This is a genomic window from Paraburkholderia sp. GAS82, from assembly GCF_050436285.1.
GTDB classification, from domain to species: domain Bacteria; phylum Pseudomonadota; class Gammaproteobacteria; order Burkholderiales; family Burkholderiaceae; genus Paraburkholderia; species Paraburkholderia phenazinium_B.
On the sequence record NZ_JBNDLX010000011.1, the window covers coordinates 56471 to 168779 of the forward strand.

A 112309-nucleotide genomic window follows, 5' to 3' on the forward strand; every position below is an offset into this window, starting at 1 on the left:
AGCCCGGCCGCCGCTGGAATGCGTTCAGGCGGCAGTCCCGAGAGGATGATCGACACGAGCGGAACGAACCACAGGACGGTCGGAATGCCCTGCAGCAAAGTAGGAATCACCAGATGCCACGCGTCCACCGTACTCAGATACTGCGTGCGCATGAAAAACACGCCCGCCAGACCCACGAAAGCGATGGACACCAGCGTCCGGGCGTCCACCAGCTGCAGCATGCGCCCGATAAAAGGCGAAAGCATAACGGTGAAAATTCCGACGGGCGCAGTGACGAGACCCGCATCGAAAGCCCGATAGCCGAGGTACTCCTGCATCCACTGCGGCAACAGAACGAGGTTGCCGAAGTACAGCGCGTAGGAGACGGAAATCGCAATCGTGCCGCTGCTGAAATTGCGCAACGCGAAGAGCCTGAGGTCGACGACCGGATGCTTCTCGGTCAGCTCCCACACGAGGAAGAACGCAAAGCTGACGAGCGCAATCAGCGCCAGCGCAACGATGAACGAAGACGAGAACCAGTCGAGGTCCCGTCCCTTGTCGAGCATCACCTGAAGCGACCCGACCCATGTGACGAGCAGCGCGAGACCGACGGCGTCGATCGGCAGCTTTCTGGTCGGCGTTTCGCGCTTGCGGTAGATGAACCAGGTGGCGCTGGCGGCGATGAAACCAACCGGAATGTTGACGTAAAAGATCCAGGACCAGCTGTAGTTGTCCGTGATCCAGCCGCCCAGCACCGGCCCCGCGATCGGGCCCACGGTGGCCGTCATCGCCCAGAGGGCCAACGCCATGTTGGCCCGGGCCTTCGGGTAGGAACTCAACAGGACAGCCTGAGACAACGGAATGAGCGGGCCTGCCACGAGTCCCTGCAGAATCCGCGCGCCCAGCAGGAACGGCAGGTCCGGGGCGATGCCGCAGAGCCACGAGGCAAACACGAACATCAGGATCGCGCCGACGAAAAGCCGGATCTGACCAATCTGCTGCGTGAGCCACCCCGTCAGCGGAATGGACACCGCATTGGCGGCCGCGAAGATCGTGATGACCCACGTCCCTTCGTCGACGGACACCCCGAGGTTGCCCGACAGATTGGGGACCGCCACGTTCGCGATCGACGTGTCCAGAACCGTCATGAAAGTCGCCAGCGCCACGACGATCGTGGCGATCACAAGCTGGCCGCCTCGTAGTGGCGGATGTTGGACGGGTGCTGCGGGTGAGGCGGGAGGGGTCGATTCCTGCGTCATAAATCGTGGCTTGTGGTGTGGGCAAAGACGGCGAACCTGCGTATGGTACGCGCTTCCGTCACATTTATTAAATACTTACACCATCATGCGGCTTTGAAAAAGATTTGCAATCGGGCCTTTCACCAAGACGGCATGTTCGCGGCGTCCGCGGGTAGCGCAGGCGTGCCATTTGCGTGGGCTGAAAACGGGCTTTACCGGATGGGTCGTCCGGCATCTACTCTTGATGCCGATACCCGCCAATCTTGGGAGGAATTCGCCATGGAGCAGCACACCCCTGTTTTGATCGCCGGCGCGGGGCCGACGGGATTGACACTGGCGCTGACGCTGCGTCGTTACGGCATTGCAACGCGGGTGATCGACAGGCTCGAGAAGCCTGCGGACCTGTCGAAAGCACTCGCCGTATGGCCGGCGAGCCTCGAAGTGTTGAGCAGCCTCGGCGTCGGCGCGGCGTTCGACGAGGCGGCCGTAGCGATGAGCGCAGTGACGTTCGGCGACGGCGCGCGGCGGCTTGCGCGCGTGTCGATGCAAGACGGCATCGACAGCGCTCATCCCAATCCCCTTCTGCTCCCGCAGTCGCAAACCGAAGCGATCCTCACGGCGAAGTTCGTCGATATGGGCGGCGTGATCGAGCGTGGGGTGGAACTGACCGGGCTTAGCGAAGCATCCGACGCAGTGACCGCGACGCTGCGGCATGCCGATGGACGAATCGAGAACACGACTGCCTCGTGGCTGGTCGGCGCCGACGGCGCGCGCAGCGCGGTGCGGCATGCGCTCGATATCGCGTTCGAGGGGGACACGGAACCCGACACCTATCTGCTGGGCGACGTGCGCATCGACGGGGTCGATCTCGACCGGCACAGCATCCATATCTGGTGGCACGGCGGGGGGACGGTCGCGCTGTTTCCGTTCGCTCATGACGTATGGCGGGTGATCAGCCGCCGCGTCGACGATGAAGCGGCGGCGCGCGGCGAAGAGCCGCCGACCCTCGATGAACTGCAGCAGAAGATCACACGCCACGGGCCACCGGGCGCGACGTTATCGGAACCCGGCTGGCTGTCCACGTTTCGGATCAACGAGCGACTCGCGGCACGCTATCGCACGGGTCGCGTATTTCTCGCGGGCGACGCTGCGCACATTCACAGTCCCGCAGGCGGCCAGGGTATGAACACCGGCATTCAGGACGGGGCGAACCTCGGCTGGAAGCTCGCCTACGTGCTTCAGGGACGCGGCGACGCCGCGACGCTGCTCGATAGCTACGAGGCCGAACGGCGACCGGTTGCGCGCAACGTGATCGCCAACGCGGCAAGACTGCTGCACGTCGGCATGGCGCCGCATCCGCTTGCGCGTCTCGCACGCGACGCAGCAGTGTCCGTGCTCGATCACATGCCGGCATTGCAGGAGAGGTTGCGTACCGAGATGGCCGAAACGGAAGTGACCTATCACGACGGCCCGCTGGTTGCGCTCGCCGAAAGTGCGCGTCATCCGTCGCGCGGCTTTCCCGGCACACGTGCGCTGGATCTGCGCTGGGTCCACGCAGCCGATGGATCGCCGCGCACGCTATGGCCTCTGCTGGATGTACGGCACACGTTGATCGCGTTTCGCGAACGCAGCGAAGTGTCGCGTGCCGAGACGCTGGCTGCTGCGCATGACGATGCGGTCCAGGTTGTGGCGCTCGATGCTGCTGACGACCCTTCCGGCGACGCGCGTCGACGCTACGGGTTCAAAGGCGCAGGATGGGTGCTGATCAGGCCTGACCAGGTGGTTGCGGTACGTGGTGAGTCGGAGGACGTGGCTTCGCTCGAGCGTTATCTGAAGAACGTTGTCGGCTTGCGGGTGGGTGACGGGACACATTAGTTGGTGGCGTTGGCGGCGTCGGCAAGAGTCCGGCTTCGGGCCTCGGTCTTCAGCTCGCCTCCTCAGGCGCGGAATCTGCTACTCAACAGACCGGCTGGTAACTCGCGCCGGCCCCATCTTTCGACGACCGCACCGGGATGAAGCGCACATGGCAGGCAGCCCGTCGCAGCCGTCGACCACAAAAGGAGAACACGATGACCCTGGTCATTTATCTAGTGGGCTGGATCGTTCTGATAGGCGGCGTCTGCTGGGCGCTCATCGCCATGCACGTCTCGCAGCACACGATCGAAATCGTCGCGGTCATCATGCTCGGCGTCGCGATCATCACGGGCGCCACCCGGACTCGCAACCGGGACCGTTCGTAGCGAGCGGAATCGCGCAGGGAGTCAACGATCGCGGCAAGATCGCAGCGTAATCGGCAGCGGTTCAGAGGCAGAGGAGGAAGAGAAGATTGCGGGACGCCGCCATACGTCGCACGCTGCAGACGTCCTGCGTGCAGACGTTCTACGGCGCTGCGTAGGACATCTCGCTATCGACACTGAAGACCGACACCGCATCGCGCAGCGCTTGCGCCTGCTGCGCCAACGCCTGCGCCGCAGCCGATGCCTGCTCGACGAGTGCCGCGTTTTGCTGGGTGACTTCGTCCATCTGGGTAACCGCGGTATTCACCTGCCCAATGCCGATGCTTTGCTCCTCGGACGCGGCAGCAAGCTCGTTCATGATGTCGGTCGTGCGCCCCGCGGAGGATACGATTTCATCCATCGTGCGGCCCGCGTTTTCGACCAGCTTCGATCCCGTATCGATCCTCGTGACCGATTCCGTAATCAGATCCTTGATTTCCTTCGCGGCGCTCGCGCTTCGTTGCGCGAGTGCACGAACCTCGCCGGCCACCACGGCGAACCCACGGCCCTGTTCGCCAGCGCGCGCCGCCTCGACCGCCGCGTTGAGCGCCAGGATGTTGGTCTGGAATGCGATCCCTTCGATGACGCTAATAATCTCCGCGACCCGCGCCGAGCTTTCGGCAATCTCTTGCATGGTCGCAACGACGCGCCCAATCTCCGCACCGCCGCGTTGCGCGACGCCCGAGCCCGCGCCGGCCAGCTGGCTTGCCTGCTTGGCGTTGTCTGCGTTGTGGCGTACGGCGCTGGTCAACTGTTCCATGCTGGACGCCGTTTGCTCCAGGGAAGCGGCCTGCTCTTCCGTTCGTTGGGACAGATCGGTGTTGCCTTGCGCAATCTCGCCGGCCGCCACGGAAATGGATTCGCTCGAGCTTTTGATGCCTCGGACGATGCCCGTCAACTGCTCTTTCATGGTGGCAAGCGAATGCATGAGGCTCGTGTTGTCCCCCGCCTTCAACCGCACGGCGACGCGCAGATTGCCGGCTGCAATCGCGCTCGCGATGGCCGCGGCCTCGCCAGGTTCTCCGCCGAGTTGCCGCGCGAAGCCGCGGGCGATAAAGAGCGCCACGCCCAGCGCGACAGCAGCCGCCGCGACGATCAAACCGACTACCAGCGCGATCGCAGTGTGGTACGCCTCGTCGGCCACCTTCCCTTCTTGCGACGTGCCTTGCTCATTGATAGCGACGATCTTGTCGATGTCTTTCGCGATGGCATCGCGAACCGTCCCGGACTGTCCGGTCAGGACGCTCATGGCCTGCTGCGGATTGCCCGCTTTCGCCGCGGTCCGAACCTGCTGATCGAGGTCCATGTACTGCGACATCAGGAGCTGGATGTCCGCAAACGCCGTCTTCTCCTCCGGTTCGGAGATGAGCTTTTCGTATTCCGCACTCGCGCTGCGGAACGCCTCGATGCGCGGCGCCATCCTCGCATCCACCGCCTGCGCCTCGGCAACCTTGTCGGTGGAGGCCATGCGGAACTCGGACAGACGGATCTGGTTCAGAGCGTTCTGCATCCGCAGACTGCTGCTGACACTGGCTGACCATTTATCGCGAAGCGCTGCGACGTGGTCGTTTTCGGCGCTCACCTCGTAGAGCGAAAACGCCCCTAGCCCGATCAGCAGCAGGATAACCACCGCAAAGCCTGAAACAAGCTGCGTCACGACTCTCATGTTCTTAAGAAACGGCAAGATAACGTCCTTATTTGCTGTGACTGACAGAACCGGGCGCCGACTCGTTGCGCGGCGTCGCGACACATCCCGCAAGCAACACGTGATCAGGAGACCCGTTACGCTACGTGGAAAACGAAGGCGACACTATTCCGGTTCCACTCAGTGCGGTGGCTCGAATTGTCAAGGTCTCCATGTTTTATCGGCAAATCGCCTCAATTCTTTAAGCGGCGACCAGTCGGCCGCCCTCAGAAAGACTTACGTGTTCTTTCCCCGCCGCGCTTACCTTGCCGACAGCACCTTCGCGTGCATTTCGATGGTCAGCGCCTCGATCCTCTGGCTCAGTTGCCGCGTGATTTCCGTGAGTTCGGTGTTCTGCTTCAACAGCGTGGCCATCTGTGAGGTGTGCTCAGCCATCTGCAGTTGCCGCTCCTCGGCGGACTTCGCGATCGCTTCCCGATGCTGGGCGTCCGCATCTGCGAGTGCCTTGTCGCGATCGGCCTGACGCGTCTGCGCCAGCAGGATCAATGGCGCCGCGTAGGCAGATTGCAAACTGAAAGCAAGATTGAGAAGGATGAAAGGATAGACGTCGAATTTGGTGACGCCCGTCATGTTCAGGATGACCCAGATTGCGACGATCAGGGTCTGCCCGAGGAGAAACGTAGGCGTGCCGAAGAAGCGCGCGAACGCTTCGGCCTTGAGCGCAAACCAGTCGTCTCCGAAGGTCGACGTTACGTGGTTGTAAGGAAGGTGAAACCGCAGATGCGGCCAACGTTCGTGTTTCGGGGACGACTTGTCGGCTTTGGCTTGATCGAATGGCGTCATGATGTTGAACTCGCTCTGGGTGGAAAACGCGTCAATCTACATGAGCGAGATGAAATTCGCCTCCTACAGTCGCTTCGTTAAAACCGCCGCTAACTTCCGATACACGCGTTCCGCCAGCGCCCATAACAACGGCAACTCGATCAACCGCCCGCGCAGATTCAGCACGAGCAGTAGCGATTCATGCCGCGTCACCCGATCGGCCCAACGCGCTTTATAGTCGCCGTGCAGCGGCCGGAAATCGAAGTCGCGGCCATTCGCGTGCGCCCATTGCGCGAGAAACTCGACGAGCAGATTCCCCACCGAAAACGTCCCGAAGGCCTCGTCATAGGTCGTGATGAAATACTCGACGGTCCGCGTGCCGACGAGGTTGACCGAAGCCGCTACCGGCCGCCCATCCACCGTCACGAATGCGACGAGCGGAACGTTAGACAGGTCTGTGCGCCGCGCCAGCGCGATGAAAAAATCGCGCACCTGATTGTCCATCAGGTAGCGCGACCCGATCCCGCGCGCAACAGCCCAATTGCGTTTGTTTTCAAACAACCACGTCAGCGTGCTTTGCGCTTCGTCGGCCGTGCGGCACCAGCCGAAACTTACGTCGCCCTGGCGGCGCAGCCGCTTCACACTCGAACGCAAGGCGGAGCGCAGCGTGGCGTTGCGCGTCGCGAGGAAGTCGTCCCATGACGGATAGGCGCGCAGTCCGATCGCGTATCCTGGCAACTCGCGCCAGCGCGGTGGCAGCCGTCGCCGCACCCACGAGCCAGGTGCAGCACTCAATGCGTGCTGCAATGCACCGCCGTTTTCGACCATCGGAATTTCGAGCACATCCGCATGAATCCGCATCATCGCAGCGACCGCGGCCGGGTAGAGCTCGGTGCGCCGCGTGTCCTTGATCAACGGTCCGCCGTATTCTTCGCCGCTTCCGCAACCAAGCGAATGCGCGAGCCGCAGCGCTCCTTTGCGAGTAATCGCGACCGGCCACAGCGCGAGCAATTCGTGCGCGCCGTACACCATCGCGACTTCGATCACCGCACCGCGCGCCAACGCACGTTCAACCGCAAGCTCGCAGTATTCGAAACTACTGAACGGGGAATGCGCCTCTGCTGTCGCGGACAACGCGCACCATTGTGGCTGCAACGCGCGAAATGCAGCGAGCGTCTCGCACGATCGTACGTCGTATCGAAACGAAGCTGTCGGCGATGAGGGTTCGAGCATCGCGGCCGTGGCTGTAGACACTGGACTCCTGAATTATTTTGCAGCGCATGCCGCGTGGCGGATTTGCCGTCCTGCCATAACGGGCAATCTACGCGCAGGGGTAAAGGTGGTCTGGCGGCAGCGCATAGTGTCGAACGAAAAGCACACGCGCGCGACCTATGGTTTCGGCCGTTTCTGGATTTTGGCGGACAAGACCTGGCGGAGCGCCGGGCAATGTGCAGGCATGGTCGCGCGCCGCGCCGAATGACCGTTCGACGCTATTCAACTGCTGCGCTCAGTTTGTCTTTAGTCGTAATGCGACGATTGCGGTCGGTAAAAGCATCGGGCCGCGCACCGCGCACGCTTTGCCAGATGACGACGCCTTCCCGCTCCTCCGGTCCGAAACCCAGTTCGTGCTGATCGTAGTCGAACATCGTCGCAAACCAGCGCTTTAAGTGTTCCGAACCGTCGAACACATCGCCGCAGACCGGGTTGTCGTAGACGAGGAAAAGATGCTGGATTGCGCCGTTCGCGAGCGCCTCTTCGAGCTTGTGCAACAGCGTGGTCATCAGTTCAGGGCCGAACGGATTGAACATGAACACGACTACGTTGCCGGACGGCACAGCCATGTCGGCGACATTCGCAACGACCGCGCGGATCGGTGCACGTGCCGGAAAGCGTCGCGCGATGGCGGCTGCGTTTTCGTTCGCGGTCTTCACGAGGTCGACGCTGATGTCGTAGCCCAGTACCCGCGCGAACGGATACTCGGACGCGACGATCAGCGGCCGGCCCTTGCCACAGCCGATGTCGACGAACGTATAGCCAGCGATATCGCCGAGCGTATCGAGCGCGCGGCGAATGATGGTCGGCTGTGAGCCCATGTAAGGACTCAGTTGATCGGCAAGGAGCGGATCGCGCTGCAACGCGAATGCGTCCACCAGGCCGCTGGTATCGATACCAAATTGCAGGTCGAAGGGATGACGGCGCAGACAGCCCGAGTACACCGCGCGCAGCAGCGGCACGCGAATGCAGATGCGGCGCAACTGTGGCGTTAGCATTGCGCGCTGCATGAAGTCGGGCAGTTTCGCTACGCCATTCAGGAATGGCTGTTTAAGTGTGCTTCTTAGAGTCATTCGGAGGCGCCGTCTGAAGTGTTCCGGGAAATCCCGGATCCTCCAGACATGATCGCGCCGTCAGGCGACAAACTGCCGCCATAGGTTGGTTGTAATGCGACAAGACAACGTTGGCGGTCGCGGCCCGCGGAACCCGTTAGTCACGAGTCCGCGGGCCGCACCGTTTCAAGGCCCGCGCGCCCGATGGAACAAATGCATCGCGAAATCTTGCAGCCATCCGGCAAGGATCACCGGCCGCTTGAAGGATCGACGTTCGATTGCGCGACCGGGACGTGAGTCAGCCGGCGAGTCTTCCACGTCAGCCTGAATGCCCGGGCTTCCATGCGCCCAATATTCGAACGGATAGAACATCCGTGATCGCGCTATCGTCATCGCTCGCTCGGCTTGATGCCGGGCGTGGAAGTCGTTGTCGACGCTTGACCCGGTGGGACGCCGGGTCGGGTAGATCGTTTGGATGGACTCGCCGTCACGGGCGGGGGTCGATGTTTTCGTGTTCATAGATATCTCCGTTAGTAAGGTCGGAAACGGAGACGGTACAAACAAAACAGGCCTCATCCGTTTCCGGAGAGGCCTGTTGATCGACGCTTGTACCTGTAAATCTAAAGCGAACGAGCCTCCCCCAGGGTGTCCTTGCGGAAACCCTCGCCGCCTTGCAGCGCGAATGCTGGGATGAGGTTCGAGATCATGAGGCCGAGTTTCTCTTTGAATGCGTGGTCTGTCAATTGATGCATGTTGTGCTTGTGCGACATTTCAACGGATCGTGTCGGATGTCGCGAGGCGATCTGATGCGTAGGACATGAAATGCCGTTCGTCATCACCTTTGTTTCCCCGGTCAAGACTCGATATGAGCAAGCGGTAAAGCCAGAGACTATTGCGACCGGCTCGCCCACTCACGCACCGCCTGAACAAACAACCTGAGTGCGATCGGCGGATGACGATTGGCGGGATAGTAAAGACACGTCCCAGGAAACGACGGACTCCACTCGGGCAGCAGATGAACCAGATGACCCGACGCCAGGAACTCGGCGACCTGATACTCGGGCACCCACGCGATCCCGATGCCGGCCAGCGCTGCTTCGACCATCAGGTTAAGGCTGCCGAGTGTCATCGGCCCGTCGACATCGATGCTCGCTGTTTTGCCACGATGCTCGAGATCCCAGCGGTACAGCGCTCCGCTCTCAAAGCGAAAGCGAATGCAACGGTGCTGCTTCAGATCGTGCGGTTCTTTTGGCGACTCATGACGCGACAGATACTCAGGCGATGCCACAGCCGCGAACCGCATATCCGGTCCGAAGCGAATCGCGATCATGTCGCGCGGTACGTCCTGAAGCACCCGGATGCCGGCGTCGAAACCGTCCGCGACAATATCCACCAATCGCGTGTCCACCACGAACTCGACATGGATGTCTGGATAAGCCGCGAGAAACTCCGGAAGCACATGGCGCACGAGCGGCCTTGCCGCCGACTCCGATGCGCTAATCCGGATTGAGCCCGACGGACGATCGCGCGTGGAAGCAACCTCGTTCACCGCGTCTTCAAGGTCGGCGACGGCAGGACCAACGCGCCGCAGAAGTTGTTCGCCGGCTTCGGTGAGCGCGACGGACCGGGTCGTGCGATTGAACAGTCGCACGTTTATCCGCTCCTCCAGACCTCGCATTGAATGGCTCAGCGCCGACGGTGAGACTCCGAGCGTGCGCGCCGCTGCGCGGAAGCTTCGATGCTCGGCAATGGCAATGAAAGCAGTCAGCTCGGACAGGCCGGCACGCGGCATAGTTGAATTCTCCTCAATATGCTGTGCAAGTCTAGCCTGATTGTTGAGCAACATACAACAGCCTAAGATACCTTCATACATCGCACCGCCCCTCGGGGCAGGCGGCCGCCCGCAATTTTCGAAAGGAGAATGGACATGCAAAAACGCAAACTGGGAAACAGCGGTCTCGAGGTATCGACGCTCGGTCTCGGCTGCATGGGTTTGAGTTTTGGCTTTGGGCCAGCCACCGAAAAGTCCGCAGCCATCAAGGTGATCCAGACCGCCTTTGAACGAGGCGTCACGTTCTTCGATACCGCCGAATGCTACGGCCCGTTCACCAACGAGGAGCTGGTGGGCGAAGCCCTTGCTCCGATGCGCGACGAAGTGGTGATCGCCACGAAGTTCGGCTTTCAGGACGGCGATTCAAAGCTGCCGACCGACAGCCGGCCCGAGCGCATCCGTGCCGTGGCCGAGGCTTCGCTGAAGCGTCTGAAGACCGATCGCATCGACCTGTTCTACCAGCATCGCGTCGACCGGAACGTGCCGATCGAAGATGTGGCCGGGGCCGTCAAGGATCTGATCCAGCAGGGCAAGGTCAAGCACTTCGGCATGTCCGAAGCGGGCGCCCAATCGATCCGCCGCGCGCATGCCGTGCAACCGGTGGCCGCGTTGCAGAGCGAGTATTCGCTGTGGTGGCGCGAGCCGGAGGAAAGTGTGCTTCCGACGCTCGAGGAACTCGGGATTGGCTTCGTGCCGTTCAGCCCGCTAGGCAAGGGCTTTCTAACCGGTGCGATCAACGAGACCACCGCCTTCGACCAGGGCGACTTCCGCAACATCGTGCCGCGTTTCTCGGAAGAGAACCGCAAGGCCAATGCTCATCTGGTCGAGGTGCTCGGACAGATCGCCGACGGCAAGGGTGCGACCCGTGCGCAGATCGCGCTTGCGTGGCTGCTCGCGCAAAAACCGTGGATCGTGCCGATTCCGGGGACGACGAAACTGCATCGGCTGGAAGAGAACATCGGCGCCGCCGCGGTCGAACTGTCGGGTAACGATCTGTCGGCGATTGAAGCGGCGCTTAAGCAGATCAAAGTAGTCGGGGATCGTTACCCGGCGCAAATGCAGCAGCGCGTGGATCGCTAGAGCGTCGAAGGGTTCAGCGCGCGCTGCAACGCGCTGACATAGTCAGAACCCTACGAACCAAGGTTAGCCGTCGCATTCTCCATCACAACCCGCTTCAATTGCGCCAAAGCCGGCGGCGCATCTGCGCGCCCGGTATGCAAAACAAGGGACTGCTGCTGATCGACTCTCAGGGACACTATTCGCTGCAGATTTTCAAGGCGGACCGCCCGCAATTCGCTTCGGGCGACAAGGGCGCGGGAACACCGGCCGAGTACAAAGAGGCCGTCATGGGTTCCAGCACTCACTTCGGTACGATCAGCGTCGACCCGGTTAATGGAACCTTGACGTTCCATGTAGAGAACGCGTCCTTTCCCAATTGGGAAGGACAGTCGCAAAAGCGAAGCTACGAACTTAAGGACGGTGAATTGAGCTACCGCGTGACACATCGCCCGAATGGCGATGTGCCGATTTCGGTGTGGCGACGGGTGGACTGAAGGGGCTCAGGCAAACAACCACAGCAGATCTGCCGCTCGAGACAACGAACGGCAGACCTCGCAACCGATAGAACGCAAACCTGTTGCCGGCATCGGCAACCATCGTTCTCAGCCCGGTCGCTTAATGCGCGTTGAGCAGGACGCTGGCAATAACGCCGGTTGCGACGGCGGCGAGCACGTAGTCGCCGTTCACACCGACCCACTGATATCCGCGCGGCGGCGCCTGAAGGCCGTGGTCATGCCAGTCGTCGACCACGTAGTTACGATCGCGGTACTCCGCCGGCAACCGTTCGCCCTTGTGCCAATCGTTGTGCGGAACCGGACCGCCCGGGCCGCCCATCGACGCCTCATGCGGTGCAGGTCCGCGGCCATGTCCACGCTGAACCGGGCGCTGGCCGTGATCATCATTGTGCGGCTGGGCAATAGCGGCAACGGACGTACCCAGTAACGATACGATCAAAAACGGTACGGCAAATGTCGACTTCATGGTTTCGCCTCAGAGTGAATGACGGAATAGCGGTTTGGCGCTCCAGCTCCAGACGGGGCAAAGCGCCAGTTGCGTCTTGACCGTGTCGCTATGCGAAATGGATCGCCTGGCGGGGGTCAACGTCGGACGCCGGCAAATGATGTCATAAGAATGCGTGCCGGCTCAAATCGATCGGCACATTTCGGCTGCTTCGAAGCGCGTTCTAAGAATGTTTGACATTCGACGCTACCACCGCGACCACATCAATTGTGTGAATTGCAGCAATTGCTTCGGGTACCTGACCTGGGCCAACATGTGTTGCACCAGAAACAGCACCCTTGCATGGCTCCCGACGCATACGATGAAACCGGTCAACGAATCCTGGATCCGCGACGCGGCGGCCGGTCTGCCGTCCACGCCGTCTATCGCAGCACACCCTGCCTACCCCGCAAGTACCTCCGCAACTGCAAGCACACCGGCACCCGCCGGCGGCCTGCAGGCGACCGCCATCCTGCTGTTCGGCTACGCGATTCTGATTACCGGCAATGGCCTGCTGGGCACGCTGATCTCGCTGCGGCTGATCCAGCAGCAGACGCCGTCGCTGGTGGTCGGCGTAGTGCAATCGGCTTATTACATCGGCTTCATGGTCGGCGCGCTATGGGGCGGCGGCCTGATCGGGCGGGTCGGACATCATCGCGCCTTTGTCACGTTCGCCGCGGTCTCGGCGTGCTGCGCGCTCGGTTATGCCGCGTGGAGTTCGGCCGCGACGTGGGCTGCGTTGCGCTTTGTGATGGGCTTTTGCCTCGTCGGCATTTTCACGGTGGTGGAAAGCTGGCTGCATCAGTCAGCCAGTAACGCGCAGCGCGGACGGGTATTTTCCGCGTACATGATCACGAACTATCTGGGCGTCGGCACGGGGCAGTTTCTGATCAGCCTCGCCGATCCGGCCGGCTTCGCCCTCTTCAGCCTCGTCAGCGCGCTGTTTTCCGCTTCACTGATACCGGTTGCACTGGCCGGTAACGCACCCGTGCCGACTGCTCCGATGGAGGCTCCTGAGAGCAGCGGCGGTTCGCGTCTCGCACGCGGACTCTCGGGCTTGAGCACGATCTACAGATGGGCGCCGCTCGGAGTGTATGGCTGTCTCGCCGCCGGTCTGCTGAACAGCGGTTTCTACACAATGCAGCCGGTGTTCATGCGCCGGCTCGGCTATTCGGTCACCGACGTCTCGCACTTCATGGGCTTCGCACTGCTCGCGGCGCTCCTGCCGCAATGGCCGGTTGCGAGGCTCGCCGATCTGTTCGACCGGCGCATCGTCATCCTGTCAATTACTGCGCTTGCTGCGGTGTGCAGCCTGCTGCTGTTCGTGCTGCCTGGCGGCACGCTGGTCGAGGTGCTTGGGTACGTGTATGTCAGCGTGGTGTTCTCGCTGTACGGCGTGGTGACGTCGTACGTCAACGACTGCATTCCGGCCGGCCAGCGTATCGCCGTCAGTGCCGGGCTGCTGCTGATCTTCTCGCTGGGCGCGAGCGCGGGGCCGACTTTGGCGTCGGCGCTCATGGGACTCGCAGGTCCAGGCGGCCTCTATCTGTTCACGTTGCTTGTGACCGGCACGCTCGCAGGCCTCGCGCTCAGCAGTTTGCTCGCGACCCCTAGCGTCAATGCGGCTCGCTGAGCCACACCACCGTCAACGACCGCACGCCTTGTGCGCCGCGAATCAGCACACCTTCAATATCGGCTGTGGCCGACGGCCCCGTCACCAGCGCCGCATATCGTGCACGCTGAAAATCCGGCCGCCGGTAGACGTCCTGCAATCCATCGATCATCTGTGCAGGGTCGAGCAGCACGACCAGATGCTGCACGATATAGCCGATCGCGTTGACCACGTATTCCTGCTCGCTGAACCACACCGAGCCGGTCTCCGCGACGCCAAAGCGAGCCCGCACGACGCCCACGTCGATGTCCTGCAGCGACACCGGTGGTGTGTCGGCGCTCAACGGGCGCGTGCCCGGTACTTCGGACGTAGCCGAACACACCGAGGCCTCCGCGCCGAAACGCTCGCGGATCAACGCAAGCACGTCGGCGCCCGAAGCGGCCTCGACACACGTTCCGCCCATGCCCGCCAACGCCGCAGTGAAACGCGCCCGCAGGTCGCCGCCGGTCGATGCGAACAGCGGCACCTCGGGACGCTCGCGCGCCTCCGGCTGCGCCGCGCGCACCTTCGCGAGAAAAGCCTCACGCGTTGCCATCGCCACCTCCACGATTCTTCCGGTACCACGCGTGAAACGTCAGCTTCGGCGCTTCCGGCAATTCGCGCTGCCGGCCCCAGATATTGAGCGGGTTATACAGCACGAAATTCGGCAGCCTCCGCAACGCGCCGCCCATCGACGACACCGTCGCCCGGTACAGCGTTGGACTCGCCAGCAGACGCCCGGCCATCTTCAGCACTTCCTGCTTCACGAACGGCACTTCATGGCGCTCGGTAATCACCTGCCGCCACTTGTAGATCTGTTCATGGATATTGATCTTCACCGGGCACACGTTCGTGCAACTCCCATTGAGCGTGGAAGCAAACGGCAACGCGCTATAGCGTTTCAGATCGTAGGTCGGATTGATGATCGCGCCGATCGGCCCTGAATACGTACCACCGTATGAGAGACCGCCGCTGCGCCGGTACACCGGACAGGTGTTCATGCACGCGCCGCAGCGGATGCATTTGAGCGAATACCAGAACTCCTGCATCGCGAGCCGCTCCGAGCGGCCATGATCGACGAGGATAAAGTGCATCTCGGTGCCCGGACGCGGCGCGCGGAAGTGCGACGTGTATTGCGTAATCGGCGAGCCGAGCGCGCTGCGCGAGAGCATGCGCACAAACACGCCAAGGTCCGAGACCTTCGGAATCAGTTTTTCAATGCCAATCGAGGCAATATGCAGCGGCGGCACGTTGGCCGACAGGTCCGCGTTGCCTTCGTTGGTACAGACCACCACTGTGCCCGTTTCCGCCACTGCGAAATTGCAGCCCGTCATGCCGGCCGTCTTTTCGCGCACGAAATAGGGCCGCGTATTCATCCGCTGACTTTCGGCGAGGTAGTGAATATCGCTGTTCTCGGGATCGGTGCCGATCGTGCGGCCGAACAGTTGCGCGACATCGGCGCGCAGCTTGTGCACGGCGGGCACCACCATATGGCTCGGGTCCTGATGATCGAGTTGCTGGATGCGCTCGCCGAGGTCCGTCTCCATCACGGTGATGCCGCGCGGCTCGAGATATTCGCGCATCGCACACTCGTCCGTGAGCATCGACTTGCTCTTGACGAGCGTCGTCATGCCGCGTCCGGACATGATCTGGTACACCAGCTCGTTATGCTCCTCCGCGGTTGCCGCCCAGTGCACGGTCACGCCGTTCGCTTCCGCTGCGGAGGCAAACTGTTCGAGGTACCCGGACAGATGCGACAGCGTATGTTCCTTGATGCCCGAGGCCAGCTCGCGCAGCGTTTCCCATTCGGCGATGTTGTGCGCCTGCGCATCGCGCTTTTCGCGCAGATCCCAGAGACGCTTGTCATGAAACGCCACATGCTCCGTCTTGGCGATGAAAGCGCCAGCGGCTTTTGCGTGATCGATCCGGCTCATTCGCGTGCTCCGTTCAAAACCTGCGCGATATGGATAAAACGTGCGTCCGCTTTCATCCGTTCCGCGCAACCTTGCTGGTGCATCAGGCAAGACATATCGCCAGAGACGATGTACTCCGCGCCGGCGTTCAGGTGATCGCGAACCTTGTCCTGCCCCATCCGGACCGATACCGGCTCTTCCGTCACGGAGAAGGTGCCGCCGAAGCCGCAGCATTCATCGGGACGGGTGAGCTTGACGAATTCGATGCCTTTGACGCCCTTCAGCAAGGCTAGCGGTTTCGAAAACGGCGTGCCGGCGATTTCCGAGACCGACGCCTCTTTCAGATGCCGCAACGCGCTGCAGCTGTTGTGAAGCCCTACCCGATGCGGAAACTCAGCCCAGGGAAAGTCACGGGCGCCGACCACGTCGTGCAAAAACTCGACCAGTTCATAGGCGACGGCGCGTACCTTCTTCACCTCGGAGGTTTGCTCGATTGCAGTCAGATGCTCGCGCACGTGATGAATGCAGCTCGACGAAGGTCCGACGATGTAGTCGTATCCCGCGAAATTGCGCGCAAAGACCTTCTCCGCGCCGGCCGCTTCGGCCTGGGCGCCGCTGTTCGCCATTGGCTGGCCGCAGCAGGTCTGCTCCTGGGGATAGTCCACCTCGATGCCGAAGCGCTCAAGCAATTCAAGGGTGGCGATGCCTACTTCCGGATAGAACGCGTCGATAAAGCAGGGTATGAAAAGAGCGACTTTCATGGAATCGAGGGGCCGGCATATTTGAGGGGACGAAGCGCTGCGCTCCGGATGCGGGCGCATGTGCCTACTCTACTGCGGATTCCAGTCCGGCGACGTGCTGCTGGCCGCCCAAGTACGCTTTTTGTATGACTGGTCTTGTTGGTCTGACCAAGAATATAAGGAAGTTGGAGAAACGTGTCAATTTGGGCGCCAGCCTTTGGATACCAGCCTTGACGCGACCGCAATGGACTGGACGTACCGCGCCCTCAGCGTGAGTACCGTCCCGCGGCATCAGGATGGCTTGGCCTCCTCTTCTTCATACAGTTCGCGTACGAAAGTCAGATGGCGCTCGGCGGCCTTGCGCGCCTTCTGGGCGTCGCGTGCCATCACGGCGTCGAAGATCGCCTGGTGCTGCGTCAACAGTTGACGCTCCTTGGCATCGTCGTAATCGATCAGCCGATGGTATTGCCGCATCCCTTCCCGAATCAGCGTATGGATACCGTGGATCACATGCGCGAGCGCGACGTTATGCGTCGCATCGGCGATAGCCAGGTGAAAGGCGGCGTCCAGCTCCGGCAGGTTCGTGCGGTCGTCGGAGAGCGAGCAGGTTTTCAGTTCTTCGAAAGCGTTGCGGATCTTCTTGAGATCGGCAGCGGTGGCGCGCTCGGCTGCGTACACCGTCGCGATCGATTCAAGCCCCTGGCGCAGTTCGAGAATGTCGGCGCTGGTGCGCGGATTCTGCAGCAGCAGCTCCGCCAATGGCTTCGAGATGATCGGCGCCGTCACGTCCACCACCGTAAAACCGCCCCGCCCCGAGGTCTCGATATAGCCGTCCGCCTCCAGGCGGATCAGCGCTTCCCGCAGCGATGGACGCGATACGCCCAACTGGGTCGCCAGATCGCGCTCGGCGGGCAGGCGGTCGCCCGGCATCAACGCGCCGTCCGAGATCAGCCGTTTGATCTGGTCGGACACGACGTCGGACAGCCGTTTGCGCGTGAAGGACTGGATCGGATGAAATTGCATGGGCAAGGTCGTAGCGGTAGAGGGTATGACGCGCTGCGTTGGTGGACAAGGCCGGCCGGCGCGTCAGGGGTGGCTTCTGGAGACGGCGGCCGCAACTGCTTGGGGCAATTATAGCGTCCGCTCTTTATGGCACCTGAGAGGCCACGAGAGCGGTGGTTGCCGTTAGCACACACCGCGCTTGAATGGCGCCGGTTAAAGAACCCCGCTAAAGCACCCTTCAATCGAACCGGCTCTGCAACAGACTGATCAACCAGCTCACAAACGCTTCGACCCGATCCGCGCGGTGCCGCCAATGCGGATAGATTGCCGAGACCTGCATCGGCGCCGCGCGCCATGCCGGCAACACTTCGACCAGTTCACCCGCTTCGAGGTGCTCCTGCACGTCGTAGCGCGGAATCTGAATCAACCCCAGGCCCGACAGGCAGCAGGCGATATAGGTTTCCGCGTTGTTCACGGCAACCCGGCTGCGCATCGGCATATTGATGGTCTGCTCGCCGCTTCGATACTCCCAGGCGGCGATGCGCGCGCCGCCTGCCGACGCGTAATCGATCGCCCAGTGCTTCGGCAGATCCTCGGGTGTGTTCGGCACGCCATGCCTGGCCAGATAGGCGGGACTGGCGCAGTTGATCAGCGTCAGCGCACCAAGCGGCCGGGCGACGAGGCTCGTGCTGTCGAGCGGTCCCACGCGGATCGCGCAATCCACGCCCTCCTGAACCAGATCGATCGGCCGGTCGGTCGAGCCCAGCATCACCTGTACGTTCGGATAGCGCTCGAAGAAGGCCGGTAACGCGGGCGCCACGAGCCGCCGGGCGATCCGGCTCGGCACGTCGACGCTCAAACGCCCCGCGATCTCGGTGGGCGCCTTGCGGAACAGTCCGTCGATCGCATCCGCGTCCGCGAGCCAGCTACGGCTGCGTTCGAGCAGCGTCTGTCCGTCCGGGGTCAGTTGCACGAGCCGGGTGGTCCGGTGCAACAGACGCGCACCCATGCGCTGTTCCAGTTGCTGGACGGCGAGCGAGACCGTCGCGCGCGGCAGGTTCAGCGCCTTGGCTGTCTTGATGAAACTGCGCATATCGGCGACATGCACGAAGACCCGCAGCAGGTCGACCTGATCCATTGAAGTCCGGCTCCATTTGCTTTGTCACGAACCAGACTGAAGCATGAATGCTGCATAGGCACAAGCAACGTCAAAGACTCGGGAAGCCAAGGCATAGGTCGAATGCGCCTGGCCTGACAGTTAGCGCGTCGTATACCCGCCGTTAGCAAAGATCGTCTGCCCTGTGATCCACCAACCGTCGGTGACGAGGAATTTGACAATCGGTGCGATATCGCCGATTTCGGTCAGGCCGCTTTTCGTCGATTTGCTGAGAGCGGCGGCGGTCGCGTGATAGGCAGCGGACTCTTTTGATTCAGCCGGATAGAAAAACGGCGTATCCATCGGACCCGGGCCGATCGCGTTCACCGAGATGCCGCGCTCGCCGAACTCCTTCGAAGCAGCGCGCGTGTAGTGTTCGATCGGCGCCTTGCTGCCGGGATAGATCGAATAGAACGGCGTGTAAGCCGACAGCAGCGAGGTCACGATAGTAACGACCTTGCCGTTATCCGCCAGCTTCTTGCCCGCTTCCTGCAGAAAGAAGAACGCCGCCTTCGAGTTGACTGCGAAGATCGTGTCGTAGTCGTGCTCGGTCACTTCGACGATCGGCTTCCTGATGACCATGCCCGTGGTATTCACCGCGATATCGATCTTGCCAAACTGCTTCAGCGCTTCGTCGAACAGCCGTGTGACGTTGGCGGGCTGGGTCAGGTCGCCCTGCACCGCAATCGCCTTCGCGCCGGCGGCCTGCACGGCGGCAACGGTTTCTTCCGCGGCGCCGCGGGTCGCATCGCTGTTGTAGTGCACCGCGACCGCAGCCGCGCCACCCTTGGCGAGCTCACGGGAAATCAGCCCGCCCAGGTTCTTCGCACCGCCTCCGATCACGACCACCTTACCGTTGAGAGAGTGATCTGCCATGACATCCTCCGGGACATTGAGTGGGGAGTCACAGTATAGGAGCGGCAAGCGCCGCTATTGGCCGGTCGCGGCTGGATGGAAAGTCCAGCAAACGCGAACAATCTGCGCGAAGCAACAAGCAGCGCTTCAGCGCGGCTCGACCAGCGCGACCTTCACGAATCCATCGGGCTGCGCCTGCAATCGCGCGGAGAACTGCTGCATATGCAACGCCACGCGCCGCGCGTAGCCTTTGCCGCCGCCGCTGTAGCGCGACAAGGCCTCGTTGAGATCACCACCCGAGGCGTCCAGATAGCCGCGCAAGATCGACGAGCCGATGGTCACGTTGACGACGGGGTCGGACAGATCCTTGCCGCCCGACACCAGTCGCGGATGCGCCGAGGGCAACACCTGCATCAGACCTTTCGCGCCGGCGGTGCTGACCGCGCGTCGGTTGAAGCCCGATTCGGTGGCGATCACGCCGAGCAGCAGCACCGGCGACATCGCAAAGCGATTCGCCGCATCGAGCACGGCTTGCGCGATGGTGGTGGATTCACCGCGCGCCACGCGAAATTGCCCCGACAGGATAGTTGCAATTTCAACCAGTGCCGATGCGTTGGAGCCGTCAGGCGGTTGGCTCGCCATGACCGGGGCAGCAACGTGCGGTGCATCGAGCATCGGCGCATCCGTGATACGCGGCGCTTCGGCCGCCTGCATCGCGCTCGCAAATGACAGTGTCAACGCGCCGAGCGTCAGGCCCACTATTCGTGTGGCCCGCGTGGTGCGGTTTTCCCTTCCCCTGTTCGTCTGGCTGTTCTGCATATCGCCCGCTGGCTATTCGCGTGCGATGAACAATACGTGGAACGACGTATCGGGCGAACAAAAACCTGTCCGCCCGACGTAAACAGGGCATCAAAACCCAAGGCATCAAAACAAGGCATCAAGATCGCAGCGCGAGAATCGCTGCGACAAGACCGCCTCAGCCGGCGTTCAGCGCCGGTGCCCGGACCTGCAGACCCGCGACGAAGGCCGCGATCCGGTCGCAGGCTTCGGCCAGACGAGCTTCGTCGACCACAAAGCCAAGCCGCACGAAGCCGTTGGCCGTCTCGCCGAACGCGCTGGCATCGAGCAGCGAGACACCCTGAGCGCGAAACAGTTGCCAGGTGAATTCGACCGTATCGAGACCGCAGCCGCTTACGTCGACCATCATGAACATGCCTGCTTCGGGCAACAGACAGCGCAGTCCCTGCACCCGGCTCAAGCGCTCATACACGACGTCACGGCGGCGCCGGTAGACTTCGCGCATATCCGCGACGATCTGCGCCTTTTGCTCGAACGCCACAAGCGCGGCCTCCTGGATAAACCCAGGCAGGCCATACAGCATGCATAACGCGAGCCGCCCGAGATGCCCGATCAGCTCCGCCGGCCCGATCGCCCAGCCCACGCGCCAACCCGCCATCGCATGCGATTTCGAGAGGCTCGCGATCGTCACGGTCCGTTCGGCCATCCCTTCGAGCGAGGCGATACTGACGTGCTCGCGCTCGAAGGTGAGATCGGCATACACCTCGTCGGACACGACCCACAGATCATGCTGGCGAGCGAGTTGCGCGATGCGTTCCAGATCGGCACGCGGCATCACGACGCCGGTCGGGTTACACGGCGTGGCAAAGAAGATCGCTTTGGTTCGCGGCGTGATAGCCGCTTCGAGCGCATCGCAATCCAGATGAAAACCACGTGCCGGGTCGACGGGCACAGGCACCAGCGTAGCGCCCGAGGCCCGCACACAGGCTTCGTAGGTCAGATAGAGCGGCTCCGGCACGACCACTTCGTCGCCGGGTTCGCAAAGACACAGCGCCGCGGCGAAAATGCCGTTCTGCGCGCCGGCGCACAACATGACGTTTTCAACGCCGACGGAACGGCCAGTGGTGCGGGTGTGTTCGCGGGCAATCGCCGCCCGTAGCGGCTCACGCCCAACCACCGTGGTGTAGTGCGTGTCGCCGCCGCGCAGCGCTTCGACTGCCCTTTCGACGATCGCCTCAGGTGTCGCGAAGTCCGGATCGCCGACGCTCAGCACGATCACATCTTCGCCTCTCGCCCGCGCCTGTTGCGCGGCATGGTGAATCTCCCACGCGGACGTGCGCTTGCCCTGCAGGCGCTCGACCAGACTTGAATACTTCATCCCCACTCCTCACGGCAAAACCTGTCCGGCCATCAATGTAATGGGGAGTGGGTAAAACGTCCATCGTTGCGAACAATGTGCAAGGGAGAAGCCTGCGAGATTTGCTCAGAGCTGACGACGCAACTCAGCCGGCGGCACCTTCATCAGATGGCGGTATTTTGCCACTGTCCGCCGTGCGACCAGCACGCCCTGCTCGGCGAGCATGCGAGCCAAGGTCACATCCGACAGCGGATCGTTGGTGTTTTCCGCGGCGATCATTTCCTTGAGCAGCGCACGGACAGCCGCAGCCGAACAGGTGCCGCCACTTTCGGTGCCCAGTTCGCGTGGGAAGAAATGCTTGAATTCGAAGATGCCTCGCGGCGTCGCCATATACTTGTTGCCCGTCGCGCGCGAGATGGTAGATTCATGCAAGCCGAGTTCTTCGGCGACGTCACGCAGCACCATCGGTTTAAGCGCGATCTCGCCATACTGGAAAAACGCCTTCTGATGCGCGACGATGCATTCGGCCACGCGTTGAATCGTATCGAAGCGCTGTTGCGCATTGCGAATCAGCCAGCGTGCCTCCTGCAGCTGCTGTGCAAGCGGCGAACGGCTTGCACCGGCTGACTGCGCGAACAGCTCGGCATACATGCGGTGAATCCGCGCGCGCGGCTGCACAGCCGGATTGATGTTGACAATCCATTTGTTACGCACCTGGCGAACGATCACGTCCGGCACGACATAGTTGTCTTCCGTGCGGCCATAGAAATTACCTGGCTTCGGATCGAGTTTGCGCACGAGGGCACAAGCCACGCGCAGTTCTTCCGCCGAGCAGCCAATCTGCTTTTGCAATTCGGCCTGCTCGCGGCGCGCAAGACGTTCGAGATGATGCTGGACGATCTGCAGGGCGACATCGCGACCCGGCACGTCGACGGGCATCGCATGCAGTTGCAGCTCGAGACACTCGGAGAGCGAACGTGCGCCGAGTCCCGGACGATCGAGCGACTGCACGAGGCGCAGCGCCACCAGCAATTCCTCTTCCGTCAAAGCCGGTTCGAGTTCGACGATTGCGGCCAGATCCGCGAGATCCTGGCGCAGATAGCCGTCGTCGTCGAGCGCTTCGATTACGAACCGGGCAACTTCACGGTCACGCTGGTCGAGGCGGTACAGCCGCAGCGCGTCGTGCAACTGTTCGCGCAGCGACGGTTGGGAGCGGGCCCATTCGGCCGGGTCGCTACCCTCGGAATCGCCGTTCTGGCGCGACGAACTGCGGCTAAACGAGTCACCGGAGAATTCGCCTGAGAAGTCACCGGACGACATGTCGCCCGACGACTCATCCGACGCCATGCTCTCACGCGAATCGGCTACTGCACTGTCGAGCATCGTATCGGGCTCGCTCGCGCTGACGGTGTCGCCAGCCGCAACCGGGATGCTATCGTCGCCGGTCGAAGAGGTTGCGAGCGCAACGTCTTCCGTGTCAGTCGCGTCGTACTCGAGAAACGGATTGGTGTCGAGCGCAGTACGCAACTCCTGCTGGAACTCGAGGGACGATAACTGCAATAGCCGCACTGACTGCTGCAACCGCGGAGTCAGTGCCAGTGATTGCCTTGTGCGTAGTTCAATTGAAGGCGGCATTGTAGTCAGTCCTTGGGATAGTTCTAAAAAAGAGGCTTGGCACTACCAGAGCAACTGTCGTACCAGCTCGCGCAAACCGCTGTTTTTTCTCATCTTTGCTTTTTCACCAGGCTCAGGCAGGCCGCTTGCGGCGCCATTTTTTACAATTGGCCGGAAAAATGCGCAGCGGACGGCGACGCCTTTTACAGGCCCGCTCCGCGGGCCGCCACGCCAGTCCCGGCAGGCTTACACGCCCTCCAGGCGACCCATGTCCGCCCTTTGCGAAGCAAACTCACACCGTTGGGCACACTCCTTGCGGCTATGGTCGTGTGGACGGATAAACCTCAGTCAAATGACAAGCGCGCCGCGCCAACGCAGCGCAACCAGCGTCAAGTGAATGAGTCGCGTATCCGGTGTCGATTAACGGCCCTGACGGAACCGTAGCGGCAACGATCCCACGCGTGTCATCGGCGGCTGGCATCCAGTTGCGATCGACCGCATAGGTAACAAGACCGCATCTCTTATCAACAACACGAAGGAGCAGTTATATGAAGACCATCCATTTTCTGAAGACCGCTGGCGTCGCTGCCTGTGTCGCTTTTGCCCTGAACGCCTCGGCCCAGACCAATGCACCGTCCGCCAGCTCGGAAACGATTGGCCAGCACGTCGACGACGGCACCATCACCACCAAGGTGAAGGCCGATCTGCTCGGCGCCAAGAACGTCAAGTCGACGCATATTCACGTGAAGACCCGCCAGGGCGTGGTGTGGCTCACGGGTACGGTGCCGACCTCGGATGACAAGTCCGCTGCAGCGGAAGTCGCGAAAGACGTCGATGGCGTGGCGAGCGTGAAGAATCATCTGAAGGTGGTGGCCGAGTAAAGCCGCCAGCAACTATTCGTTCGGACATCGCTTCGGCGGTGTCCTGATGAAAAAGGGGCCATCCGCGTTGCGGACGGCCCCTTGCTTTTGGGCTTTTAATGCGCGGCGTTTGGGCTTAGTGCTTGGCAGCCGCGTACTGGTCACGCAGATCGCGAATGCGATCGTGATTCAGCAGAACGCCCTGATACTGCTTTTCCACCACGATTCGCACGTCGGCCGGCAACTCCTTGTCGAGTGCATCGTGATAATGCTTCTTCGCTACGTCCTCGCCCTTTTCACAGTCCGCGAGGATCGAGTGGTCGTCACGACCGGCCACGGCGCTCTTGACGTCTGTCCAGCCGCGATGGAGCGCACCGCTCACGGTGCCGCCAGTTTCCGGCTTGCCGCCCAGTCTCTGGACCAGGTCCTGCAACTCGCGTGCACCGCGTGTGCAGTCGTCGGCACGCGAGACAAAGAGCGACTTGAGTTGCGCATCGTGCGCGTCTTCGGCAGCCTTGCGAAAGCCACGCTCGCCGTCCTTCGATGTTTCAACCAGATCGTTCAATACAGCGGTCACGTTGGTAGACATTGCATTCCTCCGTTTCATAGTTCATCGGCCCACTGCCGGTGGCAGCGGCTCCCTTTCAATGCCGCATGACGTGTGCCCGGGCTGGGCTCGCGGGCGTCCTCACGGTGGGTGTGGAGCCGATAACGCATACAAGCCTCCGCGGCCCGCGCTTGCCCCCAAACCGCCTTTGGCAAAGTTACCCAGCCGCGTAAATGTTGCCCGGCGGCGATCGCGCGCAGACATCCGGCGGCGTGCCAAACGTCCTTCGAACTGGCTTCGGACGGCCTTCTACCGGGCCTGCGAGCGAATGCAATGCAATGGCATAGATGTTGCTGTATCGATGGTGCTGCCCGCACCGGTGTGCGCCTCCTGCGAGACAGGACGAGCCCTCCGCAATCGAAAATCAATGGGCACGCAACGACAAAGGGAGCCTCATCATGAAGATCAGGAGAGCCGAGTTTCTGCTGGCTGTGGCAATCGTCACGTCGGCTGCTGCCATGCAGGTCCGTGAATACGTACTGAGGACTGCGCCGCAAAGTGCCGCACAAACAATGAGCTGTGGCACAACGCACCAGGGGTTGGCGCCAGCGGCTTGCGCGACTGTGCGTGGAGAACGTTCGGTGGACGGAGCAACCCACCCACAGCAAACGCCCCTACGTATCTGGGTATAAGAAATCCAGGCTATAAAGAAAGCGCGGCGGCCGCATCGATTGCGGCCGCCGCTTCTTTTATGCGCGGACCATGAGTAGCCCTGCGTTATTTGTGGCCCCGCCGTCGTTAAGCTCGCTTAGGCATGCTTCTCATTGAGTTCAGGCATCGTTTCCGGCGGACGCGTGGGATCGAAATCGGCCCAACGGCCGCGTTGCCAACGTCCGTTCGCGCGTTCGATTGCAGCGCCGCCCGTATCGCGCAAGATACGCGCAGCGTCGTACTGGCTATCCGGCGAAACATGAACCGCGAGCAGCACACCTGAATCGCGCGTTTCGTGCTGCTGTGTCCCGTGGCGCCCTAACCTGCCCCCGCTGCGCGTATGCGACATGGCGCCGACCAGCGAGCCGACATAGGCGCCCACTCCCGCTGCGATAACCGATACGAGCAGCGGCGCCGAAAACACGGTAAAGATGCCGACGCCCACTGCCGCGCCCAGCACAGCGCCGATCGTCACGCCCTTGCCCGCGCCTTTGGGCGCCTCCGCGGAACCGGCGTCCGTGGCGGTATCGCCGCCAATCGGATAACGCGCATGCTGTCCGGTCGGGTTGACGAAAAACAGCGTCACGTCCTCCTCGACGAAACCGCTGTTGAAAAGACGTTGGGCTGCATCTTCAGCGGCCGGAAACGTCGTGAAACGTGCTGCGACGATGAGTGACATAGATCCTCCTTTCATCGCGGAAAAATGATTACAGACATACCCTTTCGCGGTCCTGACAAGTGTCTACCGGTCGTGGCCGGATTCCATTCCCTCGACGCGGAACAGTCCGCTATGCAGTATTACGCTTGCTCCTTCGCTTTGGTCAAGCGCCTCTGCGCACACCGAATGAATCCGCCGGCGGCCCTGCCTGAATGCGCCAAGCAAGGCGTCCTCGAGCGCTGACTCCGCGCCGAAATGATCCTCCAGCGCCTCCGCTGTGATTGCACAAATAACCGGTTCGCCGTCGACGCGTGCTGTGAACTGCACGGTCAGACTCGAGCCGTCGAAGCCCGGTGCTTCGTCAGGAAAAGTAATGCGCATGGTGGCGTCCTCGTAGGCGGGCCGCGGCAGAATAATGGCGTTCATGGCGCGCTCGGTTCGAATGTCTTCACGTGGGGCCTACTCGGGTTTCCGGTGGCGAACTGTTGACTATCCGCAGTGCGCTGTGGGCCGCTCTGCGGAGTAGTCTGAACCGCAGAAACCCGCGCGCCGGGCTTCGCCTGGCTGGCGGCACCAGCTTGCGTCTGCATGGCGGCCAGCAAGGCGGCGCCCAGTCCCATCGCCGCGATCATGGCTTGTATGGAATACCGGAATCTCATGCACTTTCTCCCAGTTCATCGAGCCGATTGCGGGCCAGCCATTGCCACCGGCTGACCCGTTTCAGGGGCTCAACGCAATAGCCATTCTTAAGCGGCCTTGCGCTTGGTCAGTTGTGCGATCAACGTTCTGTTGAAGGCTGGCAGATCATCGGGTTTGCGGCTGGTGATGAAGTTGTCGTCCTCGACCACTTCCTGATCGACCCATGTACCACCCGCGTTGCGAATGTCGTCCTGCAGGCTGGGCCAGCTCGTCACCGTGCGGCCTTTGATGATGCCCGCCGATACCGGCAGCCATGTGCCATGACAGATCACTGCGATCGGCTTGTGCGCGCTGTTGGCGGCCTTCACGAAGGCTTGCGCCTGCGGCAGCGAGCGAATCGCGTCACCGTTCACCACGCCGCCAGGCAAGACGACAGCGTCGTATTCGGCTGCGGTGGCCTTGTCAAACGTGGTGTCGACGGCGACCGAGTCGCCTTTATCCACATGTTTGAAGCCCTGGATCTTGCCCGGCTTTGCCGAGATCACATGGACCGTTGCGCCGGCCTCGGCGAGCGCGCGTTGCGGCTCCAGCAGTTCTGCCTGCTCAAAGCCGTCTAATGCGAGGACTGCTACCTTGCACCCTTGAAGTGACTTAGCCATCAATGTTTCTCCTTTGCGAGCATAAAGATGAATCGACCGGCGCTGCGCCGGGTCTCGCCTTGAACTCGTTCAGTCCGTTTCCAGAGGTATCGAGCAAGAGCTGTGCCCGTGCAACGTCAGGCGGGACGCGATGCATCCGGATCGTCGGGATCGTCTGATACGTCGGGCGCAAACGGGTCGTCGACGCGGTCCGGTACGATGTCCGCGTCGGGAGAGAGCGTGGCGTCGCCGTCCGCGGCGGCGCGTTCGCCGGTGCCATGGCGGTCCGTGTCGCTGCGAAGTTCGGCGTCGCCGGTTTCAAGCGCGTGGTTGTCGAGTTCCGAGTCCACATCGAACACGTGACGCTTCGCGCCGGCCACGTCGCTGCCACTGTCGGAGGAGTCGCTCGGGCCTAACGCGCCGGTCGAACTGGCCGTCTCACGAACCTCGTGTTGCGGTTCCTCATCAGGATTCAGGGTGCTGCTCATTTCAACCTCCTTGGGTTTTCGACACCTGCACTAGAGCGCCGCAAGGAGTGTTCCGCACGCGGTGCCGAGGACGGGCACTGCCCTTGCTTGAGGCGAATGCATGGATCGCCTGGTTGATCGACGTGTTGAGGTTGAGTCGGACAGGCTGAGTTGATAAGTGAGTTGATAAATGAGTCCACCTGGCTGCGCCACTTACTACATGGATTAAAGGCAACCATGACCGCCCCGCCCCGATCTGCCCGACATCAGTCCGCGACCGTCGCTGCCAGCACAAGTGCGACGGCAGCAACGCAAAGCGCAATGCCCAGCGGCTTGCGGCACGCCGACGACACACGTCCCGGCTACTCGCGCAAGCTGCTTAAAGAGGGCTTTGCCTATTTCGATGTCGCGGGCAAACGGATCGAGGATGCCGATGAAATTGCCCGTATCAACGCACTGGCGATTCCCCCTGCTTATGCCGACGTCTGGATCTGCCCTGACCCGCGCGGCCATATCCAGGCAACTGGCCGCGATGCGCGTGGACGCAAGCAATACCGCTACCACCCGCGCTGGCGCGAAACGCGCGACGCCGACAAATACGAACGCATGACGGCATTCGGCCGGGCCTTGCCAAAAATTCGCGCGCGCGTGTCACGCGATCTGAAGCTTCGCGGCATGCCGGGCGACAAGGTAATTGCTGCCATCGTGCAGTTGCTCGATTCCACGCTGATCCGGATCGGTAACGCCGAATATGCACGCGACAACCAGTCATATGGACTGACGACGTTGCGCAAAAAACATCTGAAAGTGGAAGCCGGCCGGGTTCGCTTCCGTTTTCGCGGCAAGAGCGGTATCGAACACGACGTGACCATCGACAATCCACGCGTGAAGCGCATCGTGCTTCGCTGCGCGGAGTTGCCCGGACACGATCTGTTTCAGTACGTCGATGAGGACGGTACGCGTCACACGGTCGGCTCAGCCGAGATCAACGACTATCTGAAACGCGCGAGCGATGCCGATTTCACTGCCAAGGATTATCGGACGTGGGCTGGCAGCGTGTATGCGTTCGCTGCGCTGCGCCGTCTGCTGTGCGATAGCGCGGCGGAGGCAAGACGGCATGTGGTGGCGACGGTGAAAGAAGTGGCCGCGCTGTTGCGCAATACGCCAGCTGTGTGCAGACGCTGCTATATCCATCCGGCTGTGATTGCCGCGTTCGAAGCCGATGAACTGCAAGGCATTGCGAATTGCCGGCCGCGGCGAGGTCTGCGCGTCGACGAAGCGGCTTTCGCGATCCTGCTCTCGCGCAGCGCAAAGCAGGCGGCGCGACAGGCAGCTAACGGTTCGCGCAAGCGCCGCTCGTCGAGTGCTCCGGCCACCACGACGCTCGTGCGCGAGGCGGTTGATACGGCGAATTCCGTGAGCGACGCACAACTCACCGCACTCCTTACCAAATCTCGAGCCATGAGGAAATCGTCGGGCACGCCGAACGCGCCACGGGTCACGCGCGTGCGCAATTCGGCCCGCACGGCGCCGCGGCAGGCCCGGCCGACTACGACGTGACGGCTCACCTCGCCGGCCGCACCTGGCCGGCCGCACCAATTTCCACCCCCGCTTTCGCTCGCAAAGGTGCACCATAGTGCCTCGTGGATTTCGTCACTTTCCCGGCACTATCGCTCAACCGTTTTCGGAGGAACACCATGCGCATCCAGACCGCCTTTCTGTTCGATCTCGACGGCACGCTCGTCGACAGCGTTTATCAACACGTCCTTGCGTGGAAGCAGGCGCTCGATCAGGAAGGAATCGAACTGTCGGTATGGCGCATCCATCGCAAGATCGGCATGAGTGGCGGCCTCTTCACGAACCAGCTACTGCGCGAGACGCGCAGCGAAATGAGCGCGGAGCGCATCGAGCACTTGCGGCACGCGCATGCCGACGCCTACAAAAAACTAGGCAACCAGGTGCGGCCGTTACCCGGCGCTCGCGAACTGCTCGCCGCTCTGACCGAGAGCGGCACACGCTGGGCCATCGCGACGAGCGGCCGCATGGAAACCGCCGCGGTGAATCTGGCTGCGCTCGGGGTCGATCCTGAGAAAACGGTGGTCGTTACGCGCGACGCCGTCAAATACGCCAAGCCCGATCCGGATCTGTTCATTGCCGCGGCGCACCGCCTGGGCGTGCAGATCGAACAGAGCGTGGTGGTGGGCGACAGCATCTGGGACATGCTGGCCGCGCAGCGCTGCCGCGCGTTGGGAGTTGGGGTGCTGTCGGGTGGCTACGGTCAGGATGAACTCGAACGTGCCGGCGCGTTGCGCGTCTACGAAGACCCCGCCGATCTGCTGCTGCATCTCGACGAGGTGGCCGCACGGCCGTGACGGGCTAGTTCTCGTGTCGTCTTCGCGCCGCTGCGGCTACCACGGGCTGCACGGTGCGATGACCAGCATCGCGACATCGGTGGCAAGCAGGCCGAGGATAAACATGGTGCTGGACATCGCGCAGATTCTCGACAAAAACCAGTCGCGCTCGGCGCGTGTGCCTTTGAGGGCTGCGGGGAAGCGCCACGGAATGTGCGCGGTACGCCACAGGTTGCGCCATGCCACGAATGTGCCAAACGCGGCGAATATCAGGCAGACAACGCTCGCCACGGCGACTGTAAGCGGTGTCCAGGCCATGGCGTGCACGACGAATAGCGGCGCGCCGGCCACACAGCGCTGCCCGAGCACCATCTCGGCGATGCTCACCTGAGCAAGCCAGGCAAGCGGCGTCACAAGCAACGCGATCAGAATCTGCAACGCGCTGATTTGCTGCGGAGCAGACTGGGTCGCGGAACGCGTTGCATCCGTGTGTTGGGACTGCGGGGAATGTTGGGATTGCTGCGCCTGCTGGATCTGCGCCTGCGGGGTCCTGACCGGTTGTGTGGACGCCGGCTCACGCACAACGGTTCGGCCGGTCGGGGATTGGCTGTCGGTGTCACGGCGAGGGCCGTGACACGAGGGGGCGCGCGCATTGAATCTGTCCGCGGTCATGCTGATTCCGAAAAAGATACGGTGTTTACTGCCCTGGTTGCTGTGCAACGCAGCAAGAAACGGGCCGATTTAGCAAACTACCGAATACGTGCCCTGCCGCAGCCATATTTCGTCCGCGACGCCTCAGCCACCGTCGCCCATCGCGCAAGAATTGCAATCTGCGCGACGCTTTTTACGCGCTGTGTCATGGGTTGCGGAGCAGACCGCAGAAGCCGCCGGGCGCTCGCACAATGAAAGCGTATGGAAAGCAAGCTCGCGAGAGATATCCAGCGACGCGTCATCGAAGGAACAAGCGTTGCTGTGATGAAGGGACATCAATCTGTCCAGGGAGACACATCATGAGCATACTCAATGAAACCCGCACGAGCACCGGTGCTGGCGCCGGCGCGAAGATCGTCGGCAAAGGCAGCCGTAGCGCTGACGGGCCCGGACCGGACGTGATGGCAGCGGCCACACTCGACGGCAACAAGGTTCTCAGCAGCGAAGGCGACGACATCGGCAAGGTCAAAGACATCATGCTGGACGTACGCTCGGGGCGCATTGCGTACGCGGTGCTGTCGAGCGGCGGCTTCCTCGGCATGGGCGACAAGCTGCTCGCCATTCCCTGGGATGCGCTGACCCTCGACACGGAACGCAAGTGCTTCCAGCTGGGCATGTCGTCGGAAAGCATCAAAAACGCGCCAGGCTTCGACAAGGATCATTGGCCGTCGATGGCCGATCAGACATGGGCAACCTCGGTCCACCAGTTTTACGGCAGCGAACCGTACTGGGGCCGCGACGATCTCGGCGTCGGGGCGACTCTGCCGGGCGGCGTGGAAGCGCCTGAGGCCGGTGGCGTCAAACTGTGACCGGAGGGTCAACCTGATGGCGGCGCTGCACCGGGTGGCGCTGCACCGGGTGGCGCTCCACCGCTTAGCGGTCCACCTGGTGGCGCGCCCACTCTTCATACGAGGCACAACATCATGGTCAGCAAAAAATCGAAGCGCCCCGTGGCCCGCGCAAAGTCCGGGCGACCGCCCCGCCAGCGTCATGCGCGGGCCACCGCAAGCCGCCATGCAAAAACAGGCGGTGCCCAGCAAGCGAGCCGTTCGAACCGCTGGTCGCATCACGTCATGGAAACCAGCGACGCCATGGACATCGAAGCGAACGTCTTCAAGACCGGTAGCGCGGAGTCGATTGCCGAGTCATTGAAACGCTCTTCGACGCATAGCCGGCGACGCAAGGGCACGCCCTTCCAGTCGGCCATGTCGATGCTCAATTTCTACATCAATCGCGCCGGCAAAAACCTGCCCAAAGGACGCCGCGCCACCCTCGAGCAGGCCAAGCGCAAGCTGCGTATCGCCTTCGGCCGCTCCCCGTAACGCGCGTTACGCCCCGCGGATCGGCGCTGGTTCGGCGCAAAGCCTCCGTTGGCCCCCGCCAGCGCCCCGCCTCACCGGATGCCTATGGACGAAACACTCTGGTTTCTCATCGTCGGCGGCGTGCTCGTCTTTATGGGCGTCGCCGCGACCACTTTCAGGCGGCTGCCGGTCAGCGCCGCCATGTTCTATCTGGGCATCGGCTACGCACTCGGGCCGGCCGGAGTGAACCTGTTGCACCTCGATATCGTCGGCGACGCGCATTTGCTGCGGATCATCACCGAGATCGCCTTGCTGGTCTCGCTATTCGCCATCGGCCTGCGATTGCGCGTACCGGTCTTCGACGCCCTGTGGTGGTTGCCGCTGCGCCTGGGCGCTCCAGCCATGCTCCTGACGATTCCCTTGCTGATGCTGTTCGGAGTCTACGTGCTGCGCCTCGACTGGGGGCCCGCCCTGCTGCTCGCAGCGATTCTTGCGCCGACCGATCCCGTGCTCGCCCACGACGTGCAGGTTCACAACCCGGGTGACCGCGACCTGTTGCGCTTCGCGCTCTCCGGCGAAGGCGGCCTGAACGACGGGATCGCGCTGCCGTTCGTAATGCTCGGCCTCGCACTTTGCGCGGCTCCGCCGGGCTCCATGACCACAGCGTTAAGCTGGCGTTTTGCCGCCACAGCGGTCTGGGGAATCGCGGGTGCGGTTGCGATTGGCGCCGCGCTCGGTTGGGCCACGACGCACGCCGTCACCTGGCTGCGGACCCATCACGCGCAGGCGCTCGGCCTGGAAGGTTTTTTTGCACTGGGACTGATCGAACTGTCGTTTGGCGCCGCCCAACTCGCCTATGCCTACGGATTCCTTGCGGTGTTCGCAGCGGGCGTTGCGATGAGGCGCGTCGAACACCAGGCGAGCGGCGAGCGCTCGCCGCGCAGCACGATCGGCACGGTCGATTCCGAAGACGTGTCCGCGACCGCTGCGGATCCGGACAAGGCCCACGCCTACATGACCGAATCGGTGCTGGGCTTCACGATCGAGCTGGAGCGGATCGCCGAAGTAGCCATCATGGCCATGATCGGCAACGTGCTCGCCACTCTGCGCGCGCCGCTTTTCACGTGGCAGAGCGCGGCGCTGATCGTTGTGCTGTTTCTGCTGGCGAGACCCCTCGCGGTCGAGCTATCGTTGCTGGGCTCGCGAGCGTCGCAGGCGCAACGCCGTCTGATGAGCTGGTTTGGCATTCGCGGCACGGGTTCCTTTTACTACCTCGCCTATGCACTCGAACACGGTCAGGCAGCGCAGATTCTGCCGCTGGCGCCGCTGGCACTTGCAGTCGTGACGGGCTCGGTCGTCATACATGGGGTCTCGGCGACGCCGCTCATGAACTGGTACCACCGCGCACGCGGCCCGGATCCATGAAAGTGCGCCTGAATACGGTTGGGCCCCGCAATGAGTCGATAGAATATCGAGCTGTTCACCCAGTCTCTATGCGACAAGGCCTCATGACGGAATCTCCCCAGACCCGGCGCGCAGCGCAGGCAAGCGCCGCCGATTCACTATTCGCATTCCTGAAATCGCTGCCGCTGCCCGATCGTCTCATTGAGGGTTGCGTGATGGCGCTGCAGGCGGTAGCGGGCGCCAGCATTGCATTTACAATCGCACGCGCCTTGCACACCCATCAGCCGTTCTGGGCCGCCATCACCGCGATTGCGGTGAGCCAGCACAACTACGTCGACACCCGCAAACTCTCGCGCGACCAGTTTCTTGGCGCGATGGTCGGCGGCGTATGCGGCCTCGCCGGCACGCTGCTCGGCGGCGGCTATTTCATCGCGTATATGGCGACAGTGGCGGCCGCGATCATCATCTGCTGGGTGGCCAATATCGGCAGCGCGGCGCGTCTGGGCGGCATCACCGCCACCATCATGTTGCTGGTGCCGCGCATCGGACCACCATGGGAAGTCGCCCTGATCCGCCTCGGCGAAGTCACGATCGGAACGGTCAGCGCGTTACTCGTGTGCCGCCTGATTCATAGCATCGAGCAGCGCTGGTTCGTCAAGTCATAAGCGGCGCGACGCAGTCGGGCATGCAATTGCCCCGAATTGCAACCGCTGTGCCCACTGCACTCGCACCGCAAACGTCCCCCCACGCTGAACCGCTTACTTCAGCGAACGCCGGCTGCTTTCCTTCACCTGCGCGCGACGCGGCTCGCCCTGACGCTCCAGCATCCAACCCGGATACTCGGCCGGCAGCTCACTGACGGCATCGAGTTTCGCCAGTTCGTCGGCGTTCAGTTCGACCTTGGTGGCGGCGATATTGTCGTCGAGCTGCTCGACCTTCTTCGCACCGACGATCACCGTGGTCACCGCACGCTGATGCAACAGCCAGGCGAGTGCGATCTGCGCGACCGACACCCCCTTTGCCTCGGCGATGCCGCGCATCGTATCGATACAGTCGTAGGCGCGCTCGCGATTCACCGGCGGAAAATCGAACGTGTTCCGGCGGCTGCCAGCCTCGCCTTGCTGCTCACGCCCGTATTTGCCGCTCAGCAGGCCACCCGCGAGCGGGCTCCAGACCATCAGTCCGAGCCCTTCGCTATGCAGCATCGGCACCAGTTCGCGTTCGAGATCGCGGCCCGCGAGCGTGTAGTACGCCTGCAGCGTTTCGAAGCGCGCGAGGCCGAGGCGGTCGGCGATACCCAACGCCTTGACGATCTGCCATGCAGCCCAGTTCGACACGCCGACGTAGCGCACATGGCCGTGCTGAACCAGCGTATCGAGCGCACGCACCGTTTCTTCGATCGGCGTGGCCGGATCGAAGCCGTGGATCTGGTAAAGATCGATGTGATCGAGTTGCAGACGTTTGAGGCTCGCCTTGATGCCGTCCATGATGTGATAGCGCGACGCGCCGCGCGTATTGGCGGATTCCGCCGTCGCGCCGAACACCTTGGTGGCCACCACGACCTGGTCGCGCGGCACCTTGAGGTTCTTCAGCGCGAGGCCGGTGATCTGCTCGGACAGACCTTGCGCATAGACGTCGGCGGTATCGATAAAGTTGATGCCGGCGTCGATCGCGCGACCAACGAGACGTTCGGCGTCGGCCTGTTGCAGATCGCCGATCTGACGCCAGATGCCTTCGCCGCCGCCGAAGGTCATCGTGCCAAGACAAAGTTCGGACACAAAGAGGCCCGTGCGGCCTAGCTGGTTATAGCGCATCGTTATTGCTCCGACTGGTTGGGGGGAAACCAATGAGAATACTGCACGGGGCGAAATCCAGCAGCGGCGGCGACAAGCAGATGACCGGCGCGTCATACTCGTTGTCAACGGTGCAATCTCTACTCGCCGCCGCCTGAAAAGCAGCAAAACCTGCCGCTTTACGACGCTTCAGTCCACGTGGCGCGCCGCCCGAAAACCTGCGAGACTGGGCCCTGGTTCCTCACATCGCGCGGCATGCGCCGCTCCTCTGGATATGGCCGGTCGCGCCCCCATCTACGGCAGCATGACTCCCGCCGTTTCTCCCTCTCCCGCCTCTTCATCGACCGGCGTGCTGGACAGCTTTCATCCGGCGGTGGCCGGCTGGTTCCTGAAAACGTTTCCGGCGCCTACCGATGCCCAGGTGGCCGCCTGGCCGTCTATCCGCAGCGGCCGCTCGACCCTGGTCGCCGCCCCGACCGGTTCCGGCAAGACGCTCACCGCGTTTCTGTCGGCGCTCGACGATCTGGTCCAGCAAGGGCTCGCCAATGGCGGCGCGCTGCCGGACGAAACACTCGTGGTCTACGTGTCGCCGCTTAAGGCGCTTTCAAACGACATACGTCTGAACCTGCAGCTGCCGCTCGAAGGGATCTCCGCCGAACTCGCGCAGCGCGGCCTGCCGCCGCTCGAGATCCGCACCGCCGTGCGCACCGGCGACACCACCCAGCAGGAGCGCACCGCGCTACGCAAGCGCGCTCCACACATCCTCGTGACGACGCCGGAATCGCTATACGTGTTGCTCGGTAGTGACTCCGGGCGCCGCATGCTGTCGACCACCCGCACGGTGATCGTCGATGAAATCCATGCGCTCGCCGGCAGCAAGCGCGGCAGCCATCTGGCGCTCAGCCTGGAACGGCTCGACGCGCTATGCGGCCGGCGTCTGCCGCGCATCGGCCTCTCCGCGACGCAAAAGCCGATCAGCGCGGTCGCGCGGTTTCTGGTGGGCGGTGCGAGTGTGGACAGCGCCGAACCGGCCGATTGCGCGATCGTCGATGTAGGCCACGTGCGTGCCCGCGATCTCGCGCTGGAAATTCCACCGGTACCGCTCGAAGCCGTCATGGCCAACGAAGTCTGGGAGCTCGTGTATAACCGGCTCGCCGAACTGATTGCGCAGCACCGCACCACGCTGGTTTTCGTCAACACGCGCCGCATGGCGGAGCGTGCCGCGCGTCATCTGACCGAGCGGCTCGGCAAGGAAGCCGTGGCCGCACACCATGGCAGTCTCGCCAAGGAATATCGCTTCGACGCCGAGCAGCGTCTCAAACGCGGCGATCTGCGTGTGCTGATCGCCACGGCGTCGCTGGAACTGGGCATCGATATCGGCGATGTCGATCTGGTCTGCCAGATGGGCTCGCCACGCGCGATCGCGCCGTTTCTGCAGCGCGTCGGCCGCTCGGGACACCATGTGGGCGGCATGCCAAAAGGGCGGCTGTTCCCCACCTCGCGCGACGACCTGATCGAATGCGCGGCCTTGCTCGATTGCGTGCGGCGCGGCGAACTCGACGCCTTGCAGATACCGCGTGCGCCGCTCGACGTGCTGGCCCAGCAGATCGTCGCGGAAGTCTCGAGCGCCGAGTGGAGCGAGGATGCGCTGTTCGGTCTGATGCGGCGCGCCGCGCCCTATGCCGATCTCGCACGCGAGCAGTACGACGCGGTGCTGCGGATGCTCGCGGAAGGTTATACGAGCCGCCATGGTCCGCGCGGCGCTTATCTGCATCGCGACGCAGTGAGTGGGACATTGCGCGGACGACGCGGCGGCAAGCTGGTCGCGGTGACGTCGGGTGGCACCATCCCCGAGAACGCGGACTATGCGGTGATTCTCGAGCCGCAGGCCGTCAATATCGGCACGGTCAACGAAGACTTCGCGGTCGAGAGTCTGGCAGGTGACGTTTTTCAACTCGGCAACGCGTCGTATCGTATCCAACGCGTGGAAGCCGGCCGCGTGCGGGTGGAAGATGCACAAGGGCAGCCGCCGAATATTCCGTTCTGGCTCGGCGAAGCGCCGGGGCGTAGCGATGAGCTGTCGTTCGGCGTGGCGCGTTTGCGGGCACAGATCGATCAGTTGCTCAGTGACGACGATGATGATGTCGTTGCAGGCGGCACTAAGGGCGCCAAGGACGCAACAGGCGCTACGGAAGCCGCGACGGAGAAGAAATCAGCCCGCGCGAAGACAGCGGCCGTAGCAAGTCTCGCCGCAACCCGACGTGCCCCACGCCGCGAACGCGCGCTTGCCATTGTCGATTCGCCCGCGGCTTCCGGTTCTGACTCACTTCCGCAATTGCGTGACGCGGACGTGGACGTGACCGTGGCGGACGCGCCCGCACGCGCACCGTTATCCAATGCACCCCGCCTCGAACGCGCCATTGCCTGGATGACTGCCACGCTCAATCTCGACGAGCCGGCCGCGCGCCAGATCGTCGACTATCTGGCGCGCGCCCGCGCCGCCTTGAGCACGCTCCCCACGCAAAACACGCTGGTCATGGAGCGCTTCTTCGACGAATCGGGCGGCACCCAGCTCGTGATTCACGCGCCATTTGGCAGCCGTCTCAATCGCGCCTGGGGCCTCGCGTTGCGCAAACGCTTTTGCCGTACCTTCAACTTCGAATTGCAGGCGGCCGCCACCGAGGACGCCATCATTCTTTCGCTGACCGGCAGCCACAGCTTCGCGCTCGATGAAGTCTGGCGCTATCTGCATTCGAACACGGCCGAGCATCTCCTGATCCAGGCATTGCTCGATGCGCCGCTGTTCGGCGTGCGCTGGCGCTGGAACGCAACCACCTCGCTCGCCTTGCCGCGCTACAGCGGCGGCCGCAAGACGGCGCCGCAACTGCAGCGCATGCGCAGCGAGGACCTGCTGGCAGCCGTGTTTCCCGATCAGGTGGCGTGTCTCGAGAATATCGTCGGCGAACGTGAATTGCCGCACCATCCGCTCGTCGATCAGACCATCGACGATTGCCTGCACGAAGCAATGGACACCGAAGGCTGGATCAGCCTGTTGCGCCGGATGGAACAAGGCGAGGTAAAACTGATTACGCGCGAATTGCCGGCGCCCTCGCCGCTCGCGGCCGAAATTCTCACCGCCAAGCCCTACGCGTATCTGGACGACGCGCCGATCGAAGAGCGTCGCACCCAGGCCGTGCTCAACCGGCGCTGGTCCGATCCCGCCTCGGCTGACGATCTCGGCGCGCTCGATGCCGACGCAATTGCCGGCGTGCGCGAGGAAGCCTGGCCGCAGCCGCGCAACCTCGATGAAATGCATGAGGCGCTGACCGGACTCGCGTGCGTCAGCGATACCGAGGCCCAACAGAATCCGGAGTGGTCAGGATGGCTTACGACCCTGGCGGAATCGGGCCGGGCCACCCGGCTGCAAAACCGGGCCGGTGCCGACCTCTGGCTTCCGGCGGAGCGGCTGACCTGCCTCGCTGCTATCTATCCGGACGCCGCCTTCACGCCGCCGATCAGCGCGCCCAAAGGTTTTACCGACACCTGGAGCGAACAGGAAGCGCTCGTCGACGTGATCCGCGCGCGACTCACCGGCTTCGGCCCGTTACCGGTGGCCTCGATTGCCGGCTCTCTGGCACTGCCTTCTGTCGCCGTCGAGCAAGCCTTGACCGCGCTCGAGGCGCAAGGCTATGTGATGCGCGGCCGCTTCACACTGGGCGCGTCCGCAGAAGAATGGTGCGAACGGCACCTGCTCGCGCGGATTCATCGCTACACCGTGCGGCGTTTGCGCCGCGAGATCGAGCCGGTGGAACGGCACGAATTCATGCGTTTCCTGTTCGAATGGCAACATCTGACGCCCGCCACACGCGGTGAAGGGCGCGACGCGCTCGCGGCGGTGCTCGATCAGCTGGCCGGTTTCGAGGCGGCGGCCGGTGCCTGGGAAGAAGACATCCTGCCCGCCCGTCTCAAGGACTATTCGATCACGATGCTCGACGAACTGTGCCGCTCCGGCAAGCTGGTCTGGACGCGTCTGACCGAACGTTCGCGCGCAACCAGCGGACCGGTGCGCAGCACACCGATCGTATTGTTGCCGCGGCGCGACATCGGTCTATGGAGCGCGTTGATCGATCAAAGCAAGCAGCCCGAACTTTCATCGCACGCGCAAAGTGTTTATGACGTGCTTATTAAACACGGCGCGATGTTCTTCGACGAGTTGGCGAGCGACACGCGTCTGCTTGGCATTCAGCTGGAATACGCATTAAGCGAACTTGTTGCGGCGGGACTCGTGAATTCGGATAGTTTCGCCGGATTGCGTGCCTTGCTGAAACCGGCCGCGAAGCGCAACGCGCATCACAGCAACCGGCGCCCGCGTGCTGGTGCGCTGATCGGAGGCATGGACGACGCGGGCCGCTGGGCGTTGCTCCAGCGCCGCAGTGCGCTTGCCGTCGAGGAAGGCGCGGCTGCGACGCCACCGTCGCTATCCGCCAGTCGCGCTCCCTCGCTTGCGCCCGAAGTCCTCGAGCACCTGGTCATGACTTTGTTACGTCGTTATGGCGTCGTGTTCTGGCGGCTGCTCGCGCGCGAAGCCGAATGGCTGCCGCCGTGGCGCGACCTGCTGCGCGTCCTGCAGCGGCTCGAAGCGCGCGGGCAGGTGCGCGGCGGACGCTTCGTCAACGGTCTTTCGGGCGAGCAGTTTGCGCTGCCCGAAGCGATCCCGTTGCTGCGCGAAGTGCGCCGCCATGCCGACGACGGCACTTTTGTCTGCGTGGCCGGCACCGATCCGTTAAATCTGGCTGGCACGTTGTTGCCAGGCGACAAGGTGCCCGCGGTGACCGGCAATCGCGTCTTATACCGGGATGGCGTGGTGGTGGCGACGCTGGTGGCGGGCGAATTTACATATCTGACGCATGCTGAGGGCGACGCGCGGGAACAAATGCGCATCAGAATGGCGCGCCGTCATTAATGTCGCCATTAATTAATGCATTGCCATTAATATCTAACCTATGTCTAAAGGATCATAGTACCTTGCCGTTATTGTTAACGACTCTCAGTCACGGCCATCTGGATACAATGAAGTCAGTCTTTCAGCTGAAGTAGACTGCTTGCCCCCCGCCGGCCTGACTATCCGAGCTGGCGGCCCGCAGGCATGCTTGCCCGGGGATAACACTTATGAACGACGACCAACACGACCAGGTGCTCTATGCCCAGTTCGGCACAAGCAGCCCTTGCTGGCGTCTGTCCAAAGACAGCAACGCGCTCGAACTGACGCCGGTCACGGGTGACATGCCGGCCAACGCCGCCATCTCCCTCACCCCGCAACAGGCCGGGCAGATCCGCCGCCTCGCAGGCATCACTTCCCATCTGGTTCTGGACGTGCGCCTGTTCGGCCAGCCGCTCAAGCTGCATCTGGTCGGCAAGAAACTCAGCGGCAATCTGTGGGCGGGCACCGCGTCAGCCTATGAGGACACCGAATCGGTCGCGCGCGATCTCGTGCATGGCCTGTCGTTCGCCGAGCAGGTGGTGTCGGAGGTGAACTCGGTCGTGGTGATCGTCGATCGCAATGGGCGCATCCAGCGCTTCAATCGCCTCGCCGAAGAACTGACCGGCATGAAAGAGGAAGACATTGTCGGCCGCAGCGTCTGGGCTCTGTTCATGTCGTCCGAGGCAGGTGCGGCGTCGAGCCAGAATATCGCTGGCTTTTTTAACCGCGGCGTCTCCTACGAAGTCGAACGGCTCGTGAAAACGGTTCACGGCGAGCGGCTGTTTCTGTTTCGCAACAAGTTCGTGCAGAGCGGCAGCGGCGTCAACGAGCAATTCCTGATCTGCTCGGGCACCGACATCACCGAAGAGCGTCGCGCGCAGGACCGTCTGACCGAACTGGCCAATACCGACTCGCTCACCGGCCTCGCCAATCGCAACGCGATTCAGGACAAGGTCCGTGCGGCGATCTCGAGCGCGGCTGTCGACGAGTCGGTCGGCATCCTGTTCCTTGACCTCGACAACTTCAAGAAGGTCAACGACCATTACGGCCATGTATTCGGCGACCGGCTGATCAAGGATGTGTCGGCGGCCATCAGCACCTGCCTGAACGAGGGCGACACGCTCGCACGACTGGGTGGCGACGAGTTTATCGTGCTGGCCGCGAACGGCAGCCTCGAGTCCCTCGAAGCCACCGCGCAGCGCATTCTGGAGCGCCTGCGCACGCCCTTCAGCCTGGGCCTCGTCGAGGTCTACACCGGTTGTTCGATCGGCATCGCGCGGTGCCCGGAGCACGGCGACAGCCTCGAGTCGCTGATCCGTTCGGCGGACACCGCCATGTACGTCGCCAAGGATGAAGGCAAGCGGACCTACCGGGTGTTTTCGCAGGAGATGGACCGCAAGGTGGCCGAGTATATGTGGCTCGATACCAATCTGCGGCGCGGTCTCGAAGAGGGCCAGTTCACGCTGTACTACCAGCCCAAGCTGTCGCTTGCCACGGGTGCGGTAACCGGCGCCGAGGCGCTGATCCGCTGGAATTCGCCCGAGCGCGGCCAGGTCATGCCGACCGAGTTCATTCGTTATGCCGAAGAATCGGGGCTGATCGGCCATCTCGGCCGCTGGGTCATGCAGACCGCAGCCCAGCAGGCCGCGCGCTGGAAAGCCGCTGGGCTCAACCTGCGCGTGGCGATCAACGTGTCGGCTCGCCAGCTGGTCGATACCGCGGTGGTCCGGCATTTCGCCGAAGCGCTCCAGCAAGCGGGGCTCGATCCGTGCCTCGTCGATCTCGAACTCACCGAGAGCTGCCTGATCGAAGACGAAGCCGCGGCGATCCAGTTGATCACGCAGTTCCGCCAGCTTGGCGCGCAGGTGCATCTCGACGACTTCGGCACTGGCTATTCGTCGCTGTCGCAACTCGGGCGCATTCCGCTCGACGTCATCAAGCTCGACCGCAGCTTCGTGCGCTCGATCAACGCCGACAAGAAAGCCCAGGCGCTGGTGCGCTCGATGGTGGCAGTGGCCCAGGAGCTGAATTTCAAGGTGGTCGCAGAAGGCATCGAAACCGAGGCGGAAGAAGCATTCATGAAAGGGCTTGGGGTGGAATACGTACAGGGCTTTTTGTACGGCCAGCCCATGCCGGCCGCGGAATTCGAGCAGTGGTTGCACGACCGGCAGAAGCTCAGGCTGATCGCCTGAGCCTCCGTCCGAGTCAGGCGATGCTGGCGCTCGTCTGGCGCATGCTCGCGGTGCGGCGGTTCTGCAACATGACCAGCCGTTCCATGAAAGCCAGATCTTTTTCTTCAATCGTGAACGCGGCCTCGACCCAGTCTTCGGTAATTTCCATCAGCTCGGCGCGCGAAAGCTGCAGTACGCGTTGACGTGCCCGCAGCATAGCCCGGATGCCATTCATCTTGGGGCGCAACGTGTCGATAAACGTACGCGTCGCCACATAGGCCTCGCCCGGTTCAAACAACTGGTCGACGAGCCCCTTGCCCGCGTACCACTCAGCCGTGTGCGACTCGCCAATTCCGATCAGTTCTTCCGCGAGCCGCATGCCGGCCTTGCGCGCTACCAGCGAATACCCACCCATGCCCGGGAACAGATTGAATGCAATCTCCGGGAAGCCCATTCGCGCATCGTTCTGCGCGAGCAGGAAGTGATGTGCGAGGGCGGCTTCGAACCCGCCCCCCAGCGCGGTCCCCTCCACCATCGCAATCGAGATCGCACCGGTATCGAAGCCGCGTGCTGCGGCATGCACGCAATCGACACACGCTCTGGCATACGACATCAAGGCTTGGCGCCGGCCAGCGCGGATCGTCTCGGCAAAGAAGTCGAGATCGCCGCCGACGTTGTAGATCGACGGAATCAGCGACCCTGTCACCCAGAAGTCGATCGGTAAGCCGGACTCGCGCGCGGCCTGTGCCAGGCTGAGAATATCGTGCACCAGTTCAAGGTTAAAACAGGGACGCGGTTGAGCACGCAACATCATCCACATGATGTTGCGTCCCTCTTCGTAATAGGCAGAAATCTGCGACAGGTTTCCGGCTTCGAGGAACGGACGGCAGGCGTGATGATTGTGAAGATTCATTTTGAACGGTCCTTTAAGGTTAAACGGCGGCAATGCAAGTCGAGCCTAAAGCAGACCTCAATGAGCTGGGAGCGGGTTTGCTAACGGACGAACGCAAGTTCTCCTCACATTCCCTCCGGGAAAGGGTTTCCGGGTGAGTTCCAAACGGGAGGCCGCACATCTGGCCGCAAACGATTGCCCGTGAAAAAACACACGGAAATGCTTGTGCCAAACCGCCGGAAAAGCCGGTGGAGACTGGATGTGGAATTTATTGCCGGCGGCGAGAACGACGGTAAATATTTACTCCCAGGCAATGCAATCGAAAATGCTGCTTGAGGTAATCTTTAAGTCGTGGTGTGTGGGAGAGAGAACATTCCCACCGCATAACGAGAGCGGTTATGCGTGTTTAAGGACGCGGCTGAACAAAAAAGTCGAGGCGCTAACGCCTTACAGCGATAGCGGCAACGGCGGTGATGGCGACGCTATTCGCGACAACCAGGCGGTTATTGCAGATGCGTGGCCCAGCGTTCGATCTGCCCGGCCGGCATGCCAACCGCGAGCGCGGCGGCACAAATCTGTTGCCAGCTGATGGGGTCGACCGGCACGCCGTGCGTCTCACGGTCGGCTCGCGTGAGCCGTTCGGCTTCGCCGGGTTCGAGAATGCGCTCGGTACCCGTTGCAAGCGGCGAAGCCTTCACCCATTCGATAAACGCGTCGGCTTCGGCCTCGGCGTTCGGGGCGTCGAACGCGGCGGGATCGATGATCACCGACAGCATGCAATTGATGATGGCGTGGTTCGTGCCGAGCGTATCGGCATGGCTCGTGAAGCCTCCCGACAGCGCCCCGCCGAAGATCTCGCACATCGACGCCAGCCCGAAACCCTTGTGACCGCCAAACGGCAGCAGCGAGCCGACCGGTGGCTCTATCATCACTTTCGGCTCGAGCGAGGGGCGTCCTGCGTTGTCGATCAGCGCGCCAGGGGGCACCTGTTTGCCCTGGTTATAGGCGACCCGGACCTTGCCGAAAGCCACCGCGCTGGTGGCGAAATCGAGCACCAGCGGCGGCCTGCCGCTGCGCGGATAGGCGGCGCAAAACGGATTGGTGCCGATGCGGCGGTCCGTTCCGCCGAACGGCGCGACGAGCGGATCGCCCGCCACATTGACGAAGTGAAACGAGACGAGTCCGGCGCGCGCGCACTGCTCCGCCCAGTGACCGATGCGGCCAATATGATGCGCGCCGTGCAGACCCACGGCGCAGATGCCGAGACGTTTCGCGCGCTCGATGCCGAGCTCCATCGCCTCGTACGCGATGACCTGGCCGAAACCCTTGACGCCGTCGATAGTCAGCACCGCGCCGGCATCGCGCACGACCTTGGCGTGCAGATTGAGCTTGAGTTCGTTGTCGCCCACCGATGCCACATAGCGCGGAATCATGCTGACGCCATGCGAATCGTGACCGGTCAGGCTCGCTGCGAGCAGGTGGTCGGCGACCAGCTCGGCCTCGCGCGGCGAGCTGCCGGCCTGCTCCCAGATCGCCCTCACATAGGCATGCAGCGTTTCGGAGGAAATTCTTGGGAAAGACGATTGGGCCACGCGGGGATCGTTCATTCGCAGTATCTGGGAGCTGGGTTGGGGTTCAGGTTAAGGTTCAGGTTATTAAGGCGCCGCTGCAATGACATCGGCAACCGCGGCCGTCAACTTCTTGCCATAGGGCACATGCAGAAACTCGTTCGGCCCGTGCGCGTTCGACTTCGGTCCGAGCACGCCGCACACCATGAACTGCGAGTGCGGGAAGCCTTCCTTCAGCACGTTCATCAACGGGATAGTACCGCCCTGCCCCATATACGCGCAGTCTGCGCCGTAATGCTGGCGCGACGCGTCGTTGAGTGCCGAGGCGAGCCACGGAGCCAACTCGGGGGCGCTCCAGCCGGTTGCGGCGCCCGCGTCGGGCTTGAACGTCACCTTGGCGTTGTAGGGCGGATCGAATTCCAGCAGCGCTTTCAGCTCCGCGACCGCCTTCGCCGCATCGAGAAGCGGCGGCAGACGCAGCGAGAGCTTGAACGCCGTGCGCGGGCGCAGCACGTTGCCGGCGTCGGCGATGGCCGGCAAGCCCGCCGCTCCCGTCACCGACAACGACGGACGCCATGTCGAGTTGAGCAGCGCCTCTTTCGGATCGGCGGTGGTAGGCAGCACCTGGCGGCCGTCCTGGCCGCAGGCCCATGGGATTTTCTTCCACACGTCGTCACCCAGAATATGGGCAGTCGCCTCGGCTTCGCGCAGACGGTCGGCAGGAATCGGGCAATGGAAGCCCTTCGGCAGCAGATTGCCGTTCGAGGCATCTTCGAGACGGTCGAACAGTTGCCGCATGATGCGGAAGCTCGACGGCGTGATGCCGCCGTAGCCGCCCGAGTGAATCCCTTCGTCGAGCACATGGACTTCCAGATCGCCCGCCACCAGGCCACGCAGCGAGGTGGTCAGCCACAACTGATCGTAGTTGCCGGCACCGGAGTCAAGGCACACCACCAGGCCCACTTTGCCGAGCCGCTCGCGCAGTGCGTCGACATACGGCAGCAGATCGTAGCTGCCCGATTCCTCGCAGGTCTCGATCAGGCCGACGCAGCGCGGCCGCTCGACGCCTTGCGCGTCCAGCGCAGCCAGTGCGGTCAGGCTTGCGTAGATGGCGTAGCCGTCGTCCGCGCCGCCGCGGCCATACAGCTTGCCGTCTTCAAGTTTCGGGGTCCACGGCCCGAGGTCGTTGCGCCAGCCGTCGAATTCGGGCTGCTTGTCCAGGTGGCCATACAGCACGATGGTCTCGGTGCTGCCCGAGCGCGTGGCCGGCGATTCGAAGAAGATGACCGGCGTGCGGCCCGGCAAGCGGATGACTTCCAGCTTCAGGCCTTTGACAGGCTGTTGCTCTGCCCACTGCGCCGCGTCCGTCACCACGCGCTCGATAAAACCGTGCTTGACCCAGTCCGCGTCAAAGCCCGGGCTCTTGGCCGGGACGGCAATATAGTCGGTCAGCGCCGGCACAATTTCATCGTTCCATTTGCGATCCACGAATTCGCGCAGCGTATCGTGGTTGATGGTCTTGGCCTGCTGGGCGGTGTCGTCGGAAATCATGATGGCTGTCCGGTCGGTCGGTCAAAACGCACATGATAGACCTCTCCGTTGCCGTCCTGAAGTCCCCCGTTCGGCCAGGGTGTCGAGAATGGCTGCGCGCATGGCACAATCGAGAGACAATCGAAAGATTCGGACTAAACCGGGAGTACCGCGATGGGAGGCAACACGCTCGTTCAAGCGGTCGCCGCTGTCGTCGCGCTGGGTTTGTACTTCCTGCCGGCGATCCTCGCCGATCGCCGCAAGCGCCACGATCTGCTGACGCTGGCCTTGTTCAATGCATGTCTCGGCTGGACCGGATTCGGCTGGCTGGCCGCGCTTTATTGGGCGCTGCAGCCGAATCCTCCGAAGGACGTTGCCGTAGAAGTCGTGCAAACGCGGCGCGTAGTGCGGATGCGCAACTTCTCCGCGGCGCTGGTCCAGCGTGTGCAAAGCCGGGCGACCCGCAACAAGACCGGACGGTGACACGAGCGGCACAAGCCGCCGGACCCGCCGCTGCGCAGGACGTTGCAGGCGCCACTTACACCTGCTGCTTTGACCGCCTTTGTACCGCCGTAATTAGTCACACACGCCGTTACGCACACTTCACTTTCATGGAGCCATTCAGTGCCTGAACTCGCAAAACTGCTGACCTTTGCCCTCGTCTCGCTCGGCATGGCGCTCACGCCTGGCCCGAACATGCTCTACCTCGTCTCGCGCTCGATCTGCCAGGGCCGTACCGCCGGTCTGATTTCGCTCGGCGGTGTGGCGCTTGGCTTCGTGTTCTATATGTTCAGCGCCGCGCTCGGCATCACCGCCCTGCTGCTAGCCGTGCCATTTGCGTACGATGCGCTGCGCTTCGGGGGCGCGCTTTATATGCTATGGCTCGCGTGGCAAGCCGTCAAACCGGGTGGCCGTTCGCCGTTCATGGTGCGCGACCTGCCGGCGGACAGCCCGCGCAAACTGTTTGCCATGGGTTTCGTCACCAATCTGCTGAACCCGAAAATCGCGGTGCTGTATTTATCGCTGCTGCCGCAGTTCATCGATCCGCAACACGGCAACGTGCTCGAGCAATCGCTGGTGCTGGGGTCGGTGCAGATTGCGTTTAGCCTGACGATCAACGCGATGGTGGCGATGATGGCCGGTTCGATCGCCGTGTTTCTCGCCCGACGGCCCGCCTGGATCCTCGCCCAGCGCTGGCTGATGGGAACGGTGCTCGCGGGACTGGCAATTCGGATGGCAACCGAGGCGCGGCGCTAACAGGCCAGAGGCAGGCCGCCTTGCGCGCGACCCGATGGGTCGCGCGGAGAGGACGTTAAGGTGATTTACTCGGAACGCGAGCCGGAATACGCACTGCGCCCGAAGGAACGCAGCGTCACGGAGCCGGCAGGAATCGAGCGTGGCTCGAGCCGCACATGTTCCTGCTCGAACATCTGCTGGCGCAGTTCACCGTGCTCGTCGAACCACTGGCAAATTACCCAGTCGCCCGAAGTTAGCGCGACGGGACCGGCATAGGTCACCGTCATTCGCGGCCCACCCGTTTTGAGCGTGACCACGTCACCGACGCTCAGTGGCGCGATTGGTGTATCAAATGCATCGAGGGTAGCGGTCAGCATATCAATCCCCGGAATGAAAACGTTGATCTGTTTTAGCCCATTGTCTCAGCCAGCCTACTGGCGGAAGATTTTAAAAAGTTTGCCAAGATTAACAATTGAATATCCCGTCTGCAAGTGATTTTTATTGATACCGTTTTCACGCCGACGAGAATCGAATTTCGATCATCGGCTCACTCACTGAAACAATGATCGTTTCGCTAAAACCTCATCAGCTAACGCCTATCCCCCGCCCGGCGGACCTCAGCGCGGGAACAATTTACGCAGGCTCAAAATATTCAAAGTAAAACATGCCGGGGTTGATTTGTCAGACATTGCGATTTGATTCCAGCTGCCATGCAATCTATCACCTGGTTATTTTTATCAGATCATTATTGCGAAAATCATCTGTGAACTGAACAGCCATCCATGAATATCACCAATGCAGGGCGAAGTGCATTAAGTCGGTGCAGTGTCATATTCCTGTGGTAAACGACAATGGCATCAATGCCGGACCACGCGTCGCTGATGCTGCACCAGCAGCACACTCAATCCAATACACACCAGCATCAATAATGCGTTGATTCCGAGGCTGTACTGGAAGGCATGCGCGTAGGCACCCGGCGTCGCGCGGCCGCCCAGCACGCCGAAGAACGCCCCGCTGATCGCCGCCGTGCCGAACGCCGAGCCGATCTGCAACGTCGACGACGCCACGCCCGAGGCCAGACCGGCCTTCTCAGGCGCGACTTCCGCGAGAACGATCCGCATGATCGACGGCAGCAGCAGGCCCTGCCCCACGCCGGCGCACACCAGCCCACAATAGAACAGCAGGTCCGGCGTAGCAGCTTGAGTGGCCGACCAGCCGGTGACCGTAAAGCCGATCGCCATCATCGAAAACCCCAGTGTCAGCACATGACCGCCGATGCGCCGCACCACCGCCGGCGAGGTCAACGGCCCGATCACGAAACCGATCGCAAACGGCATGATGGCGATGCCGGAAACGAGCGGCGTCCAGTGCAGACCCGTCTGCAGGAAGATGCCGTAGGTCAGAAAGAACGCGCTGTTGCAATAGAACAGGAACGCCAGCACGAGACCGAGCGCAAATGCCGGATTGCGGAACAGTTGCAGATCGACGAGCGGGTGGCCGCCGCGGCGCTCGAGGCTCCGCTCGGTGGCGATAAAGAGGGCAAACACGGGCACGCTCAACGCGAACATCACGAAGGTCCATGCGGGCCAGCCGGCTTCGCGGCCGTGCGTCATCGGGTAGATGACGAGCAGCAGCAACAGCGAGAGCAGACCCACGCCCTTCAGATCCACGCCCGCGCGTACCGCCGGCTGACTCTCCGGCACGAACTTCCAGCTACCGATAAACGCCAGGATGCCGACCGGGATGTTGATCAGAAAAATGACCCGCCAGTCGAGGCCGAATGGACGGTAGGTAATCAGCGCGCCGCCGCCCAGTTGGCCCACGATCGACGAAAGTCCGAACACGAAGCCATAGAAGCTCATGACACGCGTCTGCTGGGAAAGCGGCACCACCGCGCGGACGGTCGCCAGCACCTGCGGCGCCATCACCGCAGCAGCCATGCCCTGGACGATCCGCGCGATCACCAGCACGTGGCCGTTCGGCGCCAGGCCACACAGCGCTGACGCCACCACGAACCCAGCCATGCCGGTCATGAACATGCGGCGACGCCCGAACAGGTCGCCAAGCCTGCCGCCCGTGATCAACAATACGGCGTATGAGGACGCGTAGGCGGAGACGATCAGCTGCAACTGCGCGTCGGTGGCGCCGAGCCCCGTGTGGATCGCCGGCAGCGCCAGATTGACAATGAAGTAGTCGAGCGGCGCGAGAAACGCGCCGACGAACAGCACGGCCAGCGCGAGGCCCTGACGCTCGAAGCGCGGCGGCGCTTCGGCGGCACTGATCGCACGGGCGGCATTGGATGCGGCGCTAGCGCCACCGGGAACCGCCAGGGTCACCGGTGCGGACTTCATGCATTCGCTATTCATGACCGTTTGTTCAAAAATTAGATAAAAAAAATTTACACGAGCGCGCGCATCGCCACGTCGACGATGTCCGTCAACTGGTCCTCGTCATTCGCGACCCTGCCCAGCACGCGCAGTCCCTGCATGATGCACAGCAGAAATTTGCTGACCGCTTTTTCGTCGAGCGTCGAACTGAAGGCGCCACTCGCCTGGCCGCGAATCACGGCACCCGCGAGCAGCGTCGCCATGCGGCGCTGGATCGAGCCGATCCGTTCGCGCAGCGCGGTATCGTCTGCCTGCATTTCCAGCGCGGTGTTCGTAATCAGACAACTGCGTTGCTGCGTGAGTGAACACGACGTCTTCGCGTAATGCAGCAAGGCGTTGCGCAGCGACTCCTCGGGCGGCAGCGGCGCGTTCAGACGCTCCGCCAGGCGGGCAACCGAGCCATCCGCGTAGTGGTCGAGCGCCGCCAGCATGATGCCGTGCTTGTCGCCGAACACGCCGTACAGGCTACCGCGCAGCAGGCCGGTAGCCTTGCACAGATCGTCGATCGAGGTGGCGTGGTAACCGTGGCGCCAGAACACATCGCTCGCATGGGCCAGCACCGTAGACGTGTCGAACTCACGCGGGCGCCCTCGGGCGCTCGTGGTGCGGGGTTTCTTCGAGGTGGCAGGCTGGCTCATGGGTTTGGATATTATGACTATCCATTCAATAAATCAAGCGTGCTGGCAGTGAGGTCTTTGGGACGCCTGTGACGTCACGCCCCTCTTAAGAAAAATTCTTCGGCCTCGGTGGAATAGCCCCGGCCAAACGGTGTTAGCCCTCTCGACGCCGGCAAATGCGTCCACGCCCTCCCCCACGTGAATGGCCAACAACCACGAGATCGCTTTGAGTCACACCACGATTCAACCCATCTGGGTCCGCATCACACACTGGATCAATGCGCTGGCAGTCGTCCTGATGGTGATGAGCGGCTGGCAGGTCTATGACGCCTCGCCGATCTTTCCCGCCTTGCAGTTTCCGCCTGCCATCACACTAGGCGGCTGGCTCGGCGGCGCCCTGCTTTGGCACTTCGCGGTGATGTGGCTGCTGGTGGCGAATTTCCTCGTCTACGTGGGTCTCAATCTGGCGTCCGGACGCCTGCGCCGCAAACTGCTGCCGCTCACCTTCCGCTCGCTCGCCGCCGATATCGTCGCAGCCGTGCGCGGCCGTCTCACTCATGGCGATCTCTCGGTCTACAACTCGATCCAGAAGCTCGCCTACCTGGTAGTGATCGTCGATATCGCGCTGCTGGTGCTGTCAGGGCTGGCCGTGTGGAAGTCGGTGCAGTTCCCGCTCCTGCGAACGCTGATGGGCGGCTACGACAACGCGCGCGTCGTGCATTTCGTCTGTATGAGCGTGCTGGTGGCCCTTTTCGCCGTGCACGTCGTGATGGTCGCGCTGGTGCCGCGCTCGCTGCTCCTGATGATCCGGGGACGGTAGACATGGCGATTCGCAAGCGCAACGCACAACCCGGCACGACGCTCGCCTCGCATGGCGACGCGATCCTGAAGGATGCCCACCGCGAACTGAAGGACCCGGCGCGCCGCCTGCTCGGCAAGCGGATCCTCTCGCTCGGCGGCCTCGCCTTGCTGTCGGGCTGCGATCTGAGCACCGACAAATCGGTGAACACGATGCTGCGCAAGATCTCTTTCTTCAACGACGACGTGCAGGCGCTGCTGTTCGATCCGAACCACATGGCGCCGACTTATCCGGAATCGATGATCACGCGGCCGTTCCCGTTCAACGCGTTCTACGACGTAGACGACGTACCGGAAGTCGACGCCGCCACCTACCGCCTTCAGGTGGGCGGCCTCGCGAACGGCAAGCGGGTCTGGACGCTCGATGAACTGCATGCGCTGCCGCAGACGGACCAGATCACGCGGCATATCTGTATTGAAGGGTGGAGCGCGATCGGCCACTGGGGCGGCGTGCGCTTTGCCGACTTCCTGAAGCGCTCCGGCGCGGATACGACGGCGCGCTTCGTGTCGCTGCATTGTGCCGACAACTACTGGACCAGCATCGACATGCCGACAGCCCTGCATGCGCAGACGCTGCTTACGCTGACCTACGACGGCCAGGTGTTGCCGCCGAAATACGGCTTTCCGATGAAGCTGCGCATGCCGACCAAGCTGGGCTACAAGAATCCGAAGCACATCGTTGCGATCACCGTGACGAATGAATATCCCGGCGGTTACTGGGAGAACCAGGGCTACAACTGGTTCGGCGGTTCCTGAGCAGCATCCCTGTTTTTCAAGTCAACCCACACTCAATCTACGGAGATTCCATGTCTATCCGCCTGAAACTTGGCGTTACGCTTGTCTCGCTCGCTTTCGCCGGTGTCGCGCTCGCGCAGACGCCCGCGGTCAAACCGTCGCGGATTCGCGGCGAAGTCGTCTCGCTGAATGGCGATGTCCTGCAGGTGCATCGCCGTAGCGGCGATACGGTCTCCATCAATCTGGCGCCGACCGTCACCGTTTCCGCCGTCAAGGCAATGCAACTGGCCGATATCAAGCCGGGTTCGTTTATCGGCACGGCTGCCACCACGGGCACCGACGGCAAGCTGACCGCCACCGAAGTGGTGGTGTTTCCGGAATCGGCTCGCGGCACCGGTGAAGGCCACTATGCGTGGGACCTCGGTCCTAACAGCTCGATGACGAACGCGAATGTCGACCAGGTGGCCGAAGGCACCAGCGGCCGCGATCTGAAGCTGTCGTACAAGGGGGGTAACAACGTGGTGACGGTACCGCCGAATGTGCCGGTCGTGACCTTCGTTCCGGCCACTCGCACCGACCTGACGGCCGGCAAGAAAGTGTTCGTGGTCGCGACGCCTGCGGCGCAGGGTGCGTTCCTGGCGCAACGTGTGGTGGTTGAGAAGGACGGTGTGGCGCCGCCGATGTAACTCTGTCTGTCAACTCTGTCTGTCAACGTGACAACTCGGGTGTGCGGCGCCAAACGGCGCCACACACCCGCTCTCAGACTCTCATTGCTGCTTCACCGGTTCGCGCTCAGGTTTCGAGCGTCGCATCCATGGTGATGGTGGCCTTCAGTACTTTCGAAACGGGACATCCCGCCTTGGCGTCCGCCGTGGCTTTCTCAAACGCCGCCCGGTCGCCGCCGGGGATCTTCACCTTGACGTCAAGGTGAACCGCGGTGATGGCGAACCCGCCGTCGGCCTTGTCGAGCGTCAGGGTTGCCGTGGTGCCGATACGTTCCGGTTTGATATTCGCCTTGCCCAACTCGGCCGATAGCGCCATGGAGAAGCACCCGGCGTGTGCAGCCGCGATCAGTTCTTCCGGGTTGGTGCCGATACCGTCTTCGAAACGTGTCGCAAACGAATACTGGGTGTCCTTGAGAACCCCGCTGTCAGTAGAAATCGTGCCTTTCCCGTCCTGCAGGCCGCCTTGCCAGACCGCTGATGCCTTGCGCTTCATCGTTCTCTCCTGTTGGTGCCCTGTCAGCGCTGCTGTGCTATCCCATCATGGCGCCTGCCGCAACGGTCACGCCCGGATTCTTGCGGGCTCGGCGCCGGTCGATGCATGCCACGCAGCGCGACAGACGCGGGCGTAGACCGGTCTTCATCATAGGCGCTTCTGGAGATCGGTGCGGTCAAGTGTTTGGCAGGGTCGCGCGAGGGCCGTCGCGATCAACATAGAGCCAGTGGCGGATCAAGGGCGAGTGCGCAAGCAGCTTCGGAGCCCCGGTTTGCATAGCGGCGGCGGCCTCGCACCCCGACGTCGGATGCCCAGGTGCAAATTCGACCAATCCAACCTTTCCTCTGATCGCTAACGGTCACATATGGCCTTTTATCTATTTTATAGAGTCACATGTGACCTATAACCTATAATTTTCACGAGAAACCCGATTTCAGACTATAATCAGTCATATGGAACCGTTAAATTCACCTATCAAGTCACATACGACTGCAAAATTGGACACACTTCCTTTGCCGGTTCGTCGTGGATTGAAAAAACTCGGTGCGGACATCGCGTTGGCCCGTCGTCGTCGACGCATCTCCACGCAATCCATGGCGGAACGCCTGCAGGTTTCGCTAAAAACCTTGCAGCGGCTTGAAAAAGGCGACCCAACGGTCGCCGTGGGCACGGTCGCGACCGCAATGCTCGTATTGAGCGAGTTGGAGCGCTTTACGAACCTTTTGGACACTGCCGGAGACGATGTTGGCCTAACCCTGATGGATCAAAACCTTCCCAAACGTATCCGGAGCAAAAAGACCACTTCATCGTCAGGAGCCCTGTAATGGCTGTACCCGTCGAGCGCACAGTAAGCGTAGCGTTGGGGTCATCGGCATTACCCGTCGGCCAACTGACCTATGCAAAACTGGGGTCCCGTGAAAGCTCGGCGTTCGTCTATGACACAAACTGGCTTCAAGACGACTCTCACTTCGCAATTTCTCCAGACCTTGTCCTGACCACAGAACGGCAGTTCCGCAAAGCTCCCACCAGAAACGACTCCGTCTTTCATTTTGCGATCGCGGACACCGAACCTGACGGCTGGGGCTGCCGGGTCATTGCGCGTGACCACGCAAAGCGACGTAAGCGCGCGCAGGAACAGGGTAAGAACTTTAGTGGTGCGCTGACCGAGATGGACTACCTGCTTGGCGTCGATGACGAAAGCCGGGTTGGAGCGATCCGCTTTGCGAACGACCAGGGGATATTTCAGCGCACGATGGAGGACGGCGGCCACCGCGCTCCTCCGCTAATCGAACTAGGCCAGCTACTGGGCGCGTCACGTGCGGTCGAAAGCGGTACTGAGACTGAAGCTGACTTGCGTTATCTACGCGGGCGCGGAACGTCGCTCGGTGGAATGCGGCCCAAATGCACGATAGTCGACGACGACGGGCATCTCGCCATTGGCAAGTTTCCAAGCGTTCAGGACGAGCGCGCGGTTACGCGCGCCGAAGTGCTTGCCCTGCGCCTCGCGCAAACGGCCGGTATCGACACGTCACACGCGCGCATCGTGCTATCCGACAACGTGCCGGTTGCGCTGATCCGTCGCTTTGACCGCCATAACGGCGGCCGGATTCCGTACCTGTCGGCAGCATCGCTACTCCAGGCGTCGCGCGAAGAAGATCACTCGTACACCGAGATCGCAGAACAGATCCTGGTTGTCAGCGACGATCCGCGCAGAGATCTGACTGAGTTATGGCGCCGGATCGTGTTCAGCATGCTCATCACCAATGTGGACGATCACCTGCAAAATCATGGTTTCCTGCACGTAGGGCATGGGCAATGGCGCCTTGCCCCTGCGTTTGATCTCAATCCGATGCCAGACAAGGATCGCGAACTCAAGACATGGCTCACGGAAGAATCTGGACCGAGTGGTTCGATCGAAGAAGCCGTCGCGGCGGCCAGGCATTTCCATCTGGCTGACAGCGCGGCTCTCGATCTACTCGGCAACATATATCTTGCCGTACGTTCATGGCGGGAGATGGCACTCTCGAAAGAAATCGGCATGACAGCTCGCGAAGCGGACGAATTCGAACCCGCTTTCGAACACGCCGAACTCGCGGCGGCCAGGAGACTGCTAGAACGTTGACGATTGCCTCGTTCTTGCTCGTTCTTGCTCGCGCTTACTCCGCAAACGGCAACGTCTCCTGCCCTTCGGCCCGCATCCCGAACACATTCAACGTCATCGCGACAAGCGCGTAATACCCCAGCAAGCCGACCAGGTTGATCGTGACCTCATGCCCGAAGCGCTCCACGGTTGCCGCATAGGTCGCATCGGACACCCGCTTCGTGTCATACAGCTCATTGGCAAACGCGTAGATCAGCGCGTCTTCAGGATTGGCAAAAGACGGCCGCTGACCCAGGCGAATCGCCTCCGCCTCGGCCTCGGTAACGCCAGCCTGCAAAGCAATCGGATAGTGTATGTACCACTCGGCCTGCGCTTGCCAGCGCGCGGCCGTCACCAGAATTGCCAACTCCGATAAACGCAGCGGCAGGCCAGTCCGGTAGCGGCAAAACGCCCCCAGCCGTTGCGCCTGCTGCGCGAGTTCGGGACTGTGAATCCAGCCCAGAAACGGACCATTCAGATTCCCACGCGGACCGGACAATATCTCGTCGAGTACGGCCTTCTGCTCAGGCGTGGCATACGCGGCATCGAAACGCGGCAAACGTTCAGTCATGGAAACTCTCGCAAGTAATGAAGCGGCGGTCCACTCTCAGGACACCGCGCGCACGCCGGTTGAATGAAGCGCGCCGTCAATGGCGTCGGTGAGACGGCTCACAATATTGTCGATATCCTGCGCCGTGCAGATAAACGGCGGCGCCAGCAGCACATGATCGCCACTCTTGCCGTCCACCGTGCCACCCATCGGATACATCATCAGCCCGCGCGCGAAAGCCTCGCGCTTGATTGCTGCATGCAGTTTGAGCTTCGCGTCGAATGGTGTCTTGCTCGCCCGCTCCTGCACCAGTTCGACACCCACAAACAACCCGCGCCCGCGCACATCGCCGATATGCGGATGCTGCGCGTAGTGCTCGCGAAGCTGTGCGCGCAACTGTTCGCCACGCGCCTGCACGTTCGATAGCAGATTGTCCTCGGCGATCACGCGCTGCACTTCGAGTGCGGCGGCACACGCGGTTGCATGCCCAATATACGTATGACCGTGCTGGAAAAAGCCCGAGCCGCCGACGATCGTATCGTAGATGCGCTTGCTGACCAGCGTTGCGCCGATCGGCTGATAGCCAGCTCCCAGACCCTTCGCGATCGTCAGCAGATCCGGCGCTACACCGTCCTCTTCGCAGGCATAGAGATACCCGGTGCGCCCCATTCCCGACATGATCTCGTCGAGAATCAGCAGCACTCCATAGCGATCGCAAACAGCGCGAATCTTGCGGAAATATTCCCGCACTGGCGGCACTGCGCCCGCAGTAGCGCCGACCACCGTCTCCGCGACAAAAGCTGCCACCGTCTCGGCGCCCAGTTCGAGGATTTTCTGTTCCAGCTCATCCGCCAATCGCTGCGCAAAGGCCTCTTCGGTTTCGTCAGCGCGCTGCTCGCGATACGCATAGCACGGGCTGACGTGATGCGCTTCGATCAGAATCGGCAGAAACGGCTCGCGGCGCCATGCATTGCCGCCAATCGCCAGCGCCCCAAGTGTATTGCCATGATAGCTCTGGCGGCGCGCAATGAAATGACGCCGCTGCGGCTCGCCCTTCTCGACGAAGTACTGGCGCGCGAGCTTCAACGCCGCTTCGATCGCCTCCGAGCCGCCCGACACAAAATACACATGATCCAGCCCAGACGGTGCGCTAGCCACGAGCCGGTCCGCGAGTTCTTCTGCCACCTGCGTCGTAAAGAACGACGTGTGCGCGTACGGCAATTGCTGGGACTGACGCCTGATGGCGTCGAACACGCGCTGGTTGCTATGACCGAGGCACGAAACGGCGGCCCCGCCGCACGCATCGATATATCGTTTGCCGGCGGCGTCGATAATCTCGATGCCATCGCCAGCTACGGCGACCGGCAACGCCTGCTTCGGTGCGCGGTGAAATACGGTGGACATGATAGGTATCCTTATCGCTTGATCGCGGTCAGAAGGCGGCATTCGAATGAGCCGTCCGTGGAATAAACGTATCGAACGCACGTTGTCCCTGACGATAGACCTGCATCGCCACACCGTCCGCTTCGATGCGAAACAGCGCGGTGGCCAAGGTGTTTTCGTCGTCGGGGTCGTGCGGATCTTCGCGGTAAATGGGCAGTCCGGAAGGTTCCTGATCGCTTAGAACGCGCAGCAGTGCGTCGTCTGTTACTGGTGCGCCAAGCGTCGAAATCAATGCATTCACGCGCGCCTGACGGTCGCGGGAGGACTCGGTGATGATTTGCCCTTCACCATCACAGCCGTCGTGAATCATATGATTCGCGTGACCGAAACGAGAGGTGTCGGCAACCACCGAGCAACGCCGTGCCGTTGCTTCAACACTCACCAGACGCGAGTCGCTCACACAACCTAGCGTGTGATGAAAACCGCTCGCACGTGGCATATCGCGCAACAGCGCAACGGCCTCGTCGAGCGAGCGTGTATCAAGCACGGCGCGCGCGAGGATCATGCGGGGCACACCCACCGCCGGTACGCGGATGCGCAAATTGTTGATGGTCTGCACGATGCCCGCGCGGCTGGCGGCAAACGTATGTCCCGGTAATGAACCGGGATAGTAGAAACTCACGAAACCGGGCTTGCCGACAGGCTGAACGTCCACGAGAAAACATCGTTCGCGCAAATACGGATCGCCGTCTTCGTTGTGCGCGATGAAACGCGCGTTGCCTGACGCGGCGGCTAGCGTCGTGCAACCGTCTGGCGCGTTGTGGATCAGTTCGCCGCGGCAGTTCCACAGGAACACATCTTCTACGGGCCATGCCAGACCCGCAGCCATACCGTCCAACTCGGCAACCAGCGCCGGGAAATACGCTTCAGCTGCCCGCCGCAGCGCTTCCACGAATGGATGGCCACGCCACCGGCTCACCTGCTTCCACGCAGCGCTTTGCTGCATGTACGCCGCCATCACCGGCCGCGCCAGTTCGCCCAATCTGTAGCCGATGTCATCCGGTTGCCCGGTGACACGAAAGAGACTCCATTCCTGCATTGACGGTTATGCCTCGCTTAAACCCGGTTTGCTGTGGCGCAGCAACATGCAGCAGTGACCCGCTCAACAGGTGCGGCGCGTTGAAAGGACGCCTTCAGCCACGATGACATCGATTCAACACTCGATTCCAATTTATACCTCTCAACAACATATGTTGTCAATACGGCCGAGCGTATATCGAATGGAGCGAGCGGCACAAAAACAGAGTAAAAGCTGCGGATGTAGCGGGGCTGCAGGGCAGCATCAGCCCCGCTCCGCGCATCCTCAAGGCACGTAAGCGCCCTTCGCATGCAGCGAGCGTTCGGCAATCTCAAGTTGCTCGACCGCGTCGGCGCCTTCAAGCGCCAACAGATGCGCAACCAGCGATTCCGCAATGGCGGTGGCCGCGACGAGTGAAGGAAAAAACGAAGGGCTTTCGTGTGAAAAAATCAGCACCTTGTCGGCGTTCAGCGCGATCGGGGATACCGCGCTATCGGTAATCGCAATCAGCTTGCTGCCCTTCTCGAGCGCCGCCTCGGCCACGCGGGCTGCCTCCACCGAATAAGGTGCGAAGCTGATAACGACAGTCGCACTATCGCGTTCGATGGTGCGCAGCTGCATCTCCAGCGTACCGGCCTCGCCCGTCAGCAACGACACCGACGAGCGGAACAATCGATATCCATACACCAGACCAAATGCCACCGCATAGCAGGAGCGAAAGCCTGCGACATGCACATGCGGCGCGCGACGCAGCAACCGCGCGGTTTCAACGGTGACACGCGTGTTATGCGCAGCCGTGACATCGAGATTGTGTTGTTGCGCCACCAGCAGATCGTGCGCCAACGCGTCTTTGGCATTGGTCTTGACGAGTGAACGGGCGCGGCTGGCGAGCGGCTCGGGCCGCGTACGCACGCGCGCCACGAACAGATTGCGCAGTTCATTCCAGCCGGGAAAACCGAGTTGCTGCGACAGCCGCACGAGCGAGGCAGGTTGCACCTGAGCCCGCTCGGCCACCTTGCGCATGGAAGAGACAGCGACTTCGTCGGGATGATCCAGCAGGAACGCGGCTCCCATCTGGAATTGCGGACTGAGTTCAGAGAAGCGCGCCCGGATCAGGGCGGCGAGCTGGTCGAAACTGTCGGGCATGCGATGGACCAGGGAGTAAGTTGACAACAAATGTTACCACCCGGAACACCGCATGCACCACCAACCCAGGACCCGCGTTTACAGCAAAGCCACGACCCGCACATCGCCCTGTTCCGCCGAGGCGACCACCTTGCCCGCGACGCGCCGGAAGGTGATGGTCACGCTCGAATCGCCGACACGCATATCGCCGATTTCGAGCCAGTCGATACCTTCAGGCAGCATCGGCTGTTCGATCAGGACTTCTCGCTTCGCCGCATCCACGGTTACACCGAGGCACGCTTCCAGCATCATGAACGGCGAGCCGGCTGCCCATGCCTGCGGCAGACACGCGACCGGGTACGCAGTGGGCGGCTCACCGCGCCGGCGCGGGAAGCCGCAGAAGAGTTCGGGCAGACGCATGTCGAAATTGACCGCCGCCTGGAACAGCGCCTGCAGCAGATTCACCGCGGTCGCCTTGCCGCCGTAGCGCGCCACACCGCGCGCGCAGAGCGCGTTGTCATGCGGCCAGACCGAGCCGTTGTGATACGCCATCGGATTGAAACGGGCCTGTCCTGCAGCGAGCGTGCGCACGCCCCAGCCGGTGTGGAACAGCGTCGACTGCAGACCGCGCACCACGGCCTCGCCGCGCTCGCGTGACGGCAAGCCGAAGGCGAGCAGATGGCCGGCATTCGATGCCATCACGCGGCACAGTTCACCATGGCCGTCCAGTGCAATGCCGTAGAAACCGAACTCCTCCATCCAGTACTTCTCTTCCACGCATTGGCGAATGCCCTTCGCGCGTTCGCTATAACCGGCGGCCTCGTCCAGCAGACCGCGCAGCCTGGCGAAATGCGCCATGGTGTCGAACGCTGCGCTCGCATAGGCTTGCACCTCGACCAGCGCAATCGGCCCGTCAGGGAAGCGCCCATCTGCGTGAAAGACCGAATCGTGACTGTCTTTCCAGCCCTGGTTCGCAAGACCGCCATCCGATTCGCGCTGATAGTCGAGCAGGCCGAAGCGGTTCTTGTCGCACACGCCTGAGACCCATTGGGCCGCGCGCACCAGCGCCGGCCACAACTCGTCGATCAGACCCAGGTCGTTGGTACGTGCCACGTAGGCACCGGCCAGCACGATAAACAGGGGCGTCGAGTCGACCCCGCCGTAATAGAGCGCAAACGGCACTTCGCCGGTGGCGGCCATTTCGCTCTTGCGCATCTCATGCATGATCTTGCCGACCGCCGCGTCGCGAAACGCCGAATTCTCGCGCGCCTGATGCTCGGCAAGAAAGCGCAGGACGCCACGCGCCAGTCCCGGCTGCAACCAAAGCGTTTGCAGCGACGTAATCAGCGCATCGCGGCCAAACGGGGTCGAAAACCAAGGGATGCCGGCATACGGATAAGGACCGGTTTCCAGATCGGTGGTGAGCAGTCCGAGATCGGCGAGTGAGCGGTCGATCCACGCGTTAAACAGCGGATTGCTCGAACGCACGCGCGCCGTCGCCCGGCGCCGCTCGCGCATCACCAGGTGGGCATCGACCAGCGCCGCGCGCACGGCAGCGCGTCCGACGCGAGGACGTGCTGCATCGATCTGCGTGAGATGCGCCTCGTTCAGCGAATGAACGGACTTTGCGACGTCGGCATTGGTAGCGGCCTGCTCTGCCTCCACCTCGACATTGACGGCGAGATAAATCGACACGCAGGCTTGCGCCGGCAATTGCACCGTGTAGTCCGCGCGGTTGGCAAAGAGCTTGTCCGGAGTCGGCGAAAACGCAATGCCGACGTTGCGTGCGACATTGTCGAGCCCTACGTAGCTGAGCAGCACCTCGCCGTTTTCGACGCGCGCCGGTTCGATCTTGCCCTGCTTGTCGCGTTTCAGACCACGCACTTCAAACATGTCGCGGAAATCGCTGGCGAACGAAATGGAAAGCGGCACGACGGCATCTTTCGTGCCGTAGTTGGTCAGTTCGATCGCTTCGTTGAGCACCGTGCCGGACAGTACACGCACGCGCTCGACGTGGATCACACCCTCGGGCGTGCTGTCGCCGCCCAAAGGCGGCAACGGCCGGTTGGTCAGGTGCGCCGTGAACGCTGTGTTATCGCTGCTGACACTGCCTGAAAGCAGCGACGGTGCACGCCCGCCGAAAGTCAGCCGCAGTTGTGAGAGGACCCGCGTGTCGTTGACGAACAGGCCGTCGTCGTGGCCGGTAATATCGCCTAGTGGGTCGTTGACAATAAAGGTGTCGCCCGACTTCAGCACGAACTGGTTCGCGCTAGCGACGTTGAGGTTTTCCGGCGGGATAAATGCGCCATCCGGTTCGTGTTCGACATGGTCGACGCCGCCTGAGAGTCCGCCAAGGGCTTCGGGTTGCTGCATCAGCTTGCTCCTGTGCTATGGGCTTCGTTCCGATTGTAGAGGGTCTGCGCCCGTCGAACGAACTTAACACAGGTAGGTGGTGGATTTACGCCGGTAAGCTATTTCGAAGGCGTAACAAAACGCTACGAACGATGCGCCGGACCGGTGCATATGTGCGGTGGCACGCGTCATGCAGTTTTGCCGTAAACGGACTGCGGGCATTGTCTCCTGTCTGGAGACAACGCCCGCAGAGCGTCCGCAATCACGCGGCACTCAGGCCATGCCGGCGGTCAATCAGCGCTGCGCGATCGGCTTGGCTTCACGCGGCGTGGAGCCCACAAACAATTGACGCGGACGGCCAATCTTCTGCTCCGGATCCGCAATCATTTCGTTCCATTGCGCAATCCAGCCCACCGTGCGTGCCATCGAGAAAATACACGTGAACATCGCGGTCGGAATACCCAGCGCGCGCTGCACGATGCCCGAATAGAAATCGACGTTCGGGTACAGCTTGCGCGACACGAAGTATTCGTCTTCCAGTGCGATCTTTTCCAGCGCCATGGCCAGCTTGAACAGCGGGTCGTCGTGCAGGCCCAGCTCTTCCAGCACTTCGTGGCAGGTTTCGCGCATCAGCTTGGCACGCGGGTCGTAGTTCTTGTACACGCGGTGACCGAAGCCCATCAGCTTCACGCCCGAGTTCTTGTCCTTCACCTGCTTGATGAACTCAGGAATGTTGTCGACCGAGCCGATCTCCTCCAGCATGTTCAGCGCGGCTTCGTTCGCGCCACCGTGTGCCGGGCCCCACAGGCAGGCGATACCGGCTGCGATACACGCAAACGGATTCGCACCCGACGAACCGGCCAGACGCACCGTCGACGTGGACGCATTCTGTTCGTGATCCGCATGCAGGATCAGGATGCGATCGAGTGCGCGCACCAGCACGTCGTTGACCTTGTACTCCTCTGCCGGGTTCGCAAACATCATGCGCATGAAATTCGCGCTATACGACAGCTCGTTCTTCGGATACACGAACGGCTGGCCAACCGTGTATTTGTACGCCATCGCCACCAGCGTCGGCAGCTTGGCGATCATGCGAATGGCCGACACCTCACGATGCTGCGGATTGTTGATGTCGAGCGAGTCGTGATAGAACGCGGACAGTGCGCCGACAGCGGCCACCAGAATCGCCATCGGATGCGCGTCGCGACGGAAGCCGCGGAAGAAGAAGTGCATCTGCTCGTGCACCATCGTGTGCTTCGTGACGGTCTCGACGAACTCTTCCTTCTGCGCTGCATTCGGCAGTTCGCCGTTCAGCAGCAGATAGCAGGTTTCGAGAAAGTCCGCATTCTCCGCAAGGTTATCGATCGGGTAGCCGCGGTACAGCAACTCGCCTTTGTCGCCGTCGATATAAGTGATCGCCGAGTTGCACGCCGCCGTCGACATAAAGCCGGGGTCATACGTGAACTTGCCGGTCTGGCTGTACAGTTTGCGGATGTCGATTACGTCCGGGCCCAGCGTGCCCTTGTAGATCGGGAAATCGACGGTCTGGTCGCTGTCGGAAAACTTCAGCGTTGCGTGTGTCTTAGAGTCGTTCATCTACGTGTTCCTTTTTTGCTATCACATCGCACTCGTGCCGGACTACGAAGGTTCTAAAGCCGGCTCAGGCTTTGCATTTTACGGCTACCTCGTCCATTAATTGCGGCGATTGGCCACAACAATCCATCTCGACCTAAGCAACATTCGTTGCGGATCGTATTAAATCCAATTCATTCCTACGAATATTGGCCAGCTAGACTCAGCCAGCCAACTGAAAGATAGCGTAGTTATTGCAACAATGTTTTGCTCTGCCTAAGCAGCAGAAGCGCGCGCCGTCTGAGATACTCGTTGCGTGTGTTGCTTCCCCTGCAAAACACATCGCTGTCTTTGGCCCGCCGTTCGCGGCGGGCCTTTTTATCCAGTCTGAAGAACAGGATTACCAGATGAACGCATCGCTCGAAACGCTGTTTCCGGATCTCAACCACACCGAAGACAGCATCGTTACCGCGCTGAACCATCAGGACATCGTGGTGGCGTTGTCCGCGGCACTGAAGACGCAAAACGTCGCCGTACTGCATATGCTTTATCCGCGTACCGACGCGCGCACGCACAGCAGCCTCGACGAACTCGTTTCCAGGCTCAATAGCCACGGCCTGCATAAGGTCGCCGGACTGGTGGCCAATGAAGCGCACTACCTCGTGTTCAAGGAGCCGGTCAAGGCGTGGAAAGCCTTCCAGGAAATCCGCAACGACTCGCTCGCGATCGGCGTGCATCTGTACTATCACGGTCTGGTCGGCGAAGCAGCCGAGCGCGCGCTCGACGCTGACGCGCATCGCAAGGCTTAATGCTGGATTAGCTGAACTGGCTGGCTGAATCAGCCGGTTCAGCGCTGTGAGGCGTGGCCGCCCACGCTGCGGATAAATTCGTCGATATAGCGATTGAACGCAGCAGGGTGCGCCAGATTCATCCCGTGCGATGCGCCGCGCACCGTCTCGCGCCGCGCATCCGGCAACCACGATGCGAGCGCAGTGGCGGTGCGTCTGAACATCTCGGGACTCTTCTCCCCGTCGATCAATAGCACGGGGCAGCGAACCTGCGCGGCATCTTCCGGCGTATAGGCCGGCAACGGATCGCGGAACTGGCGCGCCAGGGTGTGGGCGTTGTCGATCGCCATCGTGCGGAATGCCAGCGTGCTTTTCGCCCAGAAGCCAGGACGGCTCACCGAATCGACGAACAGTTGCAGGCCCGCGTCCACATTGCCTTCTTCGATCAACTGAGCGGCCCGCGCCCGCAATGCATTGACCGTTTCCGGCAGGCTCGCAACAGGCCGCCCTGCAATCTGCAACGGCCCGCCCGGGTCGGCGAGCGTCACCGTGCGCGCATGCTGCGCGTGGCGCCGCGCAAAATGAAACACCACGCAGCCGCCGCGCGAATGCCCCACGACATGTGCCGGCCCAGAGCCCAGGCGCTCGATGAATTCGGCCAGTTCGTCTGCGTGATTGCTCCAGCTGAACGGCATGTCGGCCGGCGTATCCGTCACCGGCCAGTAATGAGTGAGGCTCACCGCTACGCAGCGGTAATGCTTCGCCAGTCCGTCGAGTTGTGGCTGCCAGTAGCGGTAGTCGCACAGCGAGCCGTGCACGAACAGCAGCAGTTCGCCCTCGCCTGCTTCGACGTAGGGCATGCGCAAGCCATTGGAGAGCTCGATATCGCCCGTCACGCGTTATTCGTAGACGAGTTCGTCCAGCAGGCCGGCTTCCGCTGCCGTCCCCGCACCGCGCACCGCGCATGTCAGCGGTTCATCGGCGATGCGCACGCCGAGTCCGAGTTCGGCGGTCAGACGACGTCCCAGGTTGGCGAGCAGCGCGCCGCCGCCGGTCAGTACGATGCCCGAGCTGGCAATATCGGTTACCAGTTCGGCCGGCGCGCATTCGAGCGCCGTTTTCACGGCGCCGATCACCTGGCGCAACGGCCCTTCGATGGCATCGGCGATATCGTGGTTGTTCAGTTCGACCGTGCGCGGCAGGCCGTCGTCGACACTGCGTCCGGTGGCGTTCATGCGCTCCATCGGCACGTCGCGCATGGCAGAGCCAATGGTCTTTTTCACGTGTTCCGCGGTCTGCTCGCCGAGCAGCACCCCATACAGCGAGCGCACGTAGTTGATGATAGCCACGTCGAACTGGTCGCCGCCGACGCGAACCGAGCCGTTATAGGCCATGCCGCCAAGCGCGATCACCCCGACTTCCGTCGTGCCGCCGCCGATATCGACCACCATCGAGCCAGTTGCCGACGACACCGGCAAGCCCGCGCCGACCGCCGAAGCCAGCGATTCGCCGATCAGGCTCACTTTCCAGGCGCCCGCCGCCACGGCGGCTTCCTTGATGGCGCGGCGCTCGACCTGGGTTGCCCCGGCCGGTACGCAGATCGTGAATGCAGCACGGCGGCCGAACAGCGGTCTGGGCCGGGCCATCTCCACGAACTGGCGAATCATGTGTTCCGCGGCGGAAAAGTTGGCGATCACGCCGTGGCGCATCGGCCGTACCGTCTCAAGATTGTTGGGCGCGCGGCCGAGCAGTTGTCTGGCCTGGGCGCCCACTGCCGCCACCCGCTTCTGGCCGGCTTCGGGCTGCTTCTGGAAGCACACCACCGACGGCTGATTGAGGACGATGCCGCCATCGTCGGTGTAGATCAGGGTATTGGCCGTGCCGAGGTCGACCGCCACGGTGTGACGGAACAGTCCCCTGAACAGTGGATGATGCGGCTTCGGTCTGGCCATATGAAGGCTCTGCGTTTGTCGTTATCGCCCTTGCGGGCGCTGCGATGAATCCCCGTTGTACCGCACCAAGCCCACCCAACACCCCCGCGGGTGCAGCAAGATCTTTATGCAGCGCGCGTGATTTTCGCGCTATTGAACCATTAACGGCAAGTAGAACAAATTCTTTAGGCTTACTTTATTTTCCATTTCATTTCGGACCGAGTTTCGGCCTGTTTCAAGGGGCCTTTGCTCCCAGTGCACGGACGAGCGCATCGCGTCCCAGTACCAATCCTTCGCCCGAAATCGTATGACCAATGCCGGGCAACGCAAATGCGCCGACCGCATAACCGGCATCGCTGAACGCATGGGCCGCTCGCTCGAGTTCGAGGACTGGGATCACCGCATCTTCGACTCCGTGCACCAGCGTCAGCGGCGTGCGCGCCTGCGTGGTGATGCGGGAAGCAAGGCGTCCTGAATACGCTACGACGGCAGCGGGCGCGTCGTCGCTCGTCGCCGCGTGATGAAGCGCCATCATCGAGCCTTGCGAGAAACCCACCAGCGCAAGCTTTTCGAAAGGAAGCTGCCAATACTGCAACTCGCTTTCGAGCATGCGCCGTAGCGGCGGGTAGGCATCCGCCACGCGGCCAATGCGGTTAGCCTCGTTTACGTCGCGCAGGCTGAACCATTGGCGGCCACCAAAGCCGCCGTCGAAGCGTTCACTGCCGTCGAGCGAGGTAAAGGCGACATCGGGAAATGTCTCGCTCCAGCTATCGGCGAGCGGAAGGAGGTCTTGCGCGTTGCTGCCGACGCCATGCAGCAGAACCACCAGCGCGCGAGCCGGCGCATCAGCCGGCGGGACGGCAGGCGCGAGGCGCCAGCCATGTTCGAATTCTTCCCAGGCCATATCAGACTCCCTTTGCTTTCTGTCTTTTGTTTCGATGCACATCAACGAACGACCCGACGCCGTTTGCGCGACGCCGGGCAAATCACAGCCGCGAGCATACGCTTTCGTGATTTTTTTTGCCGCCTTTGGCGAGCCCTGGCCAGCATGCGCTGTGCACGTCGACAACCCTACTTGAGGAATGCAGGTATGCTTTTGACAGCCATTGGGCCAGCGGTGAGCCGCCTGCCGTCCAGCAAGCCGGCATCCCGCATCCCGCATCGCTTAAGACACCGCTCCGGAGAATCGATTGAGCCAGCCCGCACCTGCGCCCGCATCGGCCCCGCCGCCGCCTCCACCGCCGCTTAAAGGCGGCCAGCTCGTACTCGCGACAATCGCCGTTGCGCTCGCCACTTTCATGAACGTGCTCGACACGTCGATCGCGAACGTCGCCATTCCGACCATTTCAGGTAACCTGGGCGTCTCGGTGGACGAAGGCACTTGGGTCATTACTGTGTTCGCCGCCGCCAACGCGGTGTCGATTCCGCTGACCGGCTGGCTCACGCAGCGCATCGGCCAGGTCAAGCTGTTCGTCGGCGCAATTCTGATGTTCGTGCTGTCGTCGTGGCTGTGCGGCATCGCACCCACGTTGCCCATCCTGTTGCTCGCGCGGGTCTTGCAAGGCGCGGTGGCTGGTCCGCTGATTCCGCTGTCGCAGGCCATTCTGCTCGGCTCGTATCCGAAGGAGAAGTCGTCGACAGCGCTCGCCCTGTGGGCCATGACCGCGACCGTCGGCCCGATTGCCGGACCGGCGCTCGGCGGCTGGATCACGGATAGCTATAGCTGGTCGTGGATTTTCTACATCAATATCCCGGTGGGCATCTTCGCGGCCGGGGTCACGTGGATGATCTACCGCACCCGCGAAACGCCCACCCGCAAACCGCCTATCGACGTGGTGGGGCTCGGCCTGCTGATCGCCTGGGTCGCTTCGCTGCAGGTGATGCTCGACAAGGGCAAAGACCTCGACTGGTTCTCGTCGCCGGTGATCGTCATTCTCGGCATCACGGCGCTGATCAGCTTTGCGTTCTTCCTCGTGTGGGAGCTCACCGAAGAAAACCCGATCGTCGATCTGCGTTTGTTCACGCAGCGCAACTTCCTGGGCGGGACGATTGCGATCTCGGTGGCTTATGGCGTGTTCTTCGGCAACCTCGTGCTGCTGCCGCAATGGATGCAGGAGTACTTGAATTACCGGTCAGTGGACGCCGGTCTTGTGACCGCGCCGCTCGGCATATTCGCGGTGCTTCTCGCGCCGGTGATGGGCCGTGTGCTGCCGCGCTCGGACGCGCGCATTATCGCGACGCTCGCCTTTATCGGCTTTGCGATCGTGTTTTACATGCGCTCAAAATACGTGATTGAGATCGACACGTGGCATCTGGTGCTGCCGACGCTTCTGCAAGGCATTCCGATGGCGCTGTTCTTCGTGCCGCTGACTGCAATTATTCTGTCCGGACAACCGCCTCAGAAGATTCCGGCGGCAGCGGGTCTGTCGAACTTTGCGCGGGTGTTTTGCGGCGCGGTGGGTACGTCGATCGCGGGCAATGAGTGGAATAATCGTACCGTGCTTCACCATGCCCGGTTGACGGAGCAGGCCACCATCGATAATCCGCTGTTCAACCAGCAGATCAACTCGACCCAGTCGCTGCTGCATCTGAATACACAATCGTCGAACGCCCTGTTCGATTTCACTGTGAATACGCAGGCGGCGATGATGGGGCTGAACGATATTTTCTTTATCTCCGCGATCATTTTTATTTTGATCATTCCGCTGATCTGGATTACCCGGCCTGCCAAGGGCGGCGGCGGTCCGGGTGCGGCTGGGGCACACTGAGCGCGGGCGCTGGGTGTGTTGAGCGCGTTGGGCGCGTTGGGCGTGGACAAGCAGTGGGCATGGCGGCCGATTTACCATTTGCAACGGCTTGCCAGTAAAATCCCGGCGTCCACGCTCGCCCTCGCTTATGAACTACCAAGGCATCCTCGAACAGATCCACCACGATCTGCAGCCCTACCTGGGTACCGGTCGCGTTGCCGACTATATTCCCGAGCTGGCCAGGGTTCCAGCCAACAGCTTCGGCATGGCCATTGTCACGAACGCCGGTGAGGTGTTCCGGACCGGCGAGGCCGACACCCGCTTTTCCATCCAGAGTATCTCCAAGCTATTCGCCTGCACGATGGCGTTTCGGCTGCTCGGCGATGCACTGTGGCAGCGCGTTGGGCGCGAGCCGTCAGGGACGCCGTTCAATTCGCTGGTGCAACTCGAAGCGGAGCAAGGCAAGCCGCGCAATCCGTTTATCAACGCTGGCGCGCTGGTGGTCACCGATGTGCTGTGCCGACGGTTCGTGCAGGCGGAAACCGCGCTGGTGGAGTTCATGCGGCGGCTGACCGGCGAAGTGACGATCGACTACGATTTGCGCGTCGCGCAATCGGAGCTGCAAAACGCCGATCGGAACCAGGCTATGGCGCATTTCATGGCCAGCTTTGGCAACATGGAAATGCCGGTCCACTCGGTGGTGGATGCATATTGCCGGCAATGCGCGATCTCGATGAGTTGCGTCGAGTTGGCGAAGGCGGCGCTGTTTCTAAGCAATGGCGGCGTTGTGCCGGCGACCGGGGAGCGGATTCTTGACAGCAGTTCGGCCAAACGATTGTCGGCGCTGATGTTGACCTGCGGTACCTATGATGCGGCGGGGGATTTTGTCTATCGCGTGGGACTGCCGGCCAAGAGCGGGGTTGGTGGAGGAATTGTCGCCGTGCTGCCGGGCGAAATGGCGGTTTGCGTCTGGTCGCCAGGGCTGGATAGCAATGGGAATTCGTTGGCGGGGGTGAAGTCACTGGAATGGCTAACCACACTTACCGGACAGTCGATCTTTTAATAGCGCCGGGGCAGGTAATTTTGGCGGCGTAAAAGAGCGCGACTCTGTCCGCAGCGGACAGAGTCGGCGCAACTATAATACGAAATCGCCCATTTTCTCCAGCTGGCTCAGGCGGCAAACAGGCATCTTTCCGACGGATGCTCCGATTCGCTCGAAAACCCGAAGCATCGAAAGTCACCGAACAAGGCATAAACGCTAGCAACTCGGGGACATCGCACAGGAGAAGAGTTATGCCCGATAATGCACTTCCCTCATCCAGCGGAAAACCCGGTGCGGAGTATGGAAAATCATACCGCGAATGGAAAAATTGGGAAGTCAGCAACTTTGGCAGATTAGGAAAATCAGAAAGCTGCTACTTCGATGCGGAAATAAAAAAAGCGAATATTAAAACCGACAGAAAGATACGCGCGCTGGAGATTGGCTTTGGTAACGGCAGCTTTCTCACCTACGCCAGAAAAAAGCAATGGGATATCGTCGGCACAGAAATCAACAAGGATCTGGTCGAAGCCGCCAGGCGCCTCAATTTTGATTGCATCTGCACAACCGGTCTGAGCGCATTTCCAGACGATACCTTCGATCTGGTAGTGGCTTTCGACGTTCTCGAACACGTTAGTCAGGAAAATCTTCTGACCTTTCTAAGAGAAGCAAAAAGAATACTGAAAGACGGTGGAACTTTCATCGCCCGGTTTCCAAATGGAGACTCACCATTCGGATTGTTCAATCAGAATAGTGACATGACTCATATAACGGTAATTGGAAGTGGCAAGGTAAAATATCTTGCCAACGAATTGGGTGTGGAACTCGTCTTTGTTGGCGGAGAGGCTCAGCCGTTAATTACCGGCACTCTGCGACGAACGATACATGGACTATTTTCCATACCCATTAAAAAAATAATAAACCTGTTTGTCAGTCTTGTTTTTTTCCAGGGAGGCGCCATCGCCTTCTGCTCGTTGAATCTTGTCATGATCTTTCGCACCAGAAAATCCAGCTCCATCACAGCTTCCGGGGGCGATTGATCAATGTCACCATCACGTAACTCATGATGGTCAGCATGAACCATGAACCCAGTTTTCCTACGGACACCATCGCCCACCCATGCATCTGGCCTGGATACAACCAGGCGTGACTGAACGTGCCGATGTTTTCTGCCAGCCAGATGAACGTGGCGATAAGCACGAAACCGAGCAATAACGGCATCCGGTGGTAGCTTCGACCAATCAGAAAGAACACGGTACAGCGGCGAAAGGCAATCGCGACGCATGCCATCAACAGGTACCGAACGTCCGGCAGATAGTGGTGGAATTCAACAGGTCGAGGCTACGAGTTGTAAAATCGCTCGGAGCCCCGGGAGACCGCCAGTGGTCTATGCCAACGGGCGCCGCGTCCAGGTGGCGTTCGGCCGGCTCACCGCAGAACCGCCCTGCCAGACCATCTGATCTACCGAATCCTCGCCATGCCCGCCGTCAAGACACACTTCCAGGATCTGCCCATCGTCCTGGATCCGGCCCAGCGGCTCGAAATCGCGCACCAGCATTTCGACGTTTGCGCGTTGCCCGTCCAGCAGCAGTTGCTGGCGTGGTGCGACCGTATGATTGGGGTGGTCAACCTCCTGACGACGCGCGACGAACGCAGGCAGCCGTTTCGCGGCTGGATCGACCGCTACGCCGTGGGCGAATTCCTGTTCGCCGACTGCCACACCGACCGCATCACGCAAGACCGGACGATCGCGCGCATCTCCCAGGACAACGCGCGCAGTATCGTCTTCCACGTGTTTTTCGACACTGCGCCCGGCAACGAACTCATATACCCCGGCAAACGCACAGGCACGGCGCTCGAGGGCGGCATCTTCGCCGTCGATCTCAACCAGCCCGTGCAGTTCAAGCGCGCGCCCTGCCGGCACGTCACGATTTTTCTGCCGGGCACGCTGCTATGTAATGTGTTTCCAGACCCATCGGTCCTGCACGGACGCGCGCTCTCGCCACACTTGCCCGTAGTGCATTATCTCGCGGGCCGCGTTCTGTCGTTTGCTGCTCACGTCGGCCACATGGCGCCTTGGGATGCTCATCGGATCCTGCGCGAGATCGTGCTGCTGATCGCGGACGCGTTCGGCGAGCAGGCGGGGCTAAAGGGTGGCAAGCCCGCGCTCGCCCGGGCAATGGCGTTCGACCAGGCACGCCGCTACGTGCATCGGAATCTGCACGACGGCGATCTTTCGCCCGATGGCGTCGTGGAGTCGCTGGGCCTCTCGCGACGCGCGGTCTATCGCCTCTTTGAGCACGAAGGAGGGCTCGGCGCCTATATCCGGCATGTGCGCCTGCGCGCCGCCGCCGACGAGCTCGTCGCATGGCCCGGCGTCCCGGTGCAGGACATCGCCTATGCTCATGGCTTTCGGAGCGCGTCGGACTTCACCAGAGCGTTTCGGCGTGCTTACGGCCTCGCGCCACAGGACATCCGGCAGTACCGCGACGACATGGGCGCATCGCCGAAGCGGTCTTGACGCGGTTAGCCGGCCGCCTTGCGCGCAGCTGTGAATCGCGCCTTGATATGACGAGGCGTTTCAAGCTCGTCGACGACCGCCACGGCGAGATCGGCTACCGAAATACCGGCCGGTTTGTCGCCATCCATCAGCAGTTGCTCTCCGCCAAGACGGTAGGTACCGGTCCGCTCGCCCTCTTCGAGGAATGCTGGCGGGCTCACAAATGTCCAGTCCAGAGCCGTGTTGCTGCGCATCGAATTCAACGCGTCCCGAGCCGCCCTCGCGCCAGGTACGATGTTCGGCGGGACATGTGCGATGAAGGAATCGGTGTCGACAAGCTGGACGCCCGGTGCAACAAAAAGGCTACCCGCGCCACCGATGACCACAAGACGCCGCACGCCGCTGGCTTCTACTCCGCGAACAATCGCTTCGCTCCCACGGAGGAAGTTATCGAATAGTTCGGGGTCGTTCCAGCCTGGGTTGAAAGCCGACACGACGGCATCGTGATCGCGCACGGCGTTTGCGACCGACTCCGGCGAATAGGCGTCGCCGGTCACGACATTGAGGCCCGGTTGTGACGCAACGCCCCCATTCTTTCGAACCATCACCGTGACCTCATGCCCACGGTGAAGCAATTCCTTCTGCAGATGCTTGCCGACGAAGCCGGACGAGCCAATCAACGCAACTTTCATGATCCCTCCCACGATAAAAGCATGAGGAGTTATGCTACCGGTCAATTTTCGACTTTAAAATACAGCGCAAACTACGATATCTTTTAAGCTGAGCTACAAAATGCAAGATCTACGTCAGTTGGTGGTCTTCGCGGAGACGGTCTCACGCGGCTCGATGAGTGCAGCGGCGAAGCGGCTGGGGATGACGCCTTCGGCGGTAAGCCAGACCATCAAGGCGCTGGAACGGCAGTCTGCGGTCACCCTGCTGCATCGTTCCACGCGCAAACTGACACTCACTGAAGACGGCAAACAGTGCTATTTCCATTGCCTGCAACTGATGGCGTCATGGAAGGCCGCAACCGATTCATTAACGCAGGCTCGGGATGCGCCAACCGGGGAGTTACGTATTGCCGCGCCATTGGGCCTTGGACCTCGGATCGCACCAGCGCTGGCGTCGGTCCTTTCCACCTGGCCGCAACTACGCCTGCGCCTGCTGGTGAGCGACGAGATGGTCGATCTGATCGATGCGCGAGTCGATCTCGCCATCCGGATAGGCACCATGGCCGACTCCGGGTGGACCGCCCAGAAGCTATGCGACCTCGAAACCATCATGTGTGCCTCTCCGGCCTATCTGGCGCGCAACGGCACGCCTGACAGTCCACAGGACTTAAGCGACCATCAATGGATAGCCCTTAAGCGGCAGGTCGACGCTGCCCGGTCCGTCGACTCTTCGGATGGTGCAACGCCGGTCATACCGGTGACGCTCTTTGGCGAGAGGCGGATGAAACAGACGGTGCACGTTGGCGTGCGCGTCGTCAGTACGACGCAACCTGCGATTCAACAGATGTGTGAGGAGGGGCTCGGGATAGCGCGCCTTTCGTATATCGAGGTACTCAACTCGCTCAAGCATCACAGTCTGGTGCATGTTCTGCCGAAGTGGACGTTTCCGGCACTCCCTGTGACACTCGTGACACCGCGCAAGGACGGCCAGCCCGCCAAGGTACGGGCCGCTGTAGACGCGTTACGGTCGTACTTCCGGGACCTCCCTACCGTTCACTCATCCACGTCCACGGATTGATCTCACGTCAGAAAAGGCGCGATTCGACGTGTTGGCACCCCCTCGCCTACAGCGGACCTTCAACTTCTCGCGAACGGGTGATTCGATCTGTGTGCGTGATCAGTGGTACGTCGTCGTCGAAGACTGCAGCTTCGTCAGCACTCCTTGCTTGAATCGAAACCAGCCTTGTGGGCCTTGCATCACGACTTCGTCGCCTTGCCAGAAAACGCGCTTAACCATCATGCGCATGGTCAGGCGCTCCACCAGTGGCGGATGGTGGCGAAAGTCGTACAGCACCGGCCCGGAATCGGTCTGCACAAGCATTCGCGCGACGGCGTCATTTGCGCCGCCGATGTCATCGAAATGCGTGAGCGTATTCGCGCCGAAGCGATCGAAAATGCCGTTGTCGACGGTTGCCACGAAACCGCGATCGACGCGCTCAAATTGCAGTTCGCCTGAGGGTGTAACAAGTGGGCCGGACGCGTTGCTTTGCGCATGAACACAAGTCGCGAAGGAGGCGGCTGCGAGCGCGGTGAGGAACAGTCGTTTCATGTTGCCTTTCAGATTCAGCGGCTTCTCCGACCAGGGAAAGGCGCGCGAAGAGACTCGTCGAAATCAATACACCTTGAAGCTTTCAGTGCGTGCCATCAATGCCAGTCCGATAACGGCAATGCCGGCGAAGAGCGCTGGCAGCAGGAAGACATTAGGAATACCCAGGAATGCCACTCCGAAACCGCCCGCGACGCCTCCTAACGCCGAGGCGAGAGCCGTCGAACTCATGAAGATTGCCGACGCCGTCGCTACCGCGCTGGGAAGCAGGCGTTGCGCGACGATGATGCCCAGAACCATAAATATGCCCCAGACACCGCCCATGAGGATCTGTCCGGCGAACATGCCCGCTGCAGACGGCCAGAGCGCAAAGCAAAAATTGGCAAGCACCGCCATGGCGGCCGCGATACACATCAGCCACACGTTGCCAAGCTTGCGGCCCAGGCCGATGCTGAAGGGCATGATCAGCAGTTCGATGAACGGCTGTATTCCGATGACCGCGCCCCGTACCGCCGGACTCAGCTTGAGGTGCTCTTCCATGTAAATCAGCAGGAATCCGTACTTCACTGGCTCCCCCGCGTAGACCAACACGAAGAGTCCTGTGAACGTCAGCAGTGGAAGCATGGCACGTAGGCTGGAGTGCCGCGCGGGCTCACTCGCCGGCTCCGGTTTGAGCTTGACGGGTGGATTCAGCGTTCCGAGAGGTACGATCTGTAACAGCGTACAGATGGCGGTCATCCAGAGCATGGGGCGCAGGCCGTAGGCAGCCGCCACCCACGATCCCAGGACAGGCCCGACGATCCATCCGCCGGTAAGCGCCATACGGACGACGGCAACGACACTCTCATTTTCGTCGCCGGGCTTATCAGTGAGTTCATCGTGAACGGCCGCAAAAATTTGCGAGGCGGTAGCACCGGAAACGGCCAGCAAAGCAATGGCGATGACGAAGGGCATCCAGACCGAAGTGGAGAGGGCTAACCCCGCCCAGCCCAGAAAGCCCGCCACAGCACACAGGCGAAAAAGACCGAGGCGATTCCCGGTTCGATCGGAATAACGGCCGACGAGATACCCCGTGACTGGCGCCGCAAGGCTGGTCATGTAATAAAGTCCCGCCAGCGGCAGCGAGGCGCCGAGTTCCTTCACCAGAAACAGAACGATCTGTGGTGCGGCCGCCGATGTGCCGAGCCCCGAGAGAAACATCGCAATCGTTGCGCCGAAGAGAAGCCTCGACACTGCAACTTGACGCAATGCAGATTGACTGCCGCTTTGGTCAGACATCGTGAGACGGCCGGGTTGCAGACGGTCCAAGGTGCTCCTGAATGATTTGCCACCCATCTCCGACACGTACGACGACCGTAGTGCCTCGGCCCGTTCCCGAGGCTGGCTGGCCCTCGATCAGTCCACTCCACTCGAAGCCATATGTGCAGGCAGCGCTGTCGTCGTGGACATAAGTCCAAACGAGATCCTTAATAACGTAGCGCTCGCCCTGTATGAGATCGAAGGTCGCTCTGATGGCACCTTCGATTTCCGCCTTTCCGAAGTAAGTCCCTTCACTGAAAATGAAACACGCGTCTTCGTGAATCAACGGTGCGACTGCCTCCCAGCGGTGAGTCGCTAACGCATCTTTGTATGCTGCGAGCAATGTCTTGTGGTCCATGTAATTTCTTTAGCGCCGGCACATCCATGCTCTCGACGATCCAGTTATCCGCGTGGGATCTCATCGACGACGTAGACGTTGCAATTCGGTTGGTAGAAAGCGGACCATCAAATGCAATGCCATCGGGACCAGCACACCGTCGTCCACAATCCCGACGAATGGAACAGCAAAATTGAAAGGATCGATCGCGTACAACGCCACAAGAGCGAATGCGGGCATCAGCCATACCGGACGGTCCGGGTGCCTCAGCGCATACCAGAGCACCCGAAGATCGTTCTTGACCACCTTCAACAGCAAAACGATTTTTTTCATCTCGACAGATCCTCCACCCGTTCCGTTCCTGCATCGGCTACGCCGCCTGCCGCTTCTGAATCTGCGAGCGCCGTATTTCGCAACTCGAATGCTACTCCAGGATCGGACGCGATAGCCTGCGCCTCCACTGTCTCCCAACCCCCGCACCAGGCAACACCTCAATTTTGTGCTGCGCATAACGCCTCAGCACTTCGACCGCGGCGCCCCCGCCCTCCACACACCAAACAAAAAACTGATCCATCCCCGTATTTTCTCTTTGACAGAGTATCTTTAGATATATATCTTAAGACACATCTTAAGACACACCCGGAGAACGCAGATGCGTCATTCACATCATTCCCGCCGTCATCACGACATCGACGGCATGTATTCCACCGACCGTTTCTCGCTGCATGCGCTGTGGCATGCCCTCAGCCGCGAGCAATACCGCGAGGGCGGCCGCGAACGCCACGAAGGCCGTGGCGAGCGCGAAGGCCGCGGCCACGCCCGCTCACCCCGTGGTTTCGAAGACTTCTTCGCCGCCCGCGGAGCCTTTCCCGAGCGCTTTGCGCTGCACGCCCTGTGGCACGCCATCGGCCGCCATCAGCACCATCGCGGCGAACGCGGCGGTGACCGTAGCGGCCGCTTTGGCGGTCCCGGCGGCCCTGGGGGTTTCGGCGGCGACGGAGACGGTTTCCCGCGCGGCCGCAAATTCAGCTCGGACGATCTGCAACTGTTGCTGCTGGCCCTGCTGGACGCCCAGCCGAGCCACGGCTACGAACTCATCAAGGCGCTCGAAACACGCTCGAACGGTTTCTATAGTCCGAGTCCCGGTATGGTCTACCCCGCGCTGACCTACCTCGAAGAAATCGGCTTCGTGACCGTCCAGCTCGAAGGCAACCGCAAGCGCTACGAACTGGCCGACGCCGGCCGCCAGCACCTCGCTGACAACCGCGAACGGGCAGAGATGATGCTCGCCAAGCTGAACCATATTGCCCGCAAGATGGATTCCGTGCGGCGCGCCTTCGCTGGCGAAGAGCCGCTGGATCCGAGCGAAGGCGGTTGGCTGCCCGAGCTGATCGAAGCCCGCCGTGCCCTCAAGCATGCGCTGTTCCGCCGCGACAACGTACCGGCCGACGAACAACGCCGCATCGCCGCGATCCTCGCGCGCGCCACGGCTGAAATCGAAGGCAAGCCGGACGCAGGCACGAACACCGGCACCGACGCCGGCGCGGGAGATATCTGAGCCCAGGTGGCCAGAATCCCGCGCGCTACCCGACATCACCGGAGAGAACATTTATGCTGACCAGGTCCGATCTCGCGGTTACCCGCGTACGTCATCCGCTGAAATTCCGTTTGCTGCAAGTCACGCGGGTTCATCCGCTGACGCCTCATCTGATTCGCGTCACCCTCGCCGGTGACGATCTGCACGACTTCGAATCGGCTTCGTTCGACGATCACATCAAGGTCTTCTTCCCGGCGCCGGGCGCCGACAAACCGGTGCTGCCAGAGGCAGGCCCGAACGGCCCGGTGTTCCCGGAAGATCAGCCGCGACCCGTGGCGCGCGATTTCACGCCACGCCGCTATGACCGCGCCGCGCGCGAGCTGGATATTGAATTCGCGATGCACGAAGCCGGGCCGGCCGCGAGCTGGGCAGCGCAGGCAAAGGTCGGGCAATATCTGGGCATCGGTGGTCCGCGCGGCTCACTGGTCATTCCCACCGCTTTCGACTGGCATCTGCTGATCGGCGACGAGACCGCCCTGCCGGCCATCGCCCGACGTCTGCAGGAGCTGCCTGCCGGCACCCGCGTGGCGGCGGTCCTCGAAGTCGCCGATCCGTCGGCGCGCATCGAATTCGATACGCAGGCCGAACTGCATGCGGTGTGGCGCTACCGCAGCGACTCACCGTATCGCGGCGACGCATTGCTGCAAGCGGTCCGTGAAACGTATCTGCCGGATGGCGAAGGCTATGTCTGGGCTGCCGGCGAATCCGCCACGATGCGCGCGGTGCGGTATCACCTGTGCACTGAGCGCGGCGTCGACAAATCGCGCATCCGTGCGGCGAGCTACTGGAAACAGGGCGCCGTGGCGGTGCACGAAAACCTCGACGACTGAGCCCGCGCAAACTCGCCAACATCATCGCCAGCCCCACGGCTGGCTTTACCCTTTTCAAGGATCTTGCCGATGTATTCCATCAGCACAAAGCACGAACGGCGTCTACTCTGGCTGCTCGCGCTGACGCAGTTCACTGTCATCATGGACTTCATGGTCATGATGCCGCTGGGTCCGCAGATCATGCATACCTTCGGCATTACACCAGCGGCCTTCGCGACGGCAGTGTCGGCTTACTCGTGGTGTTCGGGACTGTCGGGGCTGTTCGCCGCCACCTATATCGACCGCTTCGACCGGCGCAAGCTGCTGTTGACGGTGTACGCACTGTTCGCGGTGTCCAACCTGGGCTGTGCGCTCGCCAGCAGCTTTCCGTTGCTGCTCGCGGCGCGCGCATTTGCCGGTATTACGGGCGGTGTGCTGGGCTCGGTGGTCATGGCGATCGTCGGCGACGTGGTTCCGGTGCAGCGCCGTGGTGCGGCCACCGGCATCATCATGACCTCGCTCTCGCTGGCCGCGATTGCCGGCGTGCCGGCCGGCGTCATGCTCGGGGCGCACTTCAACTGGGCGGCACCGTTCCTGCTGCTGGTGGTGCTCTCCGTGGTGATCTGGTTTGCCGGCATGCAGATCGTGCCGTCGCTGGCGCAGCATCTGAGCCGCCGGCCACCGCCGTTGAACCAGGTCTTGCCCGACCTCGGACGCCTGCTCACCAATCCGCGGCATCTGAATGCGTTTGCGCTCACCTTCATGATCATGGTGTCGCATATGCTGGTGATTCCGTTTATCTCGCCGATGCTGGTGCTCAATCACGCCGTGGCGCCCGCAAATCTTTCGTGGATGTATATGGGCGGAGGTTTCGCGACGTTCTTTACGTCGCGTGCGATTGGGCGCCTTGCTGACCGCTACGGCAAGCATCGGGTGTTCCGCATTGCCGCTCTGGTGTCGTTGCTGCCGGTGCTGTTCGTGACCCACCTGCCCAATCTTCCGTTCGTGGCGATGGTGCTGTTTTTCCCGTTCTTTATGGTGTCGATGTCAGGACGGATGATCCCCATGCAGGCCCTGCTCACGACGGTTCCCGAGCCTACCCGCCGGGGTGCATTTCTCAGTGCGAACAGCGCGTTACAGGCGCTGGGGATGGGCTGCGGTGCGTGGCTCGGCGGCTTGATGCTGACCAATACCGCGAGCGGACAGATTGCCGGTTATGGCACGGTGGGCTGGGTAGCGGCGGGCATCACGATCGCGGCTGTGTTGTGGGTCAACCGGGTCAAGGCAGCGGCGGATAACGCACCGCCTGCCGCCGCTGAGTTCGTTGCGGAACCGTTGAGCGAGGTTTGACGCAACCTACGCTACATGCCATTGCGGCGGCCGCTTCTCGAGAAACGCGTTGACGCCTTCGCGTTGATCCGGCCCATCGAAGAGATCGACGAAGCGCTCGCGTTCAACCGCGAGCGCCGCCGAACGCGGCACGCCTTGACGGCCCTGATGGATCAGGGTCTTGCTGAAAGAGACCGCCTGCGGACTGAGCGTCGTCACACGTGCCGCCATTGCTAAAGCGGCTTCGCGTGCGGCGCCCTTCTCCACCACTTCTTCGACGAGGCCGATCCGCAATGCCGTCGCGGCATCGATGCGCTCGCCCGTCAAAATCATCCGCTTCGCCCAGCCTTCGCCCACCAGCCACGGCAGCGTCTGCGTGCCGCATCCGCAAGGCAGCAAGCCCACTGCCGTTTCCGGCAACGCGAGCTGCGCGTGCTGCTCGGCAATCCGGATATCGCAGGACAGCGCGCATTCGAGGCCGCCGCCCATCGCGTAGCCGTTGATCGCGGCAATCACCACGGCGCGTGCGTTTTGCAGCGTCTCGAAGGCGGCGCCGAAGCGCGCAGCGGCAGTACGTGCGACATCGCGATTGCCATCCGCGAAGGTGTTCAGATCGGCGCCCGCGCTGAAGAATTTCGGACCGTCACCGGTGATGACAATCGCGCGCACACGAGCCTCACCGTTCAGGCGTTCGACCGTATGTTGCAGTTGCAGGAGTCCGTCCGGGGTGAAGGCGTTCGCGGGCGGGCGTTTGAGCGTGAGCAGGGCGACGGCGCCGTCGTTTGCGTAGTCGAGTTCGATCATCATGCGTCTCCGGCTGGAAATGCTGTGCTATCGCCGCTGCGCGTAACCGGGCGGACGGTTCATAGCGTTTGAAAAAGAGGTAGACAGTGCAGCGCTGCGACGGCTTCGGTCTATTTACTATTCCCGCCCGACAGATCCGCGAAGTCCTCTTCCCAGTACTCCCCTGGCAGACGCGCGGGTTCGGCGGTCCGTTCCAGTTCGCGGCGCCGCAGTTCAACGCGGCGGATCTTGCCGGAGATGGTCTTGGGTAACTCGCTGAATTGCAGACGGCGAATCCGTTTGTACGGGGAGAGTTTTTCGCGCGAAAACTGGAACACGCTGCGCGCGAGTTCGGGGCCGGCTTCATAGCCATGACGAACCGTGACAAACGCTTTCGGCACGGACAGGCGCACGGGGTCGGCACTCGGCACCACGGCCGCTTCGGCAATCGCCTCGTGCTCGATCAGCACGCTCTCCAGTTCGAACGGACTTAGCCGATAGTCGGACGACTTGAACACGTCATCGGCGCGGCCCACGTACACGTAGTAGCCATCGTCGCGTCGCAGCGCCACGTCGGAGGTGTGGTAATAGCCGTTGCGCATCGCCTGGACGGTTGCATTCGCGCTGTTCGCGTAGCCCGTCATCAGGCCAAGCGGGCGCTGCGCGAGCGGCAAGGCAATTTCGCCTTCGCTGACGGGATGATCGTCGGCATCGACGAGTTCGATGCGGTAGCCCGGCAACGGCCGGCCCATCGAGCCCGGCACCACTGGCTGACCGGGCGAGTTGCCGATCTGGCAGGTCGTCTCGGTCTGGCCAAAGCCATCGCGGATCGTCACGTTCCATGCATGCCGCACACGCTCAATCACCTCCGGATTCAACGGCTCGCCCGCGCCGACGATCTCGCGCAGCCTGACCGGATAGTCGGCCAGCGGCTCCTGCACGAGCATGCGCCAGACGGTCGGCGGCGCGCACAGCGTCGTGACGTTGCAGCGCACCAGCACGTCGAGCGTTTCTTTCGGCACGAAGCGCGCGTAGTTGAAGACAAACACGCAGGCCTGCGCATTCCACGGTGCGTAGAAGCAGCTCCACGCATGCTTGGCCCAGCCGGGTGAACTGATGTTCCAGTGGATATCGCCCGGTTGCAGGCCGATCCAGTACATCGTCGACAGGTGACCGACCGGGTAGCTTTGATGCGTATGCTCCACGAGTTTGGGCTTCGACGCGGTGCCGGACGTGAAGTACAGCAGCAGCGGATCGGTGGCGCGCGTCGGACCATCGGGCGTGAACTGCGGGGTGGCATCGTAAGCGGCGGAAAGATCGATCCAGCCGTCACGCGGCGCGCCGACCGACAGACGCGTCAGCGGGATATCGAGGCCATCGAATTTCGCCAGTTCCGCGCTATCCACCACCACGAATTTCGCCTCGCCGATCTGGATGCGGTCGCGCACGTCGTCGGCGGAAAGCTGGGTGGTTGCGGGCAACACGATCGCGCCGAGCTTCATCGCCGCCAGCATCACGTCCCAGAGTTCGACGCGATTCGGCAGCATCAGCAGCAGGCGGTCGCCACGTCCTACGCCGATACCGCGCAGAAAATTCGCCATCCGCGCCGAGCGTTCGGACATCTGCGCATACGAGAACTTCGTGCCCGGGCCACTGGGAGCGTCGACGATCCACAAGGCCGGGTTGTGGTTGTCTTGCGCGATCACATCGAAATAGTCGAGCGCCCAGTTGAACTGATCGAGCACCGGCCAGGCAAACTCGCTATACGCGCGCTCGTAGTCCGTGCGATGGCGCAACAGGAGATCGCGCGCATCGAGGAAGGCCTTCGTCGAAATCGGAATGGTTCGCTCGGTCATCGTCGTCTCCTTTGTCGAAGGGGGTCAGCGCTTCAGGGCTAGCTCCCGTCTCGTGCAGATGCTGCCGTAGCGTCCGGCGCATGTGCGTTCTATTGGCGTTTCATTCTGCACTCAAACGTGTCGCGCGATCACCATTCTTTGTACTTCGCTCGTCCCTTCGTAGATCTGCGTGATGCGGGCGTCGCGATAGTGACGCTCCACCGCGTAGTCCTCCAGGTAGCCATAGCCGCCATGAATCTGGATCGCGTGCGAACAGACCTCCTCGGCCATCTCGGACGCATACAGCTTCGCCTGCGATGCCTCGGACAGGCACGGCTTGCCCGCGCTGCGCAGCCGCGCCGCGTGATGCACCAGCAGCCGGGCAGCGTTCAGGCGCGTGAGCATATCGGCCAGCATATTGGCAACGGACTGGTGTTCCGTCAGCGGCTTGCCGAACTGGATCCGCTCGCGAGCATAGAGACGCGCCGCATCGAAGGCTGCGCGGGCGATGCCCAGTGCCTGCGCCGCGATGCCGATGCGTCCGCCTTCGAGATTCGACAAGGCGATGCGCAGCCCTTCGCCGCGCTGGCCGAGCAGATTCGCCTCGGGGATGGCACAGTCCTCGAACGAGATCGGGCAGGTATCCGAGGCGCGGATGCCGAGCTTGTGCTCGGGGCGGCCCACGTTGAAACCGGGGGTGTCGGTGGGCACGATAAAAGCCGAGATGCCTCGCTTGCCCAGTTCGGGATCGGTCACGGCAAACACGATGGCGATGTTCGCCCGCGCGCCGTTGGTCACAAACTGCTTGCTGCCGTTGATTATCCATTTACCGTCGCGCAACTCGGCACGCGTGCGCAGGTTATGGGCTTCCGAACCGGCCTGCGGCTCGGTCAGGCAGAACGCGCCGATCCGGCGTCCGGTAGCGAGATCCTGGAGGTACTCATTTTTCTGCGCCTCGGTGCCGAAGTTGAGAATCGGGCCGCAGCCGACCGAGTTGTGCACGCTCATCAGCGTCGCGCATGAGGCGCAACCGGCGGCGATTTCTTCAAGCGCTAGTGCATAGGCGATGTAGTCGGTGTATGAGCCGCCCCATTCGGACGGCACGATCATGCCGAGAAAACCCAGCTCGCCCATCTGCGTGACGACCTGATCGGGCAGTTTTGCCTCGCGGTCCCATTGCGCCGCATGCGGCACGAGGCAATCGACCGCGAAGTCGCGAGCTGCGTCGCGGATCATCCGCTGTTCATCGGTGTAGAAATGGTCCATGGCTTACGCCTGTGTCTCCGTCCAGATTAAACAAGTGTAGCAAGCCGCTGGACAGCTTCGATGCTCTGCCCGATCATTCTGCGTGAGCGCATTTGCCATGCCCGCGTGATCCGGCAACGTTTCTGCACGTAAATTGACGGGGTCACTGTTCTCTGGCACGCGCAATCTTGAGCGCGTTTGCCAGCCTGGGCCGGTTGTGCCCCACCCTTGGCCGCCCACCGAGCTTGAGGCCCATGCCATGCAACCCATTCCGATTCAATGACGCCGAAAAACGATAAAGGGACGATTTCGCTGAGCCTCGTCGAAGAAACGCTGGCGCTCGCGCGGGCGCGCGGTCTCGATGTGAAGCCGCTCGTCGAAGCCGCCGGCATTGCGCCGCAGATGCTGGCCGCGCCGAAAAGCCGGGTTTCTTCAGCGCAATACGGCGCGCTGTGGGTCGCCATTGCGAACGCGCTCGACGACGAGTTTTTCGGCCAGGATCCGCATCCCATGCGTCGCGGCAGCTTTATCGCCATGACACAGGCAGCCTTGACGGCACGCACCGGCGGCCAGGCCCTGGCAAGGGCGCTCAGTTTCATGCGCCTGGTGCTCGACGATCTGAGCGCACAACTCAGCACAGACCCCGGCCGCGTGCGGATTGCGTTCAACCATCGGGACGGCACTCCGCAGCCGACCATGTTCGCCTACGCAACGTATTTCATCCTGGTCTACGGACTGGTGTGCTGGCTGGTCGGGCGGCGCATTCCACTGCTGGCGGCGCGCTTTCGCTGCGCCGAGCCGCCTGCCGCGCAGGAATACCGGCTGATGTTCTGCGAAGACATGCAGTTCGGCGAGGACGCGTCGTACGTCGACCTGGCGCCGGCGTTTCTCGAACTGCCCGTGGTTCAGACCGCGCAGTCACTCAAGCCGTTTCTGCGCGATGCGCCGGGCAACTTTGTCGTCAAGTATCGCAATCCAGGCTCGCTGGCGGCGCGGGTTCGCAAGGTGCTGCGTGCGCTGCCGGCGGCCGGCTGGCCACCGGCCGATCAGATGGCGCTCCGTCTGCATGTTGCGGAAGCAACCATGAGGCGGCATCTGAAGCAGGAGGGCTATACCTACCAGTCCATCAAGGACGACCTGCGGCGCGATATTGCCATCGCCGAACTGCAGGACACTCGGCGTAGCATCGCGCAAATCGCTACACGGGTGGGTTTCGCCGAGCCAAGCGCATTCCATCGCGCGTTTCGCAAATGGACCGGCATGCGGCCGACCGATTACCGGCTCGAGCGGGCCGATCTCACGCATCCCGCGGAATCGGACTAAGCTGTAAGCAGCAGGCCCTTTTTTCGGCCGGCGCCGCTCGATCACACTCGCCCTGTCTCATCTGGGACGGTCGGGTCCGATACGGCGCTCTGGCCGTCCGCGATGAGAACGTACCCGTTTCTCCCGTTCCGGCAATCCGGCCCGCACCACCGGCGTATCCCCGGTGGTCTGGCGGTCCGGTTTCTACGCGGCGTCGCCGCGCTAGGCCTCCTGCTGGCGTTCGCCAGCACCCTTCCCCTTGGCATAGAGGCTGCGCCGGCGCCCGGTGGCGTCATCGTGATCCCCGTCAGCGGCGCTATCGGACCCGCGAGCGCCGACTTTATCGTGAGCAGTCTGCAACGCGCGGCGCAGCAACAGGCGTCGCTCGCGGTGCTGCAGCTCGATACGCCCGGCGGCCTCGATACCTCGATGCGGCAGATCATCAAGGCCATTCTGGCTTCGCCTGTGCCGGTCGCCGCATTCGTGGCGCCGAGCGGTGCGAGGGCCGCGAGCGCGGGCACGTATATCGTCTACGCAAGCCATATCGCGGCAATGGCGCCCGGCACCAATCTCGGCGCGGCGACGCCGGTGCAGGTCGGTCTGGGCGGCGCAGAGCCAGCGGGACAAAGCGCACCCGGCTTGCCGGCGATGAACCCGGGCGGCCAGGGAAGCGCTGGTGCACCAACGGCCGTATCAGGAACATCCGGGGCATCAGGCGCCGCGGCAGCCTCAAGCGCTCCTGCCGCGCTGCCACTCGACTCGCAATCGACCGAAATGCGCAAGCAGGTCCACGATGCCGCCGCCTATATCCGGGGCCTCGCGCAACTGCGTGGCCGCAATGCCGATTGGGCCGAGCATGCCGTGCGCGAAGCCGTGAGCCTGTCAGCCAACGAAGCGCAGGCCCAGCACGTGATCGACCTCATCGCGCGCGACGTCCCCGATCTGCTGCGCAAACTCGACGGCCGCACGGTCAACACCGTTTCAGGCAACCAGCCGCTGCATACGGCCAACGCTCCAATCGTCACGCTGGAACCCGACTGGCGCAGCCATTTCCTCGCGGTTATCACAGACCCGAACGTGGCATTGATTCTGCTGATGATCGGCATGTACGGCCTCTTTTTCGAATTCGCCAATCCGGGCTTCGTGCTGCCCGGCGTGGTAGGCGCGATCAGCCTCTTGCTCGGCCTGTTCGCCATGCAGATGATGCCCGTCAATTACGTGGGACTGTGCCTGATCTTGCTGGGCCTCGCCTTCCTGGTCGCGGAAGCGTTTCTGCCGACCTTCGGCGCGCTGGGCTTTGGCGGCATTGTCGCGTTCGTGGTCGGCGCGCTGATGTTGATCGATACCGATGTGCCGGGCTACGGCATTCCGTTGCCGGTGATCGCGGCCGTCACCGCATTCAGTGCGCTGTTTGTATTCACGGTATCGAGCGTGGCGCTACGCGCGCGCCGGCGGCCGGTCGTGACCGGTTCGGAAGCGCTGATTGGCAGCCTCGGCGTGGTGCTCGAGGAAGGGCTTGTGCCGCACGGCAGCGGGAACGCAGGCGTGGGTTGGGCGCGCGTGCATGGCGAGCGCTGGCAGGTGTGTAGCGCGGCGCCGCTTGCGGCCGGCCATGCGGTGCGTGTAACGGCGCGGCGCGGCCTCACGCTGACCGTGGTGCCGGAAGGATCACAACATGGAGAAGGGGACCCCTCATGATTGGTTTCACATTCGGCTTCAGCAGCATTCTGATCGTGCTGGTGGCCGTGCTGATTGCCTCGTCGATACGCATTTTTCGCGAGTACGAACGCGGTGTGGTCTTCATGCTCGGCCGCTTCTGGAAAGTCAAGGGACCGGGGCTCGTGCTGATCATCCCGATCGTCCAGCAGGTGGTGCGCATGGATCTGCGCACCGTCGTGTTCGACGTGCCGCCACAGGACGTGATTACGCGCGACAACGTCTCGGTGAAGGTCAATGCGGTGGTGTATTTCCGCGTCGTCGATCCGGAACGCGCGGTGATTCAGGTGGCGAAATACTTCGAGGCGACCAGCCAGTTGTCGCAGACCACGTTGCGCGCAGTGCTCGGCAAGCACGAACTTGACGACCTGCTTGCCGATCGCGAGCAACTCAACGCGGATATCCAGAAGGTGCTCGACGCACAGACCGATGCCTGGGGCATCAAGGTGGCGATCGTCGAAATCAAGCATGTGGATATCAACGAAACGATGATCCGCGCGATCGCCCGCCAGGCCGAAGCCGAACGCGAGCGGCGCGCGAAGGTGATTCATGCTGAAGGCGAGTTGCAGGCCTCGCAGCATCTGCTGGAGGCGGCCCAGACGCTGGCGCAGCAGCCGCAGGCGATGCAACTGCGCTATCTGCAGACGCTCACGACGATCGCTGCGGACAAGAACTCGACCATCGTGTTTCCGCTGCCGATCGATTTGCTGAGTGCCGTGCTGGACAGGATGGGCAAGCCGTCGTCGGCAGCTTAAATGTCGAATCAGGCAAACCGCACCCTGATTCCAGGGTTTGTACTGATCGCTCCAAAGGAGCTTGTGATGAAAACCATCTCTCGCATTACCCTCGGCGCACTGCTGGCGGCATGCTGCGCAAGCACCGCATTTGCACAGACATCGCAGGGTTCGTGCAACCCGTATGCGCCCAAAACCCGCGCCGAAGTGAAAGCGGATTACATCCAGTGGCGTGCGGCGGGCTACGATCCGCAGGATTGGATCAACTATCCCTACAACGCGCAGCAGGCCGGACGGATCGTCGCACAGCGGCGTGCAATGGCGGGTATTCCGGCTGGCTGCGTGCAGTAAACGTGTCTGCTGCGGCAAGCGCACTTGCCGCGCCTTGCCTGGTGTCGCGCCGCACCGTCCGGGCGCCGGCACGGTATCATCTCGCCCCTTCGATAACACATAAGCAGCCCGGCATCCGGGACTGTTGCATCGGCTCCACGCCAGCCATGCCGATCCGGTACATCAGCGTCAATCGTGACTACAATCCGCCCGTAGCGCTTTGCGAGCGTCCGCCGCCGTGTGAAGCGGCGGCGCCTGCCGAACAACACAACAAGCAACTTCATCACGATCCGAGACCCGCCTAATGGACTCCGTAAAACGATACTTCGGCTTCGACGAAGCTGGCACCAATCTGCGTACCGAACTGCTCGCAGGCCTGACCACCTTCCTGACGATGGCGTACATCATCTTCGTCAACCCGGCGATTCTCGGCGACGCAGGCATTCCCAAAGATGCCGTGTTCGTCGCGACCTGCCTGGTTGCGGCGCTCGGCTCGCTGATCATGGGTCTGTATGCGAACTATCCGATTGCGTGTGCCCCCGGCATGGGCCTGAACGCGTATTTCGCCTATACGGTCGTCAAAGGCATGGGCTTCACATGGCAGGCAGCGCTCGGCGCGGTGTTTATCTCCGGGTGCCTGTTTATGATCGTCACGCTGTTCCGCGTGCGCGAGGTGATCGTCAATGGGATTCCCCATTCGATCCGCATCGCCATCACTGCGGGTATCGGTCTGTTTCTCGCGATTATTTCGCTGAAGTCAGCCGGTGTGGTGGTCGGCAATCCGGCTACGCTGGTCACGCTCGGCAATCTGCATGACCCGCATGTGATTCTCGCGGTGATCGGCTTTTTTGCCATCGTCACGCTCGATTATCTGCGGGTACGCGGCGCGATTCTGATTGGTATCGTCGGCGTAACCGTGCTGAGCTTTTTCTTTGGCGGTAACCAGTTTCACGGCATCCTTTCGGCGCCGCCGTCGATCGATGCGACGCTGTTTCACCTCGACATTCGCGCGGCCCTCTCGGCTGGTGTGCTCAACGTCATCATGGTGTTCTTCCTCGTCGAGCTGTTCGATGCGACCGGCACGCTGATGGGCGTCGCCAACCGCGCGGGCCTGCTGGTCGAAGGCAAGATGCATCGTCTGAACAAGGCGCTGATCGCCGATAGCACCGCCATTCTCGCGGGCTCCTTGCTGGGCACGTCGTCGACCACGGCTTACATCGAAAGCGCATCGGGCGTGCAGGCGGGCGGGCGCACCGGCGTCACGGCGATCACCGTCGCGGTGCTGTTTCTGCTTGCACTGTTCTTTGCGCCGCTCGCGGGCGTGGTGCCCGGCTATGCGACCGCACCGGCCCTGCTGTATGTGTCGTGCCTGATGCTGCGTGAAATGGTCGACCTGCCATGGGACGACGCCACCGAAGTGGTGCCCGCCGCGCTCACGGCGCTGCTTATGCCGTTCACTTATTCGATTGCGAACGGTGTGGCATTCGGCTTTATCTCGTACGCGGGACTGAAGCTGCTGACGGGCAAGGCGCGTCAGGTCAAGCTGGTGGTGTGGATCATCGCGGCGATCTTTCTGTTCCGCTATTTCTATCTGGGCGCCGACTGAGCATCGGTTGGGCGGCGGGCGAGCAGGCAGGCGCCGCCGCTCAAGCCTGGCAGCGCCGGGCTTTGCTTGATTAGCCTTACTGAGTAGTGCCCGGAGGTTGCGTCAGTTGCGCCAGTTCGCTTCGTAGAAGCGCACATAGCCGCTGCGCAAAACCAGGCATTGTGCACGCGTTTCCGACAGCAGACGGCGCGTTGCAGCTTCAATACGCGCCCGATGCTCGGCGAAAGCGCCGACCATATCTTCCAGACGCGGCGATGCCGCGCCGTAGTGGTCCTCAAGTGCCTCGGCGGTGATCATGCACTCCACCCTTTCTCCATCAATCATTGCCGGGAACGCCAGGGTAAGTTCGCGCCCTGAATACTCAGGGGTTTCGTTCGGGAAAATGATCTGCATGGGATTCGCCTTGGTTTGACAGGTGGATCACTCGAGGCCGCGCACGCCTGTTTTTAGGTGCCTCCCTCAGTGCTCGAGGCGCGGGCTACACCAACCGCAGAAACGCGCGCAAACACGCTCGCTGCGGGTGATTTCATTACTGTAGACGAGTTCCGGCGCGCCGCAAGTTTTCCTTCGAGGTGGCCCAATTCTGGTGCAGGTCAAACCCTGCCCGGGGCCACACTACCCACGCTGCGTGCGCTGCGGACACAGCCGCGCCCGCCAGCGGGTGTACCTACGCATCCGTCGTCGACCTGCTTGCGTCGGACAGCCTCGCAGGCTGTCACCGAGCTGTCTACGAGTGATCTCGCGGCCAGAGATTCAGGAAAGCGGCAGAGGCGATAACGCCCAGTGCCACCGTTGCGGCCCCCGAGAGGGTCACCCCGTTCTCGTCGAACAACATTCCGTGGATCACGACCGCTATGCCTATGACTGCGATAAACGTCGCAAGCAGTGCAAGGACAACCCCTACTTCCGTATGTTCCGTGTGCACCATGGCGTACTCCCAAACTGGCGCTAGCGAGGCGGGCAAGGCCTCAATGGGGCACGGCGCGAACGCGTCCCATAGTTCAAATCATTGCACCTCTGCGGGCGAAATCAAGTACGGAATAGCCCGCAGCGTGCGGCATGCGGGGTATGCGCCCGATCCTGTAAGATGAAACTTCGACGGCGCGGCATGCTGCGCTGCGGGATGGCAACGGACGGGCAATGTACCCGCTGTGTCGAATTCCAACCGGAGACGAGCAGTGACCCATCGCCCTTGCACGCCCCCTATGGCGCCCGCCCCTGGCCACGCCCTGGCTGGCCATCTGGATCTGATTGCGCAGTCCCATGCACGTTCGCTCGAGGTGGGACTGCGCGCTTCGGAAACGCCTGATTTCCATCCATTGCGCCAAACGGCCCTGCGCCGGCTCGTCGAGCGCAATCACTCGCTGTATGCGCATGCGCTGCCGGTGATGGAGACGCTGCACGCGCAGATCGTCGACACCCAGAGCATGGTGCTGCTCACCGACGATCACGGCGTGATCCTGCATAGTCTCGGCGACAGCGACTTTATCGAAAAGGCCAACCGGGTCGCGCTATGTCCGGGCGTGTCGTGGGCTGAAGCGGACCGCGGCACCAACGCGATCGGCACTGCGCTGGTCGAGCGTCAACCGGCGGTCGTGCACGCCGACGAACACTTTCTTCACGCGAACCGCATCCTCACCTGCTCGTGTGCGCCGATTGCCGATCCGTATGGCCGCATCATCGGCGCGCTGGATGTGAGCGGCGACACGCGCGGTTTTCATAAGCACACCTTGGCGCTCGTGCGGATGTCCGCGCAGATGATCGAAAACCATCTGTTTGCTAATCAGTTTGCCGATGCCGTGCGGATCCATTTTCATGCGCGCGCCGAATTTATCGGCACACTGTACGAAGGGCTCGCGGCATTTGCGCCTGACGGCACGTTTCTGTCGGCCAATCGCAGCGCCCTGTTTCAATTAGGCGAGCCGCTTGCGGCGCTGCAACGGCAATCGTTCGAAACGCTGTTCGGCAGCGCATTTGCGGCCCTGCTGCAACAGACGCTCTGCGCGCCTGGCGAATGCACGACGCTGATGCTGCCGAGCGGTGTGCGCGTAATCGCGCGCGGTGAATTTGCTGCGCCGCGTCAGTTCGTGCAGGCCGGCGGCGTTGGCGGGCAATCGGGCGTGGCCACGGTGATTCGTCCGACAGCCCGTGCGGTAACGCCGGCGACGCTCGCCACGCTCGATACCGGCGACACGCGGATGGCGGCGATCCTGCGCCGTGTCGAGAAAGTCCGCGGCCGCGATATTCCGATCCTCGTGCTCGGCAAAACGGGCACCGGCAAGGAATGGCTGGCCCGCGCGATCCATCACGATTCGCCGCGCAGCACGGCGCCGTTTATCGCCGTCAATTGCGCGTCCCTGCCCGACACGCTGATCGAGGCCGAGCTGTTCGGCTACGAAGACGGCGCGTTTACCGGCGCAAAAAAACGCGGCCGCGTCGGCAAGATCGTGCAGGCTGACGGCGGCACGCTCTTTCTCGACGAGATCGGCGATATGCCGCTCGCGCAACAGGTGCGGCTGATGCGTGTGCTGCAGGAGCGCACGGTAACGCCGCTCGGCAGCACGCGGGCGATTCCGGTCGACTTGCGGATCGTCTGCGCAACCCACCGCAATGTGCGCTCGATGATCGAAGACGGCACCTTCCGTGAAGACCTTTACTACCGGATCAACGGGCTGGTCGTGAGCTTGCCTGAACTCAGCGAACGCACGGATATGCCGGCGCTCGTGTCGCACATCCTCGCCGCGCAGTGCGAGGGCGAACGGATGCCGGTGCGCGTCTCGGATGACGTGCTCGCGTGTTTCAGACGGTGCCGTTGGCCTGGCAATCTGCGGCAACTGGCGAACGTCCTGCGTACGGCCGCGATCATGGCTGAAGGTGCAGCGCAGATCGAGATCGAACATCTGCCGGAAGATTTCCTGCAGGACTGCGACGATGCGTCGGACGTCGCAAGGGCGCGGGAGATTGCGACAGAAGCAGTGTCCGCAACGACGACGACGCACAACGCAAACGCAGCCGCCGCGCCCCAGCGCACGTCCGCTTCGCCAGCCTCGCCGGCGCGGATGGAAGAGTGGCAGGCTACCCTGATCGCGCAAACCCTCTCGCGCCACGGCGGCAACGTCTCCGCTGCGGCACGCGAACTCGGCCTCGCGCGCAATACGGTCTACCGGTATCTACGCCGCGCGCCGAACCCATCAATGGGAACACCGGGGCAGCGCAAGTAGCGACGCAACTTCACCGGTATTCGCAGTCGGACAGGCGAGTCTGAGGTATCGTGACGGGCTGACTCCAATCCCACGCACGATGGTCGCTGTCTGAAGCAATGTCCGAAACCAAGCCCCCATTCTCGGTGCGGGTCGAGCCACTCGGCCGCACGTTCGAAGCCCCCGACTCGCTGACCGTGCTCGAAGCCGCCGGCTTCGCCAATCTGCGTTTGCCGCGCTCGTGCCGCAATGGCACATGCAGGACGTGTATGTGCCGGCTGGTCAGCGGCGCGGTCTCGTACATCATCGAATGGCCGGGATTGAGCCGCGAAGAGAAGGCCGAAGGATTTATCCTGCCCTGCGTAGCGGTGGCGCAATCGGATGTGGTGATCGAGGTACCGGACGCCGTGGAGATAATCTAGCGGCTTTGATGTCCCGCACCCTTCACGCTCTCCGTTCGCACACGCTTGCCCAGACGCAAAATAATGGTGGCCACCGCGCTTTCGACCCGGCAACGCGACGTCTCGATCACGAGATCCGGGTTGGCCGGAACCTCATAAGCAGACGAGACGCCGGTGAATTGTGCAATCTTGCCGAGTCGCGCCTGCGCGTACATGCCCTTCGGATCGCGCTGCGAGCAAAGCTCGGCGGACGCCGAAATGAAAGTTTCCAGAAAGCCAGCGCCGATAATCCCCCGGGCCAACTCACGCTGAGCGGCGAGCGGCGAAATGGTGGCGACCAGCACCACGTGACCCATCTGCTGAAACAGTCTCGCAACATGAGCAATGCGGCGAACATTTTCGAGGCGGTCAAGATCTGAAAATCCCAGATCCGAACACAGGCCCTCTCTAAGCGTATCGCCGTCGAGCACCACGACTTTTGTGCCCTGCTCCAGCAATGCTCTGTTCAGTGCCTGCGCTATCGTGGTCTTACCCGCACCTGGCAGTCCCGTCATCCAGATAACCGGCGGTAAATCGGCGCTCGTCAATCCAACATTGGCGTTCATGAAATCGCATCCAGATTATTTTCGACCTCACTTTAACGTTTGCGCGCCGATTTTCCGTCGCAGAAAAAAATAGTCTCTTTACCGAAAATTTCGCCGCCGCATTGGGGAATGGATGCGTTGTCCGGCGACGGCGTTCCAGGTGGAAACCGGCCGCGCCCGGTCATTCGCGTTGAATGAACAGTGTGTTGTCATTTCAGCTGATTTTCTCAAGCAGGCAACGGACTACACTCACGGCACTCCATCACCGTGAACGCATCATGCTGCTCGCATTTTTTATCTTGTCGCCGCTAGCCATATGGGCGCTGATCGGGTTCGCGCGTCGTATCAATCCGCTCACTGGCCATTTCACCCCCGGCGAATGGCGCCGCCGCTCGCTTGAAACCCTCAAGGTAAGCCGGCCAATGTAAAAGCTGCGCGCGAGGCTGGCGATTTTTTCAAGCGCTCGGCTTAACGATGGCCGTCGATGTCGAGGCCAGTTGACTCGGGCGCGCCGCCCGCCAGAAATGCTTCAAGTCCGAACAGCCACGCGAAGCAGAACGTGACGCGAGCCAGCGAGCCGCCATGCCGTTGTGAACGGGAAGCCTCAGCGTTCGCCTCGGGCGGTGCGAGCGGTAGTACCGGGCGGGGCGAGGCGTAGTCGGCAGCGGTGTGGTCAGGGCGCATGGTGATTCTCGTTATGTGCTTCGGGTAGCCTCACCAAGCAAACGGCGTGCCTCCCCGCCCGAGCCCCCGCCCAGCCGACGAAACCCGTGTTCCATGCATCAAAGGACACCCGGATTCCGTCGCAACTGTCTCACCTGCGCGAACCTAGCGCGCGTTCGATTTTCTGGTCGGTCTTGTACTGGCTCAGCGCATATACCGACCAGATCGCTGCTGGAATCCAGCCAATCAATGTGATCTGCAAAATCAGGCAGATGATCCCGGCGAACGGCCGGCCGATCGTAAAGAACTGAAACCACGGCAGGATGATGGCAAGCAGCAGGCGCATGCAGATTTCCTTATGACATCCGGCTTGCCTGACTCGAAGCGGCGTACCGGATCAATTGACTGGAGCGAAGCGCGGCGCACTGCCGGCTTCGTATTCGACCGCTCGAAAATGACCGGAGCTGGACGCGCCAAGATCGTACCATTGGCGGTTTGCGGACCTTAGGGCTGTGGGTCCGCAGACACAGATGCATTTTTGTTCGCGTGGCGGGCAGAATTTTTTCGTGCGATAAGGGAAACACCTATGGGTAATCCCTATTCCACGGAGCAACAGATGGCCACGCTAGAAGCGTTTCGCGCCGTGCTTGACGATGAAGGCACGCCGGAAATCATCCGCAATCACATCATTGATTCGCTGCAATACACGCTGCGCAATTACGGGCAGGTATTCACGTCGAAGGAAGTCGAGTGGCTAGCCGTTTGGGATGACGCCCGCATTCCGCTCGCCGCCTCACGTGAACTGAAGAAACGCGTCGCGGAAACCACCCGCTGACACGATCACCATAAAGAGTCGCCGGCCGGAAGCGCTGGCGCCCTCCCATGCCGTCCGTCCGGGCATCCTCTCGCCGCTCGCAACGGGGTCCACGAGAGCGTCTGCCGTGCCGTTTTCAGGCCCGCCGTTGCTCGCGCGGCAGGTTTTGCTATCCAAGCTGGCCCATTTAGTGCATCATATTGGAATAGCTGTATTCGGCACCTGCAGTATCGGCAGCACCAATCGGCATCTCCGCAGTACCCCCGACTGTTCGACCGCCGCCTGTCGGCGATCCCGTCACTCCGGCAATGCGTAACATGCATTCGCCGTCGCGAGTTGTGCAGTTTTCATGCGCCTGATGTCCACGCGACATTAGCGTGTTTCTTCTCCATCCAATCCGCGATTTTGCGCGGCTGCGCTCAAGCCCCCTGCCATCGGGCCTGTGCCACTCTTTTTCCATGGCGGCGCGCCCCAAGGTGCTGCGCTGCCGGGCCTGTTGTGCCGGGCGTAACACGCCTGACACGGCAGCCACGTATTACAGGACAAGTACTTCATGAATCAAGTTGTAAAGACCTACAAGGGCTACGAAATTCATCCGCTCGTGTATCCGCGCCGTCCCGCTGACGGCACGACCAGCCGCAATCCGGACGCAGGCTACGAAGCCTCGGTGCGCATCTGCCGCGTTGGCGCCAATCCCGCAGCCGACGGCCGGGTGTTCCGCCTGCCGTATCTGTGGCCGTTCGAAGGCACGGGCAAGGCCCGCATCGCTTGCATGGCGCACGCTGAACAGTTGATCGACGGCCGCGTAGACGGCCAGTCGGTGGCCGATCTTTGATTGGCAATCGCAAAACTGCCCCCATCTACGCAAGGTGCGCCTCGCGCGCCGCGCCGCGCCGCTCCATCCTCTGCGGGTGCGCCGTGACGGCACCCGTCCTACCTCATTACAAGCTCTGCCATTGAGCAAGGCACCCTTACCCCATCGACCAGGAGTAATGCATGGCGAAAGAAGAACTGCTTGAACTTGACGGTATCGTCGACGAAGTACTTCCGGATAGCCGTTACCGCGTGACGCTCGACAACGGCGTCGTAGTTGGCGCTTATGCGTCCGGACGCATGCGCAAGAATCACATCCGTATTCTCGCGGGCGACCGCGTGACGCTCGAACTGTCGGTCTACGACCTGACCAAAGGACGGATCAATTTCCGTCACAAGGACGAACGCGCCTCCGGTGGCGGCGGCGCCCGCAATACGCAGTTCCGTCGTCGCTAATCGTAGTTGAAATGGCGGCGCGTTTACTGCCGCCTTGCGGGCTGGTGTTGAAGAGCCATCGTGTTGATGGCCTGTTGATTGCCTCCACCCGCTAGCGAAACTTCTCGCGCGCCTACTCCGGCTTGAGTAATGCCAGAGCGGCGCGCAGTGGAGTCGCATCGCCGCCGAGCTGCTCGCTGGCTTCGATTGCCGCGTCCAGCATCGGCTGACGCATGCGCAACATCAGCGCCTCATCGACTCGCGAACGTGGCCCTGCCAGCGTGAACACGCCGGCAAGCGGCCGTGCCGCCGAAAACACCGGCGTCGAAACCCCCGCCGTATCGGCATCCCGCTCTCCCACCGACAGGTAATAGCCGTCGCGGCGGATTCGCTCGAACAGTTCTCCATGACCGCCGTCGAACGCGCTTAGCACGCGTCCGCCTGAGCCTCTGTCCATTGGCAGGACGTCGCCCTCGCGCACGTGATCGCGGATCGCGTGGGTCGAATCGACGCGATGCAAACACACGCGCAGATCTTTCTGCCGCACGTAGAACGACACGCTTTCGCCGCTGGCGTCGCGCAGGCGGCGCATCAACGGCAACACCACATCCCCTAGTTGCAGACTGCGCTGATACAGCGCGCCCAGTTGCAACGTCGCCGGACCGACGTAGTAGAGACCATCGTCCGAGCGCAGCAGCATCCGGTGATGCGCAAGCGACGCGATCAACCGCAGGATCGTGCTTTTGTAGAGGCCCGTGCGAGCGGCAAGTTCGGCGAGGGAGACGCCTTTATCGTCAGGGCGAAACGCGAACAGGATGGCGAAGGCGCGATCGAGCGCGGCGACGCCGTCGGGTGCGTGCGAAGGACCCGCGGCAGCGTCGGCGTCCGCGGTGGAGGGACCGGAAGCGCGGGAAGATCTTGAGGCAGCCATAGGGAGTGTGCGAGGCGAGCGGTGAAAAGCGCTGGGGAGCAACGTTGAGAAACGCCGGATTGACCGGCGTTATGCCCGGCAGAACGCTATCTTACCCGCCGCGGCCGGGTGTATTCCACTGCGCCGTCAAGACCGACCCGGTACTCGAATCCGTGATGAATACAGAGCTGTGATGCGGTCCGCCAAACGTGACATTGGTGATCGTACGGCCCGCGCACGATTCGATTTTGGCGATCCCCTCGCCATGCGGATTCAGCACGAACACCGCGCCAAGCGATGCATGCGCGACAAACAGATTGCCGTCGCGGTCCATCGTCAGGCCGTCAGGGCCGCTGACGCCATAGAACTGAGCAAAGCGCCCCACCTTGCTGGTGCTGCCATCATCGAGCAGCGGCAGGCGCCACACCGAGTTGTCACGCGTCATCGCAACAAACAGCACCTTTTCGTCGGGACTTAGCACCAGTCCATTCGGGCTCGGGCCGTTCGTAATCAGACAGTCGAGCCGTCCATCGGGACGCAGCCGGTAGACACGCCCCGTGGGGTCATGCAAGCCCGTCTGGCCCTGATCGGTAAAGTAGATATCGCCATTGCTCGCGACGATCAGATCGTTCGGTCCTTTGAAACGCTCGCTGTTGCGCCGTGCGATGACCGGGCTGAGCGCGCCGCTCTCCGGATCGAATGCGAGGATGCCGTTCTTGTAGTCTGCGATCAGCAGCCGGCCATCGGGATGCCATGCGAGGCCATTTGGCTCGCCATCGTATTCGGCCACCACGCTCCATTCGAACTCCGGCGAAATCCGCAAGATGCGGCCGTACGGAATATCGACCAGATACAGATTGCCATGCGGGTCGAAGCATGGCCCTTCGATAAACGAATCCACCACTGCCCCGCCCTTGTTGGCGCGCGACCACTCCGTCACGTCGTGGCGGCGCATCGGTTGCGGCATGGCCGTCAGGATCGCGGTTCCGACGATGGGCGGCACAGGAGACCAGTTCATTGCCCCTCCTCTTCCTGCTCGAGATGGCGTGTTGCGGGCCCGGTATAGCGATAGGCCATCTGGCGCGGCATCGGTCCCTTGTTGCGCTCGCCGCGGCCGCGCTGCTCCCACGCATGAGACAGAATGCCGACCGCGCGTGACAGGCAAAAGACGCCGCGCGCCAGTTCGGGGGCGAAGCCAAGCTCGGCGTAAATGACGGCGGTGGCGCCGTCGATATTCATCGGAATTGGCTTCGCTTTGCGCTGCTTGAGCAAGGCCTCGATAGCACGCCCGATGGCGGCGTATCGTCCGGACACGAAACCTTCGGCGGCGGCTTCGTCGACCATGCCAAGCAGGCGGCCCGCGCGCGGATCGACAGGGTGGAAGCGGTGCCCGAAACCCGGCAGATATTTGCCGTGCTCTGCAATGAAGTGGTCAATGCGTGTCTCGACCGCTGCTTCCAGCGTTGCGCCGTCGGCCTGCGCACGTTCGATCGCATGGAAAAGCTCGACGGCCTGTTGCCCTGCGCCGCCGTGCACATCGTCGAGGGTATTCAGCGCCGAGGCCATGGCACCGTTCAGCGGCAATCCACAACTCGCCGCCATACGCGAAATCGCAATGGAAGGCGCATGCGGACCATGATCGACGGAGGCCACCAGCGCTGCTTCCAGCAGACGTGCCTCACCCGCGCCCGGCAAATCGCCGCGCAGCATCAGCCAGATCATCTGCGGAAAACTGATCCGCCCGATCAGCTCCTGAATCGGATAGCCGCGCACCTGGATCGAGCCCGGGTGAATATCGATGATCGAGGTGCTCCAGTAATCGGCAGCGAGCGTGGCGGAGTCGAGCGGGGTTTGAGTCATAGCGGTTGTGTCGGTGATGTCGGTGATGTCGGTTGTATCAGCGATTGATGTCTTCGAGCGCGAGGCCTTTAGTGGCGGGTCCCATGATTCCGATCAGCAGCATCACAAACACCATGCAACTGCTGATCATGACGAACACGCCATTCGCGCCGAAATCGCGCAGAAAGAATGCCACCAGAAAGCCGGAAAAGATCGCGCTCAGGCGGCTCCATGAGTAGACAAAGCCAATCGCCCGCGCACGGATTTCGGTCGGATACAGTTCAGACTGATAGGTCTGAAACGAGTAAGTCATGATGGTCAGCGCGAGGTTCATACAGAAGCCGAAAACAATGAGCCCCAGCGAGCCGGTCTGATGCGCGAAAGCGAGCCCGAATACGGCGATCGCACCCGACGAGCCGACCAGACTCCACTTACGCTCGATCCTGTCGGCAAAGTAGAAAAACAGCGCAGGCCCGAGCGGCAACGCAATCGACATCAGGAAGGAGTACTGCAGGCTATGCACGAGATTGATGCCCTTGCTCGTAAGTAGCGAAGGAATCCAGTTGCTAAAGCCGTAAAAGCCGATCACCGAGACCGCGTTATAGACCGACATCATGATCGTGCGCTTCAGATACGGCGCTTTGAGGATGTCGCGAAAGCGGCGCTCGACAGTCGGCACGCTGTGCGCATGCGGAACCGCCGCCGGCAATGGTCGGCCATACTGGCGCTCGACAATGCGCTCGATCTGCTGCGTCACCCGCGCCGCTTCATCGAGTCGGCCACGCGTCACAAGCCAGCGCGGACTTTCCGGAATGCCTAGCCGGATAACCCATACGATTGCCGCGCCGACGGCGCTCGCCAGCACGACCCAGCGCCAGCCATCGAGACCGAATGGTTGTTGCGGCACGAGCCACCACGACATTAATGCGACCACCGGCACCGCGCAGTAGGGCACGATTTGCGTGATTGCAAAGGCGCGGCCACGCAGATTCTTCGGTATCAGCTCCGCGACGTAGGTGTTGATGGTCACCATCTCGACGCCAAGGCCGATCCCCGCAAGCAGACGAAACAGATTCACGCCGAGGGCGCTTTGCTGAAACGCCATCATGAGGCTCGCCGCCGTGTAGCCCAGCAAGGCCACCACGAAGATGCGTCGGCGTCCGAAACGATCGGCAAGAAAGCCGAGTCCCATGGTGCCGATAAAGAGCCCGAGAAATGTCGACGCCACAAACGCAGCGATGCTGTTCATGGCGAAGATCGATGTCGACGTCTTGACGAACAATCCGCTCACAATCAGCCCCGGCGCAATATAGCCGGTCATAAACAGATCGTAGAACTCGAAACAGCCGCCGAGCGATAGCAGGAACACAATGGTCCAGATATGCCGCGTGGCAGGCAACCGGTCCAGGCGCGCGACAATACCGCGTGCCTGGCTCTCCTGATCGACGCGGTGTTCCACGCCGTCCGCAAAGGTGCTACGGGCGATCGTATCTGATGCTTGTCTCATGAATTTCCCCATTCAGGTCTCTTCGGGACGCGGGCTTAAATAGCGCCGTCTTTTCGCAGTTGCGCAATGGCGCTGGCGTCGAACCCCAGACGCTGCAAATGCGCGTCTGTGTGCTCGGACAAATGCGGCGCGCGCGAGGTAGGCGCACCGCTCGAAATTTCTCCTTTGGCGTCGACAAAGCGAAAGCCCGCGCGGGTCACACGCTGGACCGTCTCACCGTCCTGCAACTCGTGGACAAAAGCGCGTTCGACCAGTTGCGGCTGGCTGATTGCTTCCGGTACGCTCAGTACCAGGCCGGCCGGCACGCCGGCCTCCGTCATGCGTTGCTCCCAGTTGCTGGCGACGTCGCGAGTGAGCGCGGCTTCGATCTCGTGCTTCAGTTCGAGGCGATACTGCTTGCGTGAATTGCGCTCGCTAAAGCGTTCGTCATGTGGCAAATCCGGCCGGCCGATTAGTTCGCATAACGCAATAAACTGCTTGTTCTCGTTAGCGGCGATATTCAGCATGCCCTCGCCGCAGACGAAGGTCCCGGACGGCGCGGCCGTGAAGTTTTCATTGCCCATCGGCGTGGGCGTCACGCCGGCATTCAGATAGTTGGAGACCACCCAGCCCATGCTGGAGAGTGTCGCTTCCAGCATCGACACATCGATCACCCTTCCCTCGCCGGTGCGTTGAGCTGCCACCACAGCCGCGCAGATCGCCAGCGCTGCGCTCATGCCGCCGACGGTGTCCGACACCGGGTAGCCGACGCGCAACGGTGCGCTTTCGGCATCGCCTGTCACGCTCATTGCCCCCGACATGCCCTGGATGATCTGGTCATAAGCAGGACGATGCGCCAACGGACCGTCATTGCCGAAACCCGAGATCGCGCAGTAGACGAGCCGCGGGTTCACTTCGAGTAGCGCTGCCGCGCCCACACCCAGGCGGTCCATCACGCCCGGGCGGAAGTTCTCGACCAGCACATCGGACTCGGCCACGAGCTTGCGCAGGATCTCTTTGCCCGCCTCGTGCTTCAGATTGAGCGTCAGCGACTCCTTGCCGGCGTTCACGGCCACGAACGACGCGCCCATATTTCGCGCCGACGCTTGCGGGTCGGCGCCTAAGCGACGGGCGAGATCGCCGCCAGCGGGATTCTCGATCTTCAGGACGTCGGCGCCGAGCAGCGCAAGCTGATAGGTGCAGAACGGGCCGGAAAGGACATTGGACAAATCCAGCACGCGAATGCCGGAAAGCGGGAGAGAAACCATCACGAGCCTTTACTGGGGTTCTGATTGTCGTTCTATCTGATAGAACGCCGTTCTATAATTCGATTGGGCGGATTGTGGTCCTTGGGATTAGGGTGGGGAATAGGGGTTACCACCGAGCAGCTAGCACTGCGGAGCGTGCGAAGGTGAGTGACAGCAACAGGGAAACGCCTCTCTAACATTCGCCGCGTTAGCCCGAATCGCCATGACCAGCGTACGCATATCCGACTTTCGGCGCTGGGACTCACGCGCGGGCTCTGGTCGCCCATGCGAGGTTTGGCGCGAGAGCAAGCGGCGTATTACACCCGTCTCGTAGCGGCCGACCCACGTCGTAAGGGCGATTACGATGGCCGGGGGGTATTGAGCGAAAGCGGTCTGGTGGAATTCATCACCTTCGCTATGAATGCCAGAAGCAGAAGTGAGCACGGCTTAACTACACAGTTGCCTATCACGCGCCACTCCTGTGCGCTGCGTACGCATCGCACCACCGCGGTGCGCCCCAGACCCGCCGGCGGTTGCATGTTCAGCCCAAAACCGCTTACAGCAACGAGCATCAATGGCATATAGCTTGCTTCCAGTCTCTCGGCGTCCATCGCCCGCTGACTGAAACGGCGAAACCTACAAAGCCTCACCCGACCCGCCAAAAGCCGCCGCCCCCCTGCCGACCCATGCTGCGTGTACTGCTCGTAACCGACACCGATAAGCCGATTGGCGATCTGCGCGAAGCCCTTGCGCGGCTAGGCTACGACATGCTGGCAGGCACCGCGGCCTCGCAGGCGCTGCACAGGAGAGTGGAAAGCGAGCGGCCCGATGTGATCATCATCGACACTGAATCGCCATCACGCGACACGCTCGAACAGCTGGCGGTAATGAACGCGACCGCCCCACGCCCCGTGCTAATGTTCAGCAACGACACCAACCAGCAACTGATTCGCGACGCCGTAGGCGCTGGCGTCACCGCTTACCTCGTCGAGGGACTTGCGACAGAAAAGCTCGCGCCGATCCTCGAGGTAGCGCTCGCCCGCTTCGCCCAGGAAAGCCAGCTACGCGAACGTCTCGCCCAGGCCGAAAACGAACTGGCCGAGCGCAAGCTGATCGACCGCGCCAAACGTCTGCTGATGGATCAGCAGAAAATGACCGAACACGCCGCGTATGCAAACCTGCGCAAGCGTGCAATGAACCAGGGCGTCAAGCTCGTCGAGGTCGCGCGCCAAATCGTCATGACCGCAGACTTGCCCAAATAGAGCGTGGCTCATGAACCAACCTGCTCCCATTAGCCAACCCTCCGCACCTATGCGGCTAGAGAAAACGCATCTGCGGCTGGGCTTTGTCTCGCTCGCTGACGCGGCACCGCTCGTCGCGGCGAAGCTGCTCGAATTCGGGCACGCGCATGGCCTGACTCTGGAATTATTGCGTCAACCGTCATGGGCCGCGCTGCGCGACAAACTGCTTGCTGGCGAACTGGATGCCGCTCACGCGCTATACGGTCTCGCGTATGGCGTACAGCTCGGCCTGGGTGGTCCACAAACGGATATGGCCGTCCTGATGGTGCTCAACCGCAACGGTCAGGCTATTACGCTTTCGAACCGCCTCGCCGACGCGTTGAGCGAATATCAAACGCTCCCGCGTGCATTGGCGACGCTCGGTCGCAAGCCGGTGTTTGCGCAGACTTTCCCGACCGGCACGCATGCCATGTGGCTCTACTACTGGCTGGCGTCGCAGGGCGTACATCCGTTGCGCGATATCGAAAGCGTTGTAATTCCGCCGCCTTATATGGTCGCGGCGCTGGCCGAAGACCGGCTCGATGGGCTGTGTGTCGGCGAACCGTGGAATGCCGCCGCTGAAGCGCGCGGCGTTGGTCGCACGATCGCGTACAGCAGCGAGATCTGGCCCGACCATCCGGAGAAGGTGCTCGCCTGCCGACGCGATTTCGTGGACCAGCATCCCCATACGGCGAAGGCGTTGGTGCAAACCATGCTTGAAGCGTGCCGCTGGCTCGACGGCGACGGACATCGCAACGAGATTGCGCGTTGGCTGGTGCGGCCGGAGTTTATCGGTATCGATGAAGCGTTGATTGCAAAGCGGCTAACGCACGATAGCGGATCGCTGACTCCTGGTCGTCTACCGGTGCGGTTTTTCGAAGACGGTACGGTGAACTATCCGAGAGCGGACGATGGCGTATGGTTTCTCACTCAATACGAACGCTGGGGGATGATCGCGCACCGCGACGATTATCGCGAGATCGCAGCGGCGATCAATCAGACCGAGTTGTATCGTGATGCGGCGGAAAGCATGGGTATTGCGATTCCGGCTGAAAGCGTCTCGCAGCGACTGATAGATGGCCGGGTGTGGGACGGTAGCGAACCCGATCGCTATGCGACTGGGTTCGAGATTCATGCCTAACGGGGCGGCCGGCGCTGGACCTGCCCCCCCTTTACCAGATGCAGACCAAAAGCAGCGATAACACCGTTATGCGTTCGTACCACGTTTGGATCGACAGGCGCACCGGCGGCCAGAAGTGCTGCGCGAGCTGCGTCAAACATCGCGTAGTAGGCGCGATTGCATGCCCCGTTGACATCGCCGTCGCCGAGCAACAATGCCGCTGACGATGATGCGCGAATCGCCTTCGCCAACAGCTCACGCGCGTTCACCACAAACGCACCCCATCGCTTTCGATATTGCGCAGCAACTCAGGATTGGAATACAACTCGGGATGTGCCCATTCCTCTTCCCAAACGGGAAGCGGTTGAACCCGGATTCCCGTTTCCAGCAGCACATCGAAAGCCAGATCCGCCAGCGTCAATTTGGCGTCCATAAACTCGCCCCTGCTTCCTGGCAGCACAACGGCAATATCGGCATCGCTATCCGGGCGAAACTCGCCCTTCGCGCGGCTCCCGAAGAGTATTGCGCCTGTCACCGTAAATGCCTGGGCCGCCCTGTCGAGAAAGGCGAATGCAGTCTGCTTTGTAGCGGAATCAATCGGATGTTCAGTCAGGGTGTGCATATGCCACGCCACATTAGTAACTATTCACTGAGTATCATATAACAGGACACCACGCGGGCGTCGGGCCGGCGGGAACATCAGCAGCGTGGCGAGACAGACACATGGACTCAGTGAAGCGCTTAGCCGCCCGCTCGCCTAACCATTCCCCCCATGAAACAGCGTCAGCTTGTTCGACACCGAATTCACCCCAGACACTGACTTCGCAACCGTTTCAGCCTGAGTAATCTGATCTCCGGTATCGACGCTACCGGACAGTGTCACCGCACCGCTGCGCGCTCGCACGTACACATTCGAAACGTTAAACCCCTGGGCCTTCGATAGCGCGCGGCGTACAGCCCGCGCAAGCGCCCGGTCTGCCTTCGAAACGGCTTTTTTGGAACTCGTCATCGAACTGGTGTCTGGTGCGGACATCGCGTCGCTAGCTTGCGCATAAGCGGCAACGGGCATCGCAACCGCCGCTGTCAGACATAAAGCGCTCAAGATTCCGGCTGTCTTCACGTTCATCTCCTGTTATTGCCAATCGTTGGCCAGCGTCATTCGTCTGCGGGAAGGTCTGAAAATTGCCGATTAAACGGGTAGACGACGCGCCGACCTTGTTCAATCTAATTCATCGGCTAGCAAAGCGAAAGCGCAAAGCGTCCGACAACCGTTATTTTTCCAGCCGTTCTCATTCGCCGGCAGCATGATCGCTGGAAGCAAGCGCTGGTCCCGCCGACTGACTCCACCCGCCCCCAAGCGAGCGGTATAACGCCACCGCAGCCAACGCATGCTCGCGCTTCGCCTGATTCAGCGAATCGGAGTCCTGCAGATACGTCTGCTGCGCCGACAAAACATCGAGGAAGTCCGTCGCGCCGCCTTTATACAACTGGTTCGCCAGCTTGAGCGACTGGTCCGACGCGCCCAGCGCATCGTTCAGTTTTTGCGTCGATGCTGTCGTGCTGACCAGATCGCTGCGGGTATCTTCCACTTCCCTGAGCGCCTGCAACATCGTCTGCTGCAGATTCAGCTGCGATTCGCGCATTTTGCTTTCACTTTGCTGAATATCCGCCGTGATCCGGCCTGCGTTGAAAATCGGACTGCTGGCGTTCAATGCCGCGCTAAACAGGTTATCGGTCAATGTCGGCAAGCCAATATATGAAGCGGCCAGCAAGCCATCGCTCAGATTCAGCTGGAATTTCGGGTAACGCTCCGCTCTCGACACCCCCACTTCCGCGGCACGCTGTTCGACGGTGGCATAGGCCACCAGCACATCGGGACGGCGCAGCAAGGCTTCGGACGGCAGCGTTGTAGGCGCGGCACCTTCCGGGTTAGGAATCGGACCAGGCGTGGCCAGCACCAGCTTGTCCACCGACTCCGGCGTGCGGCCCGAATACACGGTAATCAGGCTAAGCTCATGTTCGATCGTCGATTGAGCGCGTGGGATTCGCGCCTGCAGTTCATCCAGTTGATTCTGTGCACGAGCGACATCGAGTTGCGTCGACAAGCCGTACTTGAGACGTTCCTGAGTCAATTGCAATGCACGCTGCCGGATTACCTGGTTATCCTGCAGAATCTTCAGTTCCGATTGCGCCCAGCGCAAATCGACATAGGCCGATGCGGTGTTGGCTGCGAGCGCAAGCCGCAGTGCATCCTCGGCATGCTGTTGTCCGACCAGTTGCGCCTGGGCCGCCAGCAGATCGAGCCGTTCTCCGCCGAACACATCGGGCGACCAGTTCAGCGCGAGACCTACGCCGCCCTCACGCACGTAGCCGAGCGGCGGCGGCGTGTTGATACGGCTATCGGCAGCGGTCGCGGTCGCGTCGAGTTCCGGCAGCAGCACCGCGTGCTTCTGCGTGGTAATCGCTTGCGCCTGCTTGACGCGCTCCGCGGCTGCCCGCAGATCCAGGTTGCCGGTCAGCACAGAGTCGACCAGTTCGTCGAGTACCGGATCGCCGAACTGCGACCACCAGGTCTTTGCGTCGACAGCATCCTTCGGTGCTTCGACGCTCCAGCTAGCCGGTGCGACGGTTCTCACCGTGGCCGGCAAATCAGCGTGAGTAGCCGGCTGAACCGCACATGCGGCCAGCAAAACACAAGCCATAATTTCTATCAGGAGCTTTTTCATGATTGGCCTCAATGTGCGTCAGGCGGCGGCGCACTGTTAGAGAAAGGTTTGGAAAACAGCACACTTGCTATTGCCACGATGAAGCACAGCGACAGCACATAGAAGGTGTCCGAGTAGGTCAGCACCAGGGCTTCGCGCAACACCAGTGCGTGAAGATTGGCGAGCCCGGACTGGGTCGTGTTGAGCACATCGCCTGCCACGGATGACCAATGCGCGGTTTGCTCGGTCAGCAAGGACTCGACTTGCGGACTGCCGGTCGTGACGCTTTCGTTGAGCCGCAGATAGTGGAAGTTGAGGCGGTCGTTGAGCATGGTCGCGCTAACCGCAATGCCGATCGCGCCGCCCAGATTACGCATCAGATTGAACAGTCCACTGGCTGACTTCAGCCGCGACTGGGGTAGCGATCCGAGCGCCATCGTGACAATCGGTGGCACTGCGAACTGCTGACCGATGCCGCGCAACGCCTGCGGCAACAGCAGTTGCTGCCAGCCCCAATCGTGCGTCAGCGGTACATACAGGTAACAGCCGAGGCCGAAGCAGATCAACCCGAACAGCAACAACAGGCGCATATCGACAAAGCGCGCCACCATGGCATAGACCCCGAGGGCGAACAACTGGAATACTCCGACCGAAAGCAGCGCGATACCGATCTGCAGCGAACTGAAGCCGCGAACCTGGCCGAGAAACTCAGGCGTGAGAAACACCGCCACAAAGATCCCGATTCCGGTGATGAACGACAGCAAGCTGCCGATGCCGAAATTCCTTACCACCAGCGCACGCAGATCGACGATGGGGTCATCGGTGGTCAGCGCATGCACGAGAAAGAGAAAGCCGCAGATCGCCGAAATCCACGTACAGGTAATGATGATGTGATCGCCGAACCAGTTCTTGCGCGGACCTTCTTCCAGCACATATTCGAGGCAACCGAGAAATCCACTCATCAGCAGGATTCCCAGATAATCGCCCTTCTTCAGCAACGACAGATCCGGCTTATCGACATTCACATACTTCGGCACCAGCGCAGCCACCACGACACCTGGCACGACATTCAGATAGAACAGCCAGTGCCACGACCACTGATCGGTGATCCAGCCGCCGATTACCGGCCCGATCGCCGGCGCAAGCGAAGCCAACGCGCCGATCGTGGTAGACGCAACCAGCCGCTGCTTGCCGGGGAACAGCACGAAAGCCGTGGTGAATACCGTCGGGATCATCGCCGCGCCCATGGCACCCTGCAGGCCGCGAAACAGGATCATCGAGTTGATGTCCCAAGCGATGCCGCACAGCATGCTGGTAATGGTAAAACCCACCGCAGAGGCGACGAACAGCCAGCGCGTTGAAAACACTTTGGAAAGCCAGCCGGACATCGGAATCACGAGAATTTCCGCGATCAGATAAGCCGTCTGGACCCACGACAACTCATCCTGACTCGCAGAGAGGCCGCCGCCAATGTCCCTCAACGAGGACGCGACGATCTGGATATCCAGGGTTGCCATAAAAAATCCCAGACACATGAGTGCGAATGCAAACACGCGTTGCCGCATCGGCTGGGACGCCGGATCGAGGGGATGAGCGCTTGTCATGATGTTGGCCTTGTCCGCTCAATGAGCGCTCGATGCTTGCGAGCCGTCCGCGAGATGCACTTCGACGGTCGCAGACAGACCGGGGCGCAATACGTTCTCCATGCCGCGCGGCACGTTCAGGCGAATCCGTACTGGTACGCGCTGCACGATCTTGGTGAAGTTGCCGGTCGCGTTTTCGGGCGGCAGCACGCTGAAGGTGGCGCCGGTAGCAGGCGCCAGGCTTTCGACATAGCCGTGCACGGGGATGCTCGATGCGTCGAGCGCCACGTCGGCCTTGTCGCCGATCTGCATTTTCCTGAGTTGATCTTCCTTGAAGTTCGCGTCCACCCAGAGATCGGTGGACGGCACCACCGTCAGCAAAGGTGCGCCGATATTGGCCAACATACCGACCCGCGCGGTGCGATTGCCGATATAACCGTCCACCGGCGAGCGGATCGTCGAGTATTCGACGTTCAGTTGTGCGACCCGTTGCGCGGCCAGCGCCGTGTTGACGCGCGCCTGCGCATCGGCGATCTGCGCGCCCAGCACATCCAGTTCTCGTTGAGCAGCAAGCACCGCTGCCCCACTGCTTTGCACCGCGGCCTGTGCCTTGGAGAAATCCGCGTCGGCACGCTCGACAATCTGGTTGGACACGGCGTCGTCCTTGACCAGTTCGCGATAACGCGTCTGGTCCTGAGCGCTACGCGTCAGTTCAGCCGAAGAGGCCCGCACTTCCGCCTGGTGCTGGTTGATCACCGCCGCCTGCAAGACCTGTTGCGCCTGCAACTCCGATACGGCGGCACGGGCGCTATCCACTTCTGCCGTGGCCTGCGCAAGCTTGGCGTCATAGTCGCGCGCGTCCAGCCGGATCAGCACCTGGTTTGCGCTGACGTGCTGGTTGTCCTGCACGAGGATGTCCGTGACGAAGCCGTTGACCTTTGGCGCCATCACGGTCACGTTGCCGCCGACGTAGGCATCGTCGGTAGATTGCTCGAAGCGCAGGACAAGGAACCAGTAGCCCGCAGCGGCTGCAAGGACCACCGCCACGAGACCATAGGCAAGGCGCATCCATGGAATGCGCCTGCCCTTGGCAGCTTCGGTAGGGGCCGCGGGAACGACTGGAACGGGTGTTGAAGGACTCGACATGTTTTCACCTGTGTATATGCACAAAATTGAATGGAAAATTGCCTTTACTGCCTGGGCCAACGGCCCAATCTTTCTTTAAGCCTTCGAAACGTCGCGGGTCAGACGGAACAGTTCGCGTCGGAGCATGGCAGCCTGCTGCGGTCCAAACTTGCGCTCAAACTCGTCCTGAGCGGCCAGCCAATGCACCATCGCTTCATCCAGCCTCGCGCGACCGCAGGCGGTCAGCACCAGTTGCAGACGCCGGGCGCCCTGTCCATCCGGTTCATTGGCGATCAGACCGTTTCGAAGCAAAGGCCTGAGCGCGCGTACCAGCGTGGTTCGATCCATCACCATCGCCTGTGCGAGTTCGAGCATCGTCAGGCTCGCGCCGTCCCGCAACGCGGTTAGGATGCTGAACTGCGTCGGTGTGACTTCTGCTTCAGACAAATGCCGCTCGTAAAGCTGGGAGATATGGCGGGCGGCTTGCCGGATCGCGAAGCAGTCGTCGTTTTCGGGTGATGTGTGCATGTGCACAGATTAGAGATGCAGACTTGCCGGAGCAATCTCCTGGGCACATCTGATTGTTGTGATTGCGACAAGAATCCGGTCGGCAAGCGGCTTGGGCTGGCTGGGCGCGTCAGCGTCAGCCCGATTATCGGCCTACGGTTAAATCGTCCGACCTATGCCCTGCCCTTCAGATCCGATGCTGCCTCGACGGCCAGCACATCGGCAAAGAACTCCGCCGCGTGTTCGACAAACGCCTTGACCTTGGCAGGCAACAGCGTGCGCGTGTTATACGCGAGCCGCAGATCGACCACGGCATCGATGAGCTCGAATTCTTCGAGAATGCCTACCAGTCGTCCGCCAGACAGCTCGGCCTGGGCCAGGCCTGCGGGCAAGACGCCAATCCCAAACCCCTGCAGCACCATCTCCCGGTTGAATACCGCGTTATTCGAGGCGATATCGTATCTGAGCGGTACCGTCAAATCCTCGGCGCCAAGCCGGAAGGTTAGCTGGGGCTTGCGAAACGCCGGCGAGAGTACGACGACCATGTGCTCGGTCAGCTCCGACGGATGCGTCGGTCGCGAATGCTGCTTCAGATAATCCGGCGTCGCGACGATGGCGAACGGCATGCGCTCGAGCAGCCGCGTGACAACCGTGTCGGAACTCAGCATAAAAGGCAGCACGAGACCAAGGTCGAAGCCGTCCGCGACCAGATCGACGGGCCGCTCCGTGAGCGTCACGTCAAGGCTTACCTTGGGATGTTTGAGCTTGAAGCTGGAGACCAGCGGCACCAGCCGGTTGACGGTGGCGGTGGTATGCGCGACGAGGCGCAGCACGCCACTCGGCTCGCGGGTCTGCGCAGACGCGTCGGCTTCGAGCGCTTCGAGATCGTCGAGAATCCGCGCACAACCTTCGTAGAAGTGTTCTGCCGCTTCGGTCAGTGAAACCTGTCGCGTAGTCCGGTTGAACAGACGGCTGCCGAGACGGCGTTCGAGTCCGGAAATAGAGCGCGACACAATCGGCGTGGTCAGGCCGAGCATGTCCGCGGCACGCGTAAAGCTCCTGGATTCGACGACGGCACGGAAGACTCGCAGACTCTCCAGATAATCCATAGGTCACCTCGTGGTGGACTCGACGAAGAGCAGTTGGCGGCGTGGGCCCGCAGGCCAACGCCGCCAACTTGCTCAATGGAGCGTCAGGAGATTACCGCATAGTTGGGCCCGGCTGGACAAGCTGTGCTCGTCAGCTCAGACCGCCAACTCCAGATCATCCGCAGCCACCACTGGGACACTGCGCCGGATGGCCGGTTCAGCCGCAACGGTCGGCAGGCAACGCTGTTCGGCATCTTCCTGACCCGAGAACAGCGGGCAGCGGCCAAACAGTTCCGCCACCCAGTCGACGAAAACCCGCACCGTGGGCGACAGATGCCGGTTATGCGGATACACCGCCGAGATCGGCAGCGGCGACGGCTGCCATTGCGACAACACCTCGACCAGTTCGCCGGAACGCAGATGAGGCAACGCCATAAACCGCGGCGCCTGCAGGAGACCCACGCCTTTCAGACCGCTCGCGACGTACGCTTCCGCGTCGTTCACGGCGATATTGCCGCGCATCTTCACATCGACGGTTTGCCCGTCGACGCCAAAGCTCAGATCCATCACGCG

The 112309-nt window shown here is 61.8% G+C and carries 111 protein-coding genes and 1 pseudogene (2 of these 112 cut by a window edge); 43 read left to right on the forward strand and 69 right to left on the reverse strand.

Annotated elements, in window-relative coordinates; all coding sequences use genetic code 11:
* Positions 1–1238 carry the 5' portion of a DHA2 family efflux MFS transporter permease subunit gene (locus P3T17_RS29585; RefSeq protein ID WP_429410052.1) on the reverse strand. 346 nt of this gene lie to the left of the window's left edge, so 1238 of the gene's 1584 nt are visible here — the first part of the coding sequence; it begins with the start codon at positions 1236–1238; the stop codon falls past the left edge of the window.
* A gap of 258 nt (positions 1239–1496) precedes the next feature.
* Here P3T17_RS29585 and P3T17_RS29590 point away from each other — a divergent pair, with 258 nt between their 5' ends.
* Positions 1497–3092: an FAD-dependent monooxygenase gene (locus P3T17_RS29590; protein ID WP_429410054.1), complete on the forward strand. Its 1596-nt coding sequence runs from the start codon at positions 1497–1499 to the stop codon at positions 3090–3092.
* Between the two features lie 194 nt (positions 3093–3286).
* Entirely contained in the window at positions 3287–3457 is a 171-nt protein-coding gene (locus tag P3T17_RS29595) for a hypothetical protein (RefSeq protein ID WP_167379456.1), read from the forward strand.
* Positions 3458–3596: 139 nt separating this feature from the next.
* On the opposite strand, the gene P3T17_RS29600 is transcribed toward P3T17_RS29595, so the two are convergent.
* The 7 genes from P3T17_RS29600 to P3T17_RS29630 all read right to left on the reverse strand — a co-directional run bounded on the left by P3T17_RS29600 (position 3597) and on the right by P3T17_RS29630 (position 10076).
* A complete protein-coding gene (locus P3T17_RS29600) occupies positions 3597–5159 on the reverse strand; it encodes a methyl-accepting chemotaxis protein (protein ID WP_429410370.1) in 1563 nt (520 codons plus the stop codon).
* Between the two features lie 279 nt (positions 5160–5438).
* On the reverse strand, positions 5439–5981 hold the full coding sequence (locus tag P3T17_RS29605; protein ID WP_074268653.1) for a DUF1003 domain-containing protein: 543 nt from the start codon (positions 5979–5981) through the stop codon (positions 5439–5441).
* Positions 5982–6044: 63 nt separating this feature from the next.
* Positions 6045–7214 carry a GNAT family N-acetyltransferase gene (locus tag P3T17_RS29610; protein WP_429410056.1) on the reverse strand — a complete coding sequence of 390 codons (1170 nt, stop codon included), beginning with the start codon at positions 7212–7214 and terminating at the stop codon, positions 6045–6047.
* A 236-nt stretch (positions 7215–7450) separates the two neighbouring features.
* Positions 7451–8305: a methyltransferase domain-containing protein gene (locus P3T17_RS29615; protein ID WP_429410058.1), complete on the reverse strand. Its 855-nt coding sequence runs from the start codon at positions 8303–8305 to the stop codon at positions 7451–7453.
* Positions 8306–8470: 165 nt separating this feature from the next.
* Entirely contained in the window at positions 8471–8803 is a 333-nt protein-coding gene (locus tag P3T17_RS29620) for a hypothetical protein (protein WP_429410060.1), read from the reverse strand.
* Positions 8804–8904: 101 nt separating this feature from the next.
* Positions 8905–9054, reverse strand: coding sequence for a hypothetical protein (locus tag P3T17_RS29625; RefSeq protein WP_429410062.1), 150 nt, complete (start codon positions 9052–9054; stop codon positions 8905–8907).
* A gap of 119 nt (positions 9055–9173) precedes the next feature.
* Positions 9174–10076, reverse strand: a complete 903-nt coding sequence (locus tag P3T17_RS29630; RefSeq protein ID WP_429410064.1) for a LysR family transcriptional regulator — start codon at positions 10074–10076, stop codon at positions 9174–9176.
* 135 nt (positions 10077–10211) lie between these two features.
* Here P3T17_RS29630 and P3T17_RS29635 point away from each other — a divergent pair, with 135 nt between their 5' ends.
* A complete protein-coding gene (locus P3T17_RS29635) occupies positions 10212–11195 on the forward strand; it encodes an aldo/keto reductase (protein WP_429410066.1) in 984 nt (327 codons plus the stop codon).
* Between the two features lie 131 nt (positions 11196–11326).
* Positions 11327–11668 (forward strand): annotated as a pseudogene (locus P3T17_RS29640) (lipocalin-like domain-containing protein); the annotation flags it as partial.
* Between the two features lie 121 nt (positions 11669–11789).
* Here P3T17_RS29640 and P3T17_RS29645 read toward each other — a convergent pair.
* Positions 11790–12155, reverse strand: a complete 366-nt coding sequence (locus P3T17_RS29645; protein ID WP_074268657.1) for an RcnB family protein — start codon at positions 12153–12155, stop codon at positions 11790–11792.
* Between the two features lie 340 nt (positions 12156–12495).
* Here P3T17_RS29645 and P3T17_RS29650 point away from each other — a divergent pair, with 340 nt between their 5' ends.
* Positions 12496–13806, forward strand: a complete 1311-nt coding sequence (locus P3T17_RS29650) for an MFS transporter (protein ID WP_429410068.1) — start codon at positions 12496–12498, stop codon at positions 13804–13806.
* Here the strand turns inward: P3T17_RS29650 and P3T17_RS29655 are convergent.
* The 9 genes from P3T17_RS29655 to P3T17_RS29695 all read right to left on the reverse strand — a co-directional run bounded on the left by P3T17_RS29655 (position 13790) and on the right by P3T17_RS29695 (position 23280).
* On the reverse strand, positions 13790–14380 hold the full coding sequence (locus P3T17_RS29655) for a LutC/YkgG family protein (protein WP_429410070.1): 591 nt from the start codon (positions 14378–14380) through the stop codon (positions 13790–13792). The two genes, P3T17_RS29650 and P3T17_RS29655, sit on opposite strands and share 17 nt — an antisense overlap.
* Complete coding sequence (locus P3T17_RS29660) at positions 14367–15758, reverse strand: lactate utilization protein B (protein ID WP_429410072.1); 1392 nt, start codon at positions 15756–15758, stop codon at positions 14367–14369. Before P3T17_RS29660 ends, P3T17_RS29655 begins: the two co-directional genes overlap by 14 nt.
* Complete coding sequence (locus tag P3T17_RS29665; protein WP_429410074.1) at positions 15755–16498, reverse strand: (Fe-S)-binding protein; 744 nt, start codon at positions 16496–16498, stop codon at positions 15755–15757. Before P3T17_RS29665 ends, P3T17_RS29660 begins: the two co-directional genes overlap by 4 nt.
* Before the next feature lie 270 nt (positions 16499–16768).
* Positions 16769–17500 (reverse strand): FadR/GntR family transcriptional regulator, encoded by a 732-nt coding sequence (locus tag P3T17_RS29670; protein WP_429410076.1) that lies wholly within the window; start codon positions 17498–17500, stop codon positions 16769–16771.
* A 217-nt stretch (positions 17501–17717) separates the two neighbouring features.
* Positions 17718–18617 (reverse strand): LysR family transcriptional regulator, encoded by a 900-nt coding sequence (locus P3T17_RS29675; protein WP_429285699.1) that lies wholly within the window; start codon positions 18615–18617, stop codon positions 17718–17720.
* Between the two features lie 120 nt (positions 18618–18737).
* Positions 18738–19511: an SDR family oxidoreductase gene (locus P3T17_RS29680; protein WP_429410078.1), complete on the reverse strand. Its 774-nt coding sequence runs from the start codon at positions 19509–19511 to the stop codon at positions 18738–18740.
* A gap of 126 nt (positions 19512–19637) precedes the next feature.
* Positions 19638–20309, reverse strand: a complete 672-nt coding sequence (locus tag P3T17_RS29685) for a lytic transglycosylase domain-containing protein (RefSeq protein ID WP_429410080.1) — start codon at positions 20307–20309, stop codon at positions 19638–19640.
* Positions 20310–20466: 157 nt separating this feature from the next.
* Positions 20467–21666 (reverse strand): pyridoxal phosphate-dependent aminotransferase, encoded by a 1200-nt coding sequence (locus P3T17_RS29690; RefSeq protein ID WP_429410082.1) that lies wholly within the window; start codon positions 21664–21666, stop codon positions 20467–20469.
* Between the two features lie 105 nt (positions 21667–21771).
* A complete protein-coding gene (locus tag P3T17_RS29695) occupies positions 21772–23280 on the reverse strand; it encodes an RNA polymerase factor sigma-54 (RefSeq protein ID WP_429410084.1) in 1509 nt (502 codons plus the stop codon).
* Positions 23281–23807: 527 nt separating this feature from the next.
* On the opposite strand from P3T17_RS29695, the gene P3T17_RS29700 reads away from it, so the two are divergent.
* Entirely contained in the window at positions 23808–24140 is a 333-nt protein-coding gene (locus P3T17_RS29700; protein ID WP_074268667.1) for a BON domain-containing protein, read from the forward strand.
* 115 nt (positions 24141–24255) lie between these two features.
* Here the strand turns inward: P3T17_RS29700 and P3T17_RS29705 are convergent, their stop codons facing one another.
* From P3T17_RS29705 to P3T17_RS29725, 5 genes are all read right to left on the reverse strand, one after another.
* Complete coding sequence (locus tag P3T17_RS29705) at positions 24256–24708, reverse strand: PA2169 family four-helix-bundle protein (RefSeq protein ID WP_074268668.1); 453 nt, start codon at positions 24706–24708, stop codon at positions 24256–24258.
* 766 nt (positions 24709–25474) lie between these two features.
* Complete coding sequence (locus tag P3T17_RS29710; protein ID WP_074268670.1) at positions 25475–26056, reverse strand: hypothetical protein; 582 nt, start codon at positions 26054–26056, stop codon at positions 25475–25477.
* A gap of 63 nt (positions 26057–26119) precedes the next feature.
* Positions 26120–26461 (reverse strand): DUF1488 domain-containing protein, encoded by a 342-nt coding sequence (locus P3T17_RS29715; protein ID WP_429285700.1) that lies wholly within the window; start codon positions 26459–26461, stop codon positions 26120–26122.
* 320 nt (positions 26462–26781) lie between these two features.
* Positions 26782–27333: a type 1 glutamine amidotransferase domain-containing protein gene (locus P3T17_RS29720; RefSeq protein ID WP_429285701.1), complete on the reverse strand. Its 552-nt coding sequence runs from the start codon at positions 27331–27333 to the stop codon at positions 26782–26784.
* 116 nt (positions 27334–27449) lie between these two features.
* Entirely contained in the window at positions 27450–27800 is a 351-nt protein-coding gene (locus P3T17_RS29725; RefSeq protein ID WP_429285702.1) for a chemotaxis protein, read from the reverse strand.
* A gap of 216 nt (positions 27801–28016) precedes the next feature.
* On the opposite strand from P3T17_RS29725, the gene P3T17_RS29730 reads away from it, so the two are divergent.
* Complete coding sequence (locus P3T17_RS29730) at positions 28017–29339, forward strand: DNA topoisomerase IB (protein WP_429410086.1); 1323 nt, start codon at positions 28017–28019, stop codon at positions 29337–29339.
* 137 nt (positions 29340–29476) lie between these two features.
* Complete coding sequence (locus P3T17_RS29735; protein ID WP_429410088.1) at positions 29477–30151, forward strand: HAD family hydrolase; 675 nt, start codon at positions 29477–29479, stop codon at positions 30149–30151.
* Between the two features lie 36 nt (positions 30152–30187).
* On the opposite strand, the gene P3T17_RS29740 is transcribed toward P3T17_RS29735, so the two are convergent.
* Complete coding sequence (locus P3T17_RS29740; protein WP_429410090.1) at positions 30188–30802, reverse strand: hypothetical protein; 615 nt, start codon at positions 30800–30802, stop codon at positions 30188–30190.
* A 338-nt stretch (positions 30803–31140) separates the two neighbouring features.
* On the opposite strand from P3T17_RS29740, the gene P3T17_RS29745 reads away from it, so the two are divergent.
* From P3T17_RS29745 to P3T17_RS29760, 4 genes are all read left to right on the forward strand, one after another.
* Complete coding sequence (locus P3T17_RS29745) at positions 31141–31650, forward strand: PRC-barrel domain-containing protein (protein ID WP_429285705.1); 510 nt, start codon at positions 31141–31143, stop codon at positions 31648–31650.
* A gap of 114 nt (positions 31651–31764) precedes the next feature.
* On the forward strand, positions 31765–32163 hold the full coding sequence (locus tag P3T17_RS29750) for a DUF3175 domain-containing protein (RefSeq protein WP_074268678.1): 399 nt from the start codon (positions 31765–31767) through the stop codon (positions 32161–32163).
* Between the two features lie 84 nt (positions 32164–32247).
* Positions 32248–33567, forward strand: a complete 1320-nt coding sequence (locus tag P3T17_RS29755; RefSeq protein WP_429410092.1) for a cation:proton antiporter — start codon at positions 32248–32250, stop codon at positions 33565–33567.
* Positions 33568–33650: 83 nt separating this feature from the next.
* Complete coding sequence (locus P3T17_RS29760; RefSeq protein ID WP_429410094.1) at positions 33651–34211, forward strand: FUSC family protein; 561 nt, start codon at positions 33651–33653, stop codon at positions 34209–34211.
* A gap of 93 nt (positions 34212–34304) precedes the next feature.
* On the opposite strand, the gene P3T17_RS29765 is transcribed toward P3T17_RS29760, so the two are convergent.
* Positions 34305–35360, reverse strand: coding sequence for an aldo/keto reductase (locus P3T17_RS29765; RefSeq protein WP_074268680.1), 1056 nt, complete (start codon positions 35358–35360; stop codon positions 34305–34307).
* 253 nt (positions 35361–35613) lie between these two features.
* Here P3T17_RS29765 and P3T17_RS29770 point away from each other — a divergent pair, with 253 nt between their 5' ends.
* Both P3T17_RS29770 and pdeR read left to right on the forward strand, forming a co-directional pair.
* Positions 35614–40302 (forward strand): DEAD/DEAH box helicase, encoded by a 4689-nt coding sequence (locus tag P3T17_RS29770; RefSeq protein ID WP_429410096.1) that lies wholly within the window; start codon positions 35614–35616, stop codon positions 40300–40302.
* Positions 40303–40508: 206 nt separating this feature from the next.
* A complete protein-coding gene (gene pdeR, locus P3T17_RS29775; RefSeq protein ID WP_429410098.1) occupies positions 40509–42512 on the forward strand; it encodes a cyclic di-GMP phosphodiesterase in 2004 nt (667 codons plus the stop codon).
* A gap of 13 nt (positions 42513–42525) precedes the next feature.
* Here pdeR and P3T17_RS29780 read toward each other — a convergent pair whose 3' ends face one another.
* From P3T17_RS29780 to P3T17_RS29790, 3 genes are all read right to left on the reverse strand, one after another.
* The gene (locus tag P3T17_RS29780; RefSeq protein ID WP_074268683.1) at positions 42526–43404 is read right to left on the reverse strand and encodes a crotonase/enoyl-CoA hydratase family protein; all 879 of its coding nucleotides are present in this window, start codon (positions 43402–43404) and stop codon (positions 42526–42528) included.
* Between the two features lie 482 nt (positions 43405–43886).
* Entirely contained in the window at positions 43887–44990 is a 1104-nt protein-coding gene (locus P3T17_RS29785) for a malate/lactate/ureidoglycolate dehydrogenase (RefSeq protein ID WP_429410100.1), read from the reverse strand.
* A gap of 48 nt (positions 44991–45038) precedes the next feature.
* Positions 45039–46502, reverse strand: coding sequence for a M20 family metallopeptidase (locus P3T17_RS29790; protein WP_429410102.1), 1464 nt, complete (start codon positions 46500–46502; stop codon positions 45039–45041).
* 153 nt (positions 46503–46655) lie between these two features.
* On the opposite strand from P3T17_RS29790, the gene P3T17_RS29795 reads away from it, so the two are divergent.
* Together P3T17_RS29795 and P3T17_RS29800 are read left to right on the forward strand one after the other, a co-directional pair.
* Positions 46656–46964 carry a superinfection immunity protein gene (locus tag P3T17_RS29795; RefSeq protein WP_429410104.1) on the forward strand — a complete coding sequence of 103 codons (309 nt, stop codon included), beginning with the start codon at positions 46656–46658 and terminating at the stop codon, positions 46962–46964.
* Positions 46965–47153: 189 nt separating this feature from the next.
* On the forward strand, positions 47154–47738 hold the full coding sequence (locus P3T17_RS29800) for a LysE family translocator (protein WP_429286173.1): 585 nt from the start codon (positions 47154–47156) through the stop codon (positions 47736–47738).
* 65 nt (positions 47739–47803) lie between these two features.
* Here P3T17_RS29800 and P3T17_RS29805 read toward each other — a convergent pair whose 3' ends face one another.
* From P3T17_RS29805 to P3T17_RS29815, 3 genes are all read right to left on the reverse strand, one after another.
* Positions 47804–48094 carry a YodC family protein gene (locus P3T17_RS29805; protein WP_429410106.1) on the reverse strand — a complete coding sequence of 97 codons (291 nt, stop codon included), beginning with the start codon at positions 48092–48094 and terminating at the stop codon, positions 47804–47806.
* A 480-nt stretch (positions 48095–48574) separates the two neighbouring features.
* The gene (locus tag P3T17_RS29810; RefSeq protein WP_429410108.1) at positions 48575–50083 is read right to left on the reverse strand and encodes an MFS transporter; all 1509 of its coding nucleotides are present in this window, start codon (positions 50081–50083) and stop codon (positions 48575–48577) included.
* Positions 50084–50115: 32 nt separating this feature from the next.
* Positions 50116–50742 (reverse strand): TetR/AcrR family transcriptional regulator, encoded by a 627-nt coding sequence (locus P3T17_RS29815; RefSeq protein ID WP_429410110.1) that lies wholly within the window; start codon positions 50740–50742, stop codon positions 50116–50118.
* 205 nt (positions 50743–50947) lie between these two features.
* Here P3T17_RS29815 and P3T17_RS29820 point away from each other — a divergent pair, with 205 nt between their 5' ends.
* From P3T17_RS29820 to P3T17_RS29830, 3 genes are read left to right on the forward strand one after another with little or no spacing between them, the layout of a single operon-like run.
* Positions 50948–51541: a cytochrome b/b6 domain-containing protein gene (locus P3T17_RS29820; protein WP_429410112.1), complete on the forward strand. Its 594-nt coding sequence runs from the start codon at positions 50948–50950 to the stop codon at positions 51539–51541.
* Positions 51542–51543: 2 nt separating this feature from the next.
* A complete protein-coding gene (locus P3T17_RS29825; RefSeq protein ID WP_074268692.1) occupies positions 51544–52335 on the forward strand; it encodes a molybdopterin-dependent oxidoreductase in 792 nt (263 codons plus the stop codon).
* A gap of 50 nt (positions 52336–52385) precedes the next feature.
* Positions 52386–53000 carry a hypothetical protein gene (locus tag P3T17_RS29830; protein WP_074268693.1) on the forward strand — a complete coding sequence of 205 codons (615 nt, stop codon included), beginning with the start codon at positions 52386–52388 and terminating at the stop codon, positions 52998–53000.
* Positions 53001–53106: 106 nt separating this feature from the next.
* On the opposite strand, the gene P3T17_RS29835 is transcribed toward P3T17_RS29830, so the two are convergent.
* Positions 53107–53532 (reverse strand): OsmC family protein, encoded by a 426-nt coding sequence (locus P3T17_RS29835; RefSeq protein ID WP_074268694.1) that lies wholly within the window; start codon positions 53530–53532, stop codon positions 53107–53109.
* A 497-nt stretch (positions 53533–54029) separates the two neighbouring features.
* On the opposite strand from P3T17_RS29835, the gene P3T17_RS29840 reads away from it, so the two are divergent.
* Together P3T17_RS29840 and P3T17_RS29845 are read left to right on the forward strand one after the other, a co-directional pair.
* Complete coding sequence (locus tag P3T17_RS29840) at positions 54030–54356, forward strand: helix-turn-helix domain-containing protein (RefSeq protein ID WP_429410114.1); 327 nt, start codon at positions 54030–54032, stop codon at positions 54354–54356.
* On the forward strand, positions 54356–55654 hold the full coding sequence (locus P3T17_RS29845; protein ID WP_429410117.1) for a type II toxin-antitoxin system HipA family toxin: 1299 nt from the start codon (positions 54356–54358) through the stop codon (positions 55652–55654). The genes P3T17_RS29840 and P3T17_RS29845 overlap by 1 nt, the downstream gene beginning before the upstream one ends.
* 34 nt (positions 55655–55688) lie before the next feature.
* Here the strand turns inward: P3T17_RS29845 and P3T17_RS29850 are convergent, their stop codons facing one another.
* The 6 genes from P3T17_RS29850 to gltA form a co-directional block, all read right to left on the reverse strand.
* Complete coding sequence (locus tag P3T17_RS29850; RefSeq protein ID WP_429410119.1) at positions 55689–56243, reverse strand: carboxymuconolactone decarboxylase family protein; 555 nt, start codon at positions 56241–56243, stop codon at positions 55689–55691.
* A 36-nt stretch (positions 56244–56279) separates the two neighbouring features.
* Complete coding sequence (locus tag P3T17_RS29855) at positions 56280–57626, reverse strand: aspartate aminotransferase family protein (RefSeq protein WP_429410121.1); 1347 nt, start codon at positions 57624–57626, stop codon at positions 56280–56282.
* Positions 57627–57654: 28 nt separating this feature from the next.
* Positions 57655–58704 (reverse strand): C45 family autoproteolytic acyltransferase/hydolase, encoded by a 1050-nt coding sequence (locus tag P3T17_RS29860; protein ID WP_429410123.1) that lies wholly within the window; start codon positions 58702–58704, stop codon positions 57655–57657.
* Between the two features lie 264 nt (positions 58705–58968).
* A complete protein-coding gene (locus tag P3T17_RS29865; protein WP_074268700.1) occupies positions 58969–59829 on the reverse strand; it encodes a MurR/RpiR family transcriptional regulator in 861 nt (286 codons plus the stop codon).
* A gap of 78 nt (positions 59830–59907) precedes the next feature.
* A complete protein-coding gene (locus P3T17_RS29870; RefSeq protein ID WP_074268701.1) occupies positions 59908–62181 on the reverse strand; it encodes an amylo-alpha-1,6-glucosidase in 2274 nt (757 codons plus the stop codon).
* A gap of 273 nt (positions 62182–62454) precedes the next feature.
* The gene (gltA, locus tag P3T17_RS29875; RefSeq protein WP_074268702.1) at positions 62455–63756 is read right to left on the reverse strand and encodes a citrate synthase; all 1302 of its coding nucleotides are present in this window, start codon (positions 63754–63756) and stop codon (positions 62455–62457) included.
* 383 nt (positions 63757–64139) lie between these two features.
* Here gltA and P3T17_RS29880 point away from each other — a divergent pair, with 383 nt between their 5' ends.
* Positions 64140–64541: a hypothetical protein gene (locus P3T17_RS29880; protein ID WP_074268703.1), complete on the forward strand. Its 402-nt coding sequence runs from the start codon at positions 64140–64142 to the stop codon at positions 64539–64541.
* A 38-nt stretch (positions 64542–64579) separates the two neighbouring features.
* On the opposite strand, the gene P3T17_RS29885 is transcribed toward P3T17_RS29880, so the two are convergent.
* From P3T17_RS29885 to P3T17_RS29895, 3 genes are all read right to left on the reverse strand, one after another.
* Positions 64580–65380 carry an alpha/beta fold hydrolase gene (locus tag P3T17_RS29885; RefSeq protein WP_429410372.1) on the reverse strand — a complete coding sequence of 267 codons (801 nt, stop codon included), beginning with the start codon at positions 65378–65380 and terminating at the stop codon, positions 64580–64582.
* Between the two features lie 39 nt (positions 65381–65419).
* Positions 65420–66472, reverse strand: coding sequence for a rod shape-determining protein (locus tag P3T17_RS29890; RefSeq protein WP_429410126.1), 1053 nt, complete (start codon positions 66470–66472; stop codon positions 65420–65422).
* 214 nt (positions 66473–66686) lie between these two features.
* Positions 66687–67355: an alpha/beta hydrolase gene (locus P3T17_RS29895; protein ID WP_074268705.1), complete on the reverse strand. Its 669-nt coding sequence runs from the start codon at positions 67353–67355 to the stop codon at positions 66687–66689.
* Between the two features lie 286 nt (positions 67356–67641).
* Here P3T17_RS29895 and P3T17_RS29900 point away from each other — a divergent pair, with 286 nt between their 5' ends.
* The 3 genes from P3T17_RS29900 to P3T17_RS29910 all read left to right on the forward strand — a co-directional run bounded on the left by P3T17_RS29900 (position 67642) and on the right by P3T17_RS29910 (position 71277).
* On the forward strand, positions 67642–69219 hold the full coding sequence (locus tag P3T17_RS29900) for a DHA2 family efflux MFS transporter permease subunit (RefSeq protein WP_429410128.1): 1578 nt from the start codon (positions 67642–67644) through the stop codon (positions 69217–69219).
* 127 nt (positions 69220–69346) lie between these two features.
* Positions 69347–70261, forward strand: coding sequence for a glutaminase (locus P3T17_RS29905; protein ID WP_074268707.1), 915 nt, complete (start codon positions 69347–69349; stop codon positions 70259–70261).
* Between the two features lie 230 nt (positions 70262–70491).
* Positions 70492–71277, forward strand: a complete 786-nt coding sequence (locus P3T17_RS29910) for a class I SAM-dependent methyltransferase (RefSeq protein ID WP_429410130.1) — start codon at positions 70492–70494, stop codon at positions 71275–71277.
* Here P3T17_RS29910 and P3T17_RS29915 read toward each other — a convergent pair.
* Entirely contained in the window at positions 71255–71527 is a 273-nt protein-coding gene (locus P3T17_RS29915; protein ID WP_429410133.1) for a DUF817 family protein, read from the reverse strand. The two genes, P3T17_RS29910 and P3T17_RS29915, sit on opposite strands and share 23 nt — an antisense overlap.
* 187 nt (positions 71528–71714) lie before the next feature.
* On the opposite strand from P3T17_RS29915, the gene P3T17_RS29920 reads away from it, so the two are divergent.
* Positions 71715–72758: a helix-turn-helix transcriptional regulator gene (locus P3T17_RS29920; RefSeq protein WP_429410136.1), complete on the forward strand. Its 1044-nt coding sequence runs from the start codon at positions 71715–71717 to the stop codon at positions 72756–72758.
* Positions 72759–72763: 5 nt separating this feature from the next.
* On the opposite strand, the gene P3T17_RS29925 is transcribed toward P3T17_RS29920, so the two are convergent.
* Entirely contained in the window at positions 72764–73429 is a 666-nt protein-coding gene (locus tag P3T17_RS29925) for an NAD(P)-dependent oxidoreductase (protein WP_074268709.1), read from the reverse strand.
* Between the two features lie 100 nt (positions 73430–73529).
* Between P3T17_RS29925 and P3T17_RS29930 the strand changes: the two genes are divergently transcribed.
* The gene (locus tag P3T17_RS29930) at positions 73530–74486 is read left to right on the forward strand and encodes a LysR family transcriptional regulator (RefSeq protein ID WP_429410139.1); all 957 of its coding nucleotides are present in this window, start codon (positions 73530–73532) and stop codon (positions 74484–74486) included.
* Positions 74487–74585: 99 nt separating this feature from the next.
* Here P3T17_RS29930 and P3T17_RS29935 read toward each other — a convergent pair whose 3' ends face one another.
* The 4 genes from P3T17_RS29935 to P3T17_RS29950 all read right to left on the reverse strand — a co-directional run bounded on the left by P3T17_RS29935 (position 74586) and on the right by P3T17_RS29950 (position 76983).
* Entirely contained in the window at positions 74586–75017 is a 432-nt protein-coding gene (locus P3T17_RS29935; RefSeq protein WP_074268711.1) for a hypothetical protein, read from the reverse strand.
* Between the two features lie 63 nt (positions 75018–75080).
* Entirely contained in the window at positions 75081–76322 is a 1242-nt protein-coding gene (locus tag P3T17_RS29940) for an MFS transporter (RefSeq protein ID WP_217272846.1), read from the reverse strand.
* A complete protein-coding gene (locus P3T17_RS29945) occupies positions 76285–76671 on the reverse strand; it encodes a YybH family protein (RefSeq protein ID WP_074268713.1) in 387 nt (128 codons plus the stop codon). Before P3T17_RS29945 ends, P3T17_RS29940 begins: the two co-directional genes overlap by 38 nt.
* Before the next feature lie 60 nt (positions 76672–76731).
* A complete protein-coding gene (locus P3T17_RS29950; protein ID WP_074268714.1) occupies positions 76732–76983 on the reverse strand; it encodes a YkvA family protein in 252 nt (83 codons plus the stop codon).
* A gap of 319 nt (positions 76984–77302) precedes the next feature.
* Between P3T17_RS29950 and P3T17_RS29955 the strand changes: the two genes are divergently transcribed.
* The 3 genes from P3T17_RS29955 to P3T17_RS29965 all read left to right on the forward strand — a co-directional run bounded on the left by P3T17_RS29955 (position 77303) and on the right by P3T17_RS29965 (position 80406).
* Positions 77303–78208, forward strand: coding sequence for a PadR family transcriptional regulator (locus P3T17_RS29955; protein WP_074268715.1), 906 nt, complete (start codon positions 77303–77305; stop codon positions 78206–78208).
* A 53-nt stretch (positions 78209–78261) separates the two neighbouring features.
* Positions 78262–79077 carry a siderophore-interacting protein gene (locus tag P3T17_RS29960; protein WP_074268716.1) on the forward strand — a complete coding sequence of 272 codons (816 nt, stop codon included), beginning with the start codon at positions 78262–78264 and terminating at the stop codon, positions 79075–79077.
* Between the two features lie 69 nt (positions 79078–79146).
* Complete coding sequence (locus P3T17_RS29965) at positions 79147–80406, forward strand: MFS transporter (RefSeq protein WP_429410141.1); 1260 nt, start codon at positions 79147–79149, stop codon at positions 80404–80406.
* A gap of 6 nt (positions 80407–80412) precedes the next feature.
* On the opposite strand, the gene P3T17_RS29970 is transcribed toward P3T17_RS29965, so the two are convergent.
* The 3 genes from P3T17_RS29970 to P3T17_RS29980 all read right to left on the reverse strand — a co-directional run bounded on the left by P3T17_RS29970 (position 80413) and on the right by P3T17_RS29980 (position 84269).
* On the reverse strand, positions 80413–81189 hold the full coding sequence (locus P3T17_RS29970; protein WP_429410374.1) for an enoyl-CoA hydratase: 777 nt from the start codon (positions 81187–81189) through the stop codon (positions 80413–80415).
* Positions 81190–81299: 110 nt separating this feature from the next.
* Positions 81300–83024: an AMP-binding protein gene (locus tag P3T17_RS29975; protein ID WP_429410143.1), complete on the reverse strand. Its 1725-nt coding sequence runs from the start codon at positions 83022–83024 to the stop codon at positions 81300–81302.
* Between the two features lie 111 nt (positions 83025–83135).
* Positions 83136–84269 carry an acyl-CoA dehydrogenase gene (locus P3T17_RS29980; protein WP_074268720.1) on the reverse strand — a complete coding sequence of 378 codons (1134 nt, stop codon included), beginning with the start codon at positions 84267–84269 and terminating at the stop codon, positions 83136–83138.
* Between the two features lie 258 nt (positions 84270–84527).
* On the opposite strand from P3T17_RS29980, the gene P3T17_RS29985 reads away from it, so the two are divergent.
* From P3T17_RS29985 to P3T17_RS30005, 5 genes are all read left to right on the forward strand, one after another.
* Positions 84528–85571, forward strand: coding sequence for an AraC family transcriptional regulator (locus tag P3T17_RS29985; protein ID WP_429410145.1), 1044 nt, complete (start codon positions 84528–84530; stop codon positions 85569–85571).
* 102 nt (positions 85572–85673) lie between these two features.
* Positions 85674–87248 (forward strand): NfeD family protein, encoded by a 1575-nt coding sequence (locus P3T17_RS29990; protein ID WP_429410147.1) that lies wholly within the window; start codon positions 85674–85676, stop codon positions 87246–87248.
* Positions 87245–88021, forward strand: a complete 777-nt coding sequence (locus P3T17_RS29995) for a slipin family protein (protein WP_074268723.1) — start codon at positions 87245–87247, stop codon at positions 88019–88021. The genes P3T17_RS29990 and P3T17_RS29995 overlap by 4 nt, the downstream gene beginning before the upstream one ends.
* Before the next feature lie 66 nt (positions 88022–88087).
* Positions 88088–88351: a DUF4148 domain-containing protein gene (locus P3T17_RS30000; RefSeq protein WP_429410149.1), complete on the forward strand. Its 264-nt coding sequence runs from the start codon at positions 88088–88090 to the stop codon at positions 88349–88351.
* Between the two features lie 283 nt (positions 88352–88634).
* Positions 88635–89936: an NCS2 family permease gene (locus P3T17_RS30005; RefSeq protein ID WP_429410151.1), complete on the forward strand. Its 1302-nt coding sequence runs from the start codon at positions 88635–88637 to the stop codon at positions 89934–89936.
* A 102-nt stretch (positions 89937–90038) separates the two neighbouring features.
* On the opposite strand, the gene P3T17_RS30010 is transcribed toward P3T17_RS30005, so the two are convergent.
* Positions 90039–90329 (reverse strand): DUF1488 domain-containing protein, encoded by a 291-nt coding sequence (locus P3T17_RS30010; protein ID WP_074268726.1) that lies wholly within the window; start codon positions 90327–90329, stop codon positions 90039–90041.
* A 334-nt stretch (positions 90330–90663) separates the two neighbouring features.
* Positions 90664–90864: a DUF2964 family protein gene (locus P3T17_RS30015; RefSeq protein WP_074268727.1), complete on the reverse strand. Its 201-nt coding sequence runs from the start codon at positions 90862–90864 to the stop codon at positions 90664–90666.
* 250 nt (positions 90865–91114) lie between these two features.
* Here P3T17_RS30015 and P3T17_RS30020 point away from each other — a divergent pair, with 250 nt between their 5' ends.
* The gene (locus P3T17_RS30020) at positions 91115–93157 is read left to right on the forward strand and encodes a sigma-54-dependent Fis family transcriptional regulator (protein ID WP_429410153.1); all 2043 of its coding nucleotides are present in this window, start codon (positions 91115–91117) and stop codon (positions 93155–93157) included.
* Between the two features lie 98 nt (positions 93158–93255).
* On the forward strand, positions 93256–93558 hold the full coding sequence (locus P3T17_RS30025; protein WP_429410155.1) for a 2Fe-2S iron-sulfur cluster-binding protein: 303 nt from the start codon (positions 93256–93258) through the stop codon (positions 93556–93558).
* On the opposite strand, the gene cysC is transcribed toward P3T17_RS30025, so the two are convergent.
* Positions 93555–94142, reverse strand: a complete 588-nt coding sequence (gene cysC, locus P3T17_RS30030) for an adenylyl-sulfate kinase (RefSeq protein ID WP_429410157.1) — start codon at positions 94140–94142, stop codon at positions 93555–93557. The two genes, P3T17_RS30025 and cysC, sit on opposite strands and share 4 nt — an antisense overlap.
* Positions 94143–94399: 257 nt before the next feature.
* On the opposite strand from cysC, the gene P3T17_RS30035 reads away from it, so the two are divergent.
* Complete coding sequence (locus P3T17_RS30035) at positions 94400–94549, forward strand: hypothetical protein (protein ID WP_167379457.1); 150 nt, start codon at positions 94400–94402, stop codon at positions 94547–94549.
* Between the two features lie 40 nt (positions 94550–94589).
* Here the strand turns inward: P3T17_RS30035 and P3T17_RS30040 are convergent, their stop codons facing one another.
* Entirely contained in the window at positions 94590–94805 is a 216-nt protein-coding gene (locus tag P3T17_RS30040) for a hypothetical protein (protein WP_429410160.1), read from the reverse strand.
* Positions 94806–94935: 130 nt separating this feature from the next.
* Complete coding sequence (locus tag P3T17_RS30045) at positions 94936–95130, reverse strand: YqaE/Pmp3 family membrane protein (RefSeq protein ID WP_122158953.1); 195 nt, start codon at positions 95128–95130, stop codon at positions 94936–94938.
* 270 nt (positions 95131–95400) lie between these two features.
* Between P3T17_RS30045 and P3T17_RS30050 the strand changes: the two genes are divergently transcribed.
* From P3T17_RS30050 to infA, 3 genes are all read left to right on the forward strand, one after another.
* Positions 95401–95619, forward strand: a complete 219-nt coding sequence (locus tag P3T17_RS30050) for a hypothetical protein (protein ID WP_074268734.1) — start codon at positions 95401–95403, stop codon at positions 95617–95619.
* A gap of 532 nt (positions 95620–96151) precedes the next feature.
* Positions 96152–96433 carry a hypothetical protein gene (locus tag P3T17_RS30055; RefSeq protein ID WP_074268736.1) on the forward strand — a complete coding sequence of 94 codons (282 nt, stop codon included), beginning with the start codon at positions 96152–96154 and terminating at the stop codon, positions 96431–96433.
* 161 nt (positions 96434–96594) lie between these two features.
* Positions 96595–96867: a translation initiation factor IF-1 gene (gene infA, locus P3T17_RS30060; protein WP_042325066.1), complete on the forward strand. Its 273-nt coding sequence runs from the start codon at positions 96595–96597 to the stop codon at positions 96865–96867.
* Positions 96868–96979: 112 nt separating this feature from the next.
* Here the strand turns inward: infA and P3T17_RS30065 are convergent, their stop codons facing one another.
* The 5 genes from P3T17_RS30065 to P3T17_RS30085 form a co-directional block, all read right to left on the reverse strand.
* Positions 96980–97777 carry an IclR family transcriptional regulator gene (locus tag P3T17_RS30065; RefSeq protein WP_429410162.1) on the reverse strand — a complete coding sequence of 266 codons (798 nt, stop codon included), beginning with the start codon at positions 97775–97777 and terminating at the stop codon, positions 96980–96982.
* A gap of 91 nt (positions 97778–97868) precedes the next feature.
* On the reverse strand, positions 97869–98774 hold the full coding sequence (locus P3T17_RS30070) for an SMP-30/gluconolactonase/LRE family protein (RefSeq protein ID WP_429410164.1): 906 nt from the start codon (positions 98772–98774) through the stop codon (positions 97869–97871).
* Complete coding sequence (locus P3T17_RS30075; protein ID WP_429410167.1) at positions 98771–99616, reverse strand: citryl-CoA lyase; 846 nt, start codon at positions 99614–99616, stop codon at positions 98771–98773. The genes P3T17_RS30070 and P3T17_RS30075 overlap by 4 nt, the downstream gene beginning before the upstream one ends.
* A gap of 37 nt (positions 99617–99653) precedes the next feature.
* Positions 99654–101102, reverse strand: coding sequence for an MFS transporter (locus P3T17_RS30080; protein WP_429410170.1), 1449 nt, complete (start codon positions 101100–101102; stop codon positions 99654–99656).
* A gap of 35 nt (positions 101103–101137) precedes the next feature.
* Positions 101138–102349: a CaiB/BaiF CoA transferase family protein gene (locus P3T17_RS30085; protein WP_429410376.1), complete on the reverse strand. Its 1212-nt coding sequence runs from the start codon at positions 102347–102349 to the stop codon at positions 101138–101140.
* 665 nt (positions 102350–103014) lie between these two features.
* On the opposite strand from P3T17_RS30085, the gene P3T17_RS30090 reads away from it, so the two are divergent.
* Positions 103015–103590 (forward strand): ANTAR domain-containing response regulator, encoded by a 576-nt coding sequence (locus P3T17_RS30090; RefSeq protein WP_429410172.1) that lies wholly within the window; start codon positions 103015–103017, stop codon positions 103588–103590.
* Positions 103591–103600: 10 nt separating this feature from the next.
* On the forward strand, positions 103601–104749 hold the full coding sequence (locus tag P3T17_RS30095) for a CmpA/NrtA family ABC transporter substrate-binding protein (protein ID WP_429410174.1): 1149 nt from the start codon (positions 103601–103603) through the stop codon (positions 104747–104749).
* Here the strand turns inward: P3T17_RS30095 and P3T17_RS30100 are convergent.
* From P3T17_RS30100 to P3T17_RS30140, 9 genes are all read right to left on the reverse strand, one after another.
* Positions 104746–105000 (reverse strand): HEPN domain-containing protein, encoded by a 255-nt coding sequence (locus P3T17_RS30100; protein ID WP_429410176.1) that lies wholly within the window; start codon positions 104998–105000, stop codon positions 104746–104748. The two genes, P3T17_RS30095 and P3T17_RS30100, sit on opposite strands and share 4 nt — an antisense overlap.
* Complete coding sequence (locus tag P3T17_RS30105) at positions 104994–105350, reverse strand: nucleotidyltransferase domain-containing protein (RefSeq protein WP_074268744.1); 357 nt, start codon at positions 105348–105350, stop codon at positions 104994–104996. The genes P3T17_RS30100 and P3T17_RS30105 overlap by 7 nt, the downstream gene beginning before the upstream one ends.
* Before the next feature lie 135 nt (positions 105351–105485).
* Positions 105486–105848: a BON domain-containing protein gene (locus P3T17_RS30110; RefSeq protein WP_074269485.1), complete on the reverse strand. Its 363-nt coding sequence runs from the start codon at positions 105846–105848 to the stop codon at positions 105486–105488.
* Positions 105849–106017: 169 nt separating this feature from the next.
* Positions 106018–107454 (reverse strand): efflux transporter outer membrane subunit, encoded by a 1437-nt coding sequence (locus P3T17_RS30115; protein ID WP_429410178.1) that lies wholly within the window; start codon positions 107452–107454, stop codon positions 106018–106020.
* A gap of 8 nt (positions 107455–107462) precedes the next feature.
* Positions 107463–109037 carry a DHA2 family efflux MFS transporter permease subunit gene (locus P3T17_RS30120; RefSeq protein WP_074268746.1) on the reverse strand — a complete coding sequence of 525 codons (1575 nt, stop codon included), beginning with the start codon at positions 109035–109037 and terminating at the stop codon, positions 107463–107465.
* 18 nt (positions 109038–109055) lie between these two features.
* Entirely contained in the window at positions 109056–110162 is a 1107-nt protein-coding gene (locus P3T17_RS30125) for an HlyD family secretion protein (protein ID WP_429410180.1), read from the reverse strand.
* A gap of 75 nt (positions 110163–110237) precedes the next feature.
* The gene (locus P3T17_RS30130; RefSeq protein ID WP_074269486.1) at positions 110238–110669 is read right to left on the reverse strand and encodes a MarR family winged helix-turn-helix transcriptional regulator; all 432 of its coding nucleotides are present in this window, start codon (positions 110667–110669) and stop codon (positions 110238–110240) included.
* 152 nt (positions 110670–110821) lie between these two features.
* On the reverse strand, positions 110822–111757 hold the full coding sequence (locus P3T17_RS30135) for a LysR family transcriptional regulator (protein ID WP_074268748.1): 936 nt from the start codon (positions 111755–111757) through the stop codon (positions 110822–110824).
* A gap of 135 nt (positions 111758–111892) precedes the next feature.
* Positions 111893–112309: the final stretch of a LysR substrate-binding domain-containing protein gene (locus P3T17_RS30140; RefSeq protein ID WP_429410182.1), read on the reverse strand. It continues 594 nt past the right edge of the window; 417 of the gene's 1011 nt are visible here — the last part of the coding sequence; the start codon falls outside the window, past its right edge; the stop codon is at positions 111893–111895.

What these genes read in the sequence shown, in the direction of transcription:
- P3T17_RS29650 (WP_429410068.1), top strand. Translation starts at nt 12,496, where the DNA reads ATGAAACCGGTCAACGAATCCTGGATCCGCGACGCGGCGGCCGGTCTG.
- P3T17_RS29730 (WP_429410086.1), top strand. Translation starts at nt 28,017, where the DNA reads ATGACCGCCCCGCCCCGATCTGCCCGACATCAGTCCGCGACCGTCGCT.
- P3T17_RS29655 (WP_429410070.1), bottom strand. Translation starts at nt 14,380, where the DNA reads ATGGCAACGCGTGAGGCTTTTCTCGCGAAGGTGCGCGCGGCGCAGCCG.
- P3T17_RS29710 (WP_074268670.1), bottom strand. Translation starts at nt 26,056, where the DNA reads ATGTCACTCATCGTCGCAGCACGTTTCACGACGTTTCCGGCCGCTGAA.
- P3T17_RS30125 (WP_429410180.1), bottom strand. Translation starts at nt 110,162, where the DNA reads ATGTCGAGTCCTTCAACACCCGTTCCAGTCGTTCCCGCGGCCCCTACC.
- P3T17_RS29635 (WP_429410066.1), top strand. Translation starts at nt 10,212, where the DNA reads ATGCAAAAACGCAAACTGGGAAACAGCGGTCTCGAGGTATCGACGCTC.
- P3T17_RS29830 (WP_074268693.1), top strand. Translation starts at nt 52,386, where the DNA reads ATGTCTATCCGCCTGAAACTTGGCGTTACGCTTGTCTCGCTCGCTTTC.
- P3T17_RS29740 (WP_429410090.1), bottom strand. Translation starts at nt 30,802, where the DNA reads ATGACCGCGGACAGATTCAATGCGCGCGCCCCCTCGTGTCACGGCCCT.
- P3T17_RS29975 (WP_429410143.1), bottom strand. Translation starts at nt 83,024, where the DNA reads ATGACCGAGCGAACCATTCCGATTTCGACGAAGGCCTTCCTCGATGCG.
- P3T17_RS29725 (WP_429285702.1), bottom strand. Translation starts at nt 27,800, where the DNA reads ATGAGCAGCACCCTGAATCCTGATGAGGAACCGCAACACGAGGTTCGT.
- P3T17_RS29810 (WP_429410108.1), bottom strand. Translation starts at nt 50,083, where the DNA reads ATGAATAGCGAATGCATGAAGTCCGCACCGGTGACCCTGGCGGTTCCC.
- P3T17_RS29595 (WP_167379456.1), top strand. Translation starts at nt 3,287, where the DNA reads ATGACCCTGGTCATTTATCTAGTGGGCTGGATCGTTCTGATAGGCGGC.
- P3T17_RS29880 (WP_074268703.1), top strand. Translation starts at nt 64,140, where the DNA reads ATGAACGCATCGCTCGAAACGCTGTTTCCGGATCTCAACCACACCGAA.
- P3T17_RS30005 (WP_429410151.1), top strand. Translation starts at nt 88,635, where the DNA reads ATGGACTCCGTAAAACGATACTTCGGCTTCGACGAAGCTGGCACCAAT.
- P3T17_RS29750 (WP_074268678.1), top strand. Translation starts at nt 31,765, where the DNA reads ATGGTCAGCAAAAAATCGAAGCGCCCCGTGGCCCGCGCAAAGTCCGGG.
- P3T17_RS29855 (WP_429410121.1), bottom strand. Translation starts at nt 57,626, where the DNA reads ATGTCCACCGTATTTCACCGCGCACCGAAGCAGGCGTTGCCGGTCGCC.
- P3T17_RS29945 (WP_074268713.1), bottom strand. Translation starts at nt 76,671, where the DNA reads ATGGACCACAAGACATTGCTCGCAGCATACAAAGATGCGTTAGCGACT.
- P3T17_RS29600 (WP_429410370.1), bottom strand. Translation starts at nt 5,159, where the DNA reads ATGAGAGTCGTGACGCAGCTTGTTTCAGGCTTTGCGGTGGTTATCCTG.
- P3T17_RS29965 (WP_429410141.1), top strand. Translation starts at nt 79,147, where the DNA reads ATGTATTCCATCAGCACAAAGCACGAACGGCGTCTACTCTGGCTGCTC.
- P3T17_RS29660 (WP_429410072.1), bottom strand. Translation starts at nt 15,758, where the DNA reads ATGAGCCGGATCGATCACGCAAAAGCCGCTGGCGCTTTCATCGCCAAG.
- P3T17_RS29630 (WP_429410064.1), bottom strand. Translation starts at nt 10,076, where the DNA reads ATGCCGCGTGCCGGCCTGTCCGAGCTGACTGCTTTCATTGCCATTGCC.
- P3T17_RS30115 (WP_429410178.1), bottom strand. Translation starts at nt 107,454, where the DNA reads ATGAAAAAGCTCCTGATAGAAATTATGGCTTGTGTTTTGCTGGCCGCA.
- P3T17_RS30000 (WP_429410149.1), top strand. Translation starts at nt 88,088, where the DNA reads ATGAAAACCATCTCTCGCATTACCCTCGGCGCACTGCTGGCGGCATGC.
- P3T17_RS29920 (WP_429410136.1), top strand. Translation starts at nt 71,715, where the DNA reads ATGCCCGCCGTCAAGACACACTTCCAGGATCTGCCCATCGTCCTGGAT.
- P3T17_RS29680 (WP_429410078.1), bottom strand. Translation starts at nt 19,511, where the DNA reads ATGGCAGATCACTCTCTCAACGGTAAGGTGGTCGTGATCGGAGGCGGT.
- P3T17_RS29590 (WP_429410054.1), top strand. Translation starts at nt 1,497, where the DNA reads ATGGAGCAGCACACCCCTGTTTTGATCGCCGGCGCGGGGCCGACGGGA.
- P3T17_RS29615 (WP_429410058.1), bottom strand. Translation starts at nt 8,305, where the DNA reads ATGACTCTAAGAAGCACACTTAAACAGCCATTCCTGAATGGCGTAGCG.
- P3T17_RS29980 (WP_074268720.1), bottom strand. Translation starts at nt 84,269, where the DNA reads ATGGACCATTTCTACACCGATGAACAGCGGATGATCCGCGACGCAGCT.
- P3T17_RS29720 (WP_429285701.1), bottom strand. Translation starts at nt 27,333, where the DNA reads ATGGCTAAGTCACTTCAAGGGTGCAAGGTAGCAGTCCTCGCATTAGAC.
- P3T17_RS30105 (WP_074268744.1), bottom strand. Translation starts at nt 105,350, where the DNA reads ATGCACACCCTGACTGAACATCCGATTGATTCCGCTACAAAGCAGACT.
- P3T17_RS29770 (WP_429410096.1), top strand. Translation starts at nt 35,614, where the DNA reads ATGGCCGGTCGCGCCCCCATCTACGGCAGCATGACTCCCGCCGTTTCT.
- P3T17_RS29785 (WP_429410100.1), bottom strand. Translation starts at nt 44,990, where the DNA reads ATGAACGATCCCCGCGTGGCCCAATCGTCTTTCCCAAGAATTTCCTCC.
- P3T17_RS29795 (WP_429410104.1), top strand. Translation starts at nt 46,656, where the DNA reads ATGGGAGGCAACACGCTCGTTCAAGCGGTCGCCGCTGTCGTCGCGCTG.
- P3T17_RS29955 (WP_074268715.1), top strand. Translation starts at nt 77,303, where the DNA reads ATGCGTCATTCACATCATTCCCGCCGTCATCACGACATCGACGGCATG.
- P3T17_RS29985 (WP_429410145.1), top strand. Translation starts at nt 84,528, where the DNA reads ATGACGCCGAAAAACGATAAAGGGACGATTTCGCTGAGCCTCGTCGAA.
- P3T17_RS29890 (WP_429410126.1), bottom strand. Translation starts at nt 66,472, where the DNA reads ATGGCCAGACCGAAGCCGCATCATCCACTGTTCAGGGGACTGTTCCGT.
- P3T17_RS29970 (WP_429410374.1), bottom strand. Translation starts at nt 81,189, where the DNA reads ATGATCGAACTCGACTACGCAAACGACGGCGCCGTCGCCCTGCTCACG.
- P3T17_RS29745 (WP_429285705.1), top strand. Translation starts at nt 31,141, where the DNA reads ATGAGCATACTCAATGAAACCCGCACGAGCACCGGTGCTGGCGCCGGC.
- P3T17_RS30085 (WP_429410376.1), bottom strand. Translation starts at nt 102,349, where the DNA reads ATGGTTTCTCTCCCGCTTTCCGGCATTCGCGTGCTGGATTTGTCCAAT.
- P3T17_RS29850 (WP_429410119.1), bottom strand. Translation starts at nt 56,243, where the DNA reads ATGACTGAACGTTTGCCGCGTTTCGATGCCGCGTATGCCACGCCTGAG.
- P3T17_RS30050 (WP_074268734.1), top strand. Translation starts at nt 95,401, where the DNA reads ATGGCCACGCTAGAAGCGTTTCGCGCCGTGCTTGACGATGAAGGCACG.
- P3T17_RS29885 (WP_429410372.1), bottom strand. Translation starts at nt 65,380, where the DNA reads ATGCCCTACGTCGAAGCAGGCGAGGGCGAACTGCTGCTGTTCGTGCAC.
- P3T17_RS30040 (WP_429410160.1), bottom strand. Translation starts at nt 94,805, where the DNA reads ATGCGCCCTGACCACACCGCTGCCGACTACGCCTCGCCCCGCCCGGTA.
- P3T17_RS30015 (WP_074268727.1), bottom strand. Translation starts at nt 90,864, where the DNA reads ATGGTGCACACGGAACATACGGAAGTAGGGGTTGTCCTTGCACTGCTT.
- P3T17_RS30025 (WP_429410155.1), top strand. Translation starts at nt 93,256, where the DNA reads ATGTCCGAAACCAAGCCCCCATTCTCGGTGCGGGTCGAGCCACTCGGC.
- P3T17_RS29605 (WP_074268653.1), bottom strand. Translation starts at nt 5,981, where the DNA reads ATGACGCCATTCGATCAAGCCAAAGCCGACAAGTCGTCCCCGAAACAC.
- P3T17_RS29690 (WP_429410082.1), bottom strand. Translation starts at nt 21,666, where the DNA reads ATGAAGTATTCAAGTCTGGTCGAGCGCCTGCAGGGCAAGCGCACGTCC.
- P3T17_RS30045 (WP_122158953.1), bottom strand. Translation starts at nt 95,130, where the DNA reads ATGCGCCTGCTGCTTGCCATCATCCTGCCGTGGTTTCAGTTCTTTACG.
- P3T17_RS29670 (WP_429410076.1), bottom strand. Translation starts at nt 17,500, where the DNA reads ATGCAATTTCATCCGATCCAGTCCTTCACGCGCAAACGGCTGTCCGAC.
- P3T17_RS29870 (WP_074268701.1), bottom strand. Translation starts at nt 62,181, where the DNA reads ATGCAGCAACCCGAAGCCCTTGGCGGACTCTCAGGCGGCGTCGACCAT.
- gltA (WP_074268702.1), bottom strand. Translation starts at nt 63,756, where the DNA reads ATGAACGACTCTAAGACACACGCAACGCTGAAGTTTTCCGACAGCGAC.
- P3T17_RS29905 (WP_074268707.1), top strand. Translation starts at nt 69,347, where the DNA reads ATGAACTACCAAGGCATCCTCGAACAGATCCACCACGATCTGCAGCCC.
- cysC (WP_429410157.1), bottom strand. Translation starts at nt 94,142, where the DNA reads ATGAACGCCAATGTTGGATTGACGAGCGCCGATTTACCGCCGGTTATC.
- P3T17_RS29835 (WP_074268694.1), bottom strand. Translation starts at nt 53,532, where the DNA reads ATGAAGCGCAAGGCATCAGCGGTCTGGCAAGGCGGCCTGCAGGACGGG.
- P3T17_RS30055 (WP_074268736.1), top strand. Translation starts at nt 96,152, where the DNA reads ATGAATCAAGTTGTAAAGACCTACAAGGGCTACGAAATTCATCCGCTC.
- P3T17_RS29755 (WP_429410092.1), top strand. Translation starts at nt 32,248, where the DNA reads ATGGACGAAACACTCTGGTTTCTCATCGTCGGCGGCGTGCTCGTCTTT.
- P3T17_RS29780 (WP_074268683.1), bottom strand. Translation starts at nt 43,404, where the DNA reads ATGAATCTTCACAATCATCACGCCTGCCGTCCGTTCCTCGAAGCCGGA.
- P3T17_RS29960 (WP_074268716.1), top strand. Translation starts at nt 78,262, where the DNA reads ATGCTGACCAGGTCCGATCTCGCGGTTACCCGCGTACGTCATCCGCTG.
- P3T17_RS29935 (WP_074268711.1), bottom strand. Translation starts at nt 75,017, where the DNA reads ATGAAACGACTGTTCCTCACCGCGCTCGCAGCCGCCTCCTTCGCGACT.
- P3T17_RS29620 (WP_429410060.1), bottom strand. Translation starts at nt 8,803, where the DNA reads ATGAACACGAAAACATCGACCCCCGCCCGTGACGGCGAGTCCATCCAA.
- P3T17_RS29800 (WP_429286173.1), top strand. Translation starts at nt 47,154, where the DNA reads ATGGCGCTCACGCCTGGCCCGAACATGCTCTACCTCGTCTCGCGCTCG.
- P3T17_RS29645 (WP_074268657.1), bottom strand. Translation starts at nt 12,155, where the DNA reads ATGAAGTCGACATTTGCCGTACCGTTTTTGATCGTATCGTTACTGGGT.
- P3T17_RS29915 (WP_429410133.1), bottom strand. Translation starts at nt 71,527, where the DNA reads ATGGCATGCGTCGCGATTGCCTTTCGCCGCTGTACCGTGTTCTTTCTG.
- P3T17_RS30095 (WP_429410174.1), top strand. Translation starts at nt 103,601, where the DNA reads ATGAACCAACCTGCTCCCATTAGCCAACCCTCCGCACCTATGCGGCTA.
- P3T17_RS29675 (WP_429285699.1), bottom strand. Translation starts at nt 18,617, where the DNA reads ATGGATCAGGTCGACCTGCTGCGGGTCTTCGTGCATGTCGCCGATATG.
- P3T17_RS29790 (WP_429410102.1), bottom strand. Translation starts at nt 46,502, where the DNA reads ATGATTTCCGACGACACCGCCCAGCAGGCCAAGACCATCAACCACGAT.
- P3T17_RS29685 (WP_429410080.1), bottom strand. Translation starts at nt 20,309, where the DNA reads ATGCAGAACAGCCAGACGAACAGGGGAAGGGAAAACCGCACCACGCGG.
- P3T17_RS30090 (WP_429410172.1), top strand. Translation starts at nt 103,015, where the DNA reads ATGCTGCGTGTACTGCTCGTAACCGACACCGATAAGCCGATTGGCGAT.
- P3T17_RS30120 (WP_074268746.1), bottom strand. Translation starts at nt 109,037, where the DNA reads ATGACAAGCGCTCATCCCCTCGATCCGGCGTCCCAGCCGATGCGGCAA.
- P3T17_RS29925 (WP_074268709.1), bottom strand. Translation starts at nt 73,429, where the DNA reads ATGAAAGTTGCGTTGATTGGCTCGTCCGGCTTCGTCGGCAAGCATCTG.
- P3T17_RS29930 (WP_429410139.1), top strand. Translation starts at nt 73,530, where the DNA reads ATGCAAGATCTACGTCAGTTGGTGGTCTTCGCGGAGACGGTCTCACGC.
- P3T17_RS29665 (WP_429410074.1), bottom strand. Translation starts at nt 16,498, where the DNA reads ATGAAAGTCGCTCTTTTCATACCCTGCTTTATCGACGCGTTCTATCCG.
- P3T17_RS29995 (WP_074268723.1), top strand. Translation starts at nt 87,245, where the DNA reads ATGATTGGTTTCACATTCGGCTTCAGCAGCATTCTGATCGTGCTGGTG.
- P3T17_RS29715 (WP_429285700.1), bottom strand. Translation starts at nt 26,461, where the DNA reads ATGAACGCCATTATTCTGCCGCGGCCCGCCTACGAGGACGCCACCATG.
- P3T17_RS30070 (WP_429410164.1), bottom strand. Translation starts at nt 98,774, where the DNA reads ATGAACTGGTCTCCTGTGCCGCCCATCGTCGGAACCGCGATCCTGACG.
- P3T17_RS29815 (WP_429410110.1), bottom strand. Translation starts at nt 50,742, where the DNA reads ATGAGCCAGCCTGCCACCTCGAAGAAACCCCGCACCACGAGCGCCCGA.
- P3T17_RS29805 (WP_429410106.1), bottom strand. Translation starts at nt 48,094, where the DNA reads ATGCTGACCGCTACCCTCGATGCATTTGATACACCAATCGCGCCACTG.
- P3T17_RS30010 (WP_074268726.1), bottom strand. Translation starts at nt 90,329, where the DNA reads ATGCAGATCATTTTCCCGAACGAAACCCCTGAGTATTCAGGGCGCGAA.
- P3T17_RS29910 (WP_429410130.1), top strand. Translation starts at nt 70,492, where the DNA reads ATGCCCGATAATGCACTTCCCTCATCCAGCGGAAAACCCGGTGCGGAG.
- P3T17_RS30065 (WP_429410162.1), bottom strand. Translation starts at nt 97,777, where the DNA reads ATGGCTGCCTCAAGATCTTCCCGCGCTTCCGGTCCCTCCACCGCGGAC.
- P3T17_RS29865 (WP_074268700.1), bottom strand. Translation starts at nt 59,829, where the DNA reads ATGCCCGACAGTTTCGACCAGCTCGCCGCCCTGATCCGGGCGCGCTTC.
- P3T17_RS29825 (WP_074268692.1), top strand. Translation starts at nt 51,544, where the DNA reads ATGGCGATTCGCAAGCGCAACGCACAACCCGGCACGACGCTCGCCTCG.
- P3T17_RS29695 (WP_429410084.1), bottom strand. Translation starts at nt 23,280, where the DNA reads ATGCCGCCTTCAATTGAACTACGCACAAGGCAATCACTGGCACTGACT.
- P3T17_RS29760 (WP_429410094.1), top strand. Translation starts at nt 33,651, where the DNA reads ATGACGGAATCTCCCCAGACCCGGCGCGCAGCGCAGGCAAGCGCCGCC.
- P3T17_RS29950 (WP_074268714.1), bottom strand. Translation starts at nt 76,983, where the DNA reads ATGAAAAAAATCGTTTTGCTGTTGAAGGTGGTCAAGAACGATCTTCGG.
- pdeR (WP_429410098.1), top strand. Translation starts at nt 40,509, where the DNA reads ATGAACGACGACCAACACGACCAGGTGCTCTATGCCCAGTTCGGCACA.
- P3T17_RS29705 (WP_074268668.1), bottom strand. Translation starts at nt 24,708, where the DNA reads ATGTCTACCAACGTGACCGCTGTATTGAACGATCTGGTTGAAACATCG.
- P3T17_RS30135 (WP_074268748.1), bottom strand. Translation starts at nt 111,757, where the DNA reads ATGGATTATCTGGAGAGTCTGCGAGTCTTCCGTGCCGTCGTCGAATCC.
- P3T17_RS29700 (WP_074268667.1), top strand. Translation starts at nt 23,808, where the DNA reads ATGAAGACCATCCATTTTCTGAAGACCGCTGGCGTCGCTGCCTGTGTC.
- P3T17_RS29895 (WP_074268705.1), bottom strand. Translation starts at nt 67,355, where the DNA reads ATGGCCTGGGAAGAATTCGAACATGGCTGGCGCCTCGCGCCTGCCGTC.
- P3T17_RS29735 (WP_429410088.1), top strand. Translation starts at nt 29,477, where the DNA reads ATGCGCATCCAGACCGCCTTTCTGTTCGATCTCGACGGCACGCTCGTC.
- P3T17_RS29990 (WP_429410147.1), top strand. Translation starts at nt 85,674, where the DNA reads ATGAGAACGTACCCGTTTCTCCCGTTCCGGCAATCCGGCCCGCACCAC.
- P3T17_RS29845 (WP_429410117.1), top strand. Translation starts at nt 54,356, where the DNA reads ATGGCTGTACCCGTCGAGCGCACAGTAAGCGTAGCGTTGGGGTCATCG.
- P3T17_RS30080 (WP_429410170.1), bottom strand. Translation starts at nt 101,102, where the DNA reads ATGAGACAAGCATCAGATACGATCGCCCGTAGCACCTTTGCGGACGGC.
- P3T17_RS29765 (WP_074268680.1), bottom strand. Translation starts at nt 35,360, where the DNA reads ATGCGCTATAACCAGCTAGGCCGCACGGGCCTCTTTGTGTCCGAACTT.
- P3T17_RS30130 (WP_074269486.1), bottom strand. Translation starts at nt 110,669, where the DNA reads ATGCACACATCACCCGAAAACGACGACTGCTTCGCGATCCGGCAAGCC.
- P3T17_RS30035 (WP_167379457.1), top strand. Translation starts at nt 94,400, where the DNA reads ATGCTGCTCGCATTTTTTATCTTGTCGCCGCTAGCCATATGGGCGCTG.
- P3T17_RS30075 (WP_429410167.1), bottom strand. Translation starts at nt 99,616, where the DNA reads ATGACTCAAACCCCGCTCGACTCCGCCACGCTCGCTGCCGATTACTGG.
- P3T17_RS29860 (WP_429410123.1), bottom strand. Translation starts at nt 58,704, where the DNA reads ATGCAGGAATGGAGTCTCTTTCGTGTCACCGGGCAACCGGATGACATC.
- infA (WP_042325066.1), top strand. Translation starts at nt 96,595, where the DNA reads ATGGCGAAAGAAGAACTGCTTGAACTTGACGGTATCGTCGACGAAGTA.
- P3T17_RS29625 (WP_429410062.1), bottom strand. Translation starts at nt 9,054, where the DNA reads ATGTCGCACAAGCACAACATGCATCAATTGACAGACCACGCATTCAAA.